The organism is Dyella ginsengisoli (assembly GCF_044904665.1).
In the GTDB taxonomy this organism is placed as follows: domain Bacteria; phylum Pseudomonadota; class Gammaproteobacteria; order Xanthomonadales; family Rhodanobacteraceae; genus Dyella_A; species Dyella_A ginsengisoli.
In genome coordinates this window covers 224,552-335,690 of the sequence record NZ_JADIKM010000001.1, presented here as the reverse complement: position 1 = coordinate 335,690, position 111,139 = coordinate 224,552, and the positions used below count along the sequence as shown (strand labels likewise).

The window sequence follows — 111,139 nt, the reverse complement described above, 5'->3', positions numbered from 1 at the left end:
CGGGCGGGCAGCACGTGAACCGCACGGAGAGCGCGGTGGAGCTGCGTTTCGACGTGGCGCTATCGCCTTCGCTGCCGGATGACGTGCGCGAACGGCTGCTGACGCGGCGCGACCGTCGCCTCACCGACGACGGCGTGCTGGTGATCCAGGGGCGACGCTTTCGTGACCAGGGCCGCAACCGCGACGACGTGCGCGAGCGCCTGGCCGAGATCATCCGCGGCGCGCTGGTGCCGCCGAAGAAGCGCGTGGCAACCAGGCCCACCCGCGCCTCCAAGGAGCGCCGCCTCGCCGGCAAGCAGCAGCGCAGCCGGATCAAGCAGGGCCGTGGGAAGCCGGGAGCGCACGAGTGAGGCAGGTGGTTCCGCCGCTGCCGCCGCAGGCGCCGCGCATCCGCAACCGGTTCTGGCCCTGGCTCTGCCGCGGCCTGTTGCGGCTCGGTGGCTGGCAACTGAAGGGTGAGTTTCCCGACCTGCCCAAACTGATCGTGATCGGCGCGCCGCATTCGACCAACTGGGACGGCGTGTGGGGCCTGCTGATGAAGGTAGGACTGGGCATCGACATCAGCATCATGATCAAGCGCGAGCTGCTGGACAGCCCGCTGGGCATTATCCTGCGCCCGCTCGGGCTGATTCCGATCGACCGCGGCGCCGCCACCGACATCGTGCAGCAGATGGCCGCGCGCTTCGCCCAGCATGAACGCATGTGGCTGGGCATCACGCCCGAAGGCACCCGCAAGAAGGTCACGCACTGGAAGAGCGGCTTCCTGCGCATCGCGCGGGCGGCCGAGGTACCGATCCTGCCGGTGTTCATCGATTACCCAAGCAAGAGCTTCACGCTGGGCGCGCCGGTGTACCTGGGCCAGGACGAGCGCGACGAAGACGCGATGGTGCGCATTCGCGCGCTGTTCCGCGGCTATCGCGGCAAGCACCACAACGTCGACGTGGATTGAAGCTCAGCGTTCCGAGTGGCCCGACTCGTCGTAGTCGCGGTGGGTCAGCAGGCCCGGGCGAATCAGGTCGACGAACGCGCGTGCCTCGGCGCTGAGGAATTTTCCCTTGCGCATCACCACGCCGTAGCTGCGCTGGGGGAAGTACTGCTTCATGTTGCGCACGGCAAGACGCGAGCTGTCCGCCTCGGTGATGCAGATGCCGGTGACGACGGAGATGCCCAGGCCCATGGCGACGTATTCCTTGATCACGTCCCAGCCGCCCACCTCGATCGCCACGTGGTACGGCACCTGCCGCTGCTGGAACACCAGATCCACCAGCCGGTAGGTCGACAGCCGCTGCGGCGGCAGGATCAGGCCGTAGGGCGACAGGTCTTCCAGCGTCACGTTGGCCTTCGCCGCCAGCGGATGATCCGGCGGCATGATCAGCATCGGGTCGTAGTGGTAGATCGGCGCCCAGGCGATGTCGTTGGGCACGTCGAGCATGGAGCCCACCGCGAAGTCGGCCTTGTCCTCGCGCAGCAAGGCCATGCCGTCCTTGCCGGTGACGTTGGCCAGCTGCAGCTGCACGGCCGGGTAGCGCTCGCGGTAGCGGCGCACCAGCTCGGGCAGCAGGTACTGGATGGTGGAGGTGCCGGCGGCGATGGTCAGCCGGCCGGCGTGCAGCCCCTTCACCTTGGCCTGGAAGTCGCGATCGAGATTTTCCCAGCCCTCCACCAGCGGGCGCGCCAGCTCGTACAGCGCCTCGCCGGCATCAGTGAGGTTGATGCGTCGGCGGCTGCGCTCCATCAGCGTCACGCCCAGCTCGCGCTCCAGCGCCTGCAGCTGCAGGCTCACCGACGGCTGGGACAGGAACAGCGCCTCGGCGGCGCGGGTCAGGGTGCCCAGTTTCACCGTGGCGACAAAGGCCCGAAGCTGCTTCTGGCGGCTGCCCTTGTAGTAAAACCGCGCCGGGTCGGCCGGCTCGCCGGCGGCGCCTTTGCGGCGGCGCAACACGTCCGGAACGCCTTTTTTCGGCTTTTTTTCCGCCGCCGCGCGGATTTTCTGGCTCATGGAATCAATATGTTGAGGTGATCATTGATAATGACAATAGCAAAAATTGAAACATTTGCTTTGTCAAAGCCAATCTTGAAGGCCTAGTTTGGAGCTCCACCCAAGGCGGAGCAAACATCATGGCCGTACCCCAGCAACGCCTGCCCATCGAGCAGGTGCAGATCCAGGCCGATACGCGCGGCTACGAAGCCATCCTGACGCCCGAGGCGCTGGGCTTCCTCGCCCGCCTGCATCGCTTCGCCGAGCCGCGCCGCCAGCAGCTGCTGCAGGCGCGCCGTGACCGCCAGGCCCGCTACGACGCCGGCGCCCTGCCGAACTTCCGCGCCGACACCGTCGCCATTCGCGAGGGCGATTGGCGCGTTGCGCCGATTCCGGCCGCCCTGCAGGACCGCCGCGTGGAGATCACCGGGCCGGTCGAACGCAAGATGATCATCAACGCGCTCAATTCCGGCGCGAAGGTTTTCATGGCCGACTTCGAGGATTCCTCGGCGCCGAGCTTCCGCAACCAGCTCGACGGCCAGATCAACCTGCGCGACGCCGCCAACGGCTCGATCGCCTACACCTCGCCGGAAGGCAAGCGCTACCAGCTGGCCGGGGAGACCGCCGTGCTGGTGGTGCGCCCGCGCGGCTGGCATCTGCCCGAGCGGCACGTGCTGGTCGACGGCGAGGTGATGGCCGGCGCGCTGGTGGACTTCGGCCTGTTCGCCTTCCACAACGCGCACCTGCTGCACGCCCTGCAGCGCGGCCCGTACTTCTACCTGCCCAAGCTGGAGGCGATGGAAGAAGCCACGCTGTGGGACGACGTGATGGCGCTGACCGAGAACGAGCTGGACCTGCCGGTCGGCAGCATGAAAGCCACCGTGCTGATCGAGACGCTGCCGGCGGTGTTCCAGATGCACGAGATCCTGCACGCACTGCGCCGGCGCGTGGTCGGCCTCAACTGCGGCCGCTGGGACTACATCTTTTCCTACCTCAAGACCCTGCGCGGCCACCGCGACCGCCTGCTGCCCGAGCGTGGCCAGGTGGTGATGACGGTGCCGTTCCTGAAGGCGTACTCGGAGCTGCTGATCCAGACCTGCCATCGCCGCGGCGCGTTCGCGATGGGCGGCATGGCCGCGCAGATCCCGATCAAGGGCGACGAGGCTGCCAACGAGGCGGCGATGGCCAAGGTGCGCGCCGACAAGCTGCGCGAGGTGCAGGCCGGCCACGACGGCACCTGGGTGGCGCATCCGGCGCTGGTGCCAGTGGCCCAGGCGATCTTCGATGAGTACATGCCCGGGCCGAACCAGCTGGACAAGCTGCGCGAGGACGTCTGCGTGACGCGCGAGCAGTTGATCGCGCCGTGCGCCGGTTCGATCAGCCGCGCCGGCTTCGACAACAATGTCGAGGTGGCGCTGCGCTACACCGCCGCCTGGCTGGAAGGGCTGGGCTGTGTGCCGATCCACCACCTGATGGAAGACGCCGCCACCGCCGAGATCGCCCGCGCCCAGCTGTGGCAGTGGCTGCATCACGGCGGGGTGGAGTTCACCGACCACGCGCCGATCGATTTCGCCCTGTTCGATCAGGCGCTGGCATCGCACACGCACAAGCTGCGCGACAGTCTGCACCCCGGTGCCAGCAAGGCCGACGCCGCGGCCGCACTGCTCTCGGCGCTCACCCACGACGACCAGCTCGCCGACTTCCTGACCCTGCCCGCCTACGAGCAGCTCTGACCGACGCGTCACCGCACGAACCAGCTACCGGAGTCCATCATGAAGAACACCCTGCCCACCGCCGATCAGCTCACCCTCGACTGGAGCAACAACCCCCGCTGGGCCGGCATCCAGCGCAACTACAGCGCCGATGACGTGGTGCGCCTGCGCGGTACGGTGGGCGTCGAGCACACGTTGGCCAAGCGCGGTGCCGAGCGGCTGTGGAAGTCGCTGCACACCGAGGATTTCGTCAACGCACTGGGCGCGCTTACCGGCAACCAGGCGATGCAGCAGGTCAAGGCCGGCTTGCAGGCGATCTACCTCAGCGGCTGGCAGGTGGCGGCCGATGCCAACGTGGCCGGCGAGATGTATCCGGACCAGTCGCTGTATCCGGCCAACTCGGTGCCGCTGGTGGTCAAGCGGATCAACAACACGCTGCTGCGCGCCGATCAGCTGCATCACGCCGAAGGCAACGACAGCACCGACTGGCTGGTGCCGATCGTGGCCGATGCCGAGGCCGGCTTCGGCGGCGTGCTCAACGCGTTCGAGCTGATGAAGGCGATGATCGAAGCCGGCGCGGCCGGCGTGCACTTCGAAGACCAGCTCGCCTCGGTGAAGAAGTGCGGCCACATGGGCGGCAAGGTGCTGGTGCCGACCCGCGAGGCGGTGGACAAGCTCAACGCCGCGCGGCTGGCCGCCGACGTCTGCGGCGTGCCGACCCTGCTGGTGGCACGCACCGATGCCGACGCCGCCGACCTGCTCACCTCGGACATCGACGCCAACGACCGCGAATTCATCACCGGCGAGCGCACCGTGGAAGGTTTCTACAAGGTGCGCGCCGGCCTGGACCAGGCCATCAGCCGCGGCCTCGCCTACGCGCCCTATGCCGACCTGATCTGGTGCGAAACCAGCAAGCCGAACCTGGAGGATGCGCGCAAGTTCGCCGAGGCGATCCATGCGAAGTTCCCCGGCAAGCTGCTGGCCTACAACTGCTCGCCCAGCTTCAACTGGAAGAAGAACCTCGACGACGCCACCATCGCCAAATTCCAGAAGGAGCTGGGCGCGATGGGCTACAAGTTCCAGTTCATCACGCTGGCCGGCTTCCACAGCCTCAACTACGGCATGTTCGACCTGGCCCACGGCTACGCGCGCCGCCAGATGAGCGCCTTCGTCGAGCTGCAGGAGAGGGAGTTCGCCGCCGCCGAACGCGGCTTCACCGCGGTGAAGCACCAGCGCGAGGTCGGCACCGGCTACTTCGACCAGGTGACCCAGGCGATCCAGCAGGGGCAGTCCTCGACCACGGCGTTGACCGGCTCCACCGAAGAGGCGCAGTTCACCCGCCACGCGGCGGCGTAAGGGCGCAAGAGCGGGGAGTGAGTGAAGAGAAGTGAGGAGTGAGAGAAGAGCGTCGTCCTGAGCGATTCTCTCTCTTGCTCCTCACTTCGCGCTTTCTATCCGCGTGCGTGTTTTAAGCGAGCGGCGCGAGGTGCATAACGCGACGAGCCTTTCCCTCACTTCTCACTTCTCGGTCGCTCGCCAGGCACGAGCGCAATCACCAGCCAGCCCGGCCGCGGCTCAAGCTCGCGCTTGGCCGATGCCACGCGCAGCGCTCCCTTTTCCTCGATGCCGAACAGCAGGATCAGCGGCGAGCCGTACTGCTCGACGAAATGCGGCCAGTCGAAGGTGGTGGTGAGGCGGGTCGACTTGATCCGCCAGCCCTGCGACAAGCGCTCGGCGAAACGGCCGTGGGTCATCGTGTCGTCGAACAGCGGCGGAGCCAGCAGACTGTCGGCCAACGCGACGCGATCGGTCGCCTCATCCACGCTCAGGTTGCGCAGGCGGTAGACCTTGTCGCGGCCGAATTCCTCGCGGTAATGCAGGCAGGCGATGGAATTGCGTTCGCGATGGGTCGACATTGCCAGCAGGCGGCCGATGCCGGTCAGATCGAGATGGCGCTCGGCGTGGTTCGACGCCGGGTTGCCGAAGAATGTCGGCAAGCCTTCCATGCGCGCCTGGCGAATACCGTCCCAGTCGTCGTCGGCAAGCAGCAGGCGAACCCCGGCGTCGTGCAGCGCCTTGGCCACCGCGCGCGCCACGATGCCCGAACCGAACACCAGCACGCCGCGCGGCTCGGGCTCGGCCACCTTCAGCCAGCGGGCCAGCGGACGGGCCGTGGCGCTCTGCAGCACCACGGTACCGATGATCAGGATGAACACCAGCGGCACCAGCGCGTCGGCTCCGGGCAGCCCCAACGCGCCGAGGCGCAACGCGAACAGCGCCGAGACCGCCGCCGCCACGATGCCGCGCGGCGCTACCCAGGCGATCAGCGCGCGCTCGCGCCAGTTGAGCGCGCTGCCGGCGGTCGCCAGCGCCACCGTGACGGGACGGATCAGCAGTTGCGAGGCCAGCAGGATGCCGATGCCGGCCATCAGCATGCCCGGCGGCAGCGGCCACTGCAGTCGCGCGGCGAGCAGGATGAACAGGCTCGACACCAGCAACGTGGTCAGGTGCTCCTTGAAGTCGAGGATGTCGTCGACGTGCAAGCCACGCATGTTGCCCAGAGCGATGCCCATCACCGTCACCGCCAGCAAGCCCGATTCGTGGGTGATCGCGTTGGAGACGCTGAAGGTCAGCAACACCGCTGCCAGCGTGCCGAAGTTCTGCAAGTACTCGGGAATCATCTGCCGGCGCAACAGCTGCGCCAGCACCCACGCCGCTACCGCTCCGGCCAGCACGCCACACAGGATGGTGCCGAGGAACACGCCGATCGTGTGCCCCTGCTGGCGCGAGACGATCGCCTCGTAGATCAGCACGGCGAACAGCGCGCCGAGCGGATCGATCACGATGCCTTCCCAGCGCAGCGTGTTGGCGATGCGGGCGTTCGGGCGGAGCGTGCGCAGCATCGGCGCGATTACCGTCGGCCCGGTCACGCAGGTGAGCGCGCCGAACAGCAGCGCGATATCCCAGCCCAACCCGGCCAGCAGGTGCGCCGCAGCCGCCAGCATCAGCAGCGCGGCGACGGCGCCGTAGCTCACCAGTCCGCGCACTGCACGACCGATTTCGAGCAGCTCGCCAAATCGCAGGCTCAGACTACCTTCGAACAGGATCAAGGCCACCGACAGCGACACCATTGGGAACAGCAGTGGCCCGAGCAACCAATCCGGCTGCACCACGCCGGCCACCGGGCCGAGCACGATGCCGGCCAGCAGCAGAAACAGGATCGCCGGCAACTTCACCCGCCAGGCCAGCCACTGCGCGGCAAAGCCGATGCCGAGCAAGCCGGTCAGCAGCAGTCCGAGCTCAAGATTCATGCACGCTTCCGGAAGGCGATCCGCCGGGCATCGGAACACGCGCTCGCCTGCGCGTCCACCCGCAGGACCGGGGACGCGATTGGGCAGGACGGAAAAGATGGCCCCGGCATCGGAGGGAGGGAGGGGGAGCCGATGCCGGGGCGCGGGGGTCGGGACATTTGCGAACCGACGGGTGCAGATAATAGCGGGCGACAGGAGCAAGTCAATACTGCCCGGTACACAAAATGTCGCAGGGACTCAGAACCGGCGATATTGCAGGGCTTCGGCCAGGTGGGCGCGGTCCAGCAGGCCGGCGCCGCCGTCCAGATCGGCGATGGTGCGCGCCACCCGCAACGTGCGGTGATAGGCGCGCGCGGAGAGGTTGAGACGCTCGAGCGCGGCCTCGAACCAGCGCCTTTCGGCCGATCCCAGCGCGCAATCGCGCTCGAGTTCGCGTGTGCTGATTTCTGCGTTCGGCCGTCCCGCCCGTTGCAGGGCATGGTCGCGCGCGCGGATCACCCGCTGGCGCACCGTGGCGGAATCCTCGTCGTGCTCGCTGCGCGGCGAGCCGATCTCGGCCAGCGGCACGCGCGGCACCTCCACGCTGAGGTCGATGCGGTCCAGCAATGGCCCGGAGATGCGGGCGCGATAGCGCTGGATCTGGTCCGGCGTGCACTGGCAGCGCTGGCGGGGATCGCCCGCATAGCCGCAGGGACAGGGATTCATCGCGGCGATCAGCTGGAACTGGGCCGGGAAACTGGACTGCCGGGCCGCGCGGGAGATCATGATCTGCCCCGACTCCAGCGGCTCGCGCAGCACGTCAAGCACGTGGCGACTGAATTCCGGCAGCTCGTCGAGAAACAGCACGCCGTTGTGGGCCAGCGAGATCTCGCCGGGCCGGGGATAGGATCCGCCACCAACCAGGGCCACCGCCGACGCGGTGTGGTGCGGTGCGCGAAATGGTCGATGGCGCCACTGCGCCGGATCGACCGGCTGGCCGGTCACCGAGAGCACGGCGCAGGTTTCCAGCGCCTCGGCCTCGGTGAGCGGCGGCAGGATGCCGGGCAGGCGCTCGGCCAGCATCGTCTTGCCGGTGCCCGGCGGTCCGACCATCAGCAGGTGGTGGCCGCCGACGGCGGCAATTTCCAGCGCCCGGCGCGCCTGCAACTGGCCGCGCACATCGCTCATGTCCGGGCAGGCCATCGCGCCCGTGCCGTCGCTGCAGCGTCCCGGCGGCGCCAGCGTGGAGGCGTTGTGCAGCCAGCCACAGACCTCGGCCAGGCTGTCGGCCACCATCACGTCCACGTCCGATACCAGCGCTGCCTCGGCCGCGTTGGCGCGCGGGACGACCACCCGGCGGCCGCGAGCCCGTGCACGCAGCAACGCAGGCAGCACGCCGGAGACGCCGCGGATCGCCCCGGAGAGCGCCAGCTCGCCCAGGAATTCGCAATCGTCGAGCTTCTCCCGCGGCACCTGGCCGCCCGCCGCGAGGATGCCCAGGGCAATGGCCAGATCGAAACGACCGCCATCCTTGGGCAATTCGGCCGGTGCGAGATTCACCGTGACCTTGCGGTCCGGATAGCTGAAAGCGGTGTTCTGGATGGCCACGCGCACGCGATCACGCGCTTCGCGCACGGCCGCCTCGGGCAATCCCACGATATTGGTGCCCGGCAGGCCACCGGAAAGATGGACCTCGACCATTACCTGCGGTGCGGTCACCCCTTCCTGGGCACGGCTGAGCGTGACGGCCAGGCTCATGGACGAGGCGGGCGACCGGTAGGGAGACGGCCGCGGAGGAACGTGCGCATGCAGCAGCTCCGGTCGATGGGGCATAAATAACCGCCCCCGACCATTCTCGGGGTGAGGTGACAGGTCGGGGGCGGCTCCCGGGAGACGTTTACGGCTTAGGAACCGCGAGCAGCGGCCATCGTCTCCAGATCGGCGATGCGCTTTTCCAGTTCGTCAACCTTGGCGCGAGTGCGCGCCAAAAGTTGACTCTGGACATCGAACTCTTCGCGGGTGACCAGGTCAAGGCGGCGCAATCCGTGCGCCAGGACATCGTTAAAGTTGGTTCGCAAATCCTGATGCGCTTGAGCCAATCCTGGCGGCACCAACGAAACAAGTCGCAGGGCAAGTTGATCGATATCCTGCCTATCCATCATGGATAGCACCTCGAACTCGTCGAACTGAAGTGTAGGTAAACGCGCTTTGTGACCGCCATCGGGAAGCTCCGCCGGAGTTTGTAGGGATTGTCCTACACGCTGGATCAAGGCGACAGCGCGGGCGCGACAGCGCAAAATGCCGGTTCCGCGCCGGTCCCCGCCGGCGCCCGCGACGAGGAGCATCCATGAAGCTGGTATCGGCGGTCATCAAGCCGTTCAAACTGGACGATGTGCGCGAAGCGCTGGCCGAGGCCGGCGTGCAGGGCATCACGGTGACCGAGGTGAAGGGCTTCGGCAGGCAAAAGGGCCATACCGAGCTGTATCGGGGGGCGGAATACGTCGTGGACTTCCTGCCCAAGATCAAGCTGGAGGTGGCAGTGGCCGACGACCAGCTCGAACGCGTGGTGGATGCGATCCAGAACGCCGCCCGCACCGGCAAGATCGGCGACGGCAAGATTTTCGTCAGCGCGCTGGATCAGGTGATCCGCATCCGCACCGGCGAACTGGACAACGACGCGCTCTAGGCCCCGCCCACCCACGGGGCCTGCGCCCGCTCGAAGCGGCGGTGGTGCACCAGCAGGCCGCTGAAGTAGGCCACGTAATAACCCACCAGCAGGCCGAACACCGCCATGGTGAGCGGGCTGCTGCCGATCGCCGGCCCCGCGTAGGCACCCGGCTCCGACGCCAGCTGCGGCATCGCCACCAGGAACCGCCAGGCCAGCCGGCCGACCAGCAGCGCAGTGAGCAGGGCGCCGATCCAGGGATTGGGTATGTAGCCGTCGCTGCCGTCTGCCCGGCGGTCGAAACGGGTCAATCGCAGGCCGACCAGGCCGAGCAACACGCCGACAAGGACGCCGGCGAGCAGGCCTTCGAGCAACGGCGGGTGCGCCAGCCCCGGCCACGCCACCAGCGCGCCCAGCAGGACGAACGTTGCGATGCGCGCCAGCATGCGGCCACGGCGGATCGGCTGGCGGCCGAACTGGCTGCGCACGCGGCGCCAGATCAGCAGTCCCATCACGGGAATCATCACGGCGAGCGAGGTGAGATGCGGTGTCATGCGCGGCGTTTCCTTCCATTGAATGAGGGCCAGCGTAGCGGCCGACCCTGGCATCGGTGCAGTGCCTGCTGATAGCTGTCGCGAATGACGGCTGTCACTCCCGCGCGGGCCGCTCGGCCTACTTCGCCTTGCCCTGGTTGGCCACCGCGGCCATCTTGGCGGCGATCGCGTCGGCATCGCCCAGGTACTCGCGGCGGATCGGCCGCAGTTCGGCATCGAACTCGTAGACCAGCGGGATCCCGTTGGGGATGTTGACCTCGACGATGGCGTCGTCGGAGATGTTGTCCAGATACTTCACCAGCGCGCGCATCGAATTGCCGTGGGCCACCACCAGCACGCGCTGGCCGCTGCGGATCGCCGGCGCCAACATCTCGTGCCAGTACGGCAACACGCGGGCGACGGTGTCCTTGAGGCACTCGGTATCGGGAATCTGCGCCGGGTCCAGTCCCGCATAGCGCGGGTCATGCAGCGCTTCGTTGGCGCCGCGCTCCAGCGGCGGCGGCGGGACGTCGTAGCTGCGGCGCCAGATCTTCACCTGATCCTCGCCGTACTTGGCGGCAGTCTCGGCCTTGTTGAGGCCGGTCAGCGCGCCGTAGTGGCGCTCGTTGAGGCGCCAGTCGGTGAGCACCGGAATCCACATCTGGTCCAGCGCCTCCTGCACCCCCCACAGCGTGCGCACACAGCGCTTGAGCACCGAGGTATGCGCCACGTCGAACTGGAAGCCCGCCTGCTTCAGCGCAGCGCCTGCTTCCCTGGCCTCGGCGATGCCCTGCGGGGTCAGGTCGACGTCGGCCCAGCCACTGAAACGGTTGTCGAGGTTCCACTGGGATTGGCCGTGGCGGATCAGGACGAGCTTGTGCATGGTGATGGCGACGCGCGGGGAAAGGGAAAATGGTGAAGGGCGCCGACCCACCCGTCAAATCGCGCCCCTGCCAGAGGTCACGTAAACCGCCGTCGCTCCGGCCGCATCTATGGTCTCGTTGTGTCCCCCGCGGCAGGCCGCCGACGCGCCCTCCGCCCTGTCATGCCAAGGAGATTCCCATGCGCCGCACCCTGCTTGCCTTCGCCCTCGTCCTCGCCATCCAGCCGCTTGCCGCCGCCGCGCAGGACGACATCGACAAGGTCAACGGTTCCGTCCACGTCGAGGCCGGCCAGCAGGTCGGCGACGCCAGCACGGTCAATGGCTCGGTGCACGTGGAAGACGGCGCCAGCGTGCACAAGGCCAGCACGGTCAACGGCGCGGTGGAGCTGGGTGACAAGGCCCAGGCCAGCGAGATCGGCACGGTCAACGGCGCGGTGTCACTCGGCGAAGGTGCCCGCGTGAGCGGCAAGGTGGAGGCAGTGAACGGCAGCATCCGGCTGGACAAGGGCGCCGAGATCGGCGGCCGCGCCTCCAACGTCAATGGCGCGATCACGCTCGACGCCGCCCACGTGGCCGGCGGGCTGGGCACCGTCAGCGGCGACATCACGGTGGGGGCCAGCTCGCACGTGGAAGGCGGCATCCTGGTGGACAAGCCCGGCGGCTGGTTCCACTTCAATGCGCAGCGTCCGCCGCACGTGGTGATCGGGCCGCACGCGGTGGTGCAGGGCACGCTGGAGTTTCGCCGCGAGGTGGTGCTCGAGGTCAGCGACAGCGCGCAGATCGGCCCGGTGAAGGGCGCCACGCCGGTGACGTTCCACGGCGACGCACCCTGAGAGCAGATTAGAGAGAGTGGAGAGGAGTGAGCAGTGAGAGAAAGCCGGAGTCCGGTAGACGTTGCGCTCCTCGCTCCTCTTCCCTCACTCCTCAGCTTTCACACCCAGTCGCGCGGCACCAGGTAATCGGCCAGCCGCGCCTCGGCGCTGCCCGGTTCGGGCGTGTACCCGTATTCGAAGCGCACCCGCGGCGGCAGGCTCATCAGGATCGACTCGGTGCGTCCGCCCGACTGCAGGCCGAACAGCGTGCCGCGATCCCACACCAGGTTGAACTCCACGTAGCGGCCGCGGCGATAGAGCTGGAACTCGCGCTCGCGCTCGCCGTACGGGGTGTCCCTGCGCCGTTCGACGATCGGCAGATAGGCGTCGAGGAATCCCTGCCCCACCGCCTGGGTCAGCGCGAAGCAGCGCTCGAAGCCGCCCTCGTTGAGGTCGTCATAGAACAGACCACCCACGCCGCGCGTCTCGCCGCGGTGCTTGAGATAGAAGTATTCGTCGCACCAGCGCTTGTAGCGGGCGTAGACGTCGTCGCCGTACGGCGCGCAGGCGTCGCGCGCCACTGTGTGCCAGTGCAACACGTCCTCGTCCACCGGATAGAACGGGGTGAGGTCGAAGCCGCCGCCGAACCACCACACCGGCTCGACACCCTCCTTGCTCGCCTCGAAATAGCGCACGTTGGCGTGCGTGGTCGGCACGTGGGGGTTCTTCGGATGCAGCACCAGCGACACGCCGGTGGCGACGAAGCTGCCGCCGACCAGTTCCGGCCGGTGCGCGGTGGCGCTGGGCGGCAGCTGGTGGCCGTACACACGCGAAAAGTTCACCCCGGCCTGCTCGAACACGGCACCATCGCGCAGCACCCGGGTGCGACCGCCGCCGCCCGCTTCGCGCGTCCATGCGTCCTCGACGAAACGCGCGCCGCCGTCTGCGGCTTCGACGGCTGCACAGATGCGGTCCTGCAGTTCGCGCAGAAAGGCTTCGGCGCGTTCGGCCTGCTCGCTCATCGCTGGATCACCCGTATCGGAAAGACGCGAAGCTTAGCAAGCCGGTCACGTCAGCCGATGCGAGAGGCCATGCGCGTGTGGCCGATCAGGGTCGCCCAGCGCACGCCCAGATCGATCCACATCAGGTAGGCCGATTCCAGCAGCAGCAGGCGCAGCGCGCGCGGGGTGAGGTGCAGGCGCGGCTCGGCGGCGATCGGCACGCTGGCAAAACCGAGCCGGCGCGCCAGCAGCTGGCAACGCGCAAGGTGATAGCGGCTGGTGACCAGCGCCACCGGCGGCAACGGGGCGGACGCATCGTCACCACGCAGCAACCCGCGCGCCTGGCGCAGGTTCTCCAGCGAATCGGTGGACTCGTGCTCCAGCTGCACCGCGACCTCGCGAGGCAGTCCTTCGCGCAGCAGCCAGCGATGCCCGGCGGACGCCTCGCTGATCGAACTGCCGCTCGCGCCGCCCAGCAGCATCAGGCGCTCGGCCAGCGCCTCGCGGGCCAGGGCCAGCGCGCGGCGCAGGCGATGGCGATAGTCCTCCTCCGGCTCGTCGTGCTCCAGCCGGCGACCGAACACCAGCACCACCATCGGCGCCGGCGGCCGCAGCGGGCTGCGCCACGCCAGGCGCAGCACGTGCGCGAGGTAGCCCACGAACACCAGGCCGCCGCTGAGCGCCAGCGCAAGCACGCTCACCAGCGCCGCGTGCCAGACGTCGAGGTCGGCCAGGTAGCGTTGCAGGCGGGAGGGCGGCGAAGCGGCAGGCAAGGGCAGTGATCCGTAACGGGGGACGTGCCAGTTTGGGCAGTCCCGCACGAAGGGGCAATGCGTGCGCGGCGATGCCGCAGTCGCGCATCGTCCCGGGCCGTGGCCCGCGGAACCGCTGTGGCTAGGCAAGCCCGGGTGGCACGGCTAGGCTTTCCGGATGCCTGATCCGATTGCCCCTCTCGCGGTCTCCGCGTACACCGCCACATCCGCGCTCGGCCATGGACTGCAGGCGCATCTGGACGCGCTGCTGGCCGAACGCAGCGGCTTGCGCCCCAACGCGTTCTCCAGCGCACCGCTGCCGTGCTGGATCGGCCAGGTCGACGGCGTCGAGAGCGCGCCGCTGCCCGAGGCGCTGGCCGCGTGGGAATGCCGCAACAACCGGCTGGCCTGGCTGGGCCTGAACCAGGACGGCTTTCTCGACCGCGTCGCCGCGGCCCGCTCCCGCTATGGCGCCGGGCGCATCGCGCTGATGCTTGGCACCTCCACCGCCAGCATCGGCGCTACCGAAGAGGGTTACCGTCGGCTGGATCCGGACGGCGGCCTGCCCGACGACCTGCTTCGCCCGGCCATCCACGCGCCGCACTCGCTGTGCGCGTTCGTGGCCGAGGCGCTGGGCATCGAGGGACCGTGCCTCACCGTGTCCACCGCCTGCTCGTCCAGCGCCAAGGTGTTCGCCAACGCCGAGCGGCTGATCCGCCTCGGGCTGGTCGATGCGGCCGTGGTCGGGGGCGTGGACACCTTGTGCGACAGCGTGCTGTTCGGCTTCAACGCGCTGGAGCTGGTTTCACCAGAACCGTGCCAGCCGTTCGACGCCAACCGCCGCGGCATCTCGATCGGCGAGGCGGCGGGCTTCGCCCTGCTCGAACGCGTGGACGCGGCGCCTGCTGCGCCGCGCCTGCTCGGCTACGGCGAGTCCACCGATGCACACCACATGTCCACGCCCCATCCGGAAGGCCTGGGCGCCGAGCTGGCGCTGCACGATGCGCTCGCGCGCGCCGGCATCACCGCCGAACAGGTCGACTACATCAACCTGCACGGCACGGCGAGCATGAAGAATGACGAGGTGGAGGCCGCGCTGGTAAGCCGCGCCTTCGGCGCGCGCACGCGCGCCAGCTCCACCAAGGGTTTTACCGGCCACACGCTGGGCGCGGCCGGCATCGTGGAAGCGGCCATCACCCTGCTTGCCCTGCGCGAAGGGCTGGTGCCGGGCAACCTCGGCGGCCACAACCCGGATCCTGACTGCGGTCCGCAGTTCGCCTGGCACAACGAGCGCCGCCCGCTGCGCATCGCGCTCAGCAACTCGTTCGGCTTCGGCGGCAACAACGCCTGCCTCGCCTTCGCCCGCGCGGAGGCCGCCGCATGAGCGCGCTGCACGTCGCCATCGAAGGCCTCGGCCTGTGGACGCCGCAGTTGGGCAACGTGGATGCGCTGCGCGCGCTGCTGGCCGGTACGCCCGTGGCGCCGCCGCCGACACGTCCCGCGGCCGCCACGCTGCCGGCGAACGAGCGCCGCCGCGCGCCGGAGAGCGTGCTGCTGGCCACCGAGGTGGCCGACCAGGCGGTAGCTATGAGCGGCCGCGCAGCGAGCGAACTGGCCTGCGTGTTCACCTCCAGCCACGGCGACCAGGCGATCACCGACTACATGTGTGCCACGCTGGCGACCGCGCCTAACGAGCTGTCGCCGACAAAGTTCCACAACTCGGTGCACAACGCGCCGGTCGGCTACTGGACCATCGCCACCGGCTGCCATGCCGCATCCACCGCGGTCTGCGCGCACGCGCTGAGCTTCGGCGCGGGACTGCTCGAAGCGGTCAGCCTGGTGCTGGCCGATCAACGGCCGGTGCTGCTGGTGTGCAGCGACATCGCCGGCAGCGGCCCGCTGCGCGAGGTCACCGGGTGCGAGCAGTCGTTCGGCGCGGCGGTGGTGCTGGCGCCCGTGTCGAACGCGTCGGCGCTGGCAACGCTCACGCTGCGGCTGTCATCCGGCCGCGATGGAACCGCCGGCGCACTGCCCGAACCGCTGGCAAGCGTGCGCGCCGGCAATCCCGCCGCGGGCGCGCTCGACCTGCTGATACCACTGCTGCGCGGCGCCGCGCATGCCCGCCTCGCCGCCTCGCCTTCGATGGAACTGGATCTGGACATGGAGTATCCCGCTTGAACGATCTGCCTCGATGGTGCGTGCTGATCCCCTGCCTGAACGAGGAGGCGGCGATCGAGTCGGTGGTGCGCTCGGTGCTGGCGCTGGACGCGCCGATGATCGTGATCGACGACGGCTCCGACGACCGCACGCCGGAGCTGGTGGCGCAACTGCCGGTCACGCTGATTCGCCACGCCACGCGACACGGCAAAGGCGAGGCGCTGCGCAGCGGCTTCCGCGAGGCGTTACGCCAGGGCTACGAGGCCGTACTGACGATGGACGGCGACGGCCAGCACCTGGCCAGTGACATCCCGCGCCTGCTCGCCGCGGCGCAGCGCTATCCCCGGCACATCGTGATCGGCGCGCGCCTGCTCGACCGCGAGCAGCAGCCGACGGGTCGCCGCCGCGCCAACGGCGTGGCCGACTGGGGCATCTCGTGGGCCTGTGCGCAGCCGGTGGTCGACACGCAGAGCGGCCAGCGCTGGTATCCGCGCGACGCGCTGGCGCTGGTCGACCTGCCCGCGGAGAACTTCGTGTTCGAGGCTGCGATCCTGATCGCCGCGGCGCGCGAGAAGGGCCTGGGCGTGGTCTCGGTGCCGATCGCCTCGCGCTACCACGGCACCTTCCGGCTCAGCCACTTCAAGCCGGTGCGCGACGTCACCCGGATCACCACCTACACCATCGGCCGCGTGGTGCACTACGGCGACATCGTGGCGAGCTACCGCCGCTCGCGCGCCAGCGCGCCGATCGTGCTGAACGACGTCTAGTACGTTCCCGATCGATCCGACGCGCGCGTCCGCGCGGCCCGGCTCGATGCCGTCGCAGGATACGGCCCGCACGGCACGTCGCCTTCACGTCGCACAGGCTGCAGCGATCCGCCCATGCGTGCACAATCGGGGCGGACTCCGGGAAGGGATGCACATGGGCGACACGACGCACGATGCGGTGATCCTGGGCGGCGGGCTGGCCGGACTGTGCCTGGCGCTGCAGCTGCGCGATGCGTTTCCCGACATGGACATCGTGGTGCTGGAGCGCCGCGCGCATCCGCTGCCGGAGGCAGCGCACAAGGTCGGCGAATCCACCGTGGAGATCGGCGCGCATTACCTCGCGCACACGCTGGGCCTGCGCACGCATCTGGAAGACGCGCACATCCGCAAGTTCGGCTTCCGCTTTTTCTTCAGCGACGGCCGCAGCGATCTTGAAGAAGTCACCGAGCTGGGTGTGCGCGAGGTGCTGCCCACGCCGAGCTACCAGATCGACCGCGGCATCTTCGAAAACTTTCTCGGCGAGGAGGCGCGTCGGCGCGGCATCGATTTCCGCGACGACGTGCGCGTGACCGCCTTCACGCTTGGCACCCAAGGCACGCTGCATCGCGTGCGCTGCACAGATGCCGCGGGCACCGAGCGCGCACTCGACGCGCGCTGGCTGCTCGACGCCTCCGGCCGCGCCGGCATGATCCGGCACAAGCTCGAGCTCACCCGCGACAACGGCCACCACGCCAACGCCGTGTGGTTCCGGCTGGACGACCGCCTCGCCATCGACGGCTGGTGCGACGACGCCGAATGGCAGGGTCGCTGCACGCCCGCCGAGCGCTGGCGCTCGACCAACCACCTGTGCGGCCCGGGCTACTGGACCTGGCTGATCCCGTTGGCGTCGGGCGCGCACTCGATAGGCATCGTGGCGGATGCGGCGATGCACCCGATCGAATCGATGAACACCTTCGAACGCGCGCAGGAATGGTTGGCCCAGCACCAGCCGGCGCTCGCGCGCGAAGTAGCGCAGCGGCAGCACAAGCTGCTCGACTTCGCCTTCTTCCGCGACTACTCCTACGGCTGCGCGCGCATGTTCAGCGCCGATCGCTGGGCGCTCACCGGCGAGGCCGGTGCGTTCCTCGATCCGTTCTACTCGCCCGGCACCGACTTCATCGCCATCACCAACACCTACATCACCGAGCTGATCCGGCACGATCGTGAGGGCAAGCCCGTGGCGCCCTACGCGCGGCTGTACGAGCGGCTGTTCTTCTCGTTTTACGAGAGCACGCTGGCGCTGTATCGCCACCAGTACCCGCTGCTGGGTAACGCCGAGGTCATGCCGATCAAGGTGATCTGGGACTACGCCTACTACTGGGGCGTGCTGTGCCAGCTGGTGTTCCAGGAGCGCCTCACCGACGCGGCGCTGTTCGCCGAACTGGCGGATGAACTGGAAACCGCGCGCGCGCTCAACGAGCGCATGCAGGCGTTCTTCGGTCGCTGGCATGCCGCATCGCACGGGCGCAACCCGCGCGCCATGCTCGACCAGGGCGAGCTGCCCTGGTTCGCCGCGATGAACGCCACACTGCACGATGCGCTGGATGACACCGGCGTGCGCACGCGCCTGCGTGAAAACGTGGCGCTTCTGCAAGGTTTGGCCGCCACCATCGTGAAGCGCGCGGCGGGTGACGCGGGTGAGTCAATGCGCGAGACGATGGACGATCTCGCCGGTCACGCGGAGTCTCCTGAGCTTTTTCGCGCCGCCTGAGCGCGGACCGGGTTCGCGCCCGGTCGCGCGTTCGCCTTACTCCAGATCGCCGAGCTGGCTGCCCTTGGCTGGTTGCACCAGCCACTGGGCGATGTCCTTGCCGAGCGCCTTGACGGTGCGTCCGAGCACGGAGCACGAGCCCTTGAAACCGCCGAACGCGCCGCCCATCGAGTTGCGCCGTCCGGTGAAGTCACCGATTTCCTTGCCGTCCTGGTAGAGCTTGCCGCGCACGGTGGTGGACTTGTGGTGGCCGATGAAGGCATTGCCGTCGGAGGAGGCGTCCACGATTTCCATCACCAGCACGCGCCCCGGCGTCGTCGCATCGACCTGCGGTGCAAACGACACCTCGGTGTGGTTCTCGCGCGCGTACTCGCGCACGAAGTCCGGAAGCTGCTCGGTGAGCTTGCACTCGCGCTTGACCGCTCCGGCCACCAGCGCGCCGTCGGCATACGGCACCGGACGCTGCACCGTAACCGTGTCGGCGGCGTGGGCGATCGACACCGCGCCGCAGAACAAGGCGGCGGAAAACATGAGGTAACGCATGATGACTCCCTGTACAGGACCCCCTTGGTCCCGCCAGCGAGTATGCCGCAGTGGACGACTCAGCCCATGCCGCCGTTGACGCCGATCACCTGGCCGTTGATATAGCCGGCGGCGTCCGAGCACAGGAAGGCGACCAGGGCGGCGACTTCCTCCGGCTTGCCGGCGCGCTGCGCGGGCACCATCTCGCGGATCCGCTCGGGCGGAAAATCCTCGCCGATCATCTTGCCTTCGATGATGCCCGGCGCCACCACGTTGGCGGTGATGCCGCGCGAGGCCATCTCGCGCGCCAGCGATTTGCTGGCGCCGTGCAGCGCCGCCTTGGCCGCCGCGTAGTTGGTCTGCCCGCGATTGCCGACCACCGCCGCCACCGAGCTGATCGACACCACGCGGCCGAAACGCGCGCGCGCCATCGGCAGCAGCAGCGGCTGGGTGACATGGAAGAAACCGTGCAGCGACACGCCGATCACGCGGTGCCAGGCGTCGTCGGTCATGCCGGCCATCGGCATGTCTTCATGCACGCCGGCGTTGTTGACCACGGTGTGGATTGCACCGTCGGCGAGGAGCGACTCCAGCGCCGCGCGGGTGGCCGCCGCGTCGGCGACATCGAACGCCACCGCCTGCGCACAGCCGCCCGCCTCGCGAATCGCGGCAGCGACCGCCTCGGCGCGTTCGAGGCCGCGGTTGGCGTGCACGATCACGTGGTAGCCGGACGCGGCCAGCGCGAGGCAGATCGCGCCACCGAGATCGCCGCTGCCACCGGTGACGAGGGCGCGACGGGAGGGCTTTGCATCAGTCATGGCTTGGCTCCCGGGGATGGATCACGGCGGCGCGGCCGCTGGCCAGCACGCGCCCGCCTTGTTCGACGCGGAACGCGTACTGCGCACCGGCATCGTCGGCGAACAGACATTCGGCATGGACGTCCAGACGGCCACCACTGGCGTCCACGTGTTCGACCGCCAACTGCACGTCGCGCAGGCTGACCAGGCGGCCCGGCTTCACGGCCGTGGCGCCCTGCGCGCGATCGCGCAGGGCGCCGTGCACGGCCATCGCCTGCGCACCGTATTCGGCCAGGTGCACCGCATGAAGGCCTTCGGGGCCACGCAGTGGGTTGTCGACACGGGCGTGGCTTTCGCTCACTGCGTGGATGGTGGTGGCATCCCAGGCCAGCACGCTATCGAGCAGGCACATGCCGCCGGCATGGGGAATCAGCGGGGTGAACTCAGTCCTGTCGAGCATGCGGCGCCATCAGGATCGAGAGGCAGAAGTGGAAGGCCACGCCCAGGCTCACCGTGAGCCCGATCGCGCGCAGCACCGGAATGCTCGCCCATGCCAGCATGCCGAACACCAGCAGCGCGGACGCCACGCACACCAGGGTGGCGTGCAGGGTGCGGCGCTGCTCGGCCGGGTCGCCGGTCTCGCGCTCGAAGAACAGGGCGTAGTGCAGGCCCAGCCCACCGGCGAGGATCAACGCGATGAGGTGGAACAGCGAGATCTCGATGCCGGCCATGCGCTCCACCGCCAGCACCAGGAAGGTGGCCAGCGTCATCGGCGCCAGAACGTGCCAGGCGCGCCGCACGCTGCGCAGCGACAGCGTGATGGTGAGCACCAGCAACAGCGTGGCCACGCCCAGCGCCTGCAGTATGCGCACGCGATACGCGGCGACCAGCGATTCGGCCGCGCCCTTCATGTCGAGCAGGCGCACGCCGCCGCCCTGCGCGGCCGCCATCGCCTCGATCGCCGCCACGTCGTGCACGCCGCTCACCGTGCCCAGCCCCAGCCAGTGGTCGCCGCGATGCATCAGCATGGCGGCCAGCCGCTGGCCCAGCGGGCCCTGGGCATAGCGCTCCGGCGTGAGCAGCGGCGCCGTGCGGGCGGTCTCCACGTCGTCGACGAATGGCGCAAACAGGTCCGATCGGAACGGCAGGCCGTCGGCTGCCCTGGCCAGCGCGGCCTGCAACGTGGCGCGATCGGGCAGCCGCGCCTGGCGCGCGCGCTGGGTGGCTTCGCTGGGCAGGTACTTCGACGGCAGCTCGATCGCATCCACGGCGTGGCGCGCCACCAGCGCGTCGATCGCGGGCTCGAGCCGCTCCGAAGCGGCCAGCACGCCCTGCTCGGTGGGTGCCTGGATCAGCAGCAGGTAGCGTACGTCGGGCGCGCCCAGCGCCTCGCGCAGGCGCGCGTCGCGCGCCAGCAGGTCGGTGGGCAGCGGGGTGAGCGCGGCGAGGTTGTTCTGCCAGAACGGCCCGGGCGCGAAAGCCAGCATCAGCACGGTGGCCACGGCCACCACCAGCGGCACCCAGCGCGGGCGCGGCAGGCGGTCAACCCAATGGCGCGCCTTGATCAGCCACGGCATGCCGGCCACGTCGCGCACCTGCGCCGGCAGCAGGTGCGGCAGCAGGTAGCGCGTGCTGAAGCCGGCCACCAGCAGGCCGGTGATGGTGAACACGGCGAGCTGCTTCAGGCCGTTCACGCCCGAGGCGTAGAAGGCGAGGTAGGCGATGCACGCCGAGGCGATCGCGGTGAGCAGCAGCGGCCACAGCTGGCGCACGCTGGCCAGCGCATCCTCGCCGGCGCGGCGATGGCTGAGCAGGCGGATCGGGTACTCCTGCGCCACGCCCAGCAGGGTGAAGCCAAACGCCAGCGTGATGCCGTGCACCTGCGGGTACACCAGCACCAGCGCGGCCATGCCGGCCAGCGCGGCACTGGCCACCGGCAGCGCGCCAAGCAGCAGCGAGCGAACGCTGCGGTAAGCCAGCAACAACAGCGCGATGAAACCCACGGTGGAGATGCGACCGATCCAGTCCGCCTGCGCGCGGGTCTGCGCATTCACCACCACGCTGAAGTAGCCCGGACCGCTCAGCGTGAGCGTGGCCGCCTCGTGCTGCGGCAGGCGCGCGAACGCCGCGCGGATGCCGTCGATGGCCTGCTGCTGCGCGTCCGGGTCGAAGCCCGCCGCCTGCGTCTGCACCAGCAGCAGCGCCTCGTTCTGCGGCGAGAACCACACGCCTTCGCGCGTCTCGGGGGATTTGGGCGGCGACCAGCGCTGCGCCAGCTTGAGCACTTCCAGCGTGGGATCGCGCGGCAGCAGATCCTTGAGCAATACCGCGGCCGGCGAGGACAGATCGTCCAGCCGCTGGTCGAGCTGGTCGGCGAGATAGGCCTCGTCCAGCGGCTGCGTGTCCAGCGTGGGCGAGAGCAGGTAGCGATACGGCAGCAGCGTCGGATCGAGCGCGCCCAGATCGAAGCTGCCGTTGAGCACTTGGCGGTAGCGCGCATCGTGCTTGAGCGCGGCGGCCAGCCCCTGGCTGAGCGCGGCCAGCGCGGCGTCCCGTTGCGCCGGCGCGGCGCAGGCCGAGGCCGGTGCATGGCAACGCGCCTCGATCGCCAGCAGCAGCAGCCGCGAGCCGGGGCCATCGCCCACCTGCTCCATCAGCAGGCGCTGGTCGGGGGTGGTGGGCGCGGGCATGAAGCTGCGCAGGTCGGTGCTGATCTGCAGCCGGTGCGCCACCAGCGCGCCGAGTCCGCCCAGCGCCAGCAGCCAGCCCGCCAGCAACGCGAGCCGTGCACCGGGCCGCATGCCCTGCGGTGCGCCGCTCAAGGCGCGGGCTGCTGGCACAGCGCCGCGAGTGCGTCGCGGGTGGGCGCCGCGGGCATCTTCGCCGCCAGCGGGCCGAGCAGGTCGATCGCCACGTCGCCGTCGGACTCCTGCATCACCATGCAGCGCGGTTCGTCAGCCTGGCCGTCGATGCGGATGCTGGCCACCTTGCTGGCGACACGCGCGTCGCGCGGCGTGAGGGTGAGCGTCCAGCGCGCGGTGTCGCTGCCGCTGCGCTCGATCTGGAACGCCTCGGCCAGCCGCGCGGAATCGCCGCTCAGCAGCGCGGTGAAGCTATCCAGCAGGCCCTGCAGCTGCGGCGCGTGCTTGAGCGAGAAGTGCCGCGCGGAGCGACCGGCACGCTCCTGCGTGACCTCACCGTCGGCGATCGTGAAGCGCTCCGCCCGCGGCGCGGTGATGGTGCGCTGCAGCCGGTTGTCGCCGAGCCAGGCCAGTTCGCCGGAAACCACCAGCGGGCGATCCAGCAGCTTCATGAAGCGCGCCTCCGCGAACGCGGTACTCGCGGGCGCGGGCCGCCCCAGCGAGGCGATCAGCGCCTGCGCGTCAGGCGCTGGCGTGCTGGCCCACGTCGGCAGGCTGGCCAGCCCCGCCAGCAGGAACGCGCAGATCTTGCTGCCAGAAGTCATAGAAGTTGAACCAGTTGTAGGGGGCGAGGTGGGCGTAATGGTCGAGCCGCGCGGCGTAATGGGCGATGAGCGCGTCCAGCGCCGGGCCGCGCTGGTTGCGCGGAATCACCACGCGCTCGGCCACCGGCTCGAACACCAGCCGGTAACGCTTGCCGCCCAGGTACAGGCCAAAGCACAACATGACCGGCACCTGCAGCGCGTGTGCCAGCAGCCACGGCCCCACCGGGAACGGCGCCGGCCGGCCCAGGAACGACGCGTGGCGCAAGGTCTCGTGGTCACGGCCGCGATCGGCCAGCAGCGCCACCAGCGCGCCTTGCTGGCAGGCTTCGGCCAGCGCCAGGGTGATCGAGGTGCCGTCCTGCGAGGCGTCGATGACGCTGGCGCCCACCTCCGGCGCCAGCGCTTCGAGCAGTTCGGTCATCGCCGGTGTCTTCTGCTTGTCCAGCACGACCCGCAGCGGCACGTCGGGACGCCGCGCGCCGATCGCCCGGAGCGCCTCGAAGCTGCCGTGGTGCGAGCCGAGCAGCAGGACGCCGCGGCCCAGCGCGATCTGCGCATCGAGCAGGTCCAGGCCCTGCGTCTCGATCTCGAACGCGCGATCACCGTAGGCGAGCAGGTAGACGCGATCCATGGTGATCGCGGCGAAGCAGTGCAGGTGGCGGAACACCTCGCGCCGCGTCGGCGCGCGGCCGAGCACGCGGGCCAGGTACTGCCGCGAGGCCTGCCGCTCGGGCCGTCGGCGCACGTAGAAGTAGGCCGTGATCGGATACAGGAACAGCCGCGCGAAGCGGCGTCCGCACAGCAGCGCGATGGAGCGGATCAGCCACAGCGCGAAGCGTCCGCCACCCTCGGGCCGGCTCTGCCAGTGCTCGGTCATGCGCGCGCTCCTTCCACCGCGCCGCGCGCCAGCAGCTCGCCGTCGCGGCGGATCTCGAAGCGCACGCGGTCGCCCGCTTCGCTCAGGGTGAGCGCGGCCGACTCGCCCGGCAGCAGCGGCGCCACGAACTTGGCTTCGGCCACACGGGCGAGGCGCTCATCGCGCCACGCGCGCAGCGCCATCGCCACCTGCTCCAGCATCACCACGCCGGGTACCAGCGGGTGCCCGGGGAAATGTCCCGGCAACGCGGGATGCGTCGGCGGAACGGCAAAGGTCGTCTGGTAAGCATCGGCAGTCATCGGTGACGGTCCGTGCCGTGCAGCAGCTGCGGCCAGCGCTGCATCATCTGCAGCGCCTGGGCGTGCAGCCCGGGGTGTTGGACGTGACGCAGGTGCCAGCGGCGGAATGCGTATTCCAGGGCGAAGGCCAGCGGGATCAGCAGATAGCCGCCCACGTGCTGGTAAGCCAGCGCCCAGCGCGGCAAGTCACCGGCATCGAACAGGCCGCGCAGCAACAGCGCGGCGAGGATCAGCGCCTGCAGCGCGAGCAGGGCGGTCCAGAACACGGTGACGCCGCGCGCATAGCGGGCGACGCCGGGCTGGGCCAGCTGCGCCTCGCCTTCCAGCACGCGGATAAAACGCGCCACGCGCGGCTCGCGGCCCGCGCGCAGCGAGCTGCCGAACCACAGCGCCAGTCCGGCGAGGATGAGCAGGGGGACGGCATCGAGCAGGCGATCGGTGAGTCCGATCGATGCCAGGCCCACGGCAACAAGCACGGCCGCGCCCCAGCCCACCCACGCGCGCGGCGTGCCGGCGACCAGGCGCGGCAGCATCCAAAGCGTGAGCAGCAGCAGCAGGGCCGCCAGCGAGAGCGCGGCGCGGTGGGTCACCGCCCCGGCGATCGCCAGCACCGGATACAGCGGCAGCAGCGCCAGCGTGGCGCGGCGCAGCGGAAGCTCGTGGGCAGGCATCGCACGTTCACTCATGGACGCAGTCGATCGCGGCGACGGGCCGTGCCGGACGGAGCGACATCACGCGTGCGCGATGCCGTGGCGGCCGGTGCGGGACTCAGCCCGCGCGATGCTGCTCGATGTGTTCGGACAGCGTGCGCAGGCTCGAAAAGATGCGGCGGTTGTCCGGATTGTCCGAGCGCAGCTGAAAACCGTAGCGCTTGGACACCGCCAGCGAGATCTCCAGCGCATCGATCGAATCGAGCCCCAGTTCGCCGCCAAACAGCGGCGCGTCCGGATCGATCTGCTCGGGGGTGACGGCCTCCAGATTGAGGCTTTCGATGACCAGGGTGGCCAGTTCGTGTTCTGCGGCGGTCTGCTCTGCCATGCTCGTTTCCGTACCCCAAAATCATTGCCTCCCCCCGGTGGCAGTGGGCGTGGAGTGTACCATGGGGCCCTTGTCGTTCTCGGTAGATCGCATGGTTCAGGGATGTGAAAAGGCGGTGGCGCAAGCCGTGGATTGCCGCGCGCCGCGGGTGTCGTATCGCACCATGGAGGCCACCGCCGCGCTGGCCGAACCGGGCATGCTGGCGGTGATCGGATTCGGCGCGGGGCAAGCCGATCGGGACGATCCGCGCTGGCTCACCCTGGCGCTGGAACCGTTCGATGCGCCGGCGCCGCTCGAGTGCTGGGAGGTCGAGGGCGAGGTGGTGGCCGGTCGCGACGGCGCCATCCGCTGGTCGCGCGGCGGCGGCTGGCTGTTCGCTTCCATCAGTCTTGAGGAAACCGAGCATGGCGGCGTGGAATCCACCGCCGAACGCGCCTACCGGGCGCTGGCTGCTTTTCTCGCCCAGCAACCGGAGCACCACGTGCTGCGGGTGTGGAACTACCTCACGGCAATCAATCACGGCGCGGGCGACGCGGAGCGCTACAAGCAATTCTGCAACGGCCGTGCGCGCGGCATGGGCGATGCCTTCGGCGAGGGCTTTCCCGCTGCGACGGCCATCGGGCATCTCGATCGTCGGCCACTGCTGCAGGTGTACCTGCTGGCCGGCGTGCAGCCCGGCCTGCGCGTGGAGAACCCGCGGCAGGTGAGCGCGTGGCGTTATCCCCGCCAATACGGCCCCACCCCACCCAGCTTCGCGCGGGCGATGCGTCTGCCCGGCGGCGACGCACTGGCGATCTCCGGCACGGCGGCGGTGGTCGGTCACGCCTCGGCGCATCACGACGACCTGCTCGCGCAGCTGGAGGAGACGCTGGCGAACCTCGAAGCCCTGCTCGCCAGCGCCGGCATGCCGGCCGGTTTCGACACGCACTCGCCGCTCAAGGCCTACGTGCGTCATCCGGCCGACGCCCGCGTGGTGCGCGACTTCTTCCGCCAGCGCCTGCCGGGCGTGCCGGCGCTGCTGCTGCACGGTGACATCTGCCGCAGCGAGCTGCTGGTGGAAATCGACGGCTGGCGCTACGCCTGAGAGCGAGAAGTGAGTGGTGAGAAGTGAGAAACGAGAGAGAGCCACGACGGTGTGTGCTTCGGCTTTTCTCTCACTTCTCACTCCTCACCACTTACTTCTGCTTCAATGGCCGCTGCCAGCCAGCCAGCGTCTGCTGCCGGCCGCGCGCCACGGTGAGTTCGCCTTCGGGCGCATCCTTGGTGATCACCGAGCCGGCGCCGATGGTGGCGCGCGCGCCGATGCGCACCGGCGCCACCAGCGCGCTGTTGGAGCCGATGAAGGCGCCGTCGTCGATGCGCGTGAGGTGCTTGTTCACGCCGTCGTAGTTGCAGGTGATGGTGCCGGCGCCGATGTTCACGCCGGCGCCGATCTGCGCGTCGCCGATATAACTCAGGTGGTTGGCCTTGCTGCCCGCCCCCAGCGTCGCCTTCTTGATCTCGACGAAGTTGCCCACGTGCACACCGCCAGCCAGTTCCGTGCCGGGGCGCAGGCGCGCGAACGGACCGATCGTGCACGGCCCGTGCGTGACCACGCCGTCCAGGTCGCAATGCGTGAGTACCACCGTGCCGCTGGCCAGGCGCACGTTGCGCAGGCGGGTGAAGGCGCCCACGCGCACGTCGTCGCCCAGCACCACCTCGCCTTCGAAGATCACGTCGACGTCGATCTCCACGTCGCTGCCGGTCTCGACCGCACCGCGCGCGTCGAAGCGCGCTGGATCGGCCAGGCGCACGCCCGCGACCATCAGCTCGTTTGCGCGGCGTTGGCGGTACTGCGCTTCGAGTTCGGCCAGTTGCAGCGGATTGTTGGCGCCGGCGGCCTCCACCGGATCGGCGCATTCCACCGAACGCGCGGCCGCGCCCTCGGCGGCGGACATCGCGAAGATGTCAGTGAGGTAGTACTCGCCCTGCGCATTGTTGCGGTCGAGCCGGCCGATCCAGCGTCGCAGGTCGGCCGCGTCGGCGGCGAGGATACCGGTGTTGATGAGGGTGACCGCGCGCTGTGCGTCGTTGGCGTCCTTCTCTTCCACCACCGCCTGCACGCGGCCGGCGTCATCGCACAGTACGCGGCCGTAGCCGTACGGATCGGCCAGACGGGTAGTGAGGAGGGCGAGACCGCCCGCCGTGTCGACCAGCGTGCGCAGCGTCTGCGCGCGGGTCAGCGGCACGTCGCCGTAAAGCACCAACACGCGCGCACCGTCGGGCACCCGCTCCAATGCGTGGCCTACCGCGTGACCGGTGCCGAGCCGCTCGGTCTGCACTACCCAATCGAGGTCCGGCTGATCGGCGAAGGCCGCCTGCACCTGATCGCCGCAGTGGCCGTAGACCACGTGAATCGCTGCCGGCTGCAGGGTGCGCGCCGCCGCCAGCACGTGGCCGAGCAGCGGCCGACCGGCCAGCGGCATCAGCACCTTGGCGCGCCGGGATTTCATGCGCTTGCCTTCGCCGGCGGCGAGGACGATGACGTGCAGGGCGGAGTCTTCCATGGGGCACCAGTCGAAACGAAACGGTGCGCAAGAATATCAGCGGGCCGACCCGGACCTGCGCCACCGCGATGGCGGGCGAATGCAAAAACGCCGGCACAAGGCCGGCGTTTTCATCGACTTCCGCAGGAGGCCGTTCAGTGCTTGAGCGTGCGGCGCAGGCGCTCCAAGGCCTGCAGCTGGGTGATCGCCTGGGCCAGCTTGGCCTGCGCCTCGGCGATCTCCATCGCGTCGGTGCGGTTGGCCAGCGCTTCCTCGGCCTGGCGCTTGGCTTCGATCGCCGCCGCTTCGTCGATGTCGGCCGAGCGGATCGCGCTGTCGGCCAGCACGGTGACCACCTGCGGCTGCACTTCGAGAATGCCGCCGCCGGTGATGGAGATGTCTACCTTCTCGCCGCTGGCTTCGGTCACGACGACCTTGCCGGGCTTGAGACGGGTGATCAGCGGCGCGTGGCGCGGGGTGATGCCCAGCTCGCCCAGCTCGCCGGTGGCAACAACCATCGTCGCCTCGCCCGAGTAGATCTCGGCTTCGGCACTGACGACGTCGACGCGGATGGTGTGGGTCATGGATGGTCTTCCGGATGCGTAAGGCTGGGGGCGGGTTTACCCGCCCCGTGGGATCAGGCGGCCTTCTTGGCGCCCATCTCCTCGGCCTTCTTGATCGCCTCGTCGATGCCGCCGACCATGTAGAACGCCTGCTCCGGCAGGTGGTCCACGTCGCCGTCCACGATCATCTTGAAGCCGCGGATGGTTTCCTTCAGCGACACGTACTTGCCCGGCGAGCCGGTGAACACCTCGGCCACGTGGAACGGCTGCGAGAAGAAGCGCTCGCACTTGCGCGCGCGGGCCACGGCCTGCTTGTCCTCTTCGGAGAGCTCGTCCATGCCCAGGATCGCGATGATGTCCTTGAGCTCCTTGTAGCGCTGCAGCGTGCCCTGCACGCGGCGAGCGACGTCGTAGTGCTCCTGACCGATCACGTTCGGGTCGAGCTGGCGGCTGGTCGAATCCAGCGGGTCCACCGCCGGGTAGATGCCGAGCGAGGCGATGTTGCGGCTCAGCACCACGGTCGCGTCCAGATGGGCGAAGGTGGTGGCCGGCGACGGGTCGGTCAGGTCGTCCGCGGGCACGTACACGGCCTGGATCGAGGTGATCGAGCCGGTCTTGGTCGAGGTGATGCGCTCCTGCAGCACGCCCATTTCCTCGGCCAGCGTCGGCTGGTAACCCACTGCCGACGGCATGCGGCCGAGCAGCGCGGACACCTCGGTACCGGCCAGCGTGTAGCGGTAGATGTTGTCGACGAAAAGCAGCACGTCCTTGCCCTTGCCGGTCTCGTCCTTCTCGTCGCGGAAGTACTCGGCCATGGTCAGGCCGGTCAGCGCCACGCGCAGGCGGTTGCCCGGCGGCTCGTTCATCTGGCCGTACACCATGGCCACCTTGTCGAGCACGTTGGAGTCCTTCATCTCGTGGTAGAAGTCGTTGCCCTCGCGGGTACGCTCGCCCACGCCGGCAAACACGGACAGACCCGAGTGCGCCTTGGCGATGTTGTTGATCAGCTCCATCATGTTCACGGTCTTGCCCACGCCGGCGCCGCCGAACAGGCCGACCTTGCCGCCCTTGGCGAACGGGCAGATCAGGTCGATGACCTTGATGCCGGTCTCCAGCAGGTCGGTGGCCGCCGCCTGGTCGGCGTAGCTCGGCGCCTCGCGGTGGATCACCCAGCGGTCCTGCTCGCCGATCGGGCCGGCCTCGTCGATCGGATTGCCGAGCACGTCCATGATGCGGCCGAGCGTCGCCTTGCCGACCGGCACCTTGATGCCTTCGCCGGTGTTGCGGGCCACCAGACCGCGCTTGAGGCCGTCGGTCGACCCGAGCGCGATGGTGCGCACGATGCCGTCGCCGAGCACCTGCTGCACTTCCAGCGTGATGTCGGTGCCGTCGATCTTCAGCGCGTCGTAAACCTGCGGCACCTGATCGCGTGCGAACTCCACGTCGATGACCGCGCCGATGATCTGTACCACTTTGCCCTGGCTCATGGGTGTGCTCCGAATGGATCTTTTAGTGTCTGGTCAAACCACGGCGCCCGGTGAAGGTCGCCTGCTCTTTGGAATAGTGCGGTCATGAATGACCGCTTTTGATCTGCTCTTGCAGGCGGGATGCCTGCGCTTATACCGCCGCGGCGCCGCCGACGATTTCCGAGATTTCCTGGGTGATCGCGGCTTGGCGCGCCTTGTTGTAGATCAGCGTCAGTTCGCCGATCACCTTGTTGGCGTTGTCCGACGCGCTCTTCATGGCGACCATGCGCGCGGCATGCTCGCTGGCGAGGTTCTCCAGCACTGCCTGGTACACCACCGACTCGATGTAGCGGTTCAGCACATGGACCAGCACCGTGGCCGCATCCGGCTCGTAGATGTAGTCCCAGTCGTGCGTCTGCTCGAGCTTGATGCCAGCGTAGGCCGAGTCGCCCGCCGCCTGGTGGGCTTCCAGCTCTGCGGCGACCAGCGGCAGCGGCAGCAGCGCGTCCAGCGTCGGCTTCTGCGTCATGGTGTTGACGAAGTCGTTGTACGCCAGCACCACGCGATCGAGCTTGCCGTCGGTGTACGCGTCGAGCACCACCTTGATCACGCCCACCAGCTGCTCGAGCTTGGGCTTCTCGCCCAGGTGAGTGACGCTGCCGACGAGATTGACACCCTTGAGGCGGCGGAAGAACTGCACGGCCTTCTGACCCACGGCCACCACGTCGACCTCGACACCCTGTTGCTGCCACGCGAGGATCGCCGGCAGCAGCCGGCGGAACAGGTTGGAGTTGAGGCCGCCGCACAGACCGCGATCGGTGCTGACCACGATGTAGCCCACCCGTGCCACCTTCTCCCGTTCCACCAGAAACGGATGGGCGATGTCGGTGCTGGCCTGAGCCACGTGCGCAATCACCTTGCGCATCTGCCGGGCGTAGGGACGCGAGGCCTTCATCAGGTCCTGCGCGCGGCGGATCTTCGAGGCCGAGACCATCTCCAGCGCACGCGTCACCTTGCGCATGTTCTGCGTGCTCTTGATCTTGGTTTTGATTTCGCGTCCGCTTGCCACGTTTGCCTCAACCTTTTGGGTTATTGCGATCCCGGTGCGTCACCGGAGGGCGCTGCGATCATCGAACGACCGCAGCGCGGGCTGCCGATTACCAGCTGCCGGTCTTCTTGTACTCGTCCAGGCCAGCCTTGAAGGTCGCCTCGATGTCGTTGTTCCAGTCACCGGTGGCGACCAGCTTCTTCATCAGCTCGCCGTGGTTCTGGTGGAAGAACGCGTGCAGGCCCTTCTCGAACGCCAGCACCTTGTTGACCGGCAGGTCGTCGAGGTAGCCCTTCTCGGCCGCGTACACCGACAGCGCCAGCTCGGCGATCGACAGCGGCGCGTACTGCGCCTGCTTCATCAGCTCGGTCACACGCTGGCCGCGGTCCAGCTGGGCGCGGGTGGCCGGATCGAGGTCCGAGGCGAACTGCGCGAACGCGGCCAGCTCGCGGTACTGCGCCAGCGCCAGCTTCACGCCGCCGGACAGCTTCTTGACGATCTTGGTCTGCGCCGCACCACCCACGCGCGACACCGAGATACCGGCGTTCACGGCCGGGCGGATGCCGGCGTTGAACAGGTCGGTCTCCAGGAAGATCTGGCCGTCGGTGATCGAGATCACGTTGGTCGGCACGAACGCGGACACGTCACCGCCCTGGGTCTCGATGATCGGCAGTGCGGTGAGCGAACCGGTCTGGCCCTTCACTTCGCCATTGGTGAACTTCTCCACGTATTCCTCGGACACGCGAGCAGCACGCTCGAGCAGACGCGAGTGGAGATAGAACACGTCACCCGGATAGGCTTCGCGGCCCGGCGGACGCTTCAGCAGCAGCGAGATCTGGCGGTAGGCCACGGCCTGCTTGGACAGATCGTCATAGACGATCAGCGCGTCCTGGCCGCGATCGCGGAAGTACTCGCCCATCGCGCAGCCCGAATACGGCGCCACGTACTGCAGCGCGGCCGACTCGGACGCCGAGGCCACCACGATGATGGTGTTGGCCAGCGCGCCGTTCTCTTCCAGCTTGCGCACCACGTTGGCGATCGACGAGCGCTTCTGGCCGATCGCGACGTAGATGCACTTAATGCCCGAATCCTTCTGCGCGATGATCGCGTCGATCGCCAGCGCTGTCTTGCCGGTCTGGCGGTCGCCGATGATCAGCTCGCGCTGGCCGCGGCCGACCGGGATCATCGCGTCGACCGACTTGTAGCCGGTCTGCAGCGGCTGGTCGACCGACTTGCGCCAGATCACGCCCGGCGCAACCTTCTCGATCGGCGCGTTGAGCTTGGCGTTGATCGGGCCCTTGCCGTCGATCGGGTTGCCCAGCGCGTCGACGACGCGACCGAGCAGCTCCGGGCCGACCGGCACTTCGAGGATGCGGCCGGTGGTCTTGGCGGTGTCGCCTTCGCGCAGGTGCTGGTACTCGCCCAGCACCACGGCGCCGACCGAATCGCGCTCGAGGTTGAGCGCCAGGGCATACGCGCTGCCCGGCAGCTCGATCATTTCGCCCTGCATCACGTCAGCCAGACCGTGGATGCGCACGATGCCGTCGGACACGCTGATGATCGTGCCCTCGTTGCGGGCCTCCGCGCCGAGCTTGAACTGCTCGATGCGGTTCTTGATCAGCTCGCTGATCTCGGACGGGTTGAGAGTGGTGCTGGACATAGGTCGTTATCCTTGGGTTCGCGCCGAGTCAACGGCACCCGATGATTTTTGAAACGTGTGTCAGTGCGTGAGGGCCGTGGCGAGACGGTCGAGACGACCGCGTGCCGAGCCGTCGATCACTTCGCTGCCGGTGTCGATCACCACGCCTGCCAGCAGCGAGGCGTCGACCTGGGTTTCCAGTTCGATCTCGCGCTTGAAGCGGCGCTTCAGCGAAGCTTTCAGCAGTTCCGTCTGCGCTGCATCCAGAGCCATCGCGCTGGTCACCTTCACCAGCAGCTGCGACTCGGCTTCGCGCTTGTAGGTTTCGTACAGGGCGGCGATTTCCGGCAGCAGGGCGAGGCGGCGGTGTTCCGCCAGCTCCGCCAGAAAGCGGCCGAACGGCGCATCCACGGCCATGTCGCGCGGCAGATGCAGCGCAACCAGCTGCGCTACCTGCACGCGCGGATCACCGCTCAGATCGCTCACCCGGGCGTCGGCAGAAACCGCCGCGGCAAACGCCAGCGCCTGCGACCAGGCGCCGATGTCGCCAGCTGCACGTGCCAACTCGAAAGCAGCGCGCGCATACGGTCGAGCGAGAGTGATGGCTTGGCTCATGGCTTAGATCTCGGCAGCGAGCTGGTCGAGCATGGCCTTGTGCGCCGTCGCGTCGATCTCGCGCTGCACGATCTTCTCGGCGCCCTGTATCGCCAGACGACCGACCCAGCCGCGCAGCTCTTCGCGCGCACGCTGCTGCATGCTGGCGACTTCTTCCGTGGCCGCCGCCTTCACGCGCGCCGCCTCGACCAGCGCCTCGGCGCGGGCCTTGTCGACGATCTGGTTGGCCTGCTGCTGGGCGCGCTCGACGATCTCGGCCGCCTGCTGGCGAGCCTGCTTGATCTCGACCGCCGCCTTGGCGTCGGCGTCCTTCAATTCGGCGCGTGCGCGCTCGGCAGCCGCCAGACCCTCGGCGACCTTCTTCTGGCGTTCTTCGATCGCGGCGTTGAGCTGCGGCCAGATGAACTTGGTGGTGAACCAGACCAGGATGGCGAACGACACCATCTGGCCCAGGAAAGTCAGATTGATATCCATGAGCTTTCCGATTGACTCCGGTAACGCGTTAAACCGCCGATCGCCGCCGTGCTATCACACGGCGGCGACTGTTATCGCGCCGATCAACCGCCGGTGGCGACCTTCAGGGCGGCGATGAGCGGGTTCGAGAACGCGAACAGCAGGGCCACGGCCAGGCCGATGATGAATGCCGCGTCGATCAGACCGGCGAGCAGGAACATGCGACCCTGCAGCAGCGGAACCAGCTCCGGCTGACGGGCAGCCGACTCAAGGAACTTGGAGCCCATGATGGCGATGCCCAAGCAGGCGCCCAGCGCGCCGAGGCCGATGATGATGCCGATGGCGATGGCGGTGAGGCCCTGGACGTGAGCGACGAGTTCGACGAGGTTCATGGAGTTCTCCTGTGAATCTTTACTTAGAGTGGTTAGGGCAAAGCGGATTGAGGCGAAACCGGATAAAGCGAGGGACTCAGTGATGCTCGTGCGCCGTCGCGATGTAGACGATGGTGAGCATCATGAAGATGAACGCCTGGAGCAGGATGATCAGGATGTGGAAGATCGCCCACGCCGTGTTGAACAGCACGCCGGGCAGGAAGCTGATCCAGCCAGCGAACAGTCCGGCGATCAGCATGAAAACCAGCTCGCCGCCGTACATGTTGCCGAACAGTCGCATGGCCAGCGACACCGGCTTAGACAGGTATTCGATGATGTTGAGGCTGAGGTTGGCCGGCACCAGCACCAGCTTTACGATGGGGTTGTGGGCATGGAACGGCGCGGTCACCAGTTCCTTGCCGAAACCCAGCGTGCCCTTGGCCTTCATGCCGTGACCGATCACGATGAAGAACACGCACAGCGCCAGGCCGATCGTCGTGTTGATGTCAGCCGTGGGCACCCAGCGGAAGAAGGTGTGGTGCGCCATTTCCGCGCCGCCCATGGTCTTGACGGCCATGCCCGGCGCATCGAGCGGCAGCAGGTCCATCGTGTTCATGAAGGTCACCCACATGAAAATGGACAGCGCCAGCGGCGTCACCGTGCGGCGGTCACCGTGAAAGGTGTCCTTCACCTGGGTGTCGACGAACTCCACGATGAGCTCGACGAAGGCCTGGCCTTTCGACGGCACGCCCGAGGTTGCCTTGCGCGCCTTCAGCCAGAACCACAGGCAGAACACCAGGCCAAGCGCGAAGGACACCACCAGTGAATCGAGGTGGATCGCCATGAACGGACCGTTGCCCAGCTGCACCGTATCGTGGTGCAGGTGGTGCTGGATATATTCGGTTAGACCGCCTTGCGGCTCGGTAGCCATGCCTCAACCCTTGAATCGAAACGCCAGCAGATTTATTGCGTAGGCAGCCACCAGCCCTGTCAAAGCGGCCAGTGGCGGCAGTTTGTATTGGCCGAGGATGGCAATCAGTCCCGCGATGATCACCATCCACTTCAGAACCATGCCCGACAGCAGACGCCCCATCGCCAGCCCTCCGGCACTCCACCCGGCGAAGGTGCGCCAGGCGAGCAGGGCTGTGCCCAGTGCCACGATCGCACCACCACCGAACGCGGCGAGCGCCGAACGAGGCCCTTGCCACAGGAAAGCGACACCCAGGATTGCGGCGATTCCCAGCTGCAGCACGATGACGCGCGCAGCGAGACGTCGACCCGAGGTTAAGCTGTTGAGCACGTGACATCCCCCACGGTTTCGCTGTGTCAGCGGCACCGGTCCGTCAGGTTGGTGGGGCACGGTCCAAGCTTTGGAATTGTAACAGGCGGCGCTTTGCAGCGACAAGCCGACCGTGGGCTAAGTTGTCGCAGTTCACGCACAAAAAAGGCCGGGTCCGAAGACCCGGCCTTTTCGACGCAAGGCGTGCGATTACTTGCTCGAAGCCTTCTTCGACGCCGCCTGTACCGGAGCCGTCACGGCCTCGTTGGCGGCCTGCTGCTGCTCCTGCATGATCGCGCCGAGCGACTCGGCGGTCTTCTGCGACACCGCGAAGATTTCCTGGCTGACCGCAACGGCGCGCTCGGCGTTGTCGCGGCTCAGGCTGGCGCCCTTCTCCCACAGGGAGCGGAAGCCGTCGATATCGCGTGCCTCCATCGCCTCGGCGAGGAAGTCGGCGGAAGCCTGGGCCTGCTTCTCGAGGGCCTTGAACTGCAGGCCGGCGACGGCCTCGAAACCCTTCAGAGCCAGCGACTGGGCCTTGAAGGCACTGTCGGAGAACTGCTTGGCATAGGCAAACGCGTGGTTGGTGAACTGCTGATTCATGGTGATCTCCCCTCGATGGGGTGGGTGGTAGTGGAGCCACCTTACCAAGAACGTTGTTGCAGTGCAATATATTTTTTGTGTCAACCCGAAACGTTTAGCCAAAAGTCATGTTTTTCAGTCGGATGACAGCGGTCCGGCTAGTAATGCATCGCATCAAAAGCTGCGCGCCGAGCACTCCGCGCCGGAAGTGCAGGTCTCATGCACCACCACCCGGTCCAGCCCGGCCAGACGCGGCGCGAGGCGCTGCCAGATCCAGCGCGCGAGCATTTCGCTGGTCGGATTCTCGAGCCCCTCGATGTCGTTGAGGTAGTGATGGTCCAGCTGCTCGTAGAGCGGCGCGAAGGCCGCCTTGACGTCGGCGAAGTCCATCACCCAGCCCAGCGACGGATCAGGCTCGCCCTGCACGTGGATCTCGACGCGGAACGAATGCCCGTGCAGCCGCGCGCACTTGTGCCCAGGCGGCACGTTGGGCAAGCGATGCGCTGCCTCGATCTGGAAAACTTTGAAGATGTGCATGACGTCTCGCCGGAATCAGAGAAGCCCGCGCATGGCGCGGAAACGTCGGCGGGGCGGATGGTGGCTATGGGTGGACTCGAACCACCGACCCCAGCATTATGAGTGCTGTGCTCTAACCAGCTGAGCTACATAGCCATGAACTGTCGCTGCCGCTGGCCGGTTCTGACCAGCGGGGCGCGGCAGTGTAATGGCCGGGTGGATGCGGTTCAAGTCTCGGCTTGCTGCCCATTTGGCCGCTATGGTTGAATCGTCCACGGAAATGCCGGCTCCGCATGCAGTGCAGCGGCTGACTCCGGGGTTTCTCCAGGAGACGACATGATCGATGTTGATGGCTATCGTCCGAACGTGGGCATCGTGCTGTTGAATGGCGATGGCCGACTGTTCTGGGCGCGTCGCGTCAACCGCGATGGATGGCAGTTTCCGCAGGGTGGCATGCGCAGCGACGAGACGCCGCTGGAGGCGATGTACCGCGAGCTGCAGGAAGAAACCGGGCTGTCGCCCGAGCACGTCCAGGTGGTCGGCGCCACTCGAGGCTGGCTGCGCTACCGGCTGCCGCATCGCTACGTTCGCCACCACCAGCGCCCGACCTGCATCGGGCAGAAACAGGTGTGGTTCCTGTTGCGCCTGGTCGGGGGCGAGGATGCGCTGAAGCTCGACGCCTGCGAGAAGCCCGAGTTCGACCTGTGGCGCTGGGTCGACTTCTGGTATCCCGCGGCCCACGTGGTGAACTTCAAGCGCCAGGTGTACGAACGTGCGTTACGCCAGTTCGCACCACTGGTGGAAGGGCTGCTCAGCATGCAGATCGGCTCGCCGCCTCCGCCGCGCGAACACGGCAGCTCCGGCAAAGGTCGCGAAGCCGCCTGAGCCCTTTCGCCGGACGGCGTTGTTGCCGATCCCACTGTTCCATCCGACCCTCATCAGGGCAAAGGCGTGCTACTGACGCGCTGAGGCGCGCTTGGCAGATTCGCGCGGCGTTCCTTGACGCTTCCGTCACGGGACGGCTATACGTTCCCTCTTTATCCGGAGGGGTCGGATGCCGCCTCGTCCACCACCGCGCTTCGTCGTGCAGACCCACGATCTCGCCAGTCGGCGTCGGCAGCGCCTGCTGTTGACGGTGGCGTGGCCGCTGAGTCTGATCGCGGTCGCGGTGATTGCGCTGTGGCTGCCCCAGGCTCCGGTGCCGCTGGTGCACAACAATCGCGCGGCGCTCAAGCAGCTGCAGGCGGAGAACGAGCAGCTCAAGCAGCAGGTGGCCGGATTGCAGCGCTCGCAACAGGTCAACGACGTGGCGATGCGCTCGCTGCAGGGCACGCTGACCGAACGCGAAGAGCAGATCAGCGGCTTGCGGGCGGATCTGGGATTCTATTCGCGCCTGGTTGGCGGCGACGGCCAGCGGCAGGGTCTGCGCGTGCAGGAGGTCCGCGTGCAGGCCGTACCGCAGTCGCGGGCATGGAACCTCACGCTCAGCCTCACCCAGAACGTGCGGCGCGGCGACCAGACCAGCGGCAAGGCCACCGTGACGGTGGAAGGGCTGCGCGGCGACAAAGTGGAGCAACTCGGCTGGGACGCCCTGGGCGACGCGGCGCAGAAGGACGGTCTGCCGTTCGCCTTCAAGTATTTCCAGCAACTGCACGCCACCTTCGTGCTGCCGGCCGATTTCCGGCCCACCCGGTTGCGCATCCACGCCATGCCCGGCAGCGGCACCGCCGCCGACCGTACCGTGGCGTGGGCCGATGCGCTCAACGGCAACATCACCAATGCCCCAGGGGACAACGATGCTCAACCGTAAACGCGCCGGGCGCGAGTCGCCCAGTCATGACACCAGCCTGATCGCCCGCGGCACCATCCTTCGCGGCGACGTGCACTTCACCGGGGCGCTGCACCTGGACGGCTGCATCGAAGGCGCGGTAATCGCCGAGGCGGAGGATGCGGTGCTGACCGTAAGCGAGCACGGCCAGGTGATCGGCGAGATCCGCGTGGCGCACGCGGTCGTCAACGGCCGCATCGACGGTAACGTGCTCAGCGATGTGCGGCTCGAACTGGCCGCGCAGGCGTGCATTTCCGGTGACGTCCACTACCGCGTGCTGGAAATGGCCGCTGGCGCGCAGGTGAACGGGCGCATGGTCCACGTGGGTGCGGAAGTGGCCCGCGAACTGACTGCCCCAAAAGCATTGACCAATGCACCGGCCGCCAGCGAAGCAGAATCGGCCTGAGCGCACGGCCGTCCCGCTCGTGCCGAGCGCGCGCGGCGGCAAGCGACGTCGACGCATCCGCCCAGGCGCGCTCCTTATCCCGCCCGTCGAGGCTGCGTCCGGTCCGCCCGCAGTCGATGCGGAGGTGAACGGCCGCAGGCGCGACCGAGCATTGGGCCAGCCCGGACGCGCTATGCTTGATGTCGGGCGTTTGCCACCTCATATGTAGCCTTCATGGAAACCATCGTCGCCTTTCCCGATTACCGCAGCGCGCAGGCGCCACTCGTCTTCACCGACGCGGCAGCGCGCAAGGTGCATGAGCTGATCCGGGAAGAGGGCAATCCCGAGCTCAAGCTGCGCGTGTACATCACCGGCGGCGGCTGCTCGGGCTTCCAGTACGGCTTCACCTTCGACGAAACGCGCGCCGAGGACGACCTGGCGCTGGAGCGCGAGGGCGTCACGCTGCTGGTCGATCCGCTGTCGCTGCAGTACCTCGGCGGCGCCGAGATCGACTACGCCGAGAACCTTTCCGGCTCGCAGTTCGTGATCCGCAATCCGAACGCCAAGACCACCTGCGGCTGCGGCTCCTCCTTCTCCACCTGAGCCGGATCCACGCGGCGTGCAGCAGCAGAACACTTTCAGCGGCCTCAGCCTGCGCCTCGACCGCGCGGCGGAACGCCGCGACGAGCGCGACTGGGTGGATGCCCGCGCCAGTGCCCCCGAGGCCCGCTTCCTGGTGCTCGATGGTGACGATCTGGCCTACGTCCAGCGCGACGCCGAATCGCTGCGCTGGCTTGGTGCCGGCGAGCGCGCCAGCTGGATGCCGGATGCCGAGCCCACGTTTCTGGGCACCGACGAGGAGCATGCCTACTTCCTGCTGAGGTTGGATGCAGCCGGATCGCACGCACCCGACGCAGCGGCGCTTGAACAAGCGCTCGGTGCCCGACGCATGCACCTGCGCCAGGCCGGCCTGCAGCTGGACGCCCACGAGGCGGCACTGTTCGCCTATGCGAAGGGCCTGGCGCACTGGCAGCGTGAGATGCGCCACTGCACCGCCTGCGGCGCACGCGTGGCGCTGGTGGCCTCCGGCCATCGTGCCCAGTGCACCAGCATCGACTGCGGCAAGCTGCATTTCCCGCGCACCGATGCGGCAATCATCGTGATCGTGGAGCACGACGGTGCCTGCCTGCTCGGCCGCCAGGCCAGCTGGCCGGCCGGTCGCTATTCCACGCTCGCCGGCTTCGTGGAGCCGGGCGAATCGCTGGAGGACGCCGTGCGCCGCGAGGTGGCCGAAGAGGCCGGTGTGCGCGTGGACGAGGTGCACTATCACTCCTCGCAGCCGTGGCCGCTGCCCGCCTCGTTGATGATCGGCTTCACCGCCACCGCGCACGACCGCGCCATCTGCCTGCGCGATGGCGAGCTGGAGGAAGCGCGCTGGTTCACGCCCGCCCAGATCCAGTCCGGCCTGGCCGACGGCAGTTTCGCCACCCCGCCGAAGCTGTCGGTGTCCTATCGGCTGCTTGCACACTGGCTGCACGAGCGCGCCGGGCTCGCGCTGGACGAGCTGATCGCCCGCGCGCGCTGAATCGGTCGCTTACAATGCGGACTTCCGTTCCTGGAGTTTCCGCATGGCCATCCGCCTGCTTGCAGCCTTGGTCGCCCTCGGCCTGCTGCACTTGCTGCCGCAACTGGCCCGCTGGCATGTCGACGGCCTCCAGCGTCGCTGGGTTGCTGCACTGAGCGACTTGCGCGGCGCCGTGCGGGTGCTGGTGATCGCTGGCGTGCCCGTCGTGCTCTGCCTGCTGCTCGCCGGGCTGCTGCATCGCGCGTTCCTGGGCGACCTGGCCTTGCTCGCGCTCGACGTGCTGGTGCTGCTGTTCTGCTTCGGTCCGCGCGCGTTCGAGGCCGATCTCGAAGCGATCCTCGCCGCCACCGATCGCCCCGGCCGCGAATCCGCCGCCCAGCAGCTGGCGGACGGCGGCGAGCGCGTGGCATGGAACGCCCATGCGCTGGGCGAGGCGATCGCCTATGCCGCGCTGCGCCGGCGCTTCGGCGCGCTGCTGTGGTTCTTCCTGCTCGGCCCGGCCGGCGCGCTGGCCTACCGGCTGGTGCAGACGCTGGGCCGCGGCGAGTCCTTGCCGCTCGATGGCGCCAGCCGCGAGGCGGCACGGCGCACCGCCAACGCACTGGACTGGGTGCCGGCGCAGCTGCTGGTGTTCACCTTGGCCGTGGTCGGCCACTGGGACGCGGTGATGGCCGCGTGGAACCGTTGGCGCCAGCAGGCCGGCGCCGGCCACTGGTATCGCGAGGAGCCCGGCTTTCTGGCCGATGCAGCCTGTGCGGACATCGACGTGGAGATCGAGGCCGGCGACGGTTACGTGGAAGAGCGCAGCGATCCGCTGCTCGAACTGGTGCGCATGCGCAGCGCCTTCCTGCGCGCGCTGGTGGCTTGGATGAGCGTCGTCGCGCTGGTGGTGATGGGCAGCTGGCTGGCCTGAGCCCGAAGACCACAACCGGCTAGGCGAGGTCGCCGCGCAGTTCTCTGACCCGCATCTCCAGCGCGGACGCCGTCGCCTGTTCCGGCAAGATCGGCACATCCACCACCAGCTCCACCCGCGCGCGGAAACGCCGCGGCAGGCGCGAGCGTCCCATCGCCGAATCGCGCCGGCTCCATACGCTGCCCCACAAGCCCCTCAGCGCCATCGGCACCACCGGTACCGGGCGACGCGCGAGGATCTTCTCCACGCCGGGGCGGAAGGTGGCGATGGCGCCGTCACGGGTGAGCCCGCCCTCGGGGAAGATGCACACCACCTCGCCATCGGCCAGCGCCGCGTCGATCGCCTCGTAGGCGGCGGCCAGCACCGCCGGGTCTTCCTTCTGCCCGGCGATGGGAATCGCCTTGGCCGTACGGAACACGAACTTCAGCAGCGGGATGTTGAAGATTCGGTAGTACATGACGAAGCGCGCGGGCCGGCGCAGGTTCGCCATCAGCAGCAGCGGATCCATGAAGCTCACGTGGTTGCACACCAGCAGCGCCGGACCCTCCTCCGGCAGGTGCCGCATGCCGTCGACGCGCACGCGGTAGAGCGTGTTCACCAGCACCCAGGTGATGAACCGCATCAGGAACTCGGGCACCAGGGTGAAGATGTAGACCGCCACCAGCACGTTGAGCAGCGCCGCGACCAGGAAGATCTGCGCCGACCCCAGCCCCGCCCGGCTCAACGCCAAGCCGGCGACCGAAGCGACCACGATGAACAGCGCGTTGAGGATGTTGTTGCCGGCGATCACCCGCGAGAGCCGGTCGCGCGGCGTGCGCGCCTGCACGAAGGCGAACAGCGGCACCACGTAGAAGCCGGCGAACACGCCGATCAGGGTGAGGTCGAGCACGATGCGCCAGCTGCCCGCGGCGGCCAGGAACGCCTGCCAGTGCAAGCCCATCTGCGCCGCCGTTCCTGGGCGCGCCAGATAAAGGTCCACCCCGAACGCGGTCAGCCCGAAAGCACCCAGCGGCACCAGACCAATCTCCACCCGCTTGCCGGACATCCGCTCGCACAGCAGCGAACCGACGCCGGTACCCAGCGAGAACAGCGTGAGCACCAGGGTCAGCACGCTGCCGTCGCCGCCGAGGTTGTGCCTGGCAAACAGCGGCAGCTGCGCGGTGAGCATGGTGCCGAAGAACCAGAACCAGGAGATGCCCAGCACCGCATTGAACACCGCACGGTCGGCGCGCGTGATGCCGAGCACCCGCACGGTTTCGGTGACCGGGTTGGGATTGAACACCAGGTGCGGCGCGGTGGCCGGCGCGGGCGGAATGGCGCGGCTGCAGGCGTAGCCGACGGCGGCCACGGTGAGCGTCGCCGCCGCCGCTGCCCAAGGCCCGATGCCGGCAAGGAGCATCAGCGAGTTGCCGGCGACCATGCCGATCAGGATTGCCAGCTGGGTGCCCATCTCCACCATGCCGTTGCCGCCGACCAGCTCGGTGGGCTTGAGCGCCTGCGGCAGGATCGCGTACTTGATCGGCCCGAACACGGTCGAGTGCACACCCATCATGAACAGCACGCCCAGCAGCAGCGGCAGGTTGTGGGTGTGGAAGCCCCACGCGGCGAGCGCCATCGCGGCGATCTCGAACAGCTTCACGTAGCGGATGATCCGCGTCTTCTCGAACTTCTCCGCCAGCTGGCCGGCGGTGGCCGAGAACAGGAAGTACGGCAGGATGAACAGCGCCGGCGCAAGGTTGGTGTACAGCGACACCTCGCGGTCCGGCAGCCCCATCTGCACCGCCGCCAGCATCACCATCGCGTTGCGGAACGCGCTGTCGTTGAACGCGCCCAGCGCCTGGGTCCAGAAGAACGGCGCGAAGCGCCGGCGGCCGAGCAGGGTGAATTGGCTCATGCAGGTCCCGTGGGAAAACGCCGGCGCCTAGCCTAGCGTGAATGGATGGCCATTCGCGCCATGGTCGGTGCGGCACCGGCAAGAGCGGGAGCCATCTGCCTGCATGCGCTCACGCCGGAGCATGCGAGTCGCTTGGCGGTCCTCCTGCGGCGGCGGCGATGATGCACTCGGCATACGAACAACATCCTGTGTCGCCGCGCAGCGCCGGAGTCGGTCTGGCGTCCTCTTCCCACGCGCTCACGCGTGCAGCTTCGGCCGCAAGCGCAGGCACACGTCTCAGCGCCGGTGCAGTGCGCGGTGCGCGATATCGCGGCGGTAGAAGGCCCCCTCGAAGCGGATCTTCGCCGCCGCGGCGTAGGCGTTCTCGCGGGCGGCAGCGATGTCCTTGCCCAGCGCGCAGACGGTGAGCACGCGGCCGCCGGCGGTGACCGGACGGCCTTGCGCATCAAGCTTGGTACCGGCATGGAACACCTTGGCGTCCGGCGCGAGCGGCGCGTCGAGGCCCTCGATCACGTCACCGCTCCTGACCTTGCCCGGATAGCCGCCGGCCGCCATCACCACGCCCAGCGACGGGCGCGGATCCCAGTGCGCCTTGGTGTGATGCAGCTCGCCGTCGAGCGCCGCCTCGATCAGTTCCACCAGGTCGGACTTCAGCCGCAGCATGATCGGCTGCGTCTCCGGATCGCCGAAGCGCACGTTGAACTCGATCACCTTCGGGTTGCCGGCCTTGTCGATCATCAGCCCGGCATAGAGGAAGCCGATGAAGGGTGCGCCCTCGCCAGCCATGCCACGCAGGGTCGGCTCGATCACCTGCTTGAGGATGCGCTGCTCTACCTCAGGCGTGACCACCGGCGCCGGCGAATACGCGCCCATGCCACCGGTGTTGGGGCCCAGGTCGTTGTCGTCGCGACGCTTGTGGTCCTGGCTGGAGGCCATCGGCAGCGCGTGGCTGCCGTCGCTCATCACGATGTAGCTGGCCTCCTCGCCGTCGAGGAATTCCTCGATCACCACCCGCGCCGACGCGTCACCAAAGGCGTGCCCGCCAAGCATGTCGTGCAGCGCCTGCTCGGCATCGGCCAGGGTCAGCGCCACCACCACGCCCTTGCCGGCCGCCAGGCCGTCGGCCTTGATCACGATCGGCGCGCCGTGCTCACGCACGTAGGCGAGCGCGCGGTTCAAGTCGGTGAACACGGCGTAGCGCGCGGTGGGAATGTTGTGGCGGAGCAGGAAATCCTTGGCGAAGGCCTTGGAGCCTTCGAGCTGGGCGGCGATCGCGCGCGGGCCGAAGATGCGCATCCCCGCGCCGCGGAACTTGTCCACCACGCCGGCCACCAGCGGCACCTCGGGCCCGACCACGGTGAGCCCGACCTTCTCGGCCTTGGCCAGCGCCAGCAGGCCGGCGATGTCGTTCGCCGCCACGTCGGCGTTGCGCACGCCGCGCTCGCGCGCGGTGCCGGCGTTGCCCGGCGCAACGATCACCTCGTCGACCCGCGGCGACTGCTTGAGCTTCCACGCCAGCGCGTGCTCGCGCCCGCCGTTGCCGATGACCAGAACCTTCATGCCGTGCTCCGAAATGCCCAACGCGCCCGCGGCGCAGGCGCGCATTGTAGCGGCAGGGCCGGCGCGGTCGGCCCGCGGGCCGTCACCTGCCGGACAGAGGCAGCTTCAGTTGCGTGCGGCGAGCAAGGCGAGCAGCGCCGCGCGCGGCAGCTTGCCGGTTTCGTTGCGCGGCAGCGTGTCGACCAGGCGCAGCGGGCGCGGCAGGAACAACGGATCGATCGCGCCGCGCAGCGCGTCGAGAATCTGCGCCTCGCCGAGGCCCGGCGCCACGGCCAGCGCGGCGATGCGGCGCACGCCGCGGGCATCCGGCTCGTCCAGCTGCAGCACCACGCCGTCGCGCACGCCGGGAATGGCCAGCAGGCGGCGGGTGAGGTCGCCGAGCGAGGCGCGCTTGCCGGCGATCTCCAGCATGTCGGCATGACGACCGCACAGGCGGAACGCGCGACCCTCCTCGTGCAGCGTGACCAGGTCGGCCAGCACCACCGGCGCGGCCAGCTGCGGCGCGTGCACCTGGGTGCCGTCGGGCTGCGGGTGCAGGGCGACATCCTCGTACAGCTGCCACAACTCGCACGTCGCCGGCCGACGGCTGGCGAACACGCAGGTTTCGGTGGAGCCGAATACTTCCAGCAGCGGTGCGCTGTAGCGCTGCTCGGCCTGGGTCGCCAGTTCGATCGGCATCGGCGCGGTGGCCGACAGCATCGCGGCGAGCGGCGGCAGCGTCACCCCAGACTCCACCAGCGCACGCAGGTGCACCGGCGTGGTCACCAGCACGCGCGGCGCCGGCACGGCGGCCAGCGTGGCCGCTACGTCGGCCGGAAAGAACGGCCGGCTGCCGCACACCGCCACGTCGCCAAGCAGCGGCAGCACCACCGACGTCTCCATGCCGTACATGTGCTGCGGCGGCACGGTGGCCACCACGTTGAACGGACCGTCGACGTGTTCGCGCAGCATGCGCAGATTGCCCGCGTTACTGGCGTGGAAGCTGCGCCAGGTCTTCACGTGAGCGGCCGGCTGGCCGGTGGAGCCGGAGGTGTAGCCGATCGCCACCACCTGGTCGGCGTCGATCTGCGGCCAGTCAACCGGGCCGGCGTCGACGCGGGCCCGCAGCGGCGGCAGATGGTGGTAATGCGGCGGCACCGGATCCAGCGCCAGGTCGCCCAGCGCGTAACAGCCGGGGTGCGCCGCCATCACTTCGTCGATGGCGCGCGGTGCACGCGAGGAGGGGAGCAGGTTGGTCTGCCCGCGCAGCACGATGGCGCTGAACGCCACGAGGAAGGCGTAGCGGTCCTCGCACAGGTTCACGGCGGCGGGTGCGTCGGGCAGGTGGTCGGCGACGTGCTGCACGTCGGCGAGGAACTGGCGCGCGCTGACCGGTATGCCGTTGCGCCACGCCACCGTGCGATCGGCGACGGCTCCGGACATCAGCAGCGGAAGCCGTGGCAGCGGCTGCGCCTCGCGCGCCGTTGTGTCGAAGACTGTAGCCAAACGAATGACTCCCGCGATCCCGGCCGCTCAAGCGGCGCTGTCTGCGCAGCATGACCACGCTGGTCGAAGCCGGCGTGAATGCGATGTTGCGCGTGATGCCGCCCGCTTCGCCCCGAATACGCCTGCCGGCGCCCCGACGCGCCCCTGCAGGCGATCAGGGGCGGATGATAGCGCCGGTGAGGGCATCGCGGATCGGGCAGGGCCGCTCGGCGCCGCCCAGCGGCGCTGCGAGCAGGCCATCCAGCGCGTTGCCGAAATAGCCGATCACCTCCTGCGGCGAACGCGCGGGCGGCTGGCCATGCGGGTTGGCACTGGTGGAGACGATGGCACCGCCGAACGCACGGCACAGCGCGGCGACCGTCGGATGGGCGCTGACGCGTACCGCAATGCCCTCGTGCACACCGGCCACCCATGCCGGCACGGCCACCGAGCGGGGGAACACCCAGGTATGCGGCCCGGGCCAGCTGGCCTGTACCGTGTGCAGCTGCGCTTCGGGCACCTGGTCGAGCGCGAGGTAACGTTCGAGCTGCTCGAAATCCGCCGCGACCAGCAGCACGCCCTGGTCGGCCGGCCGCCGCTTGAGCGCGAACACCCGCTCGAACGCGGCCAGATCCTGCGGATCGCAACCCAGCCCGAACACCGCCTCGGTGGGATAGGCCAGCACGCCGCCGGCACGCAGCAGCTGGGCCGCACCCTCGATCTCGCCGGGGCCGTAGCGATGCAGCAAGGCGATCAGCCCTCGCCGGTGCGCGCGGCCGCCTTCTTCACCGCGGCTTTCCTGGTGGCGGTTTTCTTGGCCGCGGTCTTTTTTGTCGTGCTCTTCTTGGCGGCGCTTTTCTTGGTGGCAGTTTTCTTCGCCGCCGCCTTCTTCGCAGCCGGTTCTTTCTTCGCGGCCGCCTTCTTGGTCGCGGTTTTCTTGGCGAAGCGGCCCTTCTTCACCGGTGCGGCAGCGAGCAGCTCCAGGCATTGCGCCTCGGTGAGGTCCTTCGGCTCGACATCCTTGGGAATCCGCGCGTTCTTTTCGCCGTCAGTGATGTAGGCGCCGTAGCGGCCGTTGAGCACCTGCACGCCGTTGCCGAAATCGGTGATGACGCGGTTGGCGAGCATCTCCAGCTTCTCGGCCACGATCTGCAGCGCGCGCGGCAGCTCGATGGTATACGGATCGTCCTCGGGCTTGAGCGATGCGTAGGTGCTGCCCTGCTTCACGAACGGCCCGAAGCGGCCCACGCCCACGCTCACCTCGTCGCCATTCTCGGCCTGGCCGAGTTTGCGCGGCAGCTTGAACAGCTCGATCGCCTGCTCCAGCGTGATCGTGTGCATGCTCTGGCCCGGGCGCAGGCTGGCGAACTGCAGCTTCTCGTCGGTGTCCTTGTCGCCGATCTGCGCATACGGCCCGTAACGGCCCAGGCGCACCGAGACCGGCTTGCCGCTCTTCGGATCGGTGCCAAGCTCGCGCGCGCCGGTGGCCTCGCTGCGGTCGACCGACTCGGTCTTCTCGTCCACCTGCTGCTTGAACGGCACCCAGAACCGCTCCATCAGCGGCACCCAGGCTTCCTCGCCGCGGCTCACCGCATCGAGCTCGTCCTCGAGCTTGGCGGTGAAGTCGTAATCGACGTAGCGGGTGAAGTGCTGCACCAGGAACTTGCCCACCGCGCGACCGACGTCGGTCGGTTTGAAGCGCCGCGCGTCGAGCAGCACGTACTCGCGGTTGAGCAGCACCTGGATGATGCTGGCGTAGGTCGACGGTCGGCCGATGCCGTGCTCTTCCAGCGCCTTGACCAGGCTCGCCTCGGAGAAGCGCGGCGGCGGCTCGGTGAAGTGCTGCTCGGCCAGGATGTCCTTGAGAGGCACCACTTCGCCGGCCACCAGGCGCGGCAGGCGGCGGCCTTCGTCCTCGTCCTCGGCGGCCTTCTGGTCGCGGCCCTCCTCGTACACGGCGAGGAAGCCGGGGTCGATCACGGTGGTGCCGGTGGAGCGGAACGACGCCTCGCCGCCGGCGACCTGCCTGAGCGCGAACTCGACCGACACGGTGTTGAGCGTGGCGTGGATCATCTGGCAGGCGACGGTGCGCTTCCAGATCAACTCGTACAGCTTGCGCTGTTCATCATTGAGGAAGCCGGCGACTTCGCGCGGCGTGCGCAGCGCGGAGGTGGGACGGATCGCCTCGTGCGCCTCCTGCGCGTTCTTGGACTTGGTCTTGTACACCTGCGCGCCGTCAGGCAGCGCCTTGGCACCGAACTCGTGGGCGATCACCTGGCGCAGCTCGGCCACCGCGTCGTCGCCGAGCATGGTGGAGTCGGTACGCATGTAGGTGATCAGGCCGACGTTGCCTTCGCTGCCTAGCGCCACGCCCTCGTACAAGCCCTGCGCCACCTTCATGGTGCGGCTGGTGGAGAAGCCGAGCTTGCGCGCGGCCTCCTGCTGCAGCGTGGAGGTGGTGAACGGTGGCGACGGACGGCGCTTGCGCTCCTTCGAGCCGACTTCGCTGACGGTAAGGCTGCCGCGGGCGGCCTCCTTCAGCGCGGCGCGCGCGGTCATCGCATCGTTTTCGTTGGTCAGGTCGAACTGCTCGAACTTCTTGCCGTTGAGCTTGGTGAGGCGCGCGGTGAAATCGCCCTCGGCGTGCCTGAGCTGGGCCTCGACGCTCCAGTACTCGCGCGCCACGAACGCCTCGATCTCCTCCTCGCGCTCCACGATCATGCGCAGCGCCGGGCTCTGCACACGGCCCGCGGACAGTCCGCGTTGCACCTTGCGCCACAGCACCGGCGACAGGTTGAAGCCGACCAGGTAGTCGAGCGCGCGGCGCGCCTGCTGGGCGTCCACCAGGTCGTGCGAGAGCTGGCGCGGCGCCGCCACGGCCGCCTTGATCGCCTTGGGCGTGATCTCGGAGAACACCACGCGGTGCATGCGCTTGCCCTTGTCCAGGCCGCGCTCCTTGAGGATCTCGCTGATGTGCCAGCTGATCGCCTCGCCCTCGCGATCCAAGTCGGTCGCCAGATAGATGTCGTCGGCCAGCTTGGCCGCCTTGGCGATCGCGTCGACGTGCTTCTCGTTGCGCTCGATCACCTCGTACTTCATCTCGAAACCGTGCTCGGGATCGACCGCCCCTTCCTTCGGCTTGAGGTCGCGCACATGGCCGTAGGAGGCCAGGACGTGGAAGTCCTTGCCGAGGTATTTGTTGATCGTCTTGGCCTTGGCGGGCGACTCGACGATGAGCAGGTTTTTTGCCATGTGGCGGAGAGTTCCAAAAGGGAATTACCGTCGGCTGGCGACGGACACATATATCTAGTTGAGCCACGTTGCCGCGACGACTGTCAAGCCAAACCGCACGAAACTGAGGCCTGGCGCGGCTTCGCTCAGCCCGCTAGACGCTGGTAGCGGTTGCCGGGAAGGGTGCCGACGCGTCCCTCCAGCTCCAGCATGAGCAGCATCGAGGACAGCTCGGCGGCCGGCTGGCCGGTGCGCGCGACCAGCTCGTCCAGCGGCACCGGATCGTGACCCAGCGCATCGAGCAGCCGCCGGTACTGCGGGTCCGCATGCCGGCCACCGTCGACCGCTGCGGCGGGAGCAGCCGTCGTTGCCGAGGGCGCCGACAACCGCAGCGCCAGCTCCGATCCCAGCGCCCGCGCGGCCGGCGCCAGCGCTTCCACTACCTCGCCCGGCTCTTCCACCAGCCGGGCGCCGTCGCGGATCAGCCGATGGCAGCCGCGCGCGAGCGAGTTGTGGATGGAACCTGGCAGGGCAAACACCTCGCGACCCTGCTCGCCGGCCAACCGAGCGGTGATCAGCGAACCGGACTGCAGCCCGGCCTCGATCACCAGCGTGCCGAGCGAAAGGCCCGCGATGATACGGTTTCGCCGCGGAAAATGATCGGCCCGCGCCGCGGTGCCGGGCGAAAACTCGCTGACCAGCGCGCCGCCGGCCACGATGCGCTGGGCCAGCGCGTGATGTTTGCGCGGGTAGACGCGATCCGGCCCGGTGCCCACCACCGCGACGGTGGGCAAGCCGGCATCGAGCGCGGCCAGGTGCGCGGCGCCATCGATGCCATCGGCCATGCCACTGGTGACCAGCAAGCCCGCCTGCCCAAGCGCACGGGCAAAGGCGCGCGCGTTGCCCAGCCCCGCGGGGCTGGCGCGGCGTGCGCCCACGATCGCCACCTGCGGATGCAGCAGCAGTGCCGCGTCGCCGGCCACGAACAGTGCCACCGGCGGCTGCGGAATGGTCTCAAGCGGCGGCGGAAAATCCTCGTCCGTGCAGCGCAAGAGCCGATGTCCCGGCTGCGCCAGCCAGGCCATGTCCTCGGCCAGGCGCGCCTCGTCGGGCTGCTCCAGCCAGCGGCGGGCCGCCTCCCCGGCGTTACCGGGCTGCCGGTACACCACAGCCAGTGCGTCGCTCATGCGGCCGGCATGTTCGGCCAGAAGCTCGCGCAGGCCGCCGGGGCCCAACCCCGGGGTGCGCAGGGCGACAAGCCAGTCGCGAAGATCGTGGGTGTCGGTCATGCCGCGAGTCTAAAAGCGGCACCCAAACAAAAACGGCGCGGTAGCACCGCGCCGTCCTGTGGGCTTCGTCCGATCCGCGCCCTATTCGGGCATGCGCAGCGTGTCGCCGCGGTGCACCGGACGCAGGCTGTCCATGATCAGACCGTAACTGACGCGGTCGAAGGTACGGAACACCATCACGTGGCCGACGAATTCCTCCGGCAGGGTCACGTCGGGCGAGGTGCCGCGACGCCAGCTGTTGCCGGCTACGTCGTCGGCGATGGTCTCGCCCGGCTGCCACACGGCGTAGGTCTGGCCGTTCTCGACGCCGTCCTGCTTGCCGATCGACAGCGCCACCACCTGGCGCTTGCCGGCCGCATCGAGCGCGTCGGCGAAGGCGATCACTCGGGCATGCGGCGACACCGACTTGGGCGCGTGCGGATAGAAGTAGGGGTCGTACGGATGGTCGTCGACCGGCATCACGCGGTCGCCCTTGCGGATCTCCATGGTGGAGTCGAGCAGCAGCAGGGTCGACACGTCGCCCGTGCGCAGCGTTTCGGCCGTGCCGATCACCGACACTTCCACGCCAAGATCATCGCCGCGGCCGTAGTGGCCGTCGTTGCGGAAGTCCTCCGACCACGGACTGCGCACCATCGAGACGTCGGCATCCAGCGTATGCCCAACGATCTCGTTCTCGGCGTCGTTCTTGTCGCCCTGCTCGAAACCGCGGAACACGTGGGTCGGGCGGACGATCGCCCAGCGCTGGCCGGGTTCGGCCTGCAGATTGCGCACGTAGAGGTTCTGGCCCGGGGTGCCGCGCAGGCGGGCCTCCTCCATGCCGACCACGTACGGCGCCGAGCTGACGTCCTCGGACTTCATCACCCGCATGTCCTTGAGGAACATGCCCAGCTCCGACAGTGGAATCGCCGGCACGGCGTCGTCGCTGCTGTGCACGCCCGGTACGAGCTTGAGCGTGGGACCGTTGATGAAGGACAGATTGAGCACGTCACCCGGATAGATCAGGTGCGGGTTCTGCACCTGCGGATTGGCCTGCCAGATTTCGGGCCACAACCAGGGCTTGGAGAGAAATTTCGCCGAGATATCCCACAGCGTGTCGCCGCGGCGAACCGTGTAGGTATCCGGATGGCTGGCGCGCAGCTGCGCGCCCGCGGCATAGACGGCAAACGTAACCAGCATGCCGGCCAGCAGCCCGATGGACTTCTTGATCATAAGCGGGAATCCCCCTCCCCCGGTGCAAGCGCGAGTGTAACCGAACCGTTAACCCACGCAACTGGAGCCAGTTGGCAAAACTGTCTGCCTTACGCGGGCTTGCCGACGTACAATAAACCGCATTCTAGATCGCGTCCGGGTTGGGTTTCGCAACGATGCCCACAGTTCCGGCACCGAGGTGAGCCCATGTCCGTACTCAACATCATCGAATTCCCCGATCCCCGTCTGCGCATCCGCGCGGAGCCCGTGCGCGTGTTCGATGCCGCGCTCGAACAGTTCGTCGCCGACATGTTCGAGACGATGTACGCCGCCAACGGCGTGGGCCTGGCCGCCACCCAGGTGGCGGTGAGCCAGCAGGTGCTGGTGGCCGACATGAGCGACGAGCGCAACCAGCCGCTGGCGCTGATCAACCCGCAGATCGTGGAGAAGACCGGCTCGCAGGTCTATCAGGAAGGCTGCCTGTCGTTCCCCGGCATCTACGCCGACGTGACCCGCGCGCTGAAGGTGAAGGTGAAGGCGCACGACGTGGACGGCAAGGAAGTGCTGCTGGACATCGAAGGCCCGCTGGCGGTCTGCATCCAGCACGAGATGGATCACCTCGAAGGCAAGGTGTTCGTCGACTACCTCTCGTCGCTCAAGCGCACCATGCTGCTCAAGCGCATGGAAAAACAGCGCAAGCAGGCAGCCAGCGCTTGAGCGGGGCATCCCCGCTGCGCATCGTCTTCGCCGGCACGCCTGAATTCTCCGTTCCCTGCCTCGCGGCCTGCCGCGCCAGCGGTGCCGAGGTGGTGGCGGTCTACACCCAACCCGACCGCCCCGCCGGTCGTGGCCGCAAGCTCACGCCGAGCCCGGTCAAGCAGGCCGCCCTCGACGCCGGTATCGCGGTCGAGCAGCCCGAGTCGCTGAAGGATCCCGCCGCCCGCGAGCAGCTGGCGGCGTATGCACCCGACTTGATGGTGGTGGTGGCCTACGGCTTGATCCTGCCGCGCAAGGTGCTGGCGATTCCGCGGCTGGGCTGCTGGAACGTGCATGCCAGCCTGCTGCCGCGCTGGCGCGGGGCGGCACCGATCCAGCGCGCGATCCTGGCCGGCGACAACGAGAGCGGCGTCGACCTGATGCAGATGGAGGCCGGCCTGGATACCGGCCCGGTGTTGCTCGAACGGCGCACGCCGATCCACGCCGACGACACCGGCGGCAGCCTCCACGACCGCTTGTCGCAGCTCGGCGCCGAGGTGCTGGCCGAAGGCCTCAAGCGCGTCCTGGCCGGCGAAACGCTGGCGGCGGTGCCGCAGCCGGAAGCGGGCGTGACCTACGCGCACAAGCTCGACAAGGCCGAAGCGCGGCTGGATTTCAGCCGCTCGGCACGTGAGCTGGAACGCCAGGTGCGCGCCTTCGATCCATGGCCGGTGGCCGAAGCGGCGATCGCCGGCGAGACGCTCCGAGTGTGGTCGGCGCGCGCGCTCGACGTCGCCCATCAGGCTGCGCCGGGCAGCGTGCTGGCCACCGGTCGCGACGGCATCGACGTCGCCTGCGCCGAGGGCGTGCTGCGCATCACTGCGCTGCAGCGCGCCGGTGGCAAGCGCATCGGTGCGGCGGACTACCTCAACGCCCGCCCCGACCTGCGCACGGCTCGATGAAACCCGATACCCGCGCCCTCGCCGCGAAGGGCCTGGCCGAAGTCGCCCTTCGCGGAGCCTCGCTGCGCGAGGTGATGGAACGCAGCGCACCGAAGCTGTCCGACCTGCGCGACCGCGCCCTGCTGATGGCACTGCTGAGCGAGGGCGCGCGCTGGTGGCTGCGCTTCGACGCGGCCATCGACGCGATGCTGGCCAAGCCGATCCGTCGCAAGGATCCGGCCATCCACGCCCTGCTGGTGCTGGGCCTGGTGCAGCTGGAGATCCTGCAGCTCAGCGACTACGCGGCGGTGGCCGCCACGGTGGAAGCCACGCGCACGCTCAAGCGCCCGGCACTGGCCGGCATGGTCAACGCGGTGCTGCGCCGCTGGCAGCGCGAGCGCGCGACGCACATCGCCCGTCTCGACGCGCAACCGACCACCCGCCACGCACACCCGAGCTGGCTGGCCGCCGCACTCGAGCGCGACTGGCCAGCGCAGGCCGACGCGGTGATGACCGCCGACAACGGCGAGCCGCCGCTGATGCTGCGGGTGAACCGCCAGCGCAGCGAACGCGGCGCTTTCATCGCCCAGCTGCAGGCCAGCGGCCATGAGGCGCATGCCCACCCGTGGCTGGCCGATGCCGTCGTGCTGCCGCACAGCATCGACGTGACCCGGCTGCCCGGGTTCGAGGACGGCTTCTTCGCGGTGCAGGACGGCGCGGCGCAGGTCGCCGCCGACCTGGCCGACCTGCGCGACGGCCTGCGCGTGCTCGACGCCTGCGCCGCGCCGGGCGGCAAGGCGTGCCACTTGCTGGAGCGCGCACGCATCGATCTCACCGCGCTGGAATTCGATGCGAAGCGCGCCGAGCGCATCCGCGACAACCTGATGCGCCTTCGGCTGGATGCCAAGGTGGTGATCGGCGATGCGGGCGCGCCGCCCGCGGCGTGGAAGAAGCAGCCGTTCGATCGCATCCTCGTCGATGCGCCGTGCTCGGCCACCGGCGTATTGCGCCGCCGTCCCGACGTGCGCCTGCACCGGCGCGAGAGCGACATCGCCGCGATGGGCGTGCAGCAGCGGCGCATCGTGTCCGCGCTGTGGCCGCTGCTGGCACCGGGCGGGCGGCTGGTCTACATCACCTGCTCGGTGCTGCGCGCGGAGAACGAGGCGGTGGTGTCCGAACTGCTGACGGCTCATGACGATGCAGAGGCGGTGGGGTTCACGCTGCCGGTCGGGCAGGCCGCCGCGGTGGGCTGGCAGATCCTGCCGGGCGACGGCGACCTCGATGGCATGTATTACGCGGTGCTGCAGAAAAAGGCCTGACGCAAGAACCCGCGAACGACCGCGCCGCGCACGCGGCTATGCTTGCACCGATTTCCCCACCCGCCCGATGGAACGCCGCGTCGTGAAACCGCCCCCCACCCTGTCCCGCGCCCGTCCGCTGTGGCTGTCCAGCGCCCGCGCCGAACTCATCTGGTGCGGCCTGTTTGCGCTGTTCGTGCTGGGCGTGGGCATCGGCCTGCGCGATCCGTGGCCGTCGGACGAGCCGCGCTTCGCGCTGGTCGCGCGCTGGATGGTGGAGCACGGCCAGTGGCTGTTCCCGCATCGCGGCCACGAGCTGTATCCGGACAAGCCGCCGGTGTTCATGTGGACCCAGGCGCTGGCGTACTTCCTCACGCGCAGCTGGCGCATCGCGTTCCTGCTGCCCTCGCTGCTGTCGGCACTCGGCGCGCCGGCGCTGACCTACGACCTCGCCCGCAGGCTGTGGAACCACCGCAGCGCGCTGCTGGCCGCGCTCACCCTGCTGGTGACGATCCACTTCACCTACCAGATGCGCAACGCGCAGATCGACCCGCTGCTGCTGGGCTGGATCACGCTGGCCAACTACGGCCTGTTGCGTCACCTGCTGCTGGGGCCATCCTGGCGCTGGTTCTGGATCGGCTGCTTCTTCGCCGGCGTGGGCGTGGTGACCAAGGGCGTGGGCGTGCTGGCGCTGCTGATGCTCATTCCCTTTGCGTTCGTGCGTCGGCGCGGCTGGCGGCACGTGGCCCGGTTCGACGGCAGCGCCGGCCGCTGGGCGTTGGGCGCGGCAGCCTTCCTGCTACCGGTGCTGGCATGGCTGGTGCCGATGGTGCTGATCGCGCAGGCGGACGGCGACCCGCAGCACGCCGAGTACGTGCAGAACATCCTGTTCGGGCAGACCGTGCACCGCTACGCGACGCCGCCGGGGCACCTCCATTCACCCGCCTATTTCCTCGGCATCATCGCGGTGGACTGGCTGCCGCTGTCGCTGCTGCTGCCGTGGGCGCTGCCCGCGTGGTGGCGCCGGCTGAAGCGGCGCGACGCGCGCTTCCTGCTGCCGCTGGGCTGGGTCGTGCTGGTGCTGCTGTTCTTCTCGCTGAGCCCGGGCAAGCGCGACGTCTACATCCTGCCCGCCCTGCCGATCACCGCGCTGGCGCTGGCACCGCTGCTGCCGGCCCTGCTGCGCCGACGCGGCGTGCGCGCGGCGGTGTTCACGTTGACGCTTGGCCTGAGCGGCGCGCTCGCGCTCGCCGGTGCGCTGGCCGTGACGCGACATCCCAAGTGGTCGCTGCGGCTGGAGCAAAGTCTCGATCCGCAGATCTGGTGGCTATTCCTCGCCATCGGCCTTGCCGGTCTGGTTATTGTGGCGCTCACCCGCCTGCGCCGCGCGCCGCAGGGTTGGCTGGCCTTTGCCACGGTGCTGTGGAGCGTCTACGGCCTGTGGGGCTACCCGCTGCTCAACGGCGACCGCTCCGCGCTGGACGTGATGCGCAAGGCACGCACCATCGCCGGTCCCCAGGCCGCCATCGGCCTGATCGCCTGGAAGGAACAGAACCTGTTGATGGCGCAGGGACCGGTCGCCGAGTTCGGCTTCCTCGAGCCGTGGCCGCAGCAGTTCGCGGACGCTTCGGCCTGGCTGCAGGCCGATCCCGCACAGCGCTGGCTGTTCAGCCTCGACACGGCGATGGGCGCGTGCGTCAACCGCAGCAAGGCGACCTACGTCGGCCACGCCAACCGTCGCGAATGGTGGATGTTCCGCGCTGATGCACTGGTGGCCGGCTGCGTGCCTGCCGGGACGAAGGACGGCAGCGGTGGCGCCGATGACTGATCGCCCGGGGACCATCGCCGGCTTGCGCACCGCGGCGTTGCGGACCGCACGTTGGTGCGCCGTCGCCAGCCTGTTCGTGGTTCCGATCAACAAGCCAGCCACGAACGTCGCGCTGGGACTGTGCATTTTGCTGTCCGTGATCGGCATCGACTCCTGGACGCGTTGGCGAAACGCCTGGCGCCACCCCTTCGTTCGCGGCGCGCTGGTCTGGTGGGGCGTGCTTATGCTGAGTGCCCTGCACACTTGGTACCTCACCGCACAGCTACCGCTGAAAGGATCATTCGTCTGGGCATGCTGGTATCCACTCGCGCTTGGCTCCGTACTCGACGACGACCGCTGGCGACAGCGCGCGCTCATCGCGTTCGGCGCGGCCATGGCAATGGTGCTGCTGCTTTCTTGCGGCATGGCTGCCAACCTGATCCCCCAACGCGCGCTGGTGCAGGCCCAAGCGCACATGCGCGACACGGTTTTCAAGGAATACACGCAGCAGGGCTTGGCTACACTGATCTTCGGTTCGATGGCATTGGCGACCGCGTTGACCGCGCGATCCCGGCACGCCAGGCTCGCGCTCGGGGCGATGGCAGGACTCGCGTTGCTCAATGTGTGCTTCATGCTCCAGAGCCGCACCACCTACCTCACGCTGTTACCGGTGGCCGCTTACTGGACCTGGCGCCTGCTGTTCCGGCGCTGGCCCGCATGGAAGGCTTTCCTCTCCATGGGAGCGCTGGGTTTGGCCATTGCCGCCGGCCTGTGGGCGATACCGCTGGTACGCGATCGCCTGGTTCGGTCGGTGCAGCATGAAATCGATCTCTACGAGCATCAACATGTTGCGACGTCCTCGGGCATCCGCCTCGAGCTCTGGAAGCGAACGCTCCCGATGGTCGCCTCGGCCCCGCTGTTCGGGCACGGTCTCCACCAGTGGTTCCCGCTGTACCGGCACTCCATTCAAGACATGGCCGACCAACGGGGCTTCCTGATGGGACATCCGCATCAGGAGATGCTGCTGATCCTGGCTGAACAGGGCATCGCCGGGCTGATGGTTTACCTGCTGTTACTCGGTGCTCTTGCACGCTACATAGCCCGGCTTGAGCCACCGCAGCGTGATATCTACGTCTGCGTGCTTTTGGTCTATCTGGTTGCAGGCATGGCCAACTGCCTATGGGCAGACTTCACCCATCGGCATACATTCATACTTCTTTTCTCCTGCCTGCCCCTGGTAGCTCAGGAGATGGTTAACCCAAAAGCCTTGGACGGCTCGCCCCATGCACGAAAGAAATTTCGAGGACGTGACGGTAATTTGCGTTACGTACCAGAGTCGGGCACTGGTTGAGTCGCTCGCCGCACAGCTGCAGCCGTTTCCCCAGGTCATCGTTGTCGACAACGGCAGCACGGACGGGACTGTAGCGACGGTACGTCGCCTGATCCCGCAGGCGCGGGTACTGCAGCGTAACCACAACGGCGGATTCGGGCGCGCAAACAACGAGGCGATGGCGCACGTCCTCACGCCCTTCGCGCTGCTGCTGAATCCAGACTGCAGTCTCGCCCCCGAAGCGTTGGACATCCTGCGCCAATGCATGCATCGCTATCCGTTGGCCGGTGTCGTTGCTCCGCAAGGATGGAGGGCGGATCGGCGGCCGCAGAAAAGCTTCCGTGCAGCTTTTTACGAGAGGCAACAGCGACAGTCTTACCGAACCGCGGACGCCACCTGCTCCGTGCAGTGGCTCAACGGCTGCTGCCTGCTGGTACGGACTCATGCTTTCCGGGAAATTGGCGGGTTCGACGAGCAGTTTTTCCTGTTCTACGAAGACGACGATCTCTGCCTGCGCATGCGACAGGCCGGCTACGAGTGCCTGATCGAACCTGCTGCAAGCGCCCTTCACACCGGCGGCGCCTCCTCGGCCGCAAGCCTCAGAACCAGTCTGCTCAAGGCATTTCATTACGCCCGCTCCAGGCACCTGGCCATCTGCAAGTACCAGGGGCGGCCCGCGGGATATCGGTATCTTGCGAAAATCCTGCTCGCCGCCCCACTGCTGGCGTTGGCTTACAGCGTGCTGCTACAGAAGCGTCGCGCCATAAAATGGCTGGCTTGGGGCGCTGCCGCGGCCTGCGGCCTTGGGAGGAAACCACAGGCCATCGAAAAACCGACCAACGGGCCATACCGCGGGCACCATCCGGCCCGACGGACGATCGAACCGGTCAGGCGTGCGCCGGCGCCACGGGCGCCACGTGCCCTGCACGAAGATCGACGGGCGGAGTGACGAACTCAGCCAGGTGCCCATCCACGCCCTGATCGCAGCGAACCAGCCGGCGCGCTCGCGTGTCGTCAACAACGCGGTCATTGGGGTTGTCGACCACGTTCTTGCGCGTGCGGTGCCAGAGGTGGAAGGCCAGCGCACTGAAGCGCACGTCGCGTCGAAGCAGCCCGGCGTGGAAGGCACGCGCCACCAGCTCGGTATCTTCGCGGCCCCAGCCGGTCATCGCCTCGTTGAAGCCGTTGAGGCGGATCAGGTCGTCGCGCCAGAAGCCCATGTTGCAGCTCTTGACGCCGCGCTGACGCTGCCCGGGACGGGCGTACAGGCGTGCAAGCGGCGGAATCCGCAGCGTGTGTCGGCGACGCTCGATGCCACGCTCGAAAAAGCCCAGCTCGGTGCGCTGTCCGGCCAGCATGCGGGCGGTGAGCGCCGCGTCGGTGAGCACGCGCGATCCCTGCACGAAGCAGCCGGGCCGGGCGAAGGCGCGGTGGTCGGCGATGAAGTGCCGCTCGGCCACCATGTCGCCGTCGAGCAGGATCACGTAGTCGCCCTGGGCCGCCGCAATCGCGCGGTTGCGCGCGCGGCTCATGCGGGCGCCGTCGTCCGGCTGCCACAGGTTGACCAGGCGCACCGGGTAATCGCGCGCCATCTCCTGCAGCAGCATGCGGGTGTCGTCGCGCGAGCCGTCGTCGGTCACGATCACCTCGAACGGCAACTCGCTCTGCAGCGCCAGCGCGCGCAGCACCAGGGCCAGCGCCGGCGGCCAGTTGTAGGTGATGACGGCAACGCTGATGCGGGCATCCGCGGGCGTCGACAGCGGCTGGAGTTGCGTCATGACGTGGACCGGAGCCCCCGGATCAGGATGCTCAGGGCGCGCTCCCACTTCTTCCACGGTGGCCACACCCTGCGTGTCATCACCAGCCGGATATACCGCTTGGTTTCAATCCACGGCGGTTTCGGCTTGGTCCTGTACTCGAGTTTGCAAAGCTCCATCGACACGCACGAATCATCGAGACCGGCCTTCTGCGCGTAATACGCGATGAGACTGCGCGTTTTAAGCAGTGTGCGGTATGACTGGACAACGCTCCGGTTGGAGAGCCACGCGTTGCTCCCGTGAATGCGGTAGTCGACGCTGCCCGTCGGCAGATAATACTTGCGCGCGCCCAGAACACTGGCGCCATACACCAGCAGATTGTCGGGCGACGTTTTCCACAGCGGGCGGAACGCATCGGGAACATCAAGCACTCGGCGCGCCCAATCGACGCGCATGGATACGGCAGAAGTCGGGGCGCCGTACCAGACCGTCGAGGCATAAGTCGTCAGTGCCGTGAAGCCGAAGTCAATGGCCTTGTTTCCCAGACCCACCATCCGATCCTGCTGGTCGAAGTGATGCATGTCGGAAAAGACGAAATCGATATCCGGCCGCTGCTCGTAAAGAGCCGCGATTTTTTCGAAATAGTCCGGCTTCCAGCGGTCATCGGAGTCGAGGAAGCACACGATGTCGGCATCGACCAGCGCCATCCCCCGCTGCAGCCCGTGCAGCTGCCCGCCGTTCGGCGCGAACACCAGGGTCACGCGCGGGTCCGAGGAGTATCGCTCCTTCAACAACTCGGCCGAACCGTCCGTCGAGCCGTCGTCCACCACGATGACCTGGGTCGGTGCACGCGTTTGTCCGAGGGCCCCCTCGACCGCCTCGATGACAAAATCACGGTAGTTGTAGCTGGTGACGACCACGGCAAAGGTCAGGCGTCGATGGGCGCCCGCGGCAGAGTCCTCCGCACGCAGCACTTGGTGAGCCGGGGCCGGCGGCGCGGCTTCGGCAACGGGAGCTTGGTGGCCACTCATCAAATGATTCCCGCAGGACGATCCCGCGCCGCAGTCTATCGCAGGGCACGCAGAAGGCGTCTCCGATTCCCCTAGAATCCGATCATGCGCACACTTCCGCTCACTCTTGTCGTCATCACCCACAACGAGGCGCACACCATCGGGCGCTGCCTCGATTCGGTGCCTTTCGCGGCCGAGAAACTGGTGGTGGACTCCGGCAGCGACGACGACACGGTGGCGATCGCCCGTGCCCACGGTGCTCGCGTGGTGCACCAGGACTGGCTGGGTTTCGGGCCGCAGCGCAACTTCGCCACCACGCAATGCACACACGACTGGATCCTGGCGCTGGATGCGGACGAATCCCTGTCGCCGGAGCTGGTGGCCGAGCTGGAAAACGGGCTGCCGGCCCTGATGGCCGGCGACGCCCCGGCCGCCTGGCTGCGCCGGCGCACCATCTACATGGGTCGCCCGATGCGCTGGTATCGACCGTCGGTCGGCGAGAAGCTGGCGCGGCTGTACCACCGAGAGCGCGCCCGCTGGACCGACGCGCGGGTGCACGAGTCGCTGCGCTTCGAGGGCAGTGCGCCCACCTTCGACGCGCCGTTCGACCACGTCAACAATCCCACCCTGCCGCACAAGCAGCTGAAGGTGCTGCGCTATGCCGAGCTGAAATGCCGCGACTGGCTGGACAAGGGCAAGCCGGTGCGGATGTGGCAGGCGCCGTTTGTCTACGCGCTGGCCTTCGTCAAGGACTACGTGTTCCGCCTCGCGATGCTGGACGGCTGGCGCGGCTTCCTGATCGCGCAGACCGCGGCCAGCTACGCGCTGTACAAGCGCATGCGCTACTACGAGATGCGCCACAACCCGGCGTCGGTGGCCGAGGCCGAGGCGATCCTCAAGCGCCACCGCGTCGATCGCTGAGCCGCCGCCGCATCGGCAAGCGAGTTCCCGCGCCGTAAGCTATGCGCTTTGCATTTCCCGGCGCCCACGATCATGCCCAAGCACTATCTCCTGTACGGCTCCGAGCGCTACGCGCTGGCGATCCTGCGTCCGCTGCAGGACGCCATCCGCGCCCGCGGCGGCGAGACCGCCTGGTTCTTCGACGGCCCCGGCGCGGAAGACCTGGTCGACGGCGAGCGCCTGCTCAGCGTGGAGGAGGTGCGTCGCTGGAAGCCGATCGCCGTGCTCACCCCGGGCAACCACCTGCCGCACTTCTTCCCCGGGGTGAAGGTGGAGGTGTTCCACGGCTTCGACGCCGGCAAGCCGCGGCACATCTACATCCGCGGCTTCTTCGACCTGTACTGCACCACCGGCCCGCGCGACACCGCGCAGTTCCAGGCGCTGGCCGACAAGCTCGGCCACTTCGCCGTGACCGAGACTGGCTGGCCCAAGCTCGACCCGTTCCTGCGCGAGATCGCCGGCCCGCTGCCGCCGGTGCGCACACCGCCGGTGATCCTCTACCACTCCACGTTTTCACCGTCGTGGAGCGCGGCCGAGACGCTGTACGAGGAGGTCAAGCGGCTGTCGCGCGACGGCCGCTGGCGCTGGATCGTCACCTTCCATCCGAAGATGAACCCGGAGACCCGCGCCAAGTACCAGGCGCTGCAGAACGAGCACCTGCGCTTTGCCGAGGACGACAACATCCTCGACCTGTTCCCGCAGGTGGACATGATGTGCTCGGACACGTCGTCCGCCCTGAGCGAGTTCCTGCTCACCGGCAAGCCGGTGGTCACCTTCAACAACCGCCGTCCCGGCCCACAGCTGATCGACATCCACGACGCCAGGGATTTCGAGCCGGCGATCGAGCGCGCGCTGGCGCGCCCGCCGGAGCTGATGCAGGCGATTGCGGATTTCGGCGCGGCGATCCATCCGTACCGCGATGGCCGCTCCAGCGAGCGCGTGCTGGATGCGATCGACGCCTTCATCGCCCGCGGCGGGCGCAACCGCAGGCGCAAGCCGCTGAACCTGTGGCGCAAGTTCAAGCTGCGCCGGCGCATCGGCTACTGGGGCCCCGCGCGCGTCCGCTGAGCCGGCGGCCCACCGGGGACGGCTAGAATGCGGCGCTGACCCTGCCTTGAGGCCAACCGTGACATCCAACGCCTATCGCCGTTCCGAACACCTGCGCGCCCTGTGGCCGTGGCTGCCGCTGTGGACGGCCGCCGCGCTGCTGGCGATCTTCGCGCACGGGCCGACGCCACTGTTCTCCACCCGCACGCTCGCGGTCGCCTGGGAGATGTGGAACGAGGGTCACTGGCTGGTGCCGCACGTCAACGGCGCGCCGTACAGCGAGAAGGCGCCGCTGCTGTTCTGGATGATCCACGCCGGCTGGTTCGCGTTCGGCGTCAGCGACGTGTGGCCGCGGGTGCTGGAAGTGATCTTCGGCGGCGCGCAGCTGGTGCTGGTATCGGTGATCGCGCGGCGGCTGTTCCCCGAGCGCCCGTGGGTGGCGCGCGCCACGCCGTGGATGCTGCTGTCGCTGAGCTACGCGTTCCTGTTCGGTCTGCAGATCATGTACGACGTGCCGCTGGCGGTGTGGTCGCTGGCCGCGCTGCTGTGCCTGGTGCCCACCGCCCGCCGCGCCGAGCCGCGCTGGTTGCTGTTCGGCTTGTTCATTGGCTTCGGCCTGTTGACCAAGGGCCCGGTGACGCTGCTGCACGTGATGTTTCCGTGGCTGCTCGGGCCGCTGTGGAGCGACTGGGCCAACCAACACCGCGCGCGCTGGTACGGCCGCGGCCTGCTCGGCGTGCTGCTCGGCGCCGGCATGCTGCTGGCGTGGGCGCTGCCGGCGGGCTTCAGCGGCGGCGAGGCGTACCGCCAGCGGCTGTTCTTCACCCAGACCGCGGCGCGCGTGGTCAACGGCATCGCGCCGGCGCAGGACCTGCAGAACCATGCCCGTCCCGTGTGGTGGTATCTGCTGGCGATTCCGGTGCTGATGTTCCCGCTGAGCGCCTGGCCGCGCGCCGTCGTCGCGCTCGGCATGCTGCGCCGGCCGCTGCCGCCCGGCATCCGCTTCGCACTGTGCTGGCTGCTGCCGGCGTTCGTCACGTTTTCGCTGATCAGCGGCAAGCAGCTGTACTACCCGCTGCCCGAGCTGGGCGGCGGCTGCCTGCTGCTGGCCGGCGCGATCGCGCTGCTGCGCGAGCAGCATCCGCGACTGGCCACCTCCGCGTGGCTGGGCACCTGGCCGCTGGCTATCGGTGGCATGTTGCTGGCGGTGTTCCTGTTCGTGCTGCCGACGCTGGTGGCTGGCGATCGACTGCACGGCGAGTGGTTCGACGAGGCGGTCGGCTACAGCCGCTACTTCGCCATCCTGTTCGCGCTGCTGGGCGCGCTGCTGCTGCTGCGCGGACGCGGCGAGATGCGGCGACTGGCGGTGGCGGGGCTGGTCGGCACGCTGGCGTTCAACACACTGTTCACGCTCACCGCGTGGCACAAGTACGACCTCACGCCTTCGAACGAGCTGCTGGCGGCGGCCGAAGCCGAGCAGCGCCCGATCGCCTACGTGGGCGCCTACGACGCACAGTTCCACTTCGCCGCTCGGCTGACCCGGCCGATCACCGAGATGCGCGGCGAGGGGGCGATCGCCGCGTTCGCCCAGGAGCATCCGAACGGGGTGATCGTCACCCATCCGGAAAAACTCGGTGCCGACGATCGCCGCTACGCGCTGCTGGTGCAGCCGTTCCGCTCGTCGTGGATCGTGATCTGGCAGGCCCCCGTGCTGGCCGACGTGCAGGCGGGCCGCCAGCCGCCCGAGCCGGCCACGCCCACCCGCATCTATCCGGCGCCGCTGCGGCCGTGAACAGCGACCGCATCGCGGCCCTGCGCGCCCAGTGCGGCGGACCGCGCGACGGCGCGCTGCTGCGGTACTCCCTGGGCAGCGCGCTGCTGGACGAGGGCGATGCGGCCACCGCGCGCGCCGAACTGCAGCGCGCGGTCGAGTTCGACCCGCGCTATTCCGCCGCCTGGAAGGCGCTGGGCAAGGCCTGCCTCGCCCTGCACGACCACCACGGCGCCGCCGCCGCGTGGCGGCAGGGCATCGTCGTGGCCAGCGAACGCGGCGACCAGCAAGCGGCGAAGGAAATGACCGTCTTCCTCAAACGGCTGGCGCGCTAGCAGCCTGTCGGACTTGAGTGGTCGAGGCGAAAGCCCGTCTGCGTGAGGACAGATGTTCGACGGTTCGCCGGCCCATGGTGGCGCCATGGGCCAATAAGCGGCGGAGATATGGACCGCGCAGAAGGATTTTCAGCCGGGCCAACTCAAGTCCGACAGGCTGCCAAGACGGCCGAGGGAATCAGTCGACCGCGACGCGGCCCGGACCGTCGTACGGGCTCACCAGCCCGTCGGCCGAAAAACGCTTGTACTGCCACTGGTACTGCGCAAAGGCGTGCTCCACGCAGGTTTCCACGCCGCGGTTGAGCGCGGCGCAGGCCGTTGCGAGATCGGCATCGCCCAGCCCGGCCGGCGCCGGCAGCAGATGGATGCGGAAACCCGCCCCGCGCGGCAGCCGCTCGGCGAAGGCAAACAGCACGGTCGCGCCGGTGCGCGCGGCCAGCCGCGGCAGCAGCACCATGGTCAGCGCGTCTCGACCGAAGAACGGCGCGATCTCGCCATCGCCGGCGCGTGGCTTCTGGTCGGGCAGGATGCCCACCGTGCCGCCGGCCGCCAGCCGCTTGTACAACGTGCGCACGCCAGCGCCTTCGGCGCGCACCTGCTCGGGCGCCAGCGCGCCGCGTACCTTGCGCAGCAGCTGCTCGATCGCAGCGATCCGCGGCGGCCGGTAGAGAATGGCCATCGGCGTGCGGCTGCACAGCCAGTAGTTGAGCAATTCCCAGCAGCCCAGATGCGGTGCGGCGATGATCACCCCCTTGCCGCTGGCCAGCGCCGCGTCGAACAGCTCCGCGCCGCGCACCTCGCGCACCAGTTGCAGCGCGCGCCCGGCGCCGCTGCCCCACACCTTGATGATCTCGGTCACCGATTTGCCGCCCTCGGCCATCGCCTCGCGCAGCAGCGCGCGACGGGCAGCCGCATCGAGTCCGGGGCAGGTGATCGCCAGGTTCACCGCGGCGACGTCGGCGCTGCGCGCGCCCAGCGCCAGCAGCAGCCGGCCGATCCCGGCACCCAGGGCGTGCAGGGCGCGCAGGGGCAGCAGTGCCAGCAGGCGCAGCAGGAGATAGATCAGGTAGATGTCTGCACGCATCGCGCCAGTTTAGTCGAAGCACCGCCGCCGCCCGCTGCCGGCGCATGGCGATCGCGATAAGCTGCAGCACCCGTTTCGGAACCCCGCATGATCGCCCTGATCCAGCGCGTCACCAGCGCGCATGTGTCCGTCGACCACGAAACTGTCGGCACCATCGGCCCGGGCCTGCTGGCCCTGGTGGCGGTGCAGCCGCACGACGGCGAGCCACAGGCGCAGCGCATGCTGCAGCGCCTGCTCGGTTACCGTGTGTTTGCCGACGAAGCCGGCAAGATGAACCGCTCGGTCGCCGACATCGGCGGCGACCTGCTGCTGGTGAGCCAGTTCACCCTGGCCGCCGACACCCGTTCCGGCATGCGACCGAGTTTCACCACGGCTGCCGCGCCCGAGCACGGCCGGCACTGGTTCGATCGCCTGGTCGAGCTGGCCCGCCTTGCGCACCCGCGGGTGGAAACCGGCCGCTTCGGCGCCCATATGCAGGTGCATCTGGTCAACGACGGACCGGTCACCTTCTGGCTCGAAAGCTGATGGCCCGCCCGCACACACACCCGTGTCACGGCGCGATCTGGCGCGATTCTTGCTGCCCGATCCGCTTTCGAACCCCACTTGAAAACTGGTCAAAAAAGCAGCACATCGTTATACTGATCGGTTCCTGCATCCGCGGCGGTAGGTATGAATAGCAAAGCTCCCGAGCAACAGTCAGAAATCAAGGCGCTCATCTCCAAGGGTCTGGAGCAGGGCTACCTGACCTATGCCGAGATCAACGACCACCTGCCCGACGACATCGTCGATCCGGAGCAGATCGAAGACATCATGGCGGTGCTCAAGGGCGTCGGCATCGAAGTGCACGACGCGGCGCCGGACGCCGATCCGCTGGCCGACAAGGCCGGCAGCGGCACCGACGACGAAGCCGCGGCCGAAGAGGCCGTGGCCCTGCTGTCGGCAGTGGACGCCGAAGTGGGCCGCACCACCGACCCCGTGCGCATGTACATGCGAGAGATGGGCACGGTCGAGCTGCTCACCCGCGAGGGCGAGATCGCCATCGCCAAGCGCATCGAGGAAGGCCTGGGCCAGGTGCAGACCGCGCTGGCCAGCTTCCCGCTGACCATCGAGCTGCTGCTGGAAGAGTATGACCAGCACCTGGACGGCAAGCGCCGCCTGTCCGAGATCCTCGCCGGCTTCCTCGACCTGGAAGCCGCCGCCGACGCCGCCCTCGCCGAAGCCGAGGAAGCGGCCGCGAACCGCGTGGAAGAAGAGGGCGAGGAAGAAGAGGAAGAGGACACCACCGCCACCGAGGACGAGGAAGCCGGCCCGACCGGTCCGGATCCGGAAGAGGTCAAGCGCCGCATGGAACTGCTGCGCGACTACTACGGCAAGTTCCAGAAGGCCGCGCCCAAGGCCACCGGCATCACCGACAAGAAGATCGTCAAGCTGCGCGACCAGATGGCCGAGGAGTTCCTCAAGCTCAAGCTGCCGTCCGCGCTGATCGACAGCTTCGTGCGCAAGCTGCGCGAAGTGGTGGGCGACATCCGCCACCACGAGCGCGTGCTGATGGACATCTTCGTCAAGCAGGTGAAGATGCCCAAGGCCGAGTTCCTCAAGACCTTCCCCAGCAACGAGGGCAACCTGGAGTGGGCGGCCGAGCTGGGCCGCAAGCGCCAGAAGTGGTCGCCGAACATCAAGACCCACAAGGAAGCGATCGACGCCGAGCAGGAAAAGCTCGCCGCCATCGAGCGCAAGCTGTTCCTGCCGCTGACCGACATCAAGGACATCAACCGCGCCATGAGCGTGGGCGAGGCCAAGGCCCGTCGCGCCAAGAAGGAAATGGTCGAGGCGAACCTGCGCCTGGTGATCTCGATCGCCAAGAAGTACACCAACCGCGGCCTGCAGTTCCTGGACCTGATCCAGGAGGGCAACATCGGCCTGATGAAGGCGGTGGACAAGTTCGAATACCGCCGCGGCTACAAGTTCTCGACCTACGCCACCTGGTGGATCCGCCAGGCGATCACTCGCTCGATCGCCGACCAGGCGCGCACCATCCGCATCCCGGTGCACATGATCGAGACGATCAACAAGCTCAACCGCATCTCCCGCCAGATGCTCCAGCAGTTCGGCCGCGAGGCCACGCCGGAGGAACTGGCCAAGGAGATGGACATGCCCGAGGACAAGATCCGCAAGGTGCTGAAGATCGCCAAGGAGCCGATCTCCATGGAGACCCCGATCGGCGACGACGAGGACTCCCACCTGGGCGACTTCATCGAGGACGGCAACGCCAGCTCGCCGATCGACTCGGCCACCGAGACCGGCCTGATGGAAACCGTGCGCGACGTGCTCGCCGGGCTCACCCCGCGCGAGGCCAAGGTGCTGCGCATGCGCTTCGGCATCGACATGAATACCGACCACACGCTGGAAGAGGTCGGCAAGCAGTTCGACGTCACCCGCGAGCGCATCCGCCAGATCGAGGCCAAGGCGCTGCGCAAGCTGCGCCACCCCAGCCGCTCGGAACAGCTGCGCTCGTTCCTCGACCTGGAGTAAGCGCCGCCACCTGGTAATCGACAACGGCCGCGCATGCGGCCGTTGTCATTTCAGGACCTGCTCACCGCCGCCAGATCGGGAAAGTGTTCCTCGGCGTGACAGTTGGCGCATAGAAGGATGCATTTCGCGAGCTCTGACCGGACCTCGCCATCGCTCCGGTTTGACAGGGCGCGCATGTCGAGGTTGAACGACTTCTTCGCCGGATCCGCGTGGTGCCATGTCAGCGCGGCCAGATTCCTTGAGTACCCGCAGCGGGTGCAACGTCCGCCGGCTTCCGCGATAAGCAGGCACTTGCGCCGGAGGCCGCGTGCCTGCTGACAGGCGTAGCTTTGGTGACGGTGGTTGGTGTCCTTGTTCTTGCAGCCGCGCGAACAGAATTTTCGCTGCCGACCCGCCAGCAGCTTTCGGCACACTACGCACTTTCGTCTGGATTCCATGCTGCAACCATAATCCGAAAAAACGGAGCCTGCGGCACGATTCGTTGCTACCATGCGAGCATGGGCCTGTAGCTCAATGGTTAGAGCAGGGGACTCATCGAAAGGTGCCACCGCGGCGTAATCCGCGGCTGGGATCGGGATGAATTCAGGGAAACCTCAGCGGCGCAACGCGGCCGGTGGCAACCCTGAGCCAAGCCGCCGGTACACCGGCGGAAGGTGCAGAGACTACCTGAGGGCTGCAGTGCCCTTGATCACAGGCTCGAGCGTCCCGCGCCCCACCCGTACGCGCATCACTGCGTCGCACGGCGGGCGAAGAGATAGTCCGCGCCGAGGGGAAACCTTCGGAACAAGCGAATCCCTTGGTTCCAGGTTCGAGTCCTGGCGGGCCCACAAATACTGTGCTACCCATGTGAGAGGCTTTTCGCGGCCGGAACGCCGGTGGGCCCATGTCCTCGACGCCTGATCCCGGTCAAGGCGAAGTGCGCGGACACCGGCGACAGTGCGCGGCATGGAAACCATCGCCGCCGCCCCCATCGAACCGCCGACCTTCGACGCCGCGCTGATCGCCCGCTACGACGTCAACGGTCCGCGCTACACCAGCTATCCGACCGCACCGCAGTTCCGCGCCGACTTCGACGAGACGGCACTGCGCAGGGCGATCCGCGACTCCAACGAGGAGCCGATCCCGCGCCCGCTGTCGCTGTACGTGCACGTGCCGTTCTGCATGAGCCCGTGCTTCTACTGCGGCTGCAACCGGGTGATCACCCGCGACGTGGGCAAGGCGGACCGCTATCTGGAGCGGCTGGTGCGCGAAATCGAGCTGATCGCGCCGCTGTTCGACCGCGACCGTCCGGTGCGCCAGCTGCACTTCGGCGGCGGCACGCCCAACTTCCTCGACCTGCCGCGCATGCGCGAGCTGATGGAGTCGCTGGCGCGCCACTTCAGCTTTGCGCGCGACGACGAGCGCGAATACGGCATCGAGATCGATCCGCGCTTTGCCGATGCCGCCTACGTGCGCGGGCTGGCCGAGCTGGGCTTCAACCGCATCTCGGTGGGCATCCAGGACTTCGATCCCGCCGTGCAGGCGGCGGTGAACCGCATCCAGAGCGTGGCGCAGACCGCCGAGGTGCTGCACGCGGCGCGCGAGGCCGGCTTCGCCTCGGCCAGCGTGGATCTCATCTACGGCCTGCCGCGGCAGACGCTGGACGGCTTCGACCGCACGCTCACCGAAGTGATCGCGCTGGCGCCGGACCGCGTGGCGGTGTACGGCTACGCGCACCTGCCGGCGATGTTCAAGGCACAGCAGCAGATCGAGGCGGCCGAACTGCCCGATCCGGCGACCCGGCTGGCGCTGTTCGGCCGCGCGCTGGAACGGCTCACCGCGGCCGGCTACGTCTATATCGGCATGGACCACTTCGCCCGCGCCGACGACGAGCTGGCGCGGGCGCAGCGCGCCGGCCAGCTGCAGCGCAATTTCCAGGGCTACTCCACCCACGGCGACTGCGACATCGTGGGACTGGGCGTGAGCGCGATCGGCCGCATCGGCGACAGCTACAGCCAGAACGCCCGCGACCTCACCGGCTACTACGCCGCGCTCGACGCCGGCCGCCTGCCGGTGGCCCGCGGCCTGCACCTGGACGAGGACGACCTGATCCGCCGCGCCGCCATCGGCGAGCTGATGTGCCACGGCGAGCTGGACATGGCCGCCTTCGGCACGCGCCACCGGCTGGTTTTCGCAACTTATTTCGCGCAGGCTCTGGAGCGCCTGCGCGCGCTGGCCGACGACGGCCTGGTGACGCTGGATGACCGGATGATCCGGGTGACTTCGCGCGGACGCCTTCTGTTGCGTATCATCGCGATGTGCTTCGATGCGTACCTTGATGATGACGCGTCGCCGACACGCTACTCGCGCGCCATCTGACCCCACGCCACCGGATGTCATCCACGATGCGCTCCAGTCATCCGGCAGGACGCCTGCCCGATCCGCCCAGCCCCATCGCCAACGACGGCGACGAGGTCCACTTCTGCCGCACCTGCGCCTTTGCCGGCGCCTGCATCGCGGTGGGCTACGGCAAGCCCGAGCTGGAATCGCTGCACTGCCTGGTCGAGCACGTCGGGCCCTACCGCAACGGCGATCACGTGTTCCGCACCGGCGATCCGTTCCGCGCGATCTTCGCGGTGCGCGCCGGCACGGTGAAGACCTGCCTGGTCGACAAGGACGGCCGCGAGCAGGTGCTGGGCTTCTACCTGCCCGGCGAGGTGATCGGCCTCAACGCGATCTATCCCGAGCATTTCCCGTGCGACGCGGTCGCGCTGGAAAACACCCAGTTCTGCCGCTTCTCGTTCCCCGCGATGAGCGCGCTGGCCGCGCGCATGCCGGCGGTACAGCAGCACCTGTTCCGCCTGCTCAGCAAGGAGCTGGGCACCGCCAGCCTGCTGGCCGGCGATCACAGCGCGGACGAGCGCATGGCTGCTTTCCTGTGCGACCTCGGCAGCCGTTACGCCGCACGCGGGTTCTCCGGCACGCGCTTCACGCTGAGCATGTCGCGCGGTGACATCGCCAACTACCTGCGCCTCGCCGCCGAAACGGTGAGCCGCGTGCTCACCCGCTTCCGCAGCCAGCACCTGATCGCCATCGAGGGTCGCGAGCTGGAACTGCTCGACGTCAAGGGGCTGGAGAAGATCGGGCAGAACCTGCTGCCGGATTGAGCGGGGGGCGTGACGTGGCCGCGCCTGGGCGGGGCACGCCCCGGCAGCACGTGCGTCGGGCTACCACCGCTGGTGCGACGCGTCGCTGTGCTCGACACAGTTTGCGCATTGCGCTCCGTAGCGCCCCTACCCCAGCCCTCTTCCCAACGGGGGGGAGAGCAGAACCTCGCATACGCCTTGAACCTCGCCCCCGCGGCGAGGAAGCAAAACCACTCGCGCCCTGAGCCATCTAAGGGCTTTACCTGAGCTCGCGGAAGACGGCACGGAGCGGATGCTTGCGGTGATGCCACAGCGCAACCCGTGCACCGCGCGCTGACCCAGATCAGGGCGACCGCGCAGCGCGATCCGCAGCATGACGGCTCGATCTCTACCTGAGTCACGCCATGCGCGATGCCGTCGTTTCCCCGATCAGGCCGACGCGCCTGCCGGACATCCTCGCCCAGGCGCCGCATCGCCTGCTGTTTTTCGCCGGCGCCTGCGCGGTGCTCACCAGCATGACGTGGTGGACGCTGCAGCTGGCGTCGCTGCGCTACGGCTGGGTGCACTGGCCGCAGCCGCCGGTGCCGCCAGCGTGGGGGCATGCGCTGCTCGCGGTGTACGGCATGCTGCCGCTCTTCATGTTCGGCTTTCTGCTGACGGTGTTCCCGCGCTGGCTGGACCGTCCCGCACTGGGCCGTGCGCGTTACGTGCCGGTGGCCGGCGCGGTGTTCGGCGGTTACCTGTTGGCGCATGTCGGCCTGCTCGGCAGCCTCGCGCTGCTGCGCGCGGGCGTGCTGCTGATCGCCATGGGGTATTCGATCGCGCTGTTCACGCTGGCGCAGGTGCTGCGCGCGTCGACGACGCGGCAGTCGCACGCGTGGTCGTGCCTGGCCGGCGTGGCGATGGGCTGGGTGGGGCTGGCCGCCGGACTGGCCGCGCTGTTCGGCGCGCCGCCGGCCGCGATGACGCTGGCGGTCCAGCTCGGCGTATTCGGCTTTCTGCTGCCGGTGTACTTCAGCGTGTGCCACCGGATGATTCCGTTCTTCAGCGGTAACGTGATCGCCGGCTACCGCATGTGGCGGCCGCGCTGGAGCCTGCCGCTGGCATGGACGCTGCTGGCCGCGCACGTGACGCTGGAGCTGGCCGGCGCCAACGCGTGGCGCTGGCTCGCCGACGCGCCGCTGGCGCTGCTGTTCGGCGCGCACGCGCTGATGTGGCGGCCGTGGCAGGCGCGCCGGCCCGGCCTGCTGCTGGCGCTGCACCTGGCTTTTGCCTGGCTGCCGCTGGCCTTCGCGCTGTACGCGTGGCAGAGCGCGTGGCTGCTGGCGAGTGGACGGATGGCGCTCGGCCTGGCGCCGCTGCACGTGCTGACCATCGGCTACTTCGGCTCGATGCTGGTGGCGATGGTGACGCGGGTGACCCAGGGGCATTCCGGGCGCGCGCTGCAGATGGGCACGCTGCCGTGGGTGTGCTTCGCCCTGCTGCAGGGCGTGGTGCTGCTGCGTGTGTTCGCCGAGACGAGGACGGACGGCTACCGCTGGCTGGTGCTCGCCGCGGCGGGCTGGCTGATCGCCTTCGCGCCGTGGGTACTGCGTTCGGCGTGGATCTACCTGACCCCGCGCGCGGACGGCAAGCCGGGCTGAATCGGCGGCAGGCTGTCGCAGGCAGCACGTTCGTGCGGCGGGCTGATCCAGGTCAGTCGCCCCGCCGCACGTGCCGCCTACGCTGCGCGCACGGATCACGAAGGGGAAGGACCATGTCGAGAATGTTGCGCACGTTGCTGGCCGCGGCCAGCGTGTTGGCGATCGCCGCCTGCTCGGGCAAACCCGAGGCCACGGCCAGCGCCGGAACCGCTGCACCGCCCACCGCCGCGGCGGCGTCGGCCACCGACCCGGGCGACTTCGGCCCGCCACGGGGCGAACCGATCCACGCGGTGCTTACCAGTCCGCCGAACGTGCCACCGCCGATCCACCGCAACTATCCGGCCAAGGTGATCGTGGAGCTGGAAGTGATCGAGAAGGAGATGCCGATCTCCGAGGGCGTCAGCTACACCTACTGGACCTTCGGCGGCACCGTGCCGGGCAGCTTCATCCGCGTGCGCCAGGGCGACACGGTGGAGTTCCACCTGAAGAACTCGCCCGACTCGAAGATGCCGCACAACATCGACCTGCACGGCGTCACCGGCCCGGGCGGCGGCGCGGCGTCGAGCTTCACCGCGCCGGGGCACGAGTCGCAGTTCACCTTCAAGGCGCTCAACCAGGGCGTGTACGTGTACCACTGCGCCACCGCGCCGGTGGGCATGCACATCGCCAACGGCATGTACGGGCTGATCCTGGTGGAGCCGCCGGAAGGCATGCCCAAGGTCGACCACGAGTACTACGTGATGCAGGGCGACTTCTACACGGTGGGCAAATACCGCGAGAAGGGCCACCAGGGCTTCGACATGGACAAGGCGATCGACGAGAAGCCCACCTATGTACTGTTCAACGGCCACGAAGGCTCGCTCACCGGCGACAACGCGCTCACCGCCAAGGTCGGCCAGACGGTGCGGCTGTTCGTCGGCAACGGCGGACCGAACCTGGTGTCGAGCTTCCACGTGATCGGCGAGATCTTCGACACCGTGCGGCAGGAGGGCGGCACGGTGGAGCAGCACAACGTGCAGACCACGCTGATCCCCTCCGGCGGCGCGGCGATGGTGGAGTTCCGCACCCAGGTGCCGGGCAGCTACGTGCTGGTGGACCACTCGATCTTCCGCGCCTTCAACAAAGGCGCGCTGGGCATCCTCAAAGTGGACGGGCCGGAGGACAAGGCGATCTACTCGGGCAAGGAGGTCGACTCGGTCTACCTCGGCGATCGCGCCGAACCGAACCTGCACGCGGTGAGCACGGCGGCCAAGGCGAATGCCGCCGGCACGCTGAGCAAGGCCGACCAGATCGGCGCCGGCAAGCAGTTGTTCACCGGCACCTGCTCGGTTTGCCACCAGGCGAACGGCCAGGGCCTGCCCGGGGTGTTCCCGCCGCTAGCCAAGTCGGACTATCTCGCCAAACAGACGCGCGAACACCTGATCGGCATTCCGCTGCACGGCCTGCACGGCAAGGTCACCGTCAACGGCACCGAGTACGACTCGGTCATGCCGCCGATGACCCAGCTCACCGACGACGAGGTCGCCAACATCCTCACCTACGTGCTCAACAGCTGGGACAACCCCGGTGGCCAGATCACCAAGGACGAGGTGGCCAAGGTACGTGCGCAACCCGCCGCCGCGCCCGCCGCGGAGCATTGAGCCGATGCGTGCAGGCCCCCTGCTGCTGGCGCTCGCCGTGCTGGCCGCGACGCCCGCCGCGGCAGCGGCGGCCGACTACCGGCCGCTGCCCGGCGGCCGGTTCGCCAGCGTGGTGCCGGCCGACGGCAAGGACGCCCCGGCGCAGGTGGCGCCGTTCGCGCTGCGCAGCGAGCCGGTGAGCAACGCCGAGTTCCTCGCCTTCGTCACCAAGCATCCGCAGTGGCGGCGCGACCGCGTGGCACCGATCTTTGCCGACGGCCGCTATCTCTCGCACTGGGCCACGCCCGATGCGCTGGGCGCCGACGCGCTGCCTATGCAGCCGGTCACCCGGGTGAGCTGGTTCGCCGCACAGGCCTACTGCGAGAGCGAACACGCGCGGCTGCCGAGCTGGTACGAGTGGGAGATGGCCGCCGCCGCCGACGTCACCCGCGCCGATGCGCGCACCGATCCGGCCTGGCGCGAGCGCGTGCTGGACTGGTACAGCCGCCCGTCCTCGCACGCACTGCCGACCATCGGTGGCGCGGCCGACCTGCACGGCGTGCGCGATCTCAACGGCTTGGTGTGGGAATGGGTGGACGACTTCAACGCCCTGCTGGTGGGCAGCGACAGCCGCGATCAGGACGGCGCCGACAAGCTGAAGTTCTGCGGTGCCGGCGCGATCAGCCTGCAGCAGAAGGAGAACTACGCCACGCTGATGCGGGTGGCGATGCTGTCCGCGCTGAAGGCGGTCGACACCACGCCCAACCTCGGCTTTCGCTGCGCAAGGCCGCTGACGAGCCCGTCGATCGCTGCGTCACCCATCACCGTTCGTACTGAGTTGGGTGCTGCGCGATCGAGGGACCGCGATGTCCCCCATGCCTTGTCCCCATCCCCGCAAGCGAGCTCGCCATGAAACATTTCACCGCCTTCCTGATGAGCGTCCTGCTCACCGGCCCGGCCTTCGCCGCGCCGGCGACTGCCCCGGCACCGCTGCCCGGCGACTCGGTCTACCAGCTCGCCGCCACCCTCACCGACCAGGACGGCCACACCGCGCCGTGGGCCGCGCGCCGCGGCACGCCGCAGATCGTGAGCATGTTCTACGCCTCGTGCACGATGGTCTGCCCGATGATCATCGACACCATGAAGGCCACACGCCGCGCTGCCGGCGAACCGGCCGCACTGGGCCTGCTGGCAGTGAGTTTCGACCCGGCCCGCGACAACACCGATGCGCTGCGCCGCTACGCCGCCGCGCACCGGCTCGACCTGCGCTGGTGGACCCTGGCGCACGCCACGCCGGCAGACACACGCTCGCTCGCCGCCCTGCTCGGCGTGCAGTACCGCCCGCTGCCGGACGGCGACTTCAACCACTCCAGCGTGCTGCTGCTGCTCGACGCGGACGGCCGCATCGTGGCGCGCAGCACGATCATCGGACGCACCGATCCGGCGTTCGTCGCCGCTGTGCGCCAGCTCGCCGGAGCGCAACCATGAACATCGCGTCTCGTGTCTTTCTTCTCGGCATGCTCGCGCTGCCGCTATCCGGTGTGAGCTTCGCGCAGCACACGCACCATGCCGCGCACAGCGACACGGCACCGGCACCCGCACCGGCCGCGCGCTGGCCCGCCGACGACGCGCTGCACGACGGCATGGGCCGCATCCACGTCGCGCTGGAGGAACTGCGCCACTACGAGATGGGCCACATGGACGCGACGATGGCACTGGACCGCGTCGGCCTGATCGAGCAGGCCGCCGCCGACATCTTCGCCAAGTGCAAGCTGCCGGAAGAGCGCGACGCCGTGCTGCATCGCATGCTGGTACCGCTGCTCGCCGCCGCCGACAAGCTCAAGGCCAACCCTGCCGACATGGCGCAGGTACAGGCGATGCGCGACGCGGTGGCCGACTACCCGCGCTACTTCGCCGATCCGGGCTGGGCGACGCCGCCGGCGCACTGAGCGCCCCGACACGCCCCCTGCGACAACCCGTCTGCCGCGCCGCGGCGCGCGGCTGATCCGGATCAGTCCGACACCCCGCGCGACCGCGCAGCATGGCCGCCATCGTTCGAGCGGAGCGGCGACATGATCGACACCATCGAAGCCTGGCAATGCATCGGCTGCGGCCGCGTGGAGGCGCCGCAGACCTGCATCGGCGTGTGTCGCGACCGCAAGGTGCTGCTGGTCGGACTGGCGGATTTCGAGCAGGTGTGCACCGAGGCCGATGTCCTGCGTGCACGGCTGCTCGACATACGCAGCGAGCTGCAGCGTTTCGCCCTCGCCAAGCCGCACGCGGGGCGCTGGGACGCCGCCTGGGAGGCGCTGCAGACCCGCGTTCGCGAACTGCTCGCCGGGCCGGCCGCGGAGCTGCCGCCATCGGCTAGATGAGCGCTCGACGGCAGTGGAACCGGCGCCCGTCAGCGTGCGGCCGCGCTCATTGCATCCACCCATGCAGCCAGCCCAGCGGGTGGTGCTCCCAGGCGATGCCGACGATGCCGCCGTAGAGCAGCAGCGCCGCGACGAGGAAGCCGCGGCGCATGCCTGCGCTGCGCGCCCGCTTCAGCGCCAGGCTGCCGCAGATCACGTAGAGCACCACGCCCACCAGCTTCGCCGTCAGCCAGCCGTTGGCGAAGTAGGCGCCGGGCAGGATGGTCAGCAGCATCAGGGCGGCGGTGAGCAGCGCGGTATCCACCGTGTAGCTCAGGTAGCGCAGCGGCGCCCAGTGCGCGGCGCCACCGCGGCCGGCCTGCACCAGCGTGCCGCGCAGCGCGAACAGCAGCCCGCTGAGGATCACGCAGGCAATGTGCACGGCCTTGATCTGGGGGTAGAACTCGAACATCGGAGAACCGCGTCTGTGTAGGAGCGCACCCTGTGCGCGACCGCTCGAGTGTGCATGCAGGCGGAAGGCGGTCGCGCGCAGGGTGCGCTCCTACGAGAGAAAGATTCGGGGCGCGCCGCATGGCGCGCCCCGGGGAAGATCAGGCACCTTCCCGCACCGCCTGCGGCAGCGCCGCGGCCTGAGGGTGGCGCTGGCGCACCAGCCACAGCGAGGCGACGAAGGCCGACATCAGCAGGGCGCCCACCGAGAACAGCGTGTCGCCGGGCACGCGCATCCACACCAGCAGGTGCACCAGCGGCCGGTCCATGAGGTGCTCGGAACGGGCGAACCAGTAGCCGTGGTCCAGCGCGGCGCTGAGCTGCAGCACGCCGAGCGGCAGCAGGGTCAGCAGTGCCATCAGCGACAGGCCGAGGTTGAGCGTCCAGAACGCCCCCTTCAGCCAGCCCTCGCGCCACTCGGCCGCCGGCTTGATGCCGCGCAGGCAGAACAGCATCAACCCCATGCCGAGCATGCCGTACACGCCCATCAGCGCGGTGTGGCCGTGCAGCGGGGTGAGGTTGAGGCCCTGCATGTAGTACAGCGCGATCGGCGTATTGACCAGGAAGCCGAACAGGCCCGCACCGACCAGGTTCCAGAAGCTCACCGCCACGAAGAACATGATCGGCCAGCGGTAGCGCGCCATCCACGGTGCGGCGTGCTGTTTGCGCCAGTTGTCGTAGGCCTCCAGCCCGATCAGCGCCAGCGGCACCACTTCCAGCGCCGAGAAGCTGGCGCCCAGCGCGATCACCGCCGTGGTGGTGCCGGTGAAGTACAGGTGGTGCAGCGTGCCCAGCACGCCGCCGGCCATGAACACGATGGTGGCGAACAGCACGCTGGTGGAGGCGCTGGCCGCGCGCAGCAGGCCGAGCTTGACGAACAGGTAGGCGATGACGGCGGTGGCGAACACTTCGAAGAAGCCTTCCACCCACAAATGCACCACCCACCAACGCCAGTACTCGACCATCGCGATGTGGGTGTGCTCGCCCCACATCAGCCCCGCGCCATAGAGCAGGCCGATGGCAATGGTGGACAGGAACAGCAGGCCCACGATGTGCGAGGTCTCGTCGCGACGCCTGATCGCCGGCATCAGCGCGCGACCGACCAGGAACAGCCACAGCATCAGCCCGATGAACAGGAAGATCTGCCAGAAGCGGCCCAGGTCGGTGTATTCCCAACCCTGGTGGCCGAACCAGAAGTTGTACTTCAGGCCCATCTTGTCCATCACCGCGAACCACTGGCCGGCGAACGAACCGACCACGATCACCAGCAGGCACACCCACAGGAAGTTCACCCCCAGCCGCTGGAACTTCGGCTCCCTGCCGCCGATCAGCGGCGCCATGTACAGGCCGGTGGCCAGCCACGCGGTGGCGATCCACAGCACCGCCAGCTCGGTATGCCAGGTGCGAGTGATGCTGTAGGGCAGCACGTTGGCCAGCGCGAAACCGTAGGCTTGCTGGCCTTCCACCTGGAAATGCGCGGTGGTGGCGCCGAGCAGGATCTGCACCAGGAACAGGCCCATCACCGTCCAGAAATACTTCGCCGTCGCCTTCATCGAGGGCGTGGGCTTGAAGTCGGCCAGCGGGTCGCGCGCCGGCACCACGGCCGGCGCCTCCTTGTGGCTCTGCACGGCGTGGTACCAGCCGAGCAGGCCGATGCCGAGGATCAGGAACAGCACGCTGAACACCGACCAGAGGAATGCGGTGCCGCTGGGCCGGTTGCCGACCAGCGGGTCGTACGGCCAGTTCTGCGTGTAGCTCACGCTGTGCCCGGGACGCTCGGCAGCGGCGGCCCAGCTGGTCCACCAGAAGAACGCGGTGACCGCGCGGCGGTGTTCCATCTCCGCGATGGTGTTCTCGCGCATGGCATAGGTCACGCGCAGCGCGTGGGTGGCCGGGTCGTTGCTGAAGAGGCTGTCGTAATGACGCGCCACCACCTCCATCGCCTGCGCCCGCAGCGGCGACACGGTGATGCTGCCGGTGGTCGCATTCCAGGTGTTGCGACGCTCCTCGGCCTGCACCCGCGCCTTCAGCGCGGCCTGCCGCTCGACATCGAGCGCGGCGAACGACGGCGCGCCTTCGTCGCGTGCCAGCAGCTCCAGCATGGCGCTGGCCTCGCGGTGCAGCCAGTCGGCGCTCCAGTCCGGCGCGACCAGCGCACCGTGACCCCAGATCGAGCCGAGCTGCTGGCCGCCGATGCTCTGCCATACCTCGCGGCCGCGCTCGATGTCGGCTCGCGTGTACAGCGTGGCGCCGCCGGTGGCGACCACCGCGTCGGGCAGCGGCGGTGCCTGCTGGTGCACCTCCTTGCCCACCCACAGCAGCACCGAGAAGGAGGCCAGCAGCAGCACCGCCAGCCCCAGCCAGAGTTTTCGGGTCGTACTCATTGCGCATCTCCCGTAAGGACGTGCGCATCGTCCGCGGCGAGCGCGCCAGCGCCCCTGACCTGGATCAGGCGTGGCGCAGGTGGGCGGCGCGGATTGTCGCAGCGCGAGCCACAGGCAGCGCCGATGCCGCGGCGTCGCTCAGTCGTGCTCGCGGCGCTCGGCGATCGACAGCGTTGCATCGTCGCCGGGTGCGACCAGCCGGCGGTGGATACCCTGCAGGGTGTCCAGCAGCTGCGCGCGCGCCTCTTCGGCGAACGGGTTCTCCTGCTGGATCGCGGCGAACAGGTGGCCGGCGTCGCCGCGCACCGCGGCGAGCATCGCCTTGAGCCCGAGGAAGGACGGTGGCGCCACCGCCAGCTCGTCGTCCACGCCCATGTCGACCAGCCCCTTGGCGATGAAGAACGCCAACGCGTGGGTGTGCGCCATGGCGCGGTCGTGCGCGGCCGGTGCCTGCGCGATCACCTCGCAGCCGAGCCCGGCGAACAGCGCGGTGACGCGTTCGGCCGCCGCCGGATGACGCGCGCTGGCGCACACCACCACGCGCAGCGGGCGCTCGCCGCGGGCCAGGCTGAGCGGGCCGAACAGGGGATGCGTGCCGACGTGCGCAATCGCGTCGCCGAGCAGCTCGTCCATCAGCGCGCAGGGCTGCAGCTTCACGCTGCCCACGTCGATCACCGTGTGCTCCGGCCGCAGGCGCGGGCGCAGCGCGCGCAGCGCCGCGTCCATCTGCGGCACCGGCATCGCCAGCACCACCCACGAGGCGCCTTCGAGTGCCGTGTCGATGGAATCAGCGGCGTAGTCGGCGGGCACCTCGGCGTGCGGATCCCAGGCGCGCACGGCGTGGCCGGCCTCGCGCAGCAGTGCGGCGAGGGCCTGGCCGAAACGGCCGTGACCGAGGATGGCGAACGACATGGAGAACTCCGCGACAGTCAGGCCGGCGCGGCGAACGCCGCGCGGCGACTCATGCTAAGGCATCGCCATCGTCGAAGCCGCGGCCGTCGCGCAGCACCGCGCGCAGGCGCGCCTCCCACGGCGCGGTGTCGATGCCGTGCGCACGCAGCCACGCGCGGTCGAACAGCGTCTCGGCATAGCGCTCGCCGCGATCGCACAGCAGGCTGACGATGCTGCCGCGCTCGCCGCGCGCGCGCATCGCCGCGGCCAGCCGCAGGCAGGCGACGAACTGCGTGCCGGACGAGCCGCCGTAGCGGCGGCCGAGCAATTCCTCAAGCAACCACGCGGCGGCGATCGAGGCGGCATCGGGCACTTCCAGCACCCGGTCGACCACCTCGAACACGAAGCCCGGCTCCACTCGCGGGCGGCCGATGCCTTCGATCACGGTCGGCCGGCTGGCCAGCGCGTGGCGGTCGTGCCGGCGCCAGCCTTCGACGAACGCGCTGCCGGTCGGTTCGGCCAGGCACAGCCGGGTAGGCAGACGGCGGTAGCGCAGGTAGCGACCGATCGTCGCCGAGGTGCCGCCGGTGCCGGCGCTGCAGACGATCCAGGCCGGCTCGGGCGAGCGCTCGCGCGCCATCTGGCCCAGGATCGATTCGGCGATGTTGTTGTTGCCGCGCCAGTCGGTGGCGCGCTCGGCGAGGCCGAACTGGTCGAGGAAGCAGGCGCCGCGCGCCGCATGGGCGTTCGCCGCGGCGAGCACCTCGGCCGGGTCGTCGACCAGGTCGCAGCGCCCGCCCAGCGCCTGCACGTCACGCACTTTGCCCGGCGCGGTGCCCGCCGGCATCACCGCGATGAATGGCAGCCCGAGCAGGCGCGCGAACCAGGCCTCGGAGATCGCGGTGCTGCCGGAGGAGGCGTCCACCACGGTCTGCCCCGCGTGCAGGCGACCGTTGCACAGCGCGTACAGGAACAGCGAGCGCGCCAGCCGGTGCTTGAGGCTGCCGCTGGGATGCGCGGACTCGTCCTTCAGGTAGAGGTCGATGCCGGGAAAGGCTGGCAGGTCGAGCCTGAGCAGGTGGGTGTCGGCCGAGCGCGCGGCCTCCTGCGCCAGGCATTCGAGTGCGCCGTGCACCCACTCGCGGCCAGACGACGACGGCAACGGCAGCAGGTCGGCCGCGATGCTCACGGCCGCCGCGCCACGATCGGCACGCCGAGGTCGCGCCCGCGCGGACGCAGGCCCAGCCCGAGTTTCAGGCTCTGCCCGATGCGTTCGGCGTAGTCGATCATCAGTGCCGCGCCGCTCGCGTCCAGCACCTCGGTGCAGGTGGCGCCCCACAGCGCGAGCCAGCGGTCAAAATGTTCGGCGCGCACCGGGTGGCGCTGGTGCGCGGCCATCGGGTTGCCGCGGTAGCTGTTGGCACGACGCGCCACCGAGCACCAGAACGTGGTCAGCAGCTGCTTGTGCTCGGCCCAGTCGTGCACCGCCGGGTTGAACACGGGACCGAGTTCGGGATCGCGGCGCACCTGCTCGTAGAAGCGGTCGACGAGGGTGGCCAGTTCGGCTTCGGTGGGCGGTATGACGGCGGCATGCATGCGGGCGGCGACTCGATGGGCGCGCGTCGCCGAAAAAGGCTAGACGCGCGGAGGCGGGGGATCGAGGCGGTCGGCCATGTCGTCGGGCGTTGGGTCGACCGCATCCGTGGCCTCGGAGGATGCGCGCGTGGCCGCGCGCGCGCCCTGATCTGGATCATCCTCCAGCAGCGGCACGATGCCGGGGCTGTCCAGGTCGTCGAACTGCTGGTGGTTCACCGCCCAGAAGAACAGCGCCACGCCCACGCCCACCACCAGCAGCGTCACCGGGATCAGCACCAGGATGATGTTCATGCGCGCAGCACCGGCGATGCTGCGGCGGTGCGACCCACGCGCAGCGCGTTGAGCACCACGCCGAGCGAGCTGAGCGCCATGCCGATGCCGGCCAGCCACGGCGGCACCAGGCCGAACGCGGCGAACGGCACCGCGACCAGGTTGTAGCCAAGCGCCCAGCGCCGGCTCTGCGCGGCGATGCGCTGCATCTGCGTGGCCACCGCGCGCGCGGCGAGCAGGCCGTCCAGACGGCCATCGGCCAGCAGCAGGTCGGCATGCGCCTGCGCCAGCTCGGTGCCGCTGGCCAGCGCGGCGGAGACATCCGCTCCGGCCAGCAGCGGAGCGTCGTTGCTGCCGTCGCCCACCGCCAGCGTCACGCTGCCGCCGGCGCGCGCGGCGGCGAGCAGGGCGAGCTTGTCCGTCGGCGACTGCCGCGCGGACCACTCATCCACGCCCAGCGCGCCAGCGACCGCCGCCACGCGCGCCGGATCGTCTCCGCTGGCGATCGCCAGCGTCACGCCCTGCGCGCGCAGCGTGGCCAACGTGCTGCGTGCGGACTCGCGCAACCCGTCGTCCACTGCAAACCGGGCCAGCCCGCCCTGCGCATCGGCCAGCACCAGCGTGCCGGCCGTCCCCTCCCCCGTATCCTTCAGACCGCTGGCGGCGAGCGCGAAATCGGCGCGGCCCAGCCACAGCGGCAGGTTGTCCACCACGCCGGAGACGCCCGCGCCGGCGTGCACGCGCACGTCGCGTGCCTGCAGCGACGCGGCGATCGACGACCCGCGCGCGGCGGCATCTTCGGCAAAGGCCAGGCGGGTCAGCGCGCGCGCCAGCGGATGGCTGCTCTCCTGTGCCAGCGCCACCGCCAGATGCAGCACGCGGTCGACCGCCAGCCCGCGCTGCGGCTGGATCGCCGCGCGGGTGAACTGCGGCTCGGTGAGCGTGCCGGTCTTGTCGAACAGCGCGTAGTCGACGCGGGCCAACGTTTCCAGCGCGGCGGCGTCGGTGACCAGCACGCCGCGCGCGGCGAGCACGCCGAAGGCGCGCGTGCGCGTGGCCGGCGCGGTGAGCGCGAAGGCGCACGGGCAGGCGATCACCAGCACCGCGACGGCCGACTCGAACGCGCGCGCGGGATCCACCAGCAGCCAACCCAGCGCGGTCAGCGCGGTGAGCACCAGCACGCGCGCGACGAAACGCGCCACCGCCGGATCGCCGCCGTGGCGCGCGCGGGCCAGCCGGCTGCCGCGCGCGCGCCGCGCCAGCGCACCGATGCGCGCGGCCGCGGTGGCCTCGCCGCTGTGGGTGACGCGCAACTCCGCGGTGCCGGACACCAGCACGCTGCCGGCCACCACCGCGGCGCCGGCGGCGCGCCGCTGCGGCCGCGACTCGCCCGACAGCAGCGACTCGTCCAGCTCCGCCCACGCGCTTTCCAGCACGCCGTCGGCGGGCACCGTGCCGCCTTCGGCCACGTGCACGCGATCGCCGGGCAGCAGGGCCAGCGCGGCCACCGTTTCCAGCGTGCCGTCGGCACGCCAGCGCTCGGCCAGCAGCGGCGCAGCGTCCACCGCGGCATCGCCCAGCGCACCGCTGCGATGGCGCGCGCGCATCTCGATGTGCCGCGCCAGCAGCAGCAGGAACACGAACATGCTCACCGAATCGAAATAGATCTCGCCGGCGCCGCGCCAGGTGTTCCAGGCGCTGGCGGCGAACACCAGCACCACCGCGAGCGCCACCGGCAGGTCGATGCCGAACTGGCGCGCGCGCAGCTCGTCGAGGGCGCCGCGGTAGAACGGCAGCGCCGCGTAGAACACGATCGGCAGCGTGGTGAACAGCCCCAGCCAGCGGAACAGGTTGCGCGTGCTGAAGTCGACGAAGTCGACCACACCCAGGTAGATCACGAACGCGTAGGTCATCACCTGCATCGCGCACATGCCGGCCACCAGCAGGCGCTTGAGCGCGTCGTGCGCCTCGCGGCGCGGGTCTTCGTCCACCCGCGCGCGCGGCAGCGGCTGCGCGCGGCAGCCGATCGCGGCGATCGCGTCGAGCAGGCCGGGCAGGCTCTGGCGCGCCGGTTCCCACACCACCGACACGCGCTGGCTGGCCACGTCCACGCCCACCCGCTGCACGCCGGGCAGGGCGCGCAGCGCCTGCTCCAGCCGCAGCACGCGGCGGGCGTCGGCCAGCGGCGCCACGCGCAGGGTGACTTCGGCGCGACCGTCGCGACGCGGCCGCAGCACCTGCGCGGCCAGCTGCGGCTGGGCCCAGGCGCTGTTCATGGCGCGCTGGACGAGGATGCGGGAGGCGCGGACGCGGCCGGCGCCGAAGCCGCCGGTGCGGCATGCCCGCGGACGGGCACGCCGAACACCGGGCGCGGCGCGTCCACCGGCACATCGTCATGCCGCGCGCCGATCACGATGATCCAGATGCAGCCGGCCATCGACGCGGCAAACACCGCCGCACCGAGCCACAGCACCGGCTGGCGGTACCAGGCGCCGGCGCGGTCAGCGCGCGGCCTGGGCATCGGGCGCGGCCGCCGCGGCCGGGTGGGCGAGGTGGTAGACGTAGGCGGCGAGCACGCGCATCTGGTCCTCGGTGAGGCGCGAGCTCCACGGCGGCATCGCGCCCTGGCGACCGCCGCCGATGGTGCGCTCGATGTCGGCCACGGTGCCGCCGTGCAGCCAGATGTCGTCGGTGAGGTTGGGTGCGCCCAGCGCCTGGTTGCCCTTGCCTTCCGGCCCGTGGCACGCCGCGCAGGTGGCGAACAGCGGCTGGCCCACCGCGGCCTTCGCCGCATCGTGCGGCGCGCCGGACAGGCTCAGCACGTACTGCGCCAGGTTCTTCACGTTCTGCTCGCCCAGGCTGGCCCACGGCGGCATCACGCCAGCGCGGCCGTTCTGGATGCTGGTGAGGATGGCCTTGCCGTCGCCGCCGTAGAGCCAGTCCTGGTCGGTGAGGTTGGGGGCGCCCAGCAGGGTGTTGCCGCGACCCTCGCGACCGTGGCACGCCTCGCAGTTGTCGAGGAACAGCCGCTTGCCCATCTGGATCGCCGCCGGATCGCCGGCCAGCTGCTCCACCGGGTACTGGCGGAAGCGCACCAGCAGCTCGTCGAGCTTGGCGTCGTTGGCGGCGACATCGCGCGCCAGCTCGCCGTGCGCGGTCCAGCCGAGGATGCCCTTGTGGTTGCCGAAGCCCGGAAACAGCGCCAGGTAGGCGAAGCCCGCCACGAACATCGACGCGGAGAACAGCACCCACCACAGCGGCAGCTGGCGCACGCCTTCGCGCAGCGTGCCGTGCGCCCACACGTGGCCGCTGGTGCCGTCGGGCAGCGTCGGGATCTTCGCGCGCGGACCCCACAGGAACAGGAACAGCGTGATGCCCAGGTTGAGCACGATCAGGAACATCACCCACAACGACCAGCCCGTGCTCATGCGTGCTCCTCCGAGTTCGGTGCGCCGTCTTCCATCGGCAGCGCGGCCATGCGCTGGAACGTGGCGCGATGGTGCTTGCGCCAGGCCCAGATCCAGATCGCGACGAAGGTGACCATCAGCACGACGGTCACCACGCCGGTGACGTGACCCCACACGGGACTGATCATGGCGCCGCTCCCGTCTTCGCCGCGGCCACCGGCTCGTTGCGGATGCCCAGGCCCTGCAGGTAGGCGATCAGCGCGTCCATCTCGGTCTTGCCGTCCAGTGCGGCGGGCGCGGCGGCGATGTCCGCATCGCTGTACGGATCGCCCAGCGTGCGCAGCGTGCGCATGCGCGCCTGGATGTCGGCCACGTCGAGCTTCTTGTCGGCCAGCCACGGGTAGCCGGGCATGTTGGACACCGGCACCAGCTGGCGCGGGTTCATCAGGTGCAGGCGCTGCCACTGGTCGGAGTACTTGCCGCCGACGCGGGCCAGGTCCGGCCCGGTGCGCTTGGAGCCCCACTGGAACGGGCGGTCGTACACCGACTCCTCCGCCTCGGAGAAGTGGCCGTAGCGCTGGGTCTCGGCGCGCAGCGCGCGGATCATCTGCGAGTGGCACAGGTAGCAGCCCTCGCGCACGTAGATGTCCTTGCCGGCCAGGCGCAGCGCGTCGTACGGCTTTACCCCCGGCGGCGCCTTCACCGCGTGGGCTTCCATGAACAGCGGGGTGATCTCGGCCAGGCCGCCGATCGACACCATGATCGCGATGAGGATGCCGAGCAGGCCGGCGTGCTTCTCGATCGCTTCGAAATGTTTGTAGGCCATGGTGGTCTCCTCAGCCTGCGGCCGGCAGCGGGGCCGGGACCTGGTGCGATACCGGCTCGGGGATCGGCACCGGGATCGGCTTGATCAGGTGCGCGCGCGCGTCGGCCGCGGTGTGCCACAGGTTCCACGCCATCACCCACATGCCCGACAGGATCAGCAGGCCGCCGCCCCAGCGGATCAGGTACATCGGCTTGATCGCGATCAGGCTGTCGATGAAGCCGTAGGTGAGCGAGCCGTCCGGCTGGGTGGCGCGCCACATCACGCCCTCGGTGACGCCGGCGGTCCACATCGAGCCGACGTACAGCAGCGTGCCGGCCATGTGCAGCCAGAAATGCCACTCCATGCCCTTGTGCGAGTGCATCGCAGGACGCCCCAGCGCGCGCGGCGCCATCGCGTAGAGCGAGCCGATGGTGATCATCGCCACCCAGCCGAGCGAGCCCGAATGCACGTGGGCGATGGTCCAGTCGGTGTAGTGCGAGAGCGAGTTGACGGTCTTGATCGCCATCATCGAACCCTCGAAGGTGGCCGCCGCGTAGAACACCAGCGACATCACCATGAACTTCGCCGCCGGGTCGGTGCGCAGCTTCTCCCACGAGCCGTTGAAGGTGAGCAGGCCGTTGGCCGCCGAACCCCAGCTCGGCATCAAGAGGATCAGCGAGAACGCCATGCCGACCGACTGCACCCAGTCCGGCAGCGCGGTGTACATCAGGTGGTGCGAACCGGCCCACATGTACACCGAGATCAGCGCCCAGAAGTTCACGATGGAGAAGCGGTAGCTCCACAGCGGCTGCTGCGCCTGGCGCGGCACGAAGTAGTACATCATCCCGAGGAAGCCGGCGGTGAGGAAGAACGCCACCGCGTTGTGGCCGTACCACCACTGCACCATCGCATCGACCACGCCCGAGTAGATCGGGTAGGACTTCCACATCGACACCGGCAGCGCCAGGTTGTTGACGATGTGCAGCAGGCCCACCGCGATGATGAAGGCGCCGTAGTACCAGTTGGCCACGTAGATGTGCTGGATGCGCCGCCGGGTGAGGCTGGCGAAGAACACGACGCCGAAGCTCACCCACACCACCGCGATCAGGATGTCGATGAACCACTCCGGTTCGGCGTATTCCTTGCTCTGGGTGATCCCCAGCGGCATCGTCACCATCGCCAGCACGCAGATCAGCTGCCAGCCCCAGAAGGTGAACTCCGCCAGCTTGCCCAGCGCCAGCCGGGCGTGGCCGGTGCGCTGCACCACGTAGTAGCAGGTGCCCATCAGCGCCGAGCCGCCGAAGGCGAAGATCACGCCGAAGGTGTGATCGGGGCGGATCCGGCTGAAGGTCATCCAGGGGATGTCGAAGTTGAGCGCCGGCCACATCAGCTCGGCCGCGGCATAGACGCCGAACGACATGCCGATGATGCCCCACACCGCCGCGGCGAGCAGAAACTGCCGCACCACCTTGTCGTTGTAATACTCCGTGTTAGGCATGCTGCCTCCCCTGTTGATTGCACCATTGTGCGTACGCAGCACCGCGCTCGCGCTGACGTGGGTCAAATCCATGCGGCATTCCACCGCGCGGAGGATGCCGCTCTGCCTCAAAGCCCACCGCCTCGCCCCCTCCCTCGAGCAAGCTCAGGGTAGGAGCTCGAAGCCTGACGCCCCGCGATGAACCCAACCACCCTCGAAGCCCACCGCCCTGCTCCCTTCTCCCCTGAACGGCTCCATCGTTCGCGGGAGAGGGCTTGAAACCTGACGCCTAGCGATGAACCCAACCACCCTCGCGGCCCACCGCCTTGCTCCCTCTCCCCTGAACGGCTCCACCGTTCGGGGGAGAGGGCCGGGGTGAGGGGGCCTTTCGCTTTCGATCGACAACCACCGCGCCTACGCCGCAGCCAACCTCCAAAGCCCCCCTCACCCAACCCTCTCTCCGAGCAAGCTCAGGGGAGGGCTCGAAAGCTCGACGCCTCGCGGTGAACACGCGCGTCACCAGGGCAGACGCTATGCCCTGCTTTTGCCGCGTGGCTAGAACGTTCCTGCTTCGCCCACGACGCGGCAGGCCAGCGCCCGCGGATTCATCACCCGGCGCCACAGCGGCGGCACCAGGGCGAGCACAAACATCGTTGCGTAGCCCGCCGGCAGCTGCGGGCTGTCCTCGTGATGACGCAGCGCCTGGTAGCGCCGGCGCGCCACGGCGTGGTGGTCGGAGTGGCGCTGCAGGTTGAACAGCAGCCAGTTGGTGTAGCGCTGCGGCGCGTTCCACGAATGGTGGTGGGTGACGCGCTCATAGCGGCCGGGGCCGATCAGTCGCCGCTCCAGGCCGTAATGCTCCACGTAGTTGATCACCTCCAGCGTGGCCGCGGCGATCAGCCCCTGCCCCAGGAAGAACCCCAGCGCGCGCAACCCTCCGGCCCACGCGAAGACGGCCATGAAGACCAGCCACAGCGCGTACCAAGCCACCATCTCGTTGCGCCACGACCACGCCGAACGGCCGCGCCCGCGCAGTCGCTGCGCCTCCAGTCGCCAGGCGTTGCGCACGTTGCGCCACAGCGCGCGCGGCACGAAGGCGTACACCGATTCATCGAGCCGCGCCGAAGAGGAATCTTCCGGCGTGGCCACGTGCAGGTGATGGCCGCGCACGTGCTCCACCTTGAAACCCGCGTAGCCCACCGAGGTGAGCAGCACGCCGCCCAGCAGCGGCTCCCAGCGCGTGGACTTGTGGATCAGCTCGTGCGCCGGATTGATCGCCAGCACGCCACCGATCACCCCGGTGGACATCAGCCAGCCCAGCTGCGCCGGCACCGAGTCCAGCATCGCGAAGCGCGCCGTGCACCACGCCAGCAGACCCAACCACACCGGTACCACCAGCGCGGTGAGCACGCGGAAGTAGCGGGTGTGCTCCAGCCGGACGGCCGCGGCCGCGTCGTCCTCGTTGCGCCGCTCGTCGCCGCACAGCGCATCGATCCACGGCACCACGCCGAAGATGAACACCAGCGGGAACCAGGCGGCGAGCCCGGGCGGCACGCCGAAGCACATGAGCTGCCACGCTCCGGCCGGCAGCAATGCCGTGGAGAAGGCCAGCAAAAACCCGAGATCGCGGGTGCGCATGGGCCGCAGTCTATGCCCGCGGCGGTAACCGATGTAAGCCGCAGCGGGATCAACCGGGTGAAACCGTCATGCCGTTTTTCCGGGGGCCTTCCACAGAGGAACGTCCGCTCCAGCACCAGACGCCCTCCACAGCGGCGCATGCCGGCCATCCATCGTGTTTTGCGGCACTGGATTCCAGCCTTGCTGGAATGACGACATCGCGGACAGGCGCTCCCCGTTCGCGCCGAGCGCACGCGCATGGCGCCAAAGTCGAAGCGTCCGCGAGATCCCCAGGGCCCTTCGCCTCCACGCGCTGTCGCGAGCGACGCTCGGCGCGAACGGAGGGGAAAGCTCAACCCGGCAAACGCGCCAGCCAGTCGCCCAGCTGTTTCATCACCTGGCTGCGCGCCGGCTCGGCCTCGTTGAACAGCTCGTGATACAGCGTGTCGAAATGGCGCGCGGTGAGCTGGCGAGTGGCCCACGCGGCAGAGGCGAACTCGCGGCTGCCGGCGGCGTCGACCAAGCGATCGGCGCCGGCGGCCAGCAGCAGGGTCGGCACCGCCAGGCGCGAGGCGTCGGCCAGGCACGACGGGCCGGCGCGGAAGATGAAATCCGCCATCCGCGGCGTGATGCGCGCGCTGCACAGCGGGTCGCTGCGGTAGGCGGCCACCACCGAGGCGTCGTGCGACAGGTGATCCACCGCCAGTCCCGTGCGCAGCGGCAGGTTCGGCAGGGTGCGCGACAGCCCCGCCGCCAGCGACTGCAGCCACGGCGCCTCGTGGCTGCGGAACGCGGGCGAAGACAGCACCAGCGCCGACGGCGTGACGCGGCCGTCCAGCACGGCGCGCGCCGCCACCACACCGCCCATGCTGTGACCGAGCAGCAGTGGCAGCGCCGGCGCGCTCGCCGCGTAGTCGGCATACACGGCGGCGAGATCGGCCAGCAGGTCGTCCTCCCGCGCCAGCGCCCCGCGCGGGCCGGGGCTGAGGCCGTGGCCGCGCTGGTCGTAGCTCATCACGTCGTAGCCGCGTGCGTTGAACCACGCCGCAACGTGACGATAGCGGCCGCAGTGCTCGCCCAGCCCGTGCACCAGCAGCACCGCGCGGCTTGCCTCGGGCAACGCCCAGCGGCGGCGCACCAGCAGCTGGCCGTCGGCCATGCGCTGCTCGTCGCGCATGCCTTCCGGCGCGCGGGCGTAGGGCGGTTGCGGCATGGTGGCCACGTCCATGGGCTGGCTCGCGTGGAATCGAAACGCCATCATGCAATGCGTGGCCGCGATCGCCAAGGCACGACGGGCACGACGCGACGGGTACGACGCGATCGGCATGGCGCGACGAGTGACGAGTCGTCCGGCGGCCACCGCCCTGCGCCGCGTTGCCGGCACCGCATGCGAGGAGCACCAGACCATGGGTTGCCTGCCCGTTCCGCTGTTTTTCCTGCTCGGCTTCGGCCTCGGGCCGGCCATCGACGGCCAGCGCGGCGCACTGTGGGGCGCCGGCATCGGCCTCGCGCTGGGGCTGGCGGGCATGGGCAGGCTGGTGATGCTGCTGCGCCGGCGCCGTTGAGGCGCTTGCCCGGCCGCCGCGGCAGCCCCATCTTCTGCTGATGAATCCCGCTGCCCTTCCCGCCGAAGCGGAGGCCGCGGCGGCCGTGCTGGAGGCTTTTCATCCCGCCGTCGCCGCCTGGTTCCGCCACCGCTTCGCCGCGCCCACGGCCGCGCAGATGCAGGCGTGGCCGGCGATCCGTGCGGGCGAAGCCACCCTGGTGGCCGCGCCCACCGGTTCGGGCAAGACGCTCACCGCCTTCCTCGCCGCCATCGACGCACTGGTGCGCGAGGGCGTGGCCCGCGGCGGCACGCTGCCGGACGAGACGCGGGTGGTCTACGTGTCGCCGCTGAAGGCGCTGTCGAACGACATCCACATCAATCTGGAAGAACCGCTGGAAGGCATCCGCGCCGAGCTGGAAAAACTCGGCCTGCCCGACGTGGCGATCCGCACCGCCGTGCGCACCGGCGACACGCCGCAGCGCGAGCGGCTGGGCATGCGCAGGCAGCCGCCGCACATCCTGGTGACCACGCCCGAGTCGCTGTACATCCTGCTCGGCTCCGAGTCCGGCCGCGCCATGCTGGGCACCGCGCGTACGGTGATCGTCGACGAGATCCACGCCGTGGCCGCCAGCAAGCGCGGCGCGCACCTGGCGCTGTCGCTGGAGCGGCTGGACGCCCTGTGCGGCCAGCCCCTGCGCCGCATCGGCCTGTCGGCCACGCAGAAGCCGATCGAGGCGGTGGCGCGGTTCCTGGTGGGCGCGCCCCGGCAGGGAGAGCATGACACCCGCTGCACCATCATCGACGTCGGCCACCAGCGCCCGCGCGACCTCGGCCTCAGCGTGCCGCCGGTGCCGCTGGAAGCGGTGATGTCCAACGACGGCTGGGAACTGATCTACAACCAGCTCGCCACGTTGATCGAAAGCCATCGCACCACGCTGGTGTTCGTCAACACGCGGCGCATGGCCGAGCGCCTCACGCGGCACCTGTCCGAGCGGCTGGGCAAGCAACACGTCGCCGCGCATCACGGCAGCCTGGCCAAAGAGCAGCGGCTGGATGCCGAGCAGCGGCTCAAGCGCGGCGAGCTCTCCGCGCTGGTCGCCACCGCCTCGCTGGAACTGGGCATCGACATCGGCGACGTCGACCTGGTCTGCCAGATCGGCTCGCCGCGCTCGATCGCCGCCTTCCTGCAGCGCGCCGGGCGCTCCGGCCACGCGGTAATCGGCACGCCGAAGGCGCGGCTGTTCCCCACCACCCGCGACGAACTGGTGGAGTGCGCGGCCCTGCTCGACTGCGTGCGCCGCGGCGAGCTGGACACGCTGACCATTCCGCCGCAGCCGCTGGACGTGCTGGCGCAGCAGATCGTCGCCGAAGTGGCCTGCCGCGAGTGGAGCGAGGACGCGCTCTACACGATGGTGCGCGGCGCCGATCCGTACCGCGCGTTGCCGCGCGACACCTTCGACGCGCTGGTGCGGATGCTGGCCGAGGGCTACAGCACCCGCCGCGGCCCGCGCGAAGGCTACCTGCACCGCGACGCCACCCACGGCGTGCTGCGCGCCCGCCGCGGCGCGCGGCTTACCGCGCTAACCTCCGGCGGCGCCATTCCCGACACGGCCGACTACGCGGTGGTGCTGGAGCCGCAGGGCACGGTGATCGGCTCGGTGCACGAGGATTTCGCGGTCGAGAGCCTGGCCGGCGACATCTTCCAGCTCGGCAACACCAGCTACCGCATCCAGCGCGTGGAGCAGGGCCGCCTGCGCGTGGAAGACGCCCACGGCATGCCGCCGAGCATTCCGTTCTGGCTGGGCGAGGCGCCGGGGCGCAGCGATGCGCTGTCGTTCGGCGTGTCGCGGCTGCGCGAGGAAATCAGCGCCCTGCTTGAGCCGAGCGATGAACCTCTCTCCCCTCGGGAGAGGGGCAGGGGTGAGGGTACGCCCGAAGCGCGCGCTACCCCCGAACCCTCACCCCCAGCCCCTCTCCCGCGGGGAGAGGGGAGCAGCACCGCGCGCGCCGTCGTCTGGCTGCGCGACACCCTCGGCCTCACCGAATCCGCCGCCCAGCAAATGGCCGACTACCTCGCCGCCGCCAAGGCCGCGCTCGGCGTGCTGCCCACCCAGTCCACCATCGTCTTCGAGCGCTTCTTCGACGAGTCCGGCGGCACCCAGCTGGTGATCCACGCGCCGTTCGGCAGCCGCATCAACCGCGCGTGGGGTCTGGCCCTGCGCAAGCGCTTCTGCCGCCAGTTCAACTTCGAGCTGCAGGCGGCGGCCACCGAGGACGCGATCGTGCTGTCGCTGTCCACCAGCCACAGCTTTCCGCTGGAGGAGGTGGCGCGCTACCTGCACTCGGCCAGCGCCGACCACGTGCTCACCCAGGCCCTGCTCGATGCGCCGCTGTTCGGCGCGCGCTGGCGCTGGAACGCGGTCACCGCGCTGGCGCTGCCGCGCTTCCGCGGCGGCAAGAAAACGCCGCCGCAGCTGCAGCGCATGAAGAGCGAAGACCTGCTCGCCACCGTGTTCCCCGACCAGGTCGCCTGTCTGGAGAACATCGTCGGCGAGCGCGAGATTCCCGACCATCCGCTGGTGGCGCAGACGCTGCACGACTGCCTGCGCGAGGCGATGGATCTGGACGGCCTGCTCGGTGTGCTACGCGGACTGGAGAGCGGCGCGATCCGCGTGGTGGCCCGCGATCTCACCGGCCCCAGCCCGCTGGCCAGTGAAGTGCTCACCGCCGCGCCGTACGCCTTCCTCGACGACGCCCCGCTGGAAGAACGCCGCACCCAGGCCGCCGGTCGCTGGAACCCCACCGACAACGCCGCCGACCTCGGCACGCTCGATCCGGCCGCCATCGACGCCGTGCGCGACGAAGCGTGGCCGCAAGTGCGCAGCGCCGACGAAATGCACGAGGCACTCGACGCGCTCGGCGCGATCACCGCCGCTGAAGTCGCGCAGCACGGCTGGTCCGCCTGGATCGATGCGCTGGAGGCAAACGGTCGGGTAACTCGCCTGACTACGCCGCTCTCCACCGCGCTTGCTCCCTCTCCCCCCTTGGGGGGAGAGGGTTGGGGTGAGGGGGCCGCTGTTCCCGCTGTTCCCGCTGTTCCCACCCTCCACACCACCACCGAAAAACTCCCGCTCTGGCTCGCCATCCACCCGCAAGCCAGCGTAAAGCCCGCCGTCACCGTCCCACCCGCCTTCGCCAGCAAAGCCTGGACCCGCGACGACGCCCTGCGCGAAGCCGTCCGCGGCCGGCTGCTCGGCACCGATCCGATCACCGTCGCCGCGCTCGCCGCCACGCTGGCGGTGGCACCGCAGGACATCGACCAGGCCCTGCTGCGCCTGCAGACCGAGGGCTACGTGATCCAGGGCCGCTTCACCCCGCAGGCCCAGGCCGCCGACGCGCCGATGGAGTGGTGCGAACGCCACCTGCTGGTGCGCATCCACCGCTACACGCTGGGCCGCCTGCGCCGCGAGATCGAGCCGGTGAGCCGGCGCGACCTGATGCGCTTCCTGTTCGACTGGCAGCACCTCACGTCCGGCACGCGCCGCCGCGGACCGGACGCACTCACCGCCACGCTGGCCCAGCTGGAAGGGTTCGAGGCCGCCGCCGGTGCGTGGGAAACCGAACTGCTGCCCGCCCGCATCGAGGACTACAGCAGCACATGGCTGGACGAGCTGTGCCGCGCGGGCCGCATCGGCTGGAGCCGGCTGCGCGCGGCCAGCGGTGGGGGCAACGGCCCGGTGCGAAGCACGCCCATCGTGCTGCTGCCGCGCCGGCAATTGGCCGTCTGGACGGCCGTAGCCGAACGTGACGCCGCCGAGCCACCCGCGCTCTCTTCCCGCGCGCAGGCCGTGGCTGACGCACTGCGCGACGAAGGCGCGCTGTTCTTCGACGAACTGATGGCCAGCGCCCGCCTGCTGCGCACCGAACTGGAAGACGCGCTGGGCGAGCTGGTCGCCGCCGGCCGCATCACCGCCGACAGCTTCGCCGGCCTGCGCGCCCTGCTGATGCCCGCCGCCAAACGCGACAGCGGCCGCCACCGCCGCCTGCGTCGCCACAGCTTCGGCGGCATCGAGGACGCCGGCCGCTGGTCGCTGGTGCGCGCCAGCGCCCCGCGCGACGACGACGACGCCCAGCGCCGCGAGCAGATCGAGCACGTCGCCCGCACCCTGCTGCAGCGCTACGGCGTGGTGTTCTGGAAACTGCTGGAACGCGAGGCCAGCTGGCTACCGAGCTGGCGGGAACTGCGACAGGTCTATCAGCGACTGGAAGCGCGCGGCGAAATCCGCGGCGGCCGCTTCGTCGACGGCCTGGTCGGCGAACAGTTCGCCCTGCCCGAAGCCATCCCCGCGCTACGCGCGGTGCAGAAGCACCCGCTCGACGGCCAGCACGTCATCGTCAACGGCTGCGACCCGCTCAACCTCGTCGGCACCACGCTCGCCGGCGACCGCCTGCCCGCCGTCGCCAGCACCCGCATCCTGTTCGAAGACGGCATCGCCGTCGCCGCCCGCGTCGCCGGCAAGCTGCAATGGCTGGTGGAAGGCGACGCGGACCAGCAGCAGCGCTGGCGTGCCGCGCTGAGCATCCAGGGACCGGCCAGCCGGGCCTGGGTTCGCGAGAGCGACCCACAACATCCGGACGCGCAACAGGCGTAGCGCCGGCTTTCACTCTGCGGCCGGCATCGAGCTCGCAAGCAGGCGTCACCGTCGTCTACGGGCAGCACACACCGCCAGGCGCAGGCTTCGCGCCACGCATCCAGGCCGCCCCCCATGAAGCTCTCACCCCGCTCCCGCCGCATCGCGCTGATCGCCTTCATCATCGCGCTGCTGGCCATGCTCGCGGTGGGGTTCTATCTCGCCGCCACGCATCAGGAAGCCCGGCCCGTGACGACGTCGACGACACAGGCCTCGTTGCAGACACGCGCTTGAACCATTCGCCTCAAGTCATGGCGCCTCAAGTCATGGGATGACGCGACGTGAGCACGTCCGACACGGGTTGATCGGGTCGCAGGCGCAGCAACTGCAGCAGCACGTAGGCCGACATCGCCATGTTCCCGAGCAGCATGATCGCCACGAACCAGCCCGCCCGCGGCAGGGCGCGGCGCTCCTTGAAGCACACCCACACGTAGAACGTGATGAAGCCGAAGTACGCATCGAGCAGCGTGGCGATGGTCCAGTAGCGGTCTGGCCCCGCGGTCAGCCCCTGCCACTGCATCACCGGCTGCTGCAGGCTGGCCCAGCTCGTGTAGACGAGCATGCTGAGGAAGATGGCCGAGAAGAGGAGCTTCAGCAGGGTTCTCGTTGACATGACATGTCCGGCGACAGGGATGGAATCGAAATGGGGCACGCGATGCACGCGCCCGGCGAGGGTCAACCGACGGTGCCGCGGATGGACGCGAGCCGGCGAGCCGGAACGCACCGCTGCTCAACGCTTGCGCGGCCCGGGGAAAAACGCGTTGGTGCGCCGGATGTACTCGGCGTATTGGGGGCGACGCTCGCCAATGTCCTTTTCCAGCAGGGTCACCCCGGACACGCGCATCAGCAGCACCGACATCAGCAGCGGGCCCACCACGCTCCACCACGCGCCTGCCGACAGCGCGATGAGGTACAGCCCCCACCACACGCAGAAGTCGCCGAAGTAGTTGGGATGCCGCGTCCAGCGCCACAGCCCGCGATCCATCACCTTGCCCTTGTTCGCCGGGTCGGCCTTGAAGCGGCTGAGCTGCCAGTCGCCCCCGGCCTCGAACACGAAACCCACCAGCCACAGCAGCACGCCGACCGCATCCAGCGGCCCCAGCGCGGAAGCACCCATCGCGGCACCGAACAGCGGCAGCGAAATGATCCACGCCAGCACCGCCTGCAGCACAAACACCAGATACAGGCTCTTCAACGCAAAGCCCGGCTCGTTGCGCTCGCGGATTGCCTGGTAGCGCCGATCCTCGCCGTGCCCCCAACCGCGCACGGTGATGTGCAGCGAAAGGCGCAAGCCCCAGATGCCCACCAGCGCCGCCACCAGCAGGCCACGCGCACTCGGCGCCGGCGCGCCGAACACGTAGATGCACGCCTCGGCGATAAACATCAGCGACCAGACGCTGTCGACGATCGCCACGTTGCGCTTGGCGACGCTCAGCAGCCAGGTGGCAATGGCCATCACCAGGACCGCGCCGAGGCCGAGGGCGTAAAGGAGGAGGTTGTTCGAGTTCACGGAGGTGACCTGCAGGTTGAGGCGAAGGGCTTCAGCGACATCACGCCTGTGATCGATACGACTGACGGCTCGGCATGGATGCTCCTCCCCAACTCAAGGAAGTGGGATGAAGCCGCTGGACGGGCGGCCTTGGGAAGTGAACCTGACCTCGTTACTGTTGATTGATTGGTAGAGTTAGTTTTGTGGAGCGCACCTGGTGACACTGACGCTGGGAGAGCAGCGGCGAAAGTCCACTCTGACCCCTTCTTTGGATCAACTTCATTTATCGCCTAGCCATTAGTGCAGAAATGGCGTTACGTCCTGCTTCAAGCTGCGCAGCTTTTGACATCTCGCGGATGCCTGGAAAATTTATATCGACATACTCCTTGGTGGCGTCATCGGGAGACTCTCCAAATGTGCCGCCAACTGCCATGCGCCATACCATGTATGTGAGATGGAAAGGGGTGCCACATTCAAGCTGCTGGGCATGTAGGCATGCGGCCGCCATAATAGCTGCGGCATTTCCTTCGTCGTAAGTGACGTGCGTTTCCTCAAGCTTGTTAGCGTGCTTCGCGGCGTTGGGCACCCTGTGAAGATAGTTTAGGAACTGGTTGTATGTTTCAATCTGCGTTCCATCTTCCAAGACTTTTACGCCATCGGCGTTCAGCCGATCCCAGACCTGTTTGCTCCCGTTGCCGTTAGGAAACTTGCGTTCGGCCATGTTTTGGAGAAGCAAATGTGCCGGGTGCGCCATCGTCATGACGAAAAGAGTGTCATCACCATCAAAAAACATACGAATTGCGCGATCGAGCAAGCGGACCGCGAGTTCTGATTTATCAAGGGTGGTTTTGGTCATAACTACCTCACTGCAATTACAGCTAACGGCATTACAGCTAACGGGGTCAGGTTGGGCTCGTCCCGCTCTCTTGGACACCACAAGGCGAGGACAATCCTCGCACGGGGCGTTCGATGGAGAAACGGCAGCGTTTTACCGCCCAGCTCAAGCGTGAGGCAGTGCATTTGATGCGTCGGCCCGGCCGTCTAAGGGAAACAGGGGAAACAGGGGTCAGAGTGCACTTTCGAGCCACTGAAGCGAACCTTGCCAGGTCCACTTTGGCAAGCGGAACATCAGTGCAGCATCTCGGGGGAAGGTCATGGATGTGCGACGAATTGTTCTGCTCTCTGCCCTGATGGCCTTGCTCTGCGGTGGGCTGGTCGCGGCACCTGTCGTGAGCCATTCGACTCGGGAACGTGAAGCCCACGAAGAAGCTGTTCGAGCCGAAGCCGCCCGGATTGCAGTGGCCCTCAGCCCCTGCGCGCCGGAAACACTTCAAGGGCTGACGATAGTGCCCGCTACGCCGCCCGGTCAGGTCGCGGTCACCGTGCTCCGCTTCCCGTCCTTCTCGAGTCCGACGGCGGTGCGCATCTCGGGCGGCCGGGTCGAGCGTCTGGAGCTCGCATGGGTTCAGGCGGGTACCGGTCCGGACGGTCATTTTGAAGCTACGAGGCGAGGTTCTGCAGCGCTTTCGCCTCGCCTGGCGCAGCGACTGGTGGCCCAGGTCCGCGTGGACGTATCCGAGGCGGCAGCTCCTCGACCATTCGGGGTGGATGGAACGACCTTCTACTTCCTGGTGACCGGCGCAGGGTGCGGATCAACGTGGAGTCCGAGGGCGAACTCCCGCGCCGGTCGGCTGGTAGGTCTCGTCGAGGCCTTGACCGCATATGCGGAACCGGGCGGTGGCGACCCGGAACCCATTGAGGCCGCTCTGGAGACCCTTGAACACCAGGGGTGAGCCGGGAGATAGAAGGCAGAGCCGAATCGCAGAATCAGGGGTCAGAGTCGACTTTCAAGACTTTTGTCCCGACTGATCGGATTCACTTATGTCGAGCTCGGAACGGTGCCTGATTCGATAGCGCCCCCGCTCTCGGAATAAACGCACACGCCCAATCGCTGGCTCTTGGCCCGGTACATCGCCGCGTCGGCAGCACGCAGGTAGTCATCGGTGGTGGCAAAACCAGCCTGGCTGCTGACCACGCCGATGCTGGCGGGGCAGCTCACGGTGTGCGTGCCGATTTGATAAGGGGTGGCGAGCGCGGCGGCGATCTGGTGGGCGCGGTCGGTGGCACCGGCGTGATCGACCGACTCGAGCAGCACGTTGAACTCATCGCCGCTCATGCGGGCGACCAGATCGATCGCCCGCACGCAGGATTCGAGCCGACGGGCCACCTGCTGCAACAGCTGGTCACCCGCGTGGTGACCGAGGGTGTCGTTGACCGCCTTGAACCCGTCGAGGTCCAGCACCAGCACGGCGAACATGGTGGGGTCGCCTTGTGTCGGCGTGTCACCACGCTTGGAAGCACCGTCGTGATGCAGCGCGATGGCGTGCTCGAGGCGATCGCGGAACAACGGCCGGCCGGGCAGGTTGGTCAGCGCGTCGTAGGAGCTGCCGCGTTCGGCCAGGTCGCTCAGCGACCCGGCCATGCGCACGGCCACGCCGTTTTCGAACTGGGCCACCCCGCGCCAGTTGAGCCACACCAGGCGCCCCGATCCATGACGCGCGCGGAAATCCACCGAGAAGTTCGGGCGATCACCCGACAGGTGCCTGCGGTACGCCAGCTGCACCCGCTCCTGGTCGTCGGGATCGATCAGCTGTTGCAGAAAGTGCCAGCCGCCATCGTGCAGGTTGCCGCAGTCGCCCAGCCCGACAATCTCGTTGAAGCGCTCGGACACATGCAGGACGTCCGTCTGCAGGTTCCAGTCCCAGATGCCGTCGTTGGACCCGCGGGTGGCGAGTGCGTAGCGGTTGTGCGACTGCAGCAGCTCCAGCTCGGTGTGCTTCTGCCGGGTGACGTCGATCATCAGGCCGATCATGCGGTTGGGCCGGCCCGGCTCCACGTCCACGCGGCAAAGGTCGCGCACCCACACCACCTGGCCGGACTTGGCGATCAGCCGGTAGCTCATCTCGTACGCGTAGCTGTGGGTGGCGTGATAGGCGGCCTCGTCGATGACCAGCGCGTCGGGCAGGTCATCCGGGTGCACATGGGCGCGCCAGAAACCCGGGTCGGCACGCCACTCCTCCACCGCATAGCCGAACAGGCGTTCCACCTGCGGGCTGAGGAAGGTGTTGCCCACGCCGAGCTCGGCCTCCCACACCACGCCATCGATGCGTTCCAGCAGCCGCAGGAAGCGCTGGCGATCGTCCATCAGCACCTGCTCGCCGATCTCGGTGAGCTCGATCAGCACGCCCTGGCGACTGATCACGCGCTCTTCGGCGTCCGTGGTGGGACTGAGCTGCAGGCGCATCCAGCGGTAGTCGGCGTCGGCCCGCCGCAGCCGGAACACCGGCATGCCGGCGCGCAGCGCCGCCGTGTCGTCCGGGTGCACGAAATCGAGCAGGGAGCGGCCCAGCGCCTCGTCCACCGGGTGGCCGGTGAGGGTTTTCCAGGCGGGGTTGAGGTAGGTGATCGTCCACGCCGCATCGGTCTGCACCACGGCTTCGGGCAGCAGCTGCAGCAGTTGATCGGAGGGCGTGGGGAGCGCGGGCATGTGGGGCCATGCTCACCGAAGGGCTGGCGTCCCGTCCAGAGCATGGGACCAAGCGAGCTTCGCCAGTGTTTCCGTAACTATGTCGGGCTGATGCATGCACCCAGCTCTTGCGTGCACCCTTGGTTGGTCGCGATGATCGCGCGCTTCAAACGGCCGCACGCAATACCCCGACAGCGCTTTCTCGAGAGGAAAAGGTTGAATATGGAACTAGAACCTGAGGTACATGCACACGCGCACAAGTCGGGACACGGTCTGATCGACACAATATTGGCCTTGAGCGCGCTGGTGCTTTCCGTGGCGTCGATGATCATCGCGATCCAAAACCACCACGCGATGAAGGAGCTCGTCACGGCCAATTCGTGGCCATACCTGCAGCACGACTCCAGCAACGTGGGGAATAACGGCGACGCCGTCGTTTTGCTGAGCGTTGCCAATGCAGGTGTTGGTCCAGCCCTGATCGAGAAGTTCACCGTGAGCTATCAGGGAGCGCCCATCAAAGATACGGCTGACCTGTTGCGCCATTGCTGCGTCAAGGATGCCGGCGATCTCCAGACACTGCGGGGCCACCTGATTACTGGCTCTATGAATGGACGTGCCATCGCCGCCAAGGATTCCGCCAACTTCCTGAAGATGCAGAAGCCCGACCAAGAGCCGTTGCTCAAATGGTGGGACGCGCTCGACCGCGCGCGGCGGAGTGTTTCAACGGCGGTTTGCTACCGCTCGGTGCTCGGCGACCGCTGGATCACCACCAGCGACGACTTTCGGCCCAGGCAAGTGGATTCCTGCGACGCCCTATCTGGCCCGGCGTTCGCGGAGTAACGGTGACTGCAGCTGGCGGGAGAGTGGGGAGGTGACTTTCAAGCGTCACTGCCGCCGGCCTGGCCAGACCGCGTGCTTCGCTGGTTCGGGCGGTCAGCGCGGCGGCTTGCGGGCGGCGCGCTTCTTTGCCGCCGTCACCTGTGTTGCCGTGCCCGCAGTGCCCAATTGCTCCAGCCACGCCAAGTCATCCACGTAGGCGAGGAACGCGCGCAGGTAGCCGGGCGAGGTGTCGCGCATCAGTGCGATCGCGCGACTGGCCAGCGCGGCGGAGTTGAGCGGACCGGCGTCGGTGGGGGTGTGGGCGACGGTTTGCTGGAGCTGGCTGTCGGCGCGCAGGGTGGACCAGAGCTGGCGGAAGTCGGCGAGCGCGGGGATGTCTGGATAGGCGGCGCGGTCGGCGGGTGCTTCGCGGGTGAGTTGGTCGGTGAGTTCGCGCAGCGGGCTTTGCACGGGCGAAGCGCCGTTGGCGTCGCGCTGCTCGTCCCGCGCATCGGCATCAAGCGCTCGCAGTTCCGTCAGCCGCGCATCGAGCACGCACCGCGCGGCGCCGTCGAGGTTGGCGGCGCGTTGTTCCAGCGCGGCGATCAGCTGCGCGCGGATGGCCGAGGTGGTGTCAGGGCGCATGGCCGGGGTCGGTGTTCTTCGGCGCAGCGTCGGCGGCCGAGGAGCGCGGGATCGGCGCGATTTCCACGCGGCGATTTTTCGCACGGCCGGTTTCGTCGGTATTGGCGCTCACCGGCTGCTGCGCGCCGAAGGCGGCGGCGAACACGGCGTTGGCGGGCACGCCGGCGGCGATCAGGGCGCGGGTGACGGTGAGCGCGCGCTGGGCGGAGAGCTCCCAGTTGTCGCTGAACTGGCGGTTGTCGCCGTGCACGGGCTGGTCGTCGGTGAAGCCGCTGACCATCAGCAGCTCGTCGCGCGATTGCAGGTACTGCGCCAGCGGCGCGGCCAGGCTCTGGATGAGCTGGCGGCCGTCGGGCTGCAGCTGGTCGGAGTTGAGCGCGAACAGCAGGCTGCCGCGGATGCCGATGCGGCCGTTGACCAGGGTAACGCGGCCCTGCGCCAGCGGCGTGGCGAGCGCCTGCTCCAGCGTGGTGCGCCGGCGCAGTTCGGCCTGGCGCTGCTTCTCGGCCTCGTCGAGCTTGTGCGAGAGCTGCAGCTGCATGCCGATGACGCCAACCAGGATCAGTACGAAGGCACCGAGCAGCACCGACATGAGATCGCCGAAGGCCCAGATGGGGGCGGTGGATTCGGGGTCGAATTCGACTTCGTCGGTCATGGGGTGGGCAGGTACGTATGGCCGGGGCAATTGGCGAGCGTCGGCTGAACGTCGCCGGTCTGGCGACGCGTTGCCGTGACGGTCTTTGGAAATGGATTCCCGCTTGACCAGACGTTCGTCTGTTGAGAGCCGCTGGAATGACCAGACAGGTGGGTTTGCGGCTGCTTGCTCATGCCTTCGCTGCCTTCGTGGGCGCGCGGCGGCCCGCGAGCTGCTGCATGTCGGTGAGGATCTGCTGCTGCGAGAGCACGCTGAGTTCGACCACTTCCCTGGCCTGCGCCACGTAGTACGCGAGCTGTTCGTCGCTGCGGGTAAGCGAGGTGTCCAGCGCGGTGGCGATCTGCGCCAGGCGTTCCATCAGCGCGTCGTTGGCCTGGCCGAACTGGGCGACGCCGGCGCCGAAGGCTTCGCCGAGGCTGGCGACTTCCACGGCGCTGGCGGTGACCTGGGCGGCGGCGGTGTCGAGCTTGGCGGTCTCGCTGTCGATCTGCGCGGCGAAGCGGCTGCCGACGCGATCGAGCAGGTCGGCCGAGGTGCTGACCAGCGCGTCGACGGCGCTGCGCTGTTCGGTGGAGGCGTGGTTCACCGCATCGAGCAGGGTTTCCAGCGTGGCCAGAAGGCGGCTGCGCTCTTCCAGCATGGCGGTGTCGCGCACCATCGAGTCGGACAGTTTCTGGCGCAGCTCGCCGACCACTTCGGCGGCCACGCGCGGCGCCTCGGACGCGGCTTCCACCAGGCGGGCGATCTCGGCGAGGGTGGCGCTGGCGTGGGCCTGGGTCTGCGCGCTGATGTCGCCGGCGGTTTTCTCCAGCGTGTCGCAGATGGCCTGCTGGCGGCTGGCGGTCTGCTCGCCGGCGGCTTGCCACTGCGCACCGAGTTCGGCGGTGATGGCGTCGAGCTTGTGCGCCCATGCGGCGAGACGTTCCTCGTCGCGCGCCTGCAGCGCGGATTGCAGTTCCGCATGTGAGCGGTCGACCGCCTGCACCAGTGCGGCGGCGTGCGACTGGAAGGTTTCGCTGGCGGCGGCCAGTGCCTGCTGGTTGCGGCTGGCGAGTTCCGCGTGGGCGGCGTCCTGCTTGGTCAGCGCGGTGTTCCACGCCTCGGCGGTGCGCTCGGCACTGGCGTCGAGGCGTGCGGCGACACCGTCCAGCAAGGTGGACGAGCGCTGCTCGAAGGTCTCGGCGAAACGGACGAGCGCGTCGCCGAGTACCTGCGCGTGCGCCTCGTTGGTCTGCCGGTGCTGGGCGAGCGCGTCGTTCCAGATGCCGGTGACGGTGCGGGCGGTGGTGTCGAAGCCGGCGGTGAGGCCGTCGAGCTGGCGCTGCACGGCGTCGCTCACGCTGGCCTGGATTGCGGCGCTCTCCCGGGCGAGGCTGGCCAGGGTGGATTCCACCACCGGCTGCAGCACGCTGCTGGCGGTGCGCGCACTGTCGGCCACGCTGTCTTTCAGCGACTGCTCGACCGACTGGGCCAGGCGTGTGTAGGCCGCTTCGGTGTGGCGGTGGAAGGCCTGCTGCTCGGCGTGCTGGCGTTCGTGCGCGGCGGCGCTGTGTTGTTCCAGCGTGGCGGCCATCGCCTGCAGGCGGTCGACCAGCATAGGCATCGCTGCGGCCTGCTGTTGCAGCAGGCGGAAGCTTTCTTCGCGCTGGTGCGCCTGCGAGTGGACGCGCAGGGTGCTGGCGATCTTCGCATCCAGCGCCTGCACCGCCTGCAGTCGCTCGCGGCGCACCAGCGCGGAGAGCAGGCCGAGCATCGCCGAGCTGGCGACACCCGCGATGGAGGTGCCGAAGGCAAAGCCCAGGCCGTTGACCGGCGCGGCCAGCGAGCCGCGGATGGCAGCGAGATCCGTCGCGCTCTGCAATGCGATACCGGTGCCGCGCAGCGTGGCCATCATGCCGAGCAGGGTGCCGAGCATGCCCAGCAGCACCAGCAGGCCGACCAGGTACGGCGTCATCGCCGGTGCCGGCAGCGCCACGCGCTCGCCTTCCACGCGCAGGCGCACGGCATGGCGCAGGCCGGGATGCAGGCGTTGCAACCAGCTAGCCAGGTCTGCCGGTGGCTCGGCGAGTTCTTCCACGGCTCGATGCAGCGTGGCGGTGGCCTGGCGGTAGCGGAACAGCTCGGCCGCGCCGGCGAGGTAGCTGGCGCCGATCAGCAGCGCGACCGCCATGCCCAACGGGTTGCTGCCGACGTAGCCGATGACGATCCAGCCGATGGCGGCGAGGCCCAGCGCGAACACGGCAGCGAGAAGGAGATTCTTCAACATGCGAACTCTTGGTGGGTGCGCAGCGCGGCGAGCAGCGCGTCGACCGGTTGAAAACGAAGATCCAGCTCGGCCAGCAGCACGCTTTGCATCTCGCGGCGGAAGGCGTCGAGCCAATGGGGTTGGCCGCCGGCGTGCAGGCGCGCGAAGCGCTGGGCGAGCAGTTCGGGGACCTTGGCGAGCAGGGTGTGCTCGCGCGGGGTGAGGGCGACTTCCATCACGGCGTCGACTTCGGCGAGGCGGGCTAGAGCGGCGCCGTCACGGGGTCTCTCATCGTCGTCATTCCCGCGAAAGCGGGAAGCGCTCTTCAACGGCGGATGCCGGTCATCCATTTTAGTTTCGGTAGAAGAGCAAGATGGATTCCCGCGTTCGCGGGAATGACGGCTGGGTGGACTGGTCGCGGTGCCTGAGCTTGGTGAAGACTGCAAAAGCGCATCGCGCAGCCTGCCGCGCAGGCTGCCCACGGCGGCCTGCATGGCGCGCTGGCGGGTGAGGTAGGCGTGGCGATACGGCGCGAAGTCGGGCTCGCTCGCGGGCGGTGCATCGGAAGCCAGTAGCGGCTCGTTGCGGATGGCGGCGAGCAGGGTGTCGCGCGCCCGCGAGCACTCGGCGGGCAGGTCATCCAGCGGCGTGGCCGTATCCTCGGGCATCGCCGGGTGGCTGTCTAGCGCAGCGGCAAGCGACAGCGCGTGGTTCCAGTCCAGCCACTGGCCCAGCCGGTCGGGCAGCGACTGGCCGGGTGCGGCCACGTCCACCTCGGCCAGGCGTGCCAGCAGACGGATGAAGGTGGGCCCGCGAACCGCCGGACGAAGTGCTGCTTGCGCCATGTCTTCCCGAGCAAAACCGGCAGTTTAGCGCGGTGGGTGGGGTGCGGTCCCGTGGCGGGAGTCGGGGGGAGCGTGGGGCTTGGCTCGTCGCCGTTCCCGTGGCTCTCGACAGACGGACGTCCGGTCAAGCGGGAAGAGCGCCCCCTCACCCAACCTTCTCTCCCGGACGTTGTCCAGGGGAGAGGGCCTTGAAGCAGCGCCGTGCGGCAGCCTTACGCGCTGTGGTCGGCGATATAGACCAGCAGGCCGTCGTGCACGCGGTATTCGGAGCGGCCGGGCATGGCGATCTGCTGGCCGGCGCGGATGCCGTTGGGCAGGTCGATGGCGAAGGTGCCGTCGAACTGGATCTCGGCCCAGGCGGTGTCACCCTGTTCGCGGTAGGCGGTGATCACTTGGCGGCGCGCGCTGAACAGCGGCTGGGTGCTGCGCGCGAGGCGGTCGAAATCGAGCAGGCCCTCGGTACGCAGCGTGCGCTGGCCGCCGGCGTAGTTCTCGAACACGATCGCCGGATGCAGGGTGAGCAGCATCGCGTCGACGTCGATGCGGTTGTAGGCGTCGATGTAGCGGTCGATGAGTTGGCGCATGGTGGGCGTCGCTGGCAAAAGGAGGATCGTAGCGACTGGCCGGGACATCGCAAGGACGCCAAGTCACGCCGGCTTTCGCCGGCGTGACTTGAGGAGTGAGTGGAGAGAAGTGAGAAGTGAGAGGAGAGCGCGCCGACCCGTGGCGTTTCCTCACCCTCCGAGCCAGGGATTCAGGCCTTGAAGCCGGAGGGGCTTTCGCTTTGGCGGGCGTGACGATCGACGTGACGGAGGAGGAGTGGATGGGGAGAGAGAGAGGGGCCCGCAAGCCCGGAGCGCCTCTCACTCCTCACTTCTCTTCACTCACTCCTCGCCCTGTCACTTCACGTTGTCGGTGCTCTCGATGAACTTCGCCACGCCGTCGTGCAACTGCTTCAGCGAGTCCTGGTGCGCGTAGACCATGTGGCCGGACGGGTACCACTCGGTGCTGATGTTCTTGCGCAGGCTGTCCGGGATTGGCAGGTGGTTCATCTCGTACTCGGCGGCGAAGTACGGCGTGGCCAGGTCGTAGTAGCCGCCGTTGAGGAAGACCTTGAGGTTCGGGTTGGTCTTCATTGCCATGGCGAGATCGGGCATGACGTTGGTGGAGGACTGCAACGCCTCGCCGTCCACGCCCGGCGCCTTGTGCGCGAAGTCCCAGTGGTCGATGTCGGCGAACAGGCGGTAGCGCATGTCCTGGCCGAACTTGAGCTGCTTGCGCACGTAGTCGTTGAACGCGGCGACGTAGGCGGAGCTGATCGCCGAGGACTGCGGGTCGTACTCGCTGGTCTTGCTGAGCGGATCGAGCGAGGGGCCGGCGAAGCGGCTGTCGAGGCGGCCGGTGGTGGTGTCGGTGGACGCCTGCAACTCGTGCTCGAACATGCCGCCGGTGACGCGCAGGTTCGCCTTGAGCAGGTAGTCCACCGGCAGGCCGGTGTACTGGTGCAGCTTCTCGGCCACCGCCTGCTTGCGCGCGGTGTCGAGCGCGGCGCCCTGCATCAGCGCCTGCGCGTAGTCACCCATCGCGTATTGCTCCACCTCTTTGAGGAACGGCTCCAGCGCGGCCGGCGGCTGCGGCAGCTGGTGGTGGTAGTAGGCGGTGGCGGCGAAGGTGGGCAGCGCCAGCACGTAGGGCAGGTCGATGCCGGGATTGAACTCAGGGCCGTCGATGCTGGTGTCGAAGCTGAGGATCTGCGAGAGCAGCACCACGCCGTTGAGGTCGACGCTGTCCTCGTTCTCCAGGATGTTGGCCACCACCGCCGAGCGGGTGGTGCCGTAGCTTTCGCCGAACAGGTATTTCGGCGAGTTCCAGCGGCCGTACTTGGACAGGAACTGGGTGATGAACTGGGCGAAGGCGTGGCCGTCGCCGTCGACGCCGTAGATCGCCTTCTTGCGATCCTTCATCTGCTCGTCGCGCTTGTCCTTGTCCTGCTCATCGGCGATCAGGCGGCTGAAGCCGGCGCCGGGGGCGTCGATGAAGACGAGGTCGGACGCGTCGAGCAGGCTGTAGTCGTTGTTGACCAGGCCATAGGGCGCGGCGGGCGTGTGGCTGTCGTCGCTGGTGACCACGCGCTTGGGCCCGAACGCGCCCATGTGCAGCCACACCGTGGCCGAGCCGGGGCCGCCGTTGTAGATGAAGGTGATCGGCCGCTGGCCGGCCGGCGCGCCCTTCTTGAAGTACGCGGTGTAGAACATGCTGACCGTCGGCTCGTGCTCCTTGTCGCCGGAGCCGTGCAGCACCAGCGTGCCGGCGACGGCCTTGTAGTCGACGCGCTTGCCTTCGACGGTGACGCTGCCTTCGGTCTCCGAGCTCTGCGGCTTGACCAGCGCCGCGTCGGGCGATTTCTCCTTCGACTTGGCGTCGTCGTGCTTGTCCTCGTGGGCGAGCGTGGCAGTGCTGACAAGCGCGCTGGCGAGCGCAACGGCGAGAACGAGACGACGCATGGAGATTCCCCGGTGACTGAAAGGCGAATCGCCGAGGGTAGGGGCTGGGCCGCGCGCGGCCATAGCCCGAAAGTCACGCCTCAAGAACGTGCGAGCACCGCGATCGCCACGAACGCCAGGGCCAATCCCGCCGCGTTGACGCGGCTGAGCCGCTCGCCGAACGCCAGCACGCCCACCAGCGCACCGAGCGTGACCACGCCCAGGTTCATCGCCGCAAACACCAGCGCCGGATCGTGCGGCAGCGCCTGGTGCGCACGCAGGTAGAACAGGATGTTGCCGAAGTTGAGCAGGCCCAGCAGCAGGCCGCCGGCCAGACTCCGCGCGGTAAAGCGCGCGCCGCTGCGGCGCCGCGCCAGCAGCGCGAAACCCAGCGCCACCGGCAATGCCAGCGCGAACATCGCCTGCAGCGACGCGGCGATCGGAATGCCGGCGGCGGCGACCTGCTTGAGCAGGATGTCGATCGCGCCGAAGCCGGCGAACACCACCAGCGGCCACAGCCAGCTGCGCGCGCCGTCCGCACTTGCCGCATGGCCGCGCCAGACCATCGCGGCCAGCGCCAGCAGGCCGAGCGCGAGGCCGGCGAGCATGCGCGAGGTCGGCACCTGGCCGAACCACACGAACGCGGCGAGCAGCGACACCAGCAGCGACAGCCGCTGCGCCACGTCCGAGCGCACGATGCCCGCATGGCGCACCGACGTGCCCAGCGCCAGGAAGATCGCCGGCAACAACAACGCCAGGGCGAGCAGCGCGACGCGCGGGGCGTCGGGCTGGCGCAGCGGTGCCAGCGAGGGATGCAGCACCGCGGCCACCAGCGCGGCGGCGGCCAGGTAGTTCCAAGCCACCATCTGCGACACGTCCAGGCCGAAGCGGCGGGCGAGCTTGAGCCACACCGATACCAGCACGCTGCACAGGATGCTCAGGCACAGGAAGAGCATGGTGATCCGTCCGCAAAAGCCCGCAACGATAGCTGGACCGACCAGCTGCCGCATCGCGGGCGGCGGCGCGGACGGTGAATTTACCCGGGTGATATTGACGCCGACATTTTATCCGGGTTAAATGCGCCACCATGAAACCCGCCGACAGCACCCGCTGCACCGCCTTCGACGGCCATCGCCGCATCGCCTCCGGCCCGCCGGAAAAGGTGGCGCTGGCCGTCCGCGCTCATCTGGCGCAGCACCGCGCGAGCACGCCACTGGTGCTGGACGACGCCAGCGGGCAAGCGCTGGAGTTCGACCTGCGCGGCAGCGTCGACGACGTGCGTGCGCGACTGCGGTTCGTGGCGCCGGACGCCGCACCTGCGCCGCGTGGCCCCGGTCGACCGAAGCTCGGCGTGGTAGCGAAGGAAGTCACCCTGCTGCCGCGCCACTGGGACTGGCTGTCCCGCCAGCCCGGCGGCGCCTCGGTAACGCTGCGGCGGCTGGTCGAGGACGCCCGCCGCGCGGGCGGCGCCAGGGAACAGGCACGGCAGGCGGGCGAGGCGCTGGACCGCGCCATGCGCACCCTGGCCGGCGACCTGCCCGGCTACGAGGATGCCTCGCGCGCGTTCTGGCGCGGCGAGAAGCCGGCCTTCGAACGGCTCACCAAACCCTGGCCCGCCGACGTGCGCAACTACGTGCGCCGGCTGGCGAAGCTCGCCTGGAGCACGCCGGCCAGCGGCGACTGAACACCCCACCCCCTTCGGAAGGATGCCCGATGTCGCGACACCCGCTCGCTACCAACACCAATTTTCGCCTGCTGTTCGGCGGCAGCACGGTGTCGATGTTCGGCGACCAGTTCACCCTGGTCGCGCTGCCCTGGCTGGTGCTCAAGCTCACCGGCGACCCCGGCGCGCTGGGCCTGGTGCTGGCCACGATGGCCGTGCCGCGGGCGGTGTTCATGCTGATCGGCGGCGCCGTGGTGGACCGCTTCTCCGCGCGTGCCGTGCTGCTGCTGGCGCGCACCGCCAACGCGGTGATGGTGGCGGCGCTGGCGGCGATGGTGCTGACTGGCGCGATCAGCATGCCGTGGGTCTACGTGCTGGCGCTGGGTATCGGCCTGGCCACCGCCTTCGCCTACCCGGCCAGCTCGGCGCTGCTGCCGGCGGTGATCGAGCCGCAACAGCTGGCCCAAGCCAATGGCGCGATGATGGGCATGCGCCAGCTCAGCATGTTCATCGGACCGGCGTTGGCCGGCGTGGTGATCGGTACCGGCGCGCACGCACCCACCGCTGGCAGTG

At 68.8% G+C, this 111,139-nt stretch carries 108 protein-coding genes and 1 tRNA gene (2 of these 109 cut by a window edge); 43 read left to right on the top strand and 66 right to left on the bottom strand.

Translation table 11 applies throughout. The annotated features are described in order from the left end of the window. Positions 1-350, top strand: the 3' portion of a protein-coding gene (gene arfB / locus ISP17_RS01575) for an alternative ribosome rescue aminoacyl-tRNA hydrolase ArfB (protein ID WP_404629758.1). It extends 73 nt beyond the left edge of the window; the window shows 350 of its 423 coding nt (coding positions 74-423); its start codon lies off the left edge, out of view; its stop codon occupies positions 348-350. Beyond that, a complete protein-coding gene (locus ISP17_RS01570) occupies positions 347-949 on the top strand; it encodes a 1-acyl-sn-glycerol-3-phosphate acyltransferase (RefSeq protein WP_404629757.1) in 603 nt (200 codons plus the stop codon). Before arfB ends, ISP17_RS01570 begins: the two co-directional genes overlap by 4 nt. A gap of 3 nt (positions 950-952) precedes the next feature. Here ISP17_RS01570 and ISP17_RS01565 read toward each other — a convergent pair whose 3' ends face one another. Further along, complete coding sequence (locus ISP17_RS01565; protein WP_404629756.1) at positions 953-1,999, bottom strand: LysR family transcriptional regulator; 1,047 nt, start codon at positions 1,997-1,999, stop codon at positions 953-955. Positions 2,000-2,118: 119 nt separating this feature from the next. Between ISP17_RS01565 and aceB the strand changes: the two genes are divergently transcribed. Continuing rightward, entirely contained in the window at positions 2,119-3,711 is a 1,593-nt protein-coding gene (gene aceB / locus ISP17_RS01560; RefSeq protein WP_404629755.1) for a malate synthase A, read from the top strand. Positions 3,712-3,750: 39 nt separating this feature from the next. Next, positions 3,751-5,046 carry an isocitrate lyase gene (gene aceA, locus ISP17_RS01555; protein ID WP_404629754.1) on the top strand — a complete coding sequence of 432 codons (1,296 nt, stop codon included), beginning with the start codon at positions 3,751-3,753 and terminating at the stop codon, positions 5,044-5,046. A gap of 155 nt (positions 5,047-5,201) precedes the next feature. Here the strand turns inward: aceA and ISP17_RS01550 are convergent, their stop codons facing one another. The 3 genes from ISP17_RS01550 to ISP17_RS01540 form a co-directional block, all read right to left on the bottom strand. After that, positions 5,202-7,001 (bottom strand): cation:proton antiporter, encoded by a 1,800-nt coding sequence (locus ISP17_RS01550; RefSeq protein WP_404629753.1) that lies wholly within the window; start codon positions 6,999-7,001, stop codon positions 5,202-5,204. A gap of 237 nt (positions 7,002-7,238) precedes the next feature. Further along, on the bottom strand, positions 7,239-8,738 hold the full coding sequence (locus ISP17_RS01545) for a YifB family Mg chelatase-like AAA ATPase (RefSeq protein ID WP_404629752.1): 1,500 nt from the start codon (positions 8,736-8,738) through the stop codon (positions 7,239-7,241). A 146-nt stretch (positions 8,739-8,884) separates the two neighbouring features. Then, on the bottom strand, positions 8,885-9,142 hold the full coding sequence (locus ISP17_RS01540; RefSeq protein ID WP_404631389.1) for an accessory factor UbiK family protein: 258 nt from the start codon (positions 9,140-9,142) through the stop codon (positions 8,885-8,887). 185 nt (positions 9,143-9,327) lie between these two features. On the opposite strand from ISP17_RS01540, the gene glnK reads away from it, so the two are divergent. After that, the gene (gene glnK, locus ISP17_RS01535; protein WP_404629751.1) at positions 9,328-9,666 is read left to right on the top strand and encodes a P-II family nitrogen regulator; all 339 of its coding nucleotides are present in this window, start codon (positions 9,328-9,330) and stop codon (positions 9,664-9,666) included. Here the strand turns inward: glnK and ISP17_RS01530 are convergent. Together ISP17_RS01530 and gpmA are read right to left on the bottom strand one after the other, a co-directional pair. After that, positions 9,663-10,199, bottom strand: coding sequence for a CcdC protein domain-containing protein (locus ISP17_RS01530; RefSeq protein ID WP_404629750.1), 537 nt, complete (start codon positions 10,197-10,199; stop codon positions 9,663-9,665). The genes glnK and ISP17_RS01530 overlap by 4 nt on opposite strands. Positions 10,200-10,317: 118 nt before the next feature. Beyond that, positions 10,318-11,061: a 2,3-diphosphoglycerate-dependent phosphoglycerate mutase gene (gene gpmA, locus ISP17_RS01525; protein WP_404629749.1), complete on the bottom strand. Its 744-nt coding sequence runs from the start codon at positions 11,059-11,061 to the stop codon at positions 10,318-10,320. 179 nt (positions 11,062-11,240) lie between these two features. On the opposite strand from gpmA, the gene ISP17_RS01520 reads away from it, so the two are divergent. After that, a complete protein-coding gene (locus tag ISP17_RS01520) occupies positions 11,241-11,894 on the top strand; it encodes a DUF4097 family beta strand repeat-containing protein (RefSeq protein ID WP_404629748.1) in 654 nt (217 codons plus the stop codon). A gap of 98 nt (positions 11,895-11,992) precedes the next feature. Here ISP17_RS01520 and hemF read toward each other — a convergent pair whose 3' ends face one another. Together hemF and ISP17_RS01510 are read right to left on the bottom strand one after the other, a co-directional pair. Next, a complete protein-coding gene (gene hemF, locus ISP17_RS01515; RefSeq protein WP_404629747.1) occupies positions 11,993-12,895 on the bottom strand; it encodes an oxygen-dependent coproporphyrinogen oxidase in 903 nt (300 codons plus the stop codon). A 50-nt stretch (positions 12,896-12,945) separates the two neighbouring features. Further along, positions 12,946-13,647, bottom strand: a complete 702-nt coding sequence (locus ISP17_RS01510; protein ID WP_404629746.1) for a YdcF family protein — start codon at positions 13,645-13,647, stop codon at positions 12,946-12,948. 157 nt (positions 13,648-13,804) lie between these two features. On the opposite strand from ISP17_RS01510, the gene ISP17_RS01505 reads away from it, so the two are divergent. The 4 genes from ISP17_RS01505 to ISP17_RS01490 all read left to right on the top strand — a co-directional run bounded on the left by ISP17_RS01505 (position 13,805) and on the right by ISP17_RS01490 (position 18,300). Next, positions 13,805-15,010: a beta-ketoacyl-[acyl-carrier-protein] synthase family protein gene (locus ISP17_RS01505; RefSeq protein ID WP_404629745.1), complete on the top strand. Its 1,206-nt coding sequence runs from the start codon at positions 13,805-13,807 to the stop codon at positions 15,008-15,010. After that, the gene (locus tag ISP17_RS01500) at positions 15,007-15,804 is read left to right on the top strand and encodes a beta-ketoacyl synthase chain length factor (RefSeq protein ID WP_404629744.1); all 798 of its coding nucleotides are present in this window, start codon (positions 15,007-15,009) and stop codon (positions 15,802-15,804) included. The genes ISP17_RS01505 and ISP17_RS01500 overlap by 4 nt, the downstream gene beginning before the upstream one ends. Beyond that, on the top strand, positions 15,801-16,550 hold the full coding sequence (locus ISP17_RS01495) for a glycosyltransferase family 2 protein (protein WP_404629743.1): 750 nt from the start codon (positions 15,801-15,803) through the stop codon (positions 16,548-16,550). The genes ISP17_RS01500 and ISP17_RS01495 overlap by 4 nt, the downstream gene beginning before the upstream one ends. A gap of 154 nt (positions 16,551-16,704) precedes the next feature. Next, positions 16,705-18,300 carry an NAD(P)/FAD-dependent oxidoreductase gene (locus tag ISP17_RS01490; RefSeq protein WP_404629742.1) on the top strand — a complete coding sequence of 532 codons (1,596 nt, stop codon included), beginning with the start codon at positions 16,705-16,707 and terminating at the stop codon, positions 18,298-18,300. 36 nt (positions 18,301-18,336) lie between these two features. Here ISP17_RS01490 and ISP17_RS01485 read toward each other — a convergent pair whose 3' ends face one another. The 9 genes from ISP17_RS01485 to ISP17_RS01445 form a co-directional block, all read right to left on the bottom strand. Beyond that, positions 18,337-18,843 carry a hypothetical protein gene (locus ISP17_RS01485; RefSeq protein ID WP_404629741.1) on the bottom strand — a complete coding sequence of 169 codons (507 nt, stop codon included), beginning with the start codon at positions 18,841-18,843 and terminating at the stop codon, positions 18,337-18,339. Between the two features lie 59 nt (positions 18,844-18,902). After that, positions 18,903-19,640: a 3-oxoacyl-ACP reductase FabG gene (gene fabG, locus ISP17_RS01480; protein ID WP_404629740.1), complete on the bottom strand. Its 738-nt coding sequence runs from the start codon at positions 19,638-19,640 to the stop codon at positions 18,903-18,905. Beyond that, the gene (locus ISP17_RS01475) at positions 19,633-20,079 is read right to left on the bottom strand and encodes a phosphotransferase (protein ID WP_404629739.1); all 447 of its coding nucleotides are present in this window, start codon (positions 20,077-20,079) and stop codon (positions 19,633-19,635) included. Before ISP17_RS01475 ends, fabG begins: the two co-directional genes overlap by 8 nt. Then, positions 20,063-22,420: an MMPL family transporter gene (locus tag ISP17_RS01470; RefSeq protein ID WP_404631387.1), complete on the bottom strand. Its 2,358-nt coding sequence runs from the start codon at positions 22,418-22,420 to the stop codon at positions 20,063-20,065. The genes ISP17_RS01475 and ISP17_RS01470 overlap by 17 nt, the downstream gene beginning before the upstream one ends. Before the next feature lie 17 nt (positions 22,421-22,437). Next, complete coding sequence (locus ISP17_RS01465; protein ID WP_404629738.1) at positions 22,438-23,085, bottom strand: LolA-related protein; 648 nt, start codon at positions 23,083-23,085, stop codon at positions 22,438-22,440. Then, complete coding sequence (locus ISP17_RS01460) at positions 23,003-23,962, bottom strand: LpxL/LpxP family acyltransferase (RefSeq protein WP_404629737.1); 960 nt, start codon at positions 23,960-23,962, stop codon at positions 23,003-23,005. Before ISP17_RS01460 ends, ISP17_RS01465 begins: the two co-directional genes overlap by 83 nt. Then, positions 23,959-24,261, bottom strand: a complete 303-nt coding sequence (locus ISP17_RS01455; RefSeq protein WP_404629736.1) for a hydroxymyristoyl-ACP dehydratase — start codon at positions 24,259-24,261, stop codon at positions 23,959-23,961. Before ISP17_RS01455 ends, ISP17_RS01460 begins: the two co-directional genes overlap by 4 nt. Beyond that, positions 24,258-24,947 carry a COG4648 family protein gene (locus ISP17_RS01450; protein ID WP_404629735.1) on the bottom strand — a complete coding sequence of 230 codons (690 nt, stop codon included), beginning with the start codon at positions 24,945-24,947 and terminating at the stop codon, positions 24,258-24,260. Before ISP17_RS01450 ends, ISP17_RS01455 begins: the two co-directional genes overlap by 4 nt. 82 nt (positions 24,948-25,029) lie before the next feature. Further along, positions 25,030-25,299, bottom strand: coding sequence for a phosphopantetheine-binding protein (locus ISP17_RS01445; RefSeq protein ID WP_404629734.1), 270 nt, complete (start codon positions 25,297-25,299; stop codon positions 25,030-25,032). A gap of 91 nt (positions 25,300-25,390) precedes the next feature. On the opposite strand from ISP17_RS01445, the gene ISP17_RS01440 reads away from it, so the two are divergent. Further along, the gene (locus tag ISP17_RS01440) at positions 25,391-26,383 is read left to right on the top strand and encodes a chorismate transformation enzyme, FkbO/Hyg5 family (protein ID WP_404629733.1); all 993 of its coding nucleotides are present in this window, start codon (positions 25,391-25,393) and stop codon (positions 26,381-26,383) included. Positions 26,384-26,474: 91 nt separating this feature from the next. Here the strand turns inward: ISP17_RS01440 and glmU are convergent, their stop codons facing one another. The 13 genes from glmU to ISP17_RS01375 form a co-directional block, all read right to left on the bottom strand. After that, entirely contained in the window at positions 26,475-27,845 is a 1,371-nt protein-coding gene (gene glmU / locus ISP17_RS01435) for a bifunctional UDP-N-acetylglucosamine diphosphorylase/glucosamine-1-phosphate N-acetyltransferase GlmU (RefSeq protein WP_404629732.1), read from the bottom strand. Positions 27,846-27,979: 134 nt separating this feature from the next. Further along, a complete protein-coding gene (locus tag ISP17_RS01430) occupies positions 27,980-28,408 on the bottom strand; it encodes a F0F1 ATP synthase subunit epsilon (RefSeq protein ID WP_404629731.1) in 429 nt (142 codons plus the stop codon). 53 nt (positions 28,409-28,461) lie between these two features. Further along, positions 28,462-29,874 (bottom strand): F0F1 ATP synthase subunit beta, encoded by a 1,413-nt coding sequence (gene atpD / locus ISP17_RS01425; RefSeq protein ID WP_404629730.1) that lies wholly within the window; start codon positions 29,872-29,874, stop codon positions 28,462-28,464. Between the two features lie 130 nt (positions 29,875-30,004). Continuing rightward, a complete protein-coding gene (gene atpG, locus ISP17_RS01420) occupies positions 30,005-30,922 on the bottom strand; it encodes a F0F1 ATP synthase subunit gamma (protein ID WP_404629729.1) in 918 nt (305 codons plus the stop codon). Between the two features lie 88 nt (positions 30,923-31,010). After that, complete coding sequence (gene atpA / locus ISP17_RS01415; RefSeq protein WP_404629728.1) at positions 31,011-32,561, bottom strand: F0F1 ATP synthase subunit alpha; 1,551 nt, start codon at positions 32,559-32,561, stop codon at positions 31,011-31,013. Between the two features lie 60 nt (positions 32,562-32,621). After that, positions 32,622-33,155, bottom strand: a complete 534-nt coding sequence (locus tag ISP17_RS01410; RefSeq protein WP_404629727.1) for a F0F1 ATP synthase subunit delta — start codon at positions 33,153-33,155, stop codon at positions 32,622-32,624. A gap of 3 nt (positions 33,156-33,158) precedes the next feature. Beyond that, positions 33,159-33,629 (bottom strand): F0F1 ATP synthase subunit B, encoded by a 471-nt coding sequence (locus tag ISP17_RS01405; protein WP_404629726.1) that lies wholly within the window; start codon positions 33,627-33,629, stop codon positions 33,159-33,161. An 83-nt stretch (positions 33,630-33,712) separates the two neighbouring features. After that, a complete protein-coding gene (gene atpE, locus ISP17_RS01400; protein WP_404629725.1) occupies positions 33,713-34,000 on the bottom strand; it encodes a F0F1 ATP synthase subunit C in 288 nt (95 codons plus the stop codon). Between the two features lie 76 nt (positions 34,001-34,076). Then, positions 34,077-34,910, bottom strand: coding sequence for a F0F1 ATP synthase subunit A (atpB, locus tag ISP17_RS01395; RefSeq protein WP_404629724.1), 834 nt, complete (start codon positions 34,908-34,910; stop codon positions 34,077-34,079). Positions 34,911-34,913: 3 nt separating this feature from the next. Beyond that, the gene (locus ISP17_RS01390) at positions 34,914-35,279 is read right to left on the bottom strand and encodes an ATP synthase subunit I (protein WP_404629723.1); all 366 of its coding nucleotides are present in this window, start codon (positions 35,277-35,279) and stop codon (positions 34,914-34,916) included. A 189-nt stretch (positions 35,280-35,468) separates the two neighbouring features. Continuing rightward, the gene (locus ISP17_RS01385) at positions 35,469-35,861 is read right to left on the bottom strand and encodes a phasin family protein (protein WP_404629722.1); all 393 of its coding nucleotides are present in this window, start codon (positions 35,859-35,861) and stop codon (positions 35,469-35,471) included. Between the two features lie 153 nt (positions 35,862-36,014). Continuing rightward, a complete protein-coding gene (gene queD, locus ISP17_RS01380; RefSeq protein WP_404629721.1) occupies positions 36,015-36,377 on the bottom strand; it encodes a 6-carboxytetrahydropterin synthase QueD in 363 nt (120 codons plus the stop codon). Positions 36,378-36,435: 58 nt separating this feature from the next. Further along, a tRNA-Met gene (locus ISP17_RS01375) sits at positions 36,436-36,512 on the bottom strand. Positions 36,513-36,692: 180 nt separating this feature from the next. Between ISP17_RS01375 and ISP17_RS01370 the strand changes: the two genes are divergently transcribed. From ISP17_RS01370 to ISP17_RS01345, 6 genes are all read left to right on the top strand, one after another. Then, positions 36,693-37,241 carry an RNA pyrophosphohydrolase gene (locus ISP17_RS01370; protein ID WP_404629720.1) on the top strand — a complete coding sequence of 183 codons (549 nt, stop codon included), beginning with the start codon at positions 36,693-36,695 and terminating at the stop codon, positions 37,239-37,241. 169 nt (positions 37,242-37,410) lie between these two features. Continuing rightward, entirely contained in the window at positions 37,411-38,166 is a 756-nt protein-coding gene (locus ISP17_RS01365; protein WP_404629719.1) for a DUF6776 family protein, read from the top strand. After that, entirely contained in the window at positions 38,153-38,590 is a 438-nt protein-coding gene (locus tag ISP17_RS01360) for a bactofilin family protein (RefSeq protein ID WP_404629718.1), read from the top strand. The genes ISP17_RS01365 and ISP17_RS01360 overlap by 14 nt, the downstream gene beginning before the upstream one ends. A gap of 213 nt (positions 38,591-38,803) precedes the next feature. After that, positions 38,804-39,172, top strand: a complete 369-nt coding sequence (erpA, locus tag ISP17_RS01355; RefSeq protein WP_404629717.1) for an iron-sulfur cluster insertion protein ErpA — start codon at positions 38,804-38,806, stop codon at positions 39,170-39,172. A 16-nt stretch (positions 39,173-39,188) separates the two neighbouring features. Further along, complete coding sequence (gene nudC / locus ISP17_RS01350; RefSeq protein ID WP_404629716.1) at positions 39,189-40,154, top strand: NAD(+) diphosphatase; 966 nt, start codon at positions 39,189-39,191, stop codon at positions 40,152-40,154. Between the two features lie 43 nt (positions 40,155-40,197). Further along, positions 40,198-41,067, top strand: a complete 870-nt coding sequence (locus ISP17_RS01345) for a beta-lactamase induction protein (RefSeq protein WP_404629715.1) — start codon at positions 40,198-40,200, stop codon at positions 41,065-41,067. A 19-nt stretch (positions 41,068-41,086) separates the two neighbouring features. On the opposite strand, the gene ISP17_RS01340 is transcribed toward ISP17_RS01345, so the two are convergent. From ISP17_RS01340 to ISP17_RS01310, 7 genes are all read right to left on the bottom strand, one after another. Continuing rightward, positions 41,087-42,961, bottom strand: a complete 1,875-nt coding sequence (locus ISP17_RS01340; protein WP_404629714.1) for an MFS transporter — start codon at positions 42,959-42,961, stop codon at positions 41,087-41,089. A gap of 276 nt (positions 42,962-43,237) precedes the next feature. Then, positions 43,238-44,521: a phosphoribosylamine--glycine ligase gene (gene purD, locus ISP17_RS01335; protein ID WP_404629713.1), complete on the bottom strand. Its 1,284-nt coding sequence runs from the start codon at positions 44,519-44,521 to the stop codon at positions 43,238-43,240. A 105-nt stretch (positions 44,522-44,626) separates the two neighbouring features. Beyond that, positions 44,627-46,006: an AMP-binding protein gene (locus tag ISP17_RS01330; RefSeq protein ID WP_404629712.1), complete on the bottom strand. Its 1,380-nt coding sequence runs from the start codon at positions 46,004-46,006 to the stop codon at positions 44,627-44,629. A gap of 154 nt (positions 46,007-46,160) precedes the next feature. Continuing rightward, positions 46,161-46,733, bottom strand: a complete 573-nt coding sequence (locus ISP17_RS01325) for an L-threonylcarbamoyladenylate synthase (RefSeq protein WP_404629711.1) — start codon at positions 46,731-46,733, stop codon at positions 46,161-46,163. Between the two features lie 5 nt (positions 46,734-46,738). Next, complete coding sequence (locus ISP17_RS01320; RefSeq protein ID WP_404629710.1) at positions 46,739-49,237, bottom strand: DNA topoisomerase I; 2,499 nt, start codon at positions 49,235-49,237, stop codon at positions 46,739-46,741. 125 nt (positions 49,238-49,362) lie between these two features. After that, the gene (dprA, locus tag ISP17_RS01315) at positions 49,363-50,505 is read right to left on the bottom strand and encodes a DNA-processing protein DprA (protein WP_404629709.1); all 1,143 of its coding nucleotides are present in this window, start codon (positions 50,503-50,505) and stop codon (positions 49,363-49,365) included. An 81-nt stretch (positions 50,506-50,586) separates the two neighbouring features. Continuing rightward, positions 50,587-51,714, bottom strand: coding sequence for a LysM peptidoglycan-binding domain-containing protein (locus ISP17_RS01310; protein WP_404629708.1), 1,128 nt, complete (start codon positions 51,712-51,714; stop codon positions 50,587-50,589). A gap of 186 nt (positions 51,715-51,900) precedes the next feature. Between ISP17_RS01310 and def the strand changes: the two genes are divergently transcribed. The 6 genes from def (at position 51,901) to ISP17_RS01280 (ending at position 58,714) form a co-directional block, all read left to right on the top strand. Next, positions 51,901-52,410 carry a peptide deformylase gene (gene def / locus ISP17_RS01305; RefSeq protein WP_404629707.1) on the top strand — a complete coding sequence of 170 codons (510 nt, stop codon included), beginning with the start codon at positions 51,901-51,903 and terminating at the stop codon, positions 52,408-52,410. Continuing rightward, entirely contained in the window at positions 52,407-53,351 is a 945-nt protein-coding gene (gene fmt / locus ISP17_RS01300; protein ID WP_404629706.1) for a methionyl-tRNA formyltransferase, read from the top strand. The genes def and fmt overlap by 4 nt, the downstream gene beginning before the upstream one ends. Next, the gene (gene rsmB, locus ISP17_RS01295; RefSeq protein WP_404629705.1) at positions 53,348-54,649 is read left to right on the top strand and encodes a 16S rRNA (cytosine(967)-C(5))-methyltransferase RsmB; all 1,302 of its coding nucleotides are present in this window, start codon (positions 53,348-53,350) and stop codon (positions 54,647-54,649) included. Before fmt ends, rsmB begins: the two co-directional genes overlap by 4 nt. Before the next feature lie 82 nt (positions 54,650-54,731). After that, complete coding sequence (locus tag ISP17_RS01290) at positions 54,732-56,456, top strand: ArnT family glycosyltransferase (RefSeq protein ID WP_404629704.1); 1,725 nt, start codon at positions 54,732-54,734, stop codon at positions 56,454-56,456. Further along, the gene (locus ISP17_RS01285; RefSeq protein ID WP_404629703.1) at positions 56,449-57,786 is read left to right on the top strand and encodes an O-antigen ligase family protein; all 1,338 of its coding nucleotides are present in this window, start codon (positions 56,449-56,451) and stop codon (positions 57,784-57,786) included. The genes ISP17_RS01290 and ISP17_RS01285 overlap by 8 nt, the downstream gene beginning before the upstream one ends. After that, complete coding sequence (locus tag ISP17_RS01280; RefSeq protein ID WP_404629702.1) at positions 57,719-58,714, top strand: glycosyltransferase family 2 protein; 996 nt, start codon at positions 57,719-57,721, stop codon at positions 58,712-58,714. Before ISP17_RS01285 ends, ISP17_RS01280 begins: the two co-directional genes overlap by 68 nt. On the opposite strand, the gene ISP17_RS01275 is transcribed toward ISP17_RS01280, so the two are convergent. Then, a complete protein-coding gene (locus tag ISP17_RS01275; protein ID WP_404629701.1) occupies positions 58,653-59,543 on the bottom strand; it encodes a glycosyltransferase in 891 nt (296 codons plus the stop codon). The two genes, ISP17_RS01280 and ISP17_RS01275, sit on opposite strands and share 62 nt — an antisense overlap. Beyond that, positions 59,540-60,553 (bottom strand): glycosyltransferase family 2 protein, encoded by a 1,014-nt coding sequence (locus tag ISP17_RS01270; RefSeq protein ID WP_404629700.1) that lies wholly within the window; start codon positions 60,551-60,553, stop codon positions 59,540-59,542. The genes ISP17_RS01275 and ISP17_RS01270 overlap by 4 nt, the downstream gene beginning before the upstream one ends. Positions 60,554-60,637: 84 nt before the next feature. Here ISP17_RS01270 and ISP17_RS01265 point away from each other — a divergent pair, with 84 nt between their 5' ends. The 4 genes from ISP17_RS01265 (at position 60,638) to ISP17_RS01250 (ending at position 64,645) form a co-directional block, all read left to right on the top strand. Further along, positions 60,638-61,453, top strand: coding sequence for a glycosyltransferase family 2 protein (locus tag ISP17_RS01265; protein ID WP_404629699.1), 816 nt, complete (start codon positions 60,638-60,640; stop codon positions 61,451-61,453). Between the two features lie 72 nt (positions 61,454-61,525). After that, a complete protein-coding gene (locus ISP17_RS01260) occupies positions 61,526-62,560 on the top strand; it encodes a CDP-glycerol glycerophosphotransferase family protein (RefSeq protein ID WP_404629698.1) in 1,035 nt (344 codons plus the stop codon). 58 nt (positions 62,561-62,618) lie between these two features. Next, positions 62,619-64,331 (top strand): ArnT family glycosyltransferase, encoded by a 1,713-nt coding sequence (locus tag ISP17_RS01255; protein WP_404629697.1) that lies wholly within the window; start codon positions 62,619-62,621, stop codon positions 64,329-64,331. Then, complete coding sequence (locus tag ISP17_RS01250; RefSeq protein WP_404629696.1) at positions 64,328-64,645, top strand: tetratricopeptide repeat protein; 318 nt, start codon at positions 64,328-64,330, stop codon at positions 64,643-64,645. Before ISP17_RS01255 ends, ISP17_RS01250 begins: the two co-directional genes overlap by 4 nt. Positions 64,646-64,823: 178 nt before the next feature. Here the strand turns inward: ISP17_RS01250 and ISP17_RS01245 are convergent, their stop codons facing one another. Further along, positions 64,824-65,729 (bottom strand): LpxL/LpxP family acyltransferase, encoded by a 906-nt coding sequence (locus ISP17_RS01245; RefSeq protein ID WP_404629695.1) that lies wholly within the window; start codon positions 65,727-65,729, stop codon positions 64,824-64,826. 87 nt (positions 65,730-65,816) lie between these two features. Here ISP17_RS01245 and dtd point away from each other — a divergent pair, with 87 nt between their 5' ends. Together dtd and rpoD are read left to right on the top strand one after the other, a co-directional pair. Next, a complete protein-coding gene (gene dtd / locus ISP17_RS01240; protein WP_404629694.1) occupies positions 65,817-66,254 on the top strand; it encodes a D-aminoacyl-tRNA deacylase in 438 nt (145 codons plus the stop codon). A gap of 144 nt (positions 66,255-66,398) precedes the next feature. After that, on the top strand, positions 66,399-68,261 hold the full coding sequence (gene rpoD / locus ISP17_RS01235) for an RNA polymerase sigma factor RpoD (protein ID WP_404629693.1): 1,863 nt from the start codon (positions 66,399-66,401) through the stop codon (positions 68,259-68,261). A 50-nt stretch (positions 68,262-68,311) separates the two neighbouring features. Here the strand turns inward: rpoD and ISP17_RS01230 are convergent, their stop codons facing one another. Continuing rightward, positions 68,312-68,698 carry a hypothetical protein gene (locus ISP17_RS01230; RefSeq protein WP_404629692.1) on the bottom strand — a complete coding sequence of 129 codons (387 nt, stop codon included), beginning with the start codon at positions 68,696-68,698 and terminating at the stop codon, positions 68,312-68,314. 508 nt (positions 68,699-69,206) lie between these two features. On the opposite strand from ISP17_RS01230, the gene hemN reads away from it, so the two are divergent. From hemN to ISP17_RS01190, 8 genes are all read left to right on the top strand, one after another. Beyond that, positions 69,207-70,619, top strand: coding sequence for an oxygen-independent coproporphyrinogen III oxidase (hemN, locus tag ISP17_RS01225; RefSeq protein ID WP_404629691.1), 1,413 nt, complete (start codon positions 69,207-69,209; stop codon positions 70,617-70,619). A gap of 26 nt (positions 70,620-70,645) precedes the next feature. Next, positions 70,646-71,407 carry a helix-turn-helix domain-containing protein gene (locus ISP17_RS01220; protein WP_404629690.1) on the top strand — a complete coding sequence of 254 codons (762 nt, stop codon included), beginning with the start codon at positions 70,646-70,648 and terminating at the stop codon, positions 71,405-71,407. Positions 71,408-71,790: 383 nt separating this feature from the next. Next, positions 71,791-73,029: an NnrS family protein gene (locus tag ISP17_RS01215; protein ID WP_404629689.1), complete on the top strand. Its 1,239-nt coding sequence runs from the start codon at positions 71,791-71,793 to the stop codon at positions 73,027-73,029. A gap of 113 nt (positions 73,030-73,142) precedes the next feature. Next, complete coding sequence (gene nirK / locus ISP17_RS01210) at positions 73,143-74,669, top strand: copper-containing nitrite reductase (protein WP_404629688.1); 1,527 nt, start codon at positions 73,143-73,145, stop codon at positions 74,667-74,669. Positions 74,670-74,673: 4 nt separating this feature from the next. Next, entirely contained in the window at positions 74,674-75,561 is an 888-nt protein-coding gene (locus tag ISP17_RS01205; protein WP_404629687.1) for a formylglycine-generating enzyme family protein, read from the top strand. Then, positions 75,558-76,136: an SCO family protein gene (locus ISP17_RS01200; RefSeq protein ID WP_404629686.1), complete on the top strand. Its 579-nt coding sequence runs from the start codon at positions 75,558-75,560 to the stop codon at positions 76,134-76,136. Before ISP17_RS01205 ends, ISP17_RS01200 begins: the two co-directional genes overlap by 4 nt. Continuing rightward, positions 76,133-76,597: a DnrO protein gene (locus ISP17_RS01195; protein WP_404629685.1), complete on the top strand. Its 465-nt coding sequence runs from the start codon at positions 76,133-76,135 to the stop codon at positions 76,595-76,597. The genes ISP17_RS01200 and ISP17_RS01195 overlap by 4 nt, the downstream gene beginning before the upstream one ends. 123 nt (positions 76,598-76,720) lie before the next feature. Next, positions 76,721-77,023, top strand: a complete 303-nt coding sequence (locus tag ISP17_RS01190; protein ID WP_404629684.1) for a hypothetical protein — start codon at positions 76,721-76,723, stop codon at positions 77,021-77,023. A 46-nt stretch (positions 77,024-77,069) separates the two neighbouring features. Here the strand turns inward: ISP17_RS01190 and ISP17_RS01185 are convergent, their stop codons facing one another. The 14 genes from ISP17_RS01185 to ISP17_RS01120 form a co-directional block, all read right to left on the bottom strand. Next, entirely contained in the window at positions 77,070-77,474 is a 405-nt protein-coding gene (locus ISP17_RS01185; RefSeq protein ID WP_404629683.1) for a SirB2 family protein, read from the bottom strand. Between the two features lie 139 nt (positions 77,475-77,613). Then, positions 77,614-79,896 carry a nitric-oxide reductase large subunit gene (locus ISP17_RS01180; RefSeq protein ID WP_404629682.1) on the bottom strand — a complete coding sequence of 761 codons (2,283 nt, stop codon included), beginning with the start codon at positions 79,894-79,896 and terminating at the stop codon, positions 77,614-77,616. Positions 79,897-80,034: 138 nt separating this feature from the next. Next, the gene (locus ISP17_RS01175) at positions 80,035-80,808 is read right to left on the bottom strand and encodes a prephenate dehydrogenase/arogenate dehydrogenase family protein (RefSeq protein ID WP_404629681.1); all 774 of its coding nucleotides are present in this window, start codon (positions 80,806-80,808) and stop codon (positions 80,035-80,037) included. A 49-nt stretch (positions 80,809-80,857) separates the two neighbouring features. Next, positions 80,858-81,976 carry a PLP-dependent cysteine synthase family protein gene (locus ISP17_RS01170; protein ID WP_404629680.1) on the bottom strand — a complete coding sequence of 373 codons (1,119 nt, stop codon included), beginning with the start codon at positions 81,974-81,976 and terminating at the stop codon, positions 80,858-80,860. Then, positions 81,973-82,383 (bottom strand): group III truncated hemoglobin, encoded by a 411-nt coding sequence (locus ISP17_RS01165; protein WP_404629679.1) that lies wholly within the window; start codon positions 82,381-82,383, stop codon positions 81,973-81,975. Before ISP17_RS01165 ends, ISP17_RS01170 begins: the two co-directional genes overlap by 4 nt. A 39-nt stretch (positions 82,384-82,422) precedes the next feature. Further along, positions 82,423-82,674: a cbb3-type cytochrome oxidase assembly protein CcoS gene (ccoS, locus tag ISP17_RS01160; protein WP_404629678.1), complete on the bottom strand. Its 252-nt coding sequence runs from the start codon at positions 82,672-82,674 to the stop codon at positions 82,423-82,425. After that, positions 82,671-84,929, bottom strand: a complete 2,259-nt coding sequence (locus ISP17_RS01155; RefSeq protein WP_404629677.1) for a heavy metal translocating P-type ATPase — start codon at positions 84,927-84,929, stop codon at positions 82,671-82,673. The genes ccoS and ISP17_RS01155 overlap by 4 nt, the downstream gene beginning before the upstream one ends. Next, entirely contained in the window at positions 84,926-85,174 is a 249-nt protein-coding gene (locus ISP17_RS01150; RefSeq protein WP_404629676.1) for a hypothetical protein, read from the bottom strand. The genes ISP17_RS01155 and ISP17_RS01150 overlap by 4 nt, the downstream gene beginning before the upstream one ends. Beyond that, positions 85,155-86,081, bottom strand: a complete 927-nt coding sequence (gene ccoP, locus ISP17_RS01145) for a cytochrome-c oxidase, cbb3-type subunit III (RefSeq protein WP_404629675.1) — start codon at positions 86,079-86,081, stop codon at positions 85,155-85,157. Before ccoP ends, ISP17_RS01150 begins: the two co-directional genes overlap by 20 nt. After that, the gene (locus ISP17_RS01140; protein WP_404629674.1) at positions 86,078-86,248 is read right to left on the bottom strand and encodes a CcoQ/FixQ family Cbb3-type cytochrome c oxidase assembly chaperone; all 171 of its coding nucleotides are present in this window, start codon (positions 86,246-86,248) and stop codon (positions 86,078-86,080) included. Before ISP17_RS01140 ends, ccoP begins: the two co-directional genes overlap by 4 nt. Then, on the bottom strand, positions 86,245-86,886 hold the full coding sequence (ccoO, locus tag ISP17_RS01135) for a cytochrome-c oxidase, cbb3-type subunit II (protein ID WP_404629673.1): 642 nt from the start codon (positions 86,884-86,886) through the stop codon (positions 86,245-86,247). The genes ISP17_RS01140 and ccoO overlap by 4 nt, the downstream gene beginning before the upstream one ends. Positions 86,887-86,896: 10 nt before the next feature. Then, complete coding sequence (gene ccoN, locus ISP17_RS01130) at positions 86,897-88,363, bottom strand: cytochrome-c oxidase, cbb3-type subunit I (protein WP_404629672.1); 1,467 nt, start codon at positions 88,361-88,363, stop codon at positions 86,897-86,899. Between the two features lie 534 nt (positions 88,364-88,897). After that, positions 88,898-89,980 (bottom strand): alkane 1-monooxygenase, encoded by a 1,083-nt coding sequence (locus ISP17_RS01125; RefSeq protein WP_404629671.1) that lies wholly within the window; start codon positions 89,978-89,980, stop codon positions 88,898-88,900. Positions 89,981-90,311: 331 nt separating this feature from the next. Then, positions 90,312-91,187, bottom strand: a complete 876-nt coding sequence (locus ISP17_RS01120) for an alpha/beta hydrolase (protein WP_404629670.1) — start codon at positions 91,185-91,187, stop codon at positions 90,312-90,314. Here ISP17_RS01120 and ISP17_RS01115 point away from each other — a divergent pair. The 3 genes from ISP17_RS01115 to ISP17_RS01105 all read left to right on the top strand — a co-directional run bounded on the left by ISP17_RS01115 (position 91,186) and on the right by ISP17_RS01105 (position 96,430). Then, complete coding sequence (locus tag ISP17_RS01115; RefSeq protein ID WP_404629669.1) at positions 91,186-91,524, top strand: hypothetical protein; 339 nt, start codon at positions 91,186-91,188, stop codon at positions 91,522-91,524. The two genes, ISP17_RS01120 and ISP17_RS01115, sit on opposite strands and share 2 nt — an antisense overlap. Before the next feature lie 40 nt (positions 91,525-91,564). After that, positions 91,565-96,157, top strand: a complete 4,593-nt coding sequence (locus ISP17_RS01110) for a DEAD/DEAH box helicase (RefSeq protein ID WP_404629668.1) — start codon at positions 91,565-91,567, stop codon at positions 96,155-96,157. A 114-nt stretch (positions 96,158-96,271) separates the two neighbouring features. Then, positions 96,272-96,430, top strand: a complete 159-nt coding sequence (locus tag ISP17_RS01105; RefSeq protein WP_404629667.1) for a hypothetical protein — start codon at positions 96,272-96,274, stop codon at positions 96,428-96,430. A gap of 25 nt (positions 96,431-96,455) precedes the next feature. On the opposite strand, the gene ISP17_RS01100 is transcribed toward ISP17_RS01105, so the two are convergent. From ISP17_RS01100 to ISP17_RS01085, 4 genes are all read right to left on the bottom strand, one after another. After that, positions 96,456-96,809, bottom strand: coding sequence for a DUF1475 family protein (locus ISP17_RS01100; protein ID WP_404629666.1), 354 nt, complete (start codon positions 96,807-96,809; stop codon positions 96,456-96,458). A gap of 117 nt (positions 96,810-96,926) precedes the next feature. Next, the gene (locus ISP17_RS01095; protein WP_404629665.1) at positions 96,927-97,706 is read right to left on the bottom strand and encodes a DUF1295 domain-containing protein; all 780 of its coding nucleotides are present in this window, start codon (positions 97,704-97,706) and stop codon (positions 96,927-96,929) included. 262 nt (positions 97,707-97,968) lie between these two features. Continuing rightward, positions 97,969-98,541 (bottom strand): hypothetical protein, encoded by a 573-nt coding sequence (locus tag ISP17_RS01090; protein ID WP_404629664.1) that lies wholly within the window; start codon positions 98,539-98,541, stop codon positions 97,969-97,971. A 1,023-nt stretch (positions 98,542-99,564) separates the two neighbouring features. Then, a complete protein-coding gene (locus ISP17_RS01085; RefSeq protein WP_404629663.1) occupies positions 99,565-101,232 on the bottom strand; it encodes a PAS domain-containing protein in 1,668 nt (555 codons plus the stop codon). Between the two features lie 132 nt (positions 101,233-101,364). Here ISP17_RS01085 and ISP17_RS01080 point away from each other — a divergent pair, with 132 nt between their 5' ends. Beyond that, the gene (locus tag ISP17_RS01080) at positions 101,365-102,051 is read left to right on the top strand and encodes a hypothetical protein (RefSeq protein ID WP_404629662.1); all 687 of its coding nucleotides are present in this window, start codon (positions 101,365-101,367) and stop codon (positions 102,049-102,051) included. 93 nt (positions 102,052-102,144) lie between these two features. Here the strand turns inward: ISP17_RS01080 and ISP17_RS01075 are convergent, their stop codons facing one another. The 7 genes from ISP17_RS01075 to ISP17_RS01045 form a co-directional block, all read right to left on the bottom strand. Further along, a complete protein-coding gene (locus ISP17_RS01075; protein ID WP_404629661.1) occupies positions 102,145-102,675 on the bottom strand; it encodes a DUF2894 domain-containing protein in 531 nt (176 codons plus the stop codon). Beyond that, entirely contained in the window at positions 102,665-103,330 is a 666-nt protein-coding gene (locus ISP17_RS01070) for an OmpA family protein (RefSeq protein WP_404629660.1), read from the bottom strand. Before ISP17_RS01070 ends, ISP17_RS01075 begins: the two co-directional genes overlap by 11 nt. Before the next feature lie 169 nt (positions 103,331-103,499). Beyond that, complete coding sequence (locus ISP17_RS01065; RefSeq protein WP_404629659.1) at positions 103,500-105,596, bottom strand: DUF802 domain-containing protein; 2,097 nt, start codon at positions 105,594-105,596, stop codon at positions 103,500-103,502. Continuing rightward, the gene (locus tag ISP17_RS01060; RefSeq protein ID WP_404629658.1) at positions 105,590-106,420 is read right to left on the bottom strand and encodes a DUF3348 family protein; all 831 of its coding nucleotides are present in this window, start codon (positions 106,418-106,420) and stop codon (positions 105,590-105,592) included. Before ISP17_RS01060 ends, ISP17_RS01065 begins: the two co-directional genes overlap by 7 nt. 212 nt (positions 106,421-106,632) lie before the next feature. Then, positions 106,633-107,004, bottom strand: a complete 372-nt coding sequence (locus ISP17_RS01055; RefSeq protein WP_404629657.1) for a nuclear transport factor 2 family protein — start codon at positions 107,002-107,004, stop codon at positions 106,633-106,635. A gap of 315 nt (positions 107,005-107,319) precedes the next feature. Continuing rightward, positions 107,320-108,924, bottom strand: coding sequence for a S10 family peptidase (locus ISP17_RS01050; protein WP_404629656.1), 1,605 nt, complete (start codon positions 108,922-108,924; stop codon positions 107,320-107,322). Between the two features lie 80 nt (positions 108,925-109,004). Beyond that, a complete protein-coding gene (locus tag ISP17_RS01045; RefSeq protein ID WP_404629655.1) occupies positions 109,005-109,859 on the bottom strand; it encodes an EamA/RhaT family transporter in 855 nt (284 codons plus the stop codon). 131 nt (positions 109,860-109,990) lie between these two features. Here ISP17_RS01045 and ISP17_RS01040 point away from each other — a divergent pair, with 131 nt between their 5' ends. After that, on the top strand, positions 109,991-110,587 hold the full coding sequence (locus tag ISP17_RS01040) for a DUF2239 family protein (protein ID WP_404629654.1): 597 nt from the start codon (positions 109,991-109,993) through the stop codon (positions 110,585-110,587). 29 nt (positions 110,588-110,616) lie between these two features. Then, positions 110,617-111,139, top strand: partial view of an MFS transporter gene (locus ISP17_RS01035; protein WP_404629653.1) — the 5' portion only. It continues 761 nt past the right edge of the window; the window shows 523 of its 1,284 coding nt (coding positions 1-523); the start codon lies at positions 110,617-110,619; its stop codon lies beyond the right edge, outside the window.

Excerpts from the sequence above, each read along its gene's own strand:
- ISP17_RS01190 (WP_404629684.1), top strand. The coding sequence starts at position 76,721 with ATGATCGACACCATCGAAGCCTGGCAATGCATCGGCTGCGGCCGCGTG.
- ISP17_RS01285 (WP_404629703.1), top strand. The coding sequence starts at position 56,449 with ATGACTGATCGCCCGGGGACCATCGCCGGCTTGCGCACCGCGGCGTTG.
- glmU (WP_404629732.1), bottom strand. The coding sequence starts at position 27,845 with ATGGAAGACTCCGCCCTGCACGTCATCGTCCTCGCCGCCGGCGAAGGC.
- ISP17_RS01340 (WP_404629714.1), bottom strand. The coding sequence starts at position 42,961 with ATGAGCCAATTCACCCTGCTCGGCCGCCGGCGCTTCGCGCCGTTCTTC.
- ISP17_RS01045 (WP_404629655.1), bottom strand. The coding sequence starts at position 109,859 with ATGCTCTTCCTGTGCCTGAGCATCCTGTGCAGCGTGCTGGTATCGGTG.
- atpE (WP_404629725.1), bottom strand. The coding sequence starts at position 34,000 with ATGAACCTCGTCGAACTCGTCGCTCACGTCCAGGGCCTCACCGCCATC.
- ISP17_RS01205 (WP_404629687.1), top strand. The coding sequence starts at position 74,674 with ATGCGTGCAGGCCCCCTGCTGCTGGCGCTCGCCGTGCTGGCCGCGACG.
- ISP17_RS01530 (WP_404629750.1), bottom strand. The coding sequence starts at position 10,199 with ATGACACCGCATCTCACCTCGCTCGCCGTGATGATTCCCGTGATGGGA.
- dtd (WP_404629694.1), top strand. The coding sequence starts at position 65,817 with ATGATCGCCCTGATCCAGCGCGTCACCAGCGCGCATGTGTCCGTCGAC.
- ISP17_RS01430 (WP_404629731.1), bottom strand. The coding sequence starts at position 28,408 with ATGACCCACACCATCCGCGTCGACGTCGTCAGTGCCGAAGCCGAGATC.
- ISP17_RS01155 (WP_404629677.1), bottom strand. The coding sequence starts at position 84,929 with ATGAACAGCGCCTGGGCCCAGCCGCAGCTGGCCGCGCAGGTGCTGCGG.
- ISP17_RS01080 (WP_404629662.1), top strand. The coding sequence starts at position 101,365 with ATGATCGCGCGCTTCAAACGGCCGCACGCAATACCCCGACAGCGCTTT.
- erpA (WP_404629717.1), top strand. The coding sequence starts at position 38,804 with ATGGAAACCATCGTCGCCTTTCCCGATTACCGCAGCGCGCAGGCGCCA.
- ISP17_RS01055 (WP_404629657.1), bottom strand. The coding sequence starts at position 107,004 with ATGCGCCAACTCATCGACCGCTACATCGACGCCTACAACCGCATCGAC.
- ISP17_RS01370 (WP_404629720.1), top strand. The coding sequence starts at position 36,693 with ATGATCGATGTTGATGGCTATCGTCCGAACGTGGGCATCGTGCTGTTG.
- ISP17_RS01260 (WP_404629698.1), top strand. The coding sequence starts at position 61,526 with ATGCCCAAGCACTATCTCCTGTACGGCTCCGAGCGCTACGCGCTGGCG.
- ISP17_RS01165 (WP_404629679.1), bottom strand. The coding sequence starts at position 82,383 with ATGCATGCCGCCGTCATACCGCCCACCGAAGCCGAACTGGCCACCCTC.
- ISP17_RS01150 (WP_404629676.1), bottom strand. The coding sequence starts at position 85,174 with ATGCCCAGGCCGCGCGCTGACCGCGCCGGCGCCTGGTACCGCCAGCCG.
- ISP17_RS01385 (WP_404629722.1), bottom strand. The coding sequence starts at position 35,861 with ATGAATCAGCAGTTCACCAACCACGCGTTTGCCTATGCCAAGCAGTTC.
- ISP17_RS01175 (WP_404629681.1), bottom strand. The coding sequence starts at position 80,808 with ATGTCGTTCGCCATCCTCGGTCACGGCCGTTTCGGCCAGGCCCTCGCC.
- ISP17_RS01365 (WP_404629719.1), top strand. The coding sequence starts at position 37,411 with ATGCCGCCTCGTCCACCACCGCGCTTCGTCGTGCAGACCCACGATCTC.
- dprA (WP_404629709.1), bottom strand. The coding sequence starts at position 50,505 with ATGACCGACACCCACGATCTTCGCGACTGGCTTGTCGCCCTGCGCACC.
- ISP17_RS01180 (WP_404629682.1), bottom strand. The coding sequence starts at position 79,896 with ATGAGTACGACCCGAAAACTCTGGCTGGGGCTGGCGGTGCTGCTGCTG.
- ISP17_RS01505 (WP_404629745.1), top strand. The coding sequence starts at position 13,805 with ATGCCTGATCCGATTGCCCCTCTCGCGGTCTCCGCGTACACCGCCACA.
- ISP17_RS01050 (WP_404629656.1), bottom strand. The coding sequence starts at position 108,924 with ATGCGTCGTCTCGTTCTCGCCGTTGCGCTCGCCAGCGCGCTTGTCAGC.
- ISP17_RS01200 (WP_404629686.1), top strand. The coding sequence starts at position 75,558 with ATGAAACATTTCACCGCCTTCCTGATGAGCGTCCTGCTCACCGGCCCG.
- ISP17_RS01245 (WP_404629695.1), bottom strand. The coding sequence starts at position 65,729 with ATGCGTGCAGACATCTACCTGATCTATCTCCTGCTGCGCCTGCTGGCA.
- ISP17_RS01460 (WP_404629737.1), bottom strand. The coding sequence starts at position 23,962 with ATGACCGAGCACTGGCAGAGCCGGCCCGAGGGTGGCGGACGCTTCGCG.
- ISP17_RS01440 (WP_404629733.1), top strand. The coding sequence starts at position 25,391 with ATGGTTCAGGGATGTGAAAAGGCGGTGGCGCAAGCCGTGGATTGCCGC.
- ISP17_RS01110 (WP_404629668.1), top strand. The coding sequence starts at position 91,565 with ATGAATCCCGCTGCCCTTCCCGCCGAAGCGGAGGCCGCGGCGGCCGTG.
- ISP17_RS01195 (WP_404629685.1), top strand. The coding sequence starts at position 76,133 with ATGAACATCGCGTCTCGTGTCTTTCTTCTCGGCATGCTCGCGCTGCCG.
- aceB (WP_404629755.1), top strand. The coding sequence starts at position 2,119 with ATGGCCGTACCCCAGCAACGCCTGCCCATCGAGCAGGTGCAGATCCAG.
- gpmA (WP_404629749.1), bottom strand. The coding sequence starts at position 11,061 with ATGCACAAGCTCGTCCTGATCCGCCACGGCCAATCCCAGTGGAACCTC.
- glnK (WP_404629751.1), top strand. The coding sequence starts at position 9,328 with ATGAAGCTGGTATCGGCGGTCATCAAGCCGTTCAAACTGGACGATGTG.
- ISP17_RS01550 (WP_404629753.1), bottom strand. The coding sequence starts at position 7,001 with ATGAATCTTGAGCTCGGACTGCTGCTGACCGGCTTGCTCGGCATCGGC.
- ISP17_RS01565 (WP_404629756.1), bottom strand. The coding sequence starts at position 1,999 with ATGAGCCAGAAAATCCGCGCGGCGGCGGAAAAAAAGCCGAAAAAAGGC.
- ISP17_RS01140 (WP_404629674.1), bottom strand. The coding sequence starts at position 86,248 with ATGATCAGTCCCGTGTGGGGTCACGTCACCGGCGTGGTGACCGTCGTG.
- ccoP (WP_404629675.1), bottom strand. The coding sequence starts at position 86,081 with ATGAGCACGGGCTGGTCGTTGTGGGTGATGTTCCTGATCGTGCTCAAC.
- ISP17_RS01120 (WP_404629670.1), bottom strand. The coding sequence starts at position 91,187 with ATGGACGTGGCCACCATGCCGCAACCGCCCTACGCCCGCGCGCCGGAA.
- ISP17_RS01040 (WP_404629654.1), top strand. The coding sequence starts at position 109,991 with ATGAAACCCGCCGACAGCACCCGCTGCACCGCCTTCGACGGCCATCGC.
- ISP17_RS01065 (WP_404629659.1), bottom strand. The coding sequence starts at position 105,596 with ATGTTGAAGAATCTCCTTCTCGCTGCCGTGTTCGCGCTGGGCCTCGCC.
- hemF (WP_404629747.1), bottom strand. The coding sequence starts at position 12,895 with ATGAGCGAGCAGGCCGAACGCGCCGAAGCCTTTCTGCGCGAACTGCAG.
- ISP17_RS01125 (WP_404629671.1), bottom strand. The coding sequence starts at position 89,980 with ATGCGCACCCGCGATCTCGGGTTTTTGCTGGCCTTCTCCACGGCATTG.
- rsmB (WP_404629705.1), top strand. The coding sequence starts at position 53,348 with ATGAAACCCGATACCCGCGCCCTCGCCGCGAAGGGCCTGGCCGAAGTC.
- ISP17_RS01270 (WP_404629700.1), bottom strand. The coding sequence starts at position 60,553 with ATGAGTGGCCACCAAGCTCCCGTTGCCGAAGCCGCGCCGCCGGCCCCG.
- ISP17_RS01405 (WP_404629726.1), bottom strand. The coding sequence starts at position 33,629 with ATGGATATCAATCTGACTTTCCTGGGCCAGATGGTGTCGTTCGCCATC.
- ISP17_RS01280 (WP_404629702.1), top strand. The coding sequence starts at position 57,719 with ATGCACGAAAGAAATTTCGAGGACGTGACGGTAATTTGCGTTACGTAC.
- ISP17_RS01075 (WP_404629661.1), bottom strand. The coding sequence starts at position 102,675 with ATGCGCCCTGACACCACCTCGGCCATCCGCGCGCAGCTGATCGCCGCG.
- ISP17_RS01465 (WP_404629738.1), bottom strand. The coding sequence starts at position 23,085 with ATGACTTCTGGCAGCAAGATCTGCGCGTTCCTGCTGGCGGGGCTGGCC.
- ISP17_RS01485 (WP_404629741.1), bottom strand. The coding sequence starts at position 18,843 with ATGCGTTACCTCATGTTTTCCGCCGCCTTGTTCTGCGGCGCGGTGTCG.
- ISP17_RS01090 (WP_404629664.1), bottom strand. The coding sequence starts at position 98,541 with ATGACCAAAACCACCCTTGATAAATCAGAACTCGCGGTCCGCTTGCTC.
- ISP17_RS01450 (WP_404629735.1), bottom strand. The coding sequence starts at position 24,947 with ATGAGTGAACGTGCGATGCCTGCCCACGAGCTTCCGCTGCGCCGCGCC.
- ISP17_RS01070 (WP_404629660.1), bottom strand. The coding sequence starts at position 103,330 with ATGACCGACGAAGTCGAATTCGACCCCGAATCCACCGCCCCCATCTGG.
- ISP17_RS01470 (WP_404631387.1), bottom strand. The coding sequence starts at position 22,420 with ATGCGGCCCGGTGCACGGCTCGCGTTGCTGGCGGGCTGGCTGCTGGCG.
- atpA (WP_404629728.1), bottom strand. The coding sequence starts at position 32,561 with ATGTCCAGCACCACTCTCAACCCGTCCGAGATCAGCGAGCTGATCAAG.
- ISP17_RS01265 (WP_404629699.1), top strand. The coding sequence starts at position 60,638 with ATGCGCACACTTCCGCTCACTCTTGTCGTCATCACCCACAACGAGGCG.
- def (WP_404629707.1), top strand. The coding sequence starts at position 51,901 with ATGTCCGTACTCAACATCATCGAATTCCCCGATCCCCGTCTGCGCATC.
- ISP17_RS01475 (WP_404629739.1), bottom strand. The coding sequence starts at position 20,079 with ATGCTCGACAGGACTGAGTTCACCCCGCTGATTCCCCATGCCGGCGGC.
- fabG (WP_404629740.1), bottom strand. The coding sequence starts at position 19,640 with ATGACTGATGCAAAGCCCTCCCGTCGCGCCCTCGTCACCGGTGGCAGC.
- ISP17_RS01275 (WP_404629701.1), bottom strand. The coding sequence starts at position 59,543 with ATGACGCAACTCCAGCCGCTGTCGACGCCCGCGGATGCCCGCATCAGC.
- ISP17_RS01220 (WP_404629690.1), top strand. The coding sequence starts at position 70,646 with ATGCGCTCCAGTCATCCGGCAGGACGCCTGCCCGATCCGCCCAGCCCC.
- ISP17_RS01500 (WP_404629744.1), top strand. The coding sequence starts at position 15,007 with ATGAGCGCGCTGCACGTCGCCATCGAAGGCCTCGGCCTGTGGACGCCG.
- ISP17_RS01545 (WP_404629752.1), bottom strand. The coding sequence starts at position 8,738 with ATGAGCCTGGCCGTCACGCTCAGCCGTGCCCAGGAAGGGGTGACCGCA.
- ISP17_RS01105 (WP_404629667.1), top strand. The coding sequence starts at position 96,272 with ATGAAGCTCTCACCCCGCTCCCGCCGCATCGCGCTGATCGCCTTCATC.
- aceA (WP_404629754.1), top strand. The coding sequence starts at position 3,751 with ATGAAGAACACCCTGCCCACCGCCGATCAGCTCACCCTCGACTGGAGC.
- ISP17_RS01540 (WP_404631389.1), bottom strand. The coding sequence starts at position 9,142 with ATGATGGATAGGCAGGATATCGATCAACTTGCCCTGCGACTTGTTTCG.
- ccoN (WP_404629672.1), bottom strand. The coding sequence starts at position 88,363 with ATGCCTAACACGGAGTATTACAACGACAAGGTGGTGCGGCAGTTTCTG.
- ISP17_RS01445 (WP_404629734.1), bottom strand. The coding sequence starts at position 25,299 with ATGGCAGAGCAGACCGCCGCAGAACACGAACTGGCCACCCTGGTCATC.
- ISP17_RS01100 (WP_404629666.1), bottom strand. The coding sequence starts at position 96,809 with ATGTCAACGAGAACCCTGCTGAAGCTCCTCTTCTCGGCCATCTTCCTC.
- ISP17_RS01310 (WP_404629708.1), bottom strand. The coding sequence starts at position 51,714 with ATGATCAAGAAGTCCATCGGGCTGCTGGCCGGCATGCTGGTTACGTTT.
- ISP17_RS01115 (WP_404629669.1), top strand. The coding sequence starts at position 91,186 with ATGGGCTGGCTCGCGTGGAATCGAAACGCCATCATGCAATGCGTGGCC.
- ISP17_RS01060 (WP_404629658.1), bottom strand. The coding sequence starts at position 106,420 with ATGGCGCAAGCAGCACTTCGTCCGGCGGTTCGCGGGCCCACCTTCATC.
- ISP17_RS01345 (WP_404629715.1), top strand. The coding sequence starts at position 40,198 with ATGGCCATCCGCCTGCTTGCAGCCTTGGTCGCCCTCGGCCTGCTGCAC.
- ISP17_RS01085 (WP_404629663.1), bottom strand. The coding sequence starts at position 101,232 with ATGCCCGCGCTCCCCACGCCCTCCGATCAACTGCTGCAGCTGCTGCCC.
- hemN (WP_404629691.1), top strand. The coding sequence starts at position 69,207 with ATGGAAACCATCGCCGCCGCCCCCATCGAACCGCCGACCTTCGACGCC.
- ISP17_RS01320 (WP_404629710.1), bottom strand. The coding sequence starts at position 49,237 with ATGGCAAAAAACCTGCTCATCGTCGAGTCGCCCGCCAAGGCCAAGACG.
- atpD (WP_404629730.1), bottom strand. The coding sequence starts at position 29,874 with ATGAGCCAGGGCAAAGTGGTACAGATCATCGGCGCGGTCATCGACGTG.
- ISP17_RS01455 (WP_404629736.1), bottom strand. The coding sequence starts at position 24,261 with ATGACTGCCGATGCTTACCAGACGACCTTTGCCGTTCCGCCGACGCAT.
- ISP17_RS01230 (WP_404629692.1), bottom strand. The coding sequence starts at position 68,698 with ATGGAATCCAGACGAAAGTGCGTAGTGTGCCGAAAGCTGCTGGCGGGT.
- ISP17_RS01520 (WP_404629748.1), top strand. The coding sequence starts at position 11,241 with ATGCGCCGCACCCTGCTTGCCTTCGCCCTCGTCCTCGCCATCCAGCCG.
- ISP17_RS01490 (WP_404629742.1), top strand. The coding sequence starts at position 16,705 with ATGGGCGACACGACGCACGATGCGGTGATCCTGGGCGGCGGGCTGGCC.
- queD (WP_404629721.1), bottom strand. The coding sequence starts at position 36,377 with ATGCACATCTTCAAAGTTTTCCAGATCGAGGCAGCGCATCGCTTGCCC.
- ccoO (WP_404629673.1), bottom strand. The coding sequence starts at position 86,886 with ATGGCCTACAAACATTTCGAAGCGATCGAGAAGCACGCCGGCCTGCTC.
- ccoS (WP_404629678.1), bottom strand. The coding sequence starts at position 82,674 with ATGAACATCATCCTGGTGCTGATCCCGGTGACGCTGCTGGTGGTGGGC.
- ISP17_RS01360 (WP_404629718.1), top strand. The coding sequence starts at position 38,153 with ATGCTCAACCGTAAACGCGCCGGGCGCGAGTCGCCCAGTCATGACACC.
- rpoD (WP_404629693.1), top strand. The coding sequence starts at position 66,399 with ATGAATAGCAAAGCTCCCGAGCAACAGTCAGAAATCAAGGCGCTCATC.
- purD (WP_404629713.1), bottom strand. The coding sequence starts at position 44,521 with ATGAAGGTTCTGGTCATCGGCAACGGCGGGCGCGAGCACGCGCTGGCG.
- atpB (WP_404629724.1), bottom strand. The coding sequence starts at position 34,910 with ATGGCTACCGAGCCGCAAGGCGGTCTAACCGAATATATCCAGCACCAC.
- nirK (WP_404629688.1), top strand. The coding sequence starts at position 73,143 with ATGTCGAGAATGTTGCGCACGTTGCTGGCCGCGGCCAGCGTGTTGGCG.
- ISP17_RS01215 (WP_404629689.1), top strand. The coding sequence starts at position 71,791 with ATGCGCGATGCCGTCGTTTCCCCGATCAGGCCGACGCGCCTGCCGGAC.
- ISP17_RS01410 (WP_404629727.1), bottom strand. The coding sequence starts at position 33,155 with ATGAGCCAAGCCATCACTCTCGCTCGACCGTATGCGCGCGCTGCTTTC.
- ISP17_RS01185 (WP_404629683.1), bottom strand. The coding sequence starts at position 77,474 with ATGTTCGAGTTCTACCCCCAGATCAAGGCCGTGCACATTGCCTGCGTG.